The following is a 115,343-nucleotide window of genomic DNA, read 5'->3' as shown; positions in this document are numbered from 1 at the left end:
ACGCCTCCTTGCCGGAAACCGGTTCAGCAAGTACTTGTTGTATGCGGTAGGCGAGGTATTGCTGGTGGTTATTGGCATTTTGATAGCCTTTCAGGTTGACAACTGGAATGAGTTCAGAAAAACCCATAATCAGGACACGGAATTTCTGAACAACCTGAAGGTTGAGTTGACCGTGGACCTCACTGCCCTTACCGAAAGAAGGTCGGAATATCAAAGCATAAATGACAACATTAAAAATACCATAGCGCTTTTCGACAGGGGTTCGCCAGCGCTAACTTCAGATGAACATCGGGAAATCGTTGCAGCCCTGAGTCGATTTCAAATATTCAGCCCTATCGATAAAAATGTCAACCGGAATGATTTGGTAATTGCACAGGGCACAATTGACAGAATCGACAAAGAATTGAATCGTCAATTCCTGACATATCTTCAGGAAACCCAGGAGATTAACGCTGCTATTACCAAACTGGGCGAAACATTGCAACAACTGGAAATTCTTCAGGTTCATCCGAATGTAGATTACAACCAAATAGACCCAAGTGCCCCTAAGGTTGATTTCGACTTTATGGAAATCTATAAGAATAGAGGGGTAAGAAATGCGCTTCAAAGATCCTTCGGCTACCGTCGAGGCTACATTGAAGAATTGACAGTTAAAATAGAACAAGCTGATAAGCTGATTGCTCTGATTGACACTAAATTGCCAGGATCAAATTAAAAATCATGAAAAATTGATGATAAAATTCTTCAGACAAATCCGCATAATACTCTTGACTGATGGCAAATTCAGCAAGTACCTGCTCTATGCCATTGGTGAGATTATGTTGGTGGTTATTGGGATTTTGATTGCTTTACAGATCAATAATTGGAATGAAGAGAAAATCAATCGTACAGAAATAAAGTTAAATCTCGAAAACCTTGCGGATGCCATAATAAAAGATGATGAACTACTGAGGGAGATTGAGGGCAACAATGAATTCCGGTTGATATCATTACAGCACTTGCTGAGACTGATCAACGTTGACACCCATGAGGCAGACACCATTGCAGGAAACTTGAATAGTCAGCGGATATGGAATGGCGCGATCCCCGATACGTTTAACCTGGAATTTAACCAAAAAACATTTACATGGATAAACAGGCCCCGCGCCATGATTATCCATGATTATGCCATGGAGGAATTCAAGAGCACGGGATCCTATTCCCAGCTTAAGAACCAAAAATTGAAAAACCTGTTAAGCGACTACTACAGTGCCCTTGATTGGCACTTTGGGAGTGATGGGATATCTAATTCAAGTCTCCAGGACTTAAATGATTATATCAGGGACACCTATAGTTTTCTTATGAGTGACATCCCTGGGTTAAGGGATCCGATTGCCTTTATAAAAAATGATCCCGCCCTGGTTGTCCGGCTCAGGGAGGTTAAGGACAATGCCAGTTGGAGATTGACGGGAGCCATCAAAGGCAGGACAATGGCCCGTCGCGTACTTGAAGAAATCGAGACCGAAATCAGTTCGTACAAATAGCACATTGATTTGTGATTCTCAAATTGTGAAAAATCCATGATGAAATTCTTCCGCGCCTTACGCCAACGACTCCTTGCCGGAAACCGGTTGAGCAAATACATGCTTTATGCCATTGGGGAAATCCTATTGGTGGTCATCGGGATCCTGATTGCTTTGCAGATCGACAATTGGAATGAAGATAGAAAGCTGAAAATCCACAAAAGGGAAATACTTCATGAATTTCAGGAAAGCCTGAAGAGCGACCTCGTAAAGTTGGAAGCGAATATGAAAATAAACGCAAAAATCAAGCACTCGGCAAAGCTCATTCTCGATTACATGGACAAAGGGCTGCAGTATCAGGATTCATTGAGTTACCACTTCGGCGCAACCACGAGTATCTGGCCTATACAAGTGAAAGCAGGGGTATACCAAAACTACCGATCCAGTAATTTAAACCTGATAACCAGTGACGATTTAAGGGAAAAGATAAGTCTCGTTTATGAATCGCGGTATACCAACCTGAACCGGACGCTGAATCAGTATCGCGAAATGATTGAAAATGCGTCACAGAACTTTTTCCCAACCCGTTTCGAATCTTATTGGTCGGGCAATTATGAGACCTGGAAACAGGATAACAATTTCTCATCATACGATTCGTACGATGCGGATAAAGTGAAAGGTCCAATGGTTCCTCTTGACTATGAGGCGCTCAGGGAGGATCAGGAGTTTCGTTATTTTTTAAAGACCCTGATCAACAAATACAACTGGCTTGTAGAAATACAGGTGCTTTCCCTGAAGGAGGCCATCGATGATTTACTGTTTGCCATTGAAAGTGAACTGGACAAGGAATATTAAAAGTACCTAAATCTCTATACTGCAAATGCTCCGCTTCTTCCGCACCTTACGCCAACGCCCCTACCCCTTGTTTACATAAACCGTTTTCCGGTTCACAAACTCCAGGATGCCATCCCTGGCCAGTTCGCGCCCATATCCCGAATTTTTCGTACCCCCGAAGGGCAGCCTGGGGTCGGATTTTACCAGTTCATTGATAAAATAGGCGCCATCGCTGACTTTAGGGATCTCCTTCAGGGCTTTCTCTATGTCTGATGTGCAGACGGTTACCCCGAGCCCGTATTTGGATTGTTCCGACAGCGCAAATGCATGGTCGGTATCCCTGGCCTTTATCACGGCGGCCATTGGCCCGAAGGTTTCCTCGTCGAAGGCCGGCATCCCGGGCGTTACATTCCCGAGGATCGTGGGCTCATAATAGCAGTCCTGTTGGTTCCCGCCTAGGAGCAATTCAGCTCCCTGCTTCAGGGAATCCTGAACCTGCCGGTGGAGTTGATCGGCCAGGTCGCGCCGGGCCAATGGACCTATTTCCGTCGCTTCATCCATGGGGTCGCCCGGTTTCCGGTCCCGTACGGCCTGGGTGAATTTCGAGACGAATTCGTCATAGATATCCTCCAGTAGAATAAAGCGTTTGGCAGCGATACAACTCTGCCCGCTGTTCAGAAAGCGGGCGGTAACAGCCGTCTTTACCGCTTTGTCAATGTCGGCGTCGCTCCATACGATAAAGGCGTTGTTGCCCCCGAGTTCCAGGACGGTTTTTTTGATGTATTTGCCCGCAATTTCCGCCACGGCAGCTCCTGCCCGTTCACTTCCTGTCAGGGTAACGGCTTTTACCGCATCGTGGGCGATGATTTTCTCCGTATGGTCGTGGTGGATGATGAGGTTTTGGAATACCCCTTCCGGATAACCGGCCTTTGTGAATATTCCTTCTATCTGCTGCGCGCAGCCAAAAACGTTCGGGGCGTGTTTCAACAGGCCCGTGTTCCCCGCTGTAAGGGTGGGGGCCGCATACCGGAATACCTGCCAGAACGGGAAGTTCCAGGGCATGATCGCCAATACCGCCCCTATGGGGTCATGACGCACAAAACTTTGGGAAGCGTCGGTGCTGATGATTTCATCCGCCAGGAAGGCCTCGGCGTTGTCCGCATAAAAATCGCAAACCCATGCACATTTGTTCACCTCCGAGCGGGACTCGGAAAGAGGTTTTCCCATTTCCCGGGTGATCATCCGGGCATAGTCCCCGGCATTGTCCCGCAGGACCTGACCCGCATTCCTGATCAGCCGGCAGCGTTCCGCCAGGGGTACTTTCCGCCAGGAAACAAAGGCTTCCTGGCTCCGCCGGAGCTTTTCTTCCAGCGCTTCCTGGGTGAGGCCGGTATAGGTACCGACCTCCCGGCCGTTATAAGGGTTGACACTTGTAAATTCCATCTGTCCTGTAATTGTATTTCTGCAAATGACGCTTAAAAAGTACGGCTATTCATCCAACCGGGGCCACGGGTCCTGCCCAACTGATACATGGGCCACCCGCAGTCTTATGGTTACTACCTGAAATGCCCCTTCCTATTTTGTTAAACTGCCCGTAAGCGCTACTTTTTCCCGCTTTTCTTCCACCAGCTGCGATTCGAACTTGCCGCGGATGGCCGTTATCCATTTTTTGGCGCGGCTGTTCAGCTGGAAATCATCGGTCATCATACGACCCCGGGCAACCAGGATTCCCATGTCGGCACCCTCGTACAGGTAATCCCCCTCCTTGGGGATCCGCAGGAAAAATGCCTCGTTTTCGCTTTCCACAGCCCGCCGGTGGGTATCCATACGGTCGAATTGGATGTGGCCGGTGTCGTACATTTTGTAGATGCCCGATCTGGGTGCCTGGGACACATATTCAATGGTGTCTTCCGTGTGCTTGATGATCAGCTGGCTCCATCCATCGATATTTTCCTGCCTGGACCAGCGGTCGTTGATGGGTTTGACATCCAGTTGGTAATCCACATCCATCCACTCCAGGATATGGAAGATGAACAACGGGGCATCGGCAAGGGCAAACACCGCGTGGTTGGTAATGGAGCTGGCGCCGGTGACCCTCGGGTTCAGTTCCCCCAGGTACATTTCGCCATTGTCCTGATCTATGAGGAAATCCAGTTCAAAATACCCCTTATAGCCTTCTTTCCTCAATTGATCCCCGAACAGCTGCGTATATTGGGTCGCTTTATTCCGTAATTCGGGCGTAAATGCATTGGGATAGATTTCATTGCCGCACCAGCCCCCTTTGTAGGGCGTAAGCTCCCTGAACCCAACCAGTTCGGTCATCAACGGCGCCACGATGGTCCCGTGCCGCGTAACGCAGGCCTCGATGGCCGAACCCCGGCAGTTGATGCGCTTCATGATTTTGACTTCCTTCTCCTTTACGATCTCCTCCTCGTGCTTGTTAAATTCCTCCTCATTGGAGATAAAAAACGTGGTGTGGCCGGAGTCCCCGAAAGGGGTTTGGATCACCAGATCGTTCCCCAGGGATGCGGAAATTTTGCGCAGGTGCTTGTAATCCTTTACGGCAGAAAGCACATAGGGGACGCAGGGGACACCAGCTTTTTCGGCGATGCGGTTGGTGTTTACCTTGTTGTCCATGAACGTCCGCATCCGGGAATCGGGGAACATGATCTCTAGCCCGAGTTTTTTAGCCAGCTTCTCCGTCTCTTCATTGAACATCAGGAACATGGCCTTGCCCGTCTGGTTTCCCTTTTTCCGGGTCTTCAGGTAATCCTGTACCTCGGGGTGTTGCAGCAGGTAGTTGTTGATATCCTCAATGGATGTAAACTCGTCATGGGGGATTTCCTCTTTGGGAGAAAATACATTGGGGTGCTGTCCATCGAAGCATTCGATATGGCAGATGAACTTAAAGCCCTTGATCCATTCATCCGCACCCAGCATGTTGAAATTCGTGGCACTGATAAAATAGAGGGGGACCTCATTCTTGTAGAAGAACCTCCGGATGTCCGGCACGCCGTTCAGTACTTCGGCCATTGCTTTATTGACCACCGGCGTCTTCTTTTGGCCTGCCGGCCCGGCGGTTTTACCTGCGGGCCTGGCCGTTTTGCTTACAGGTCTGGCTGTTTTGCTTGCAGGCCTGGCGGTTTTCGCCCCTGGCCTGGTAGCTTTCGTTGCCTGCTTCGCGGATTTGGTGGCGGGCTTCGCGGTTTTCGTTGCCGGCTTGGCGGACTTGGTTGTCTGGGTAGATTCTTTTGCACTCATATGTTTGAACTTTTTTCTGATTATTGACTAACTTTTTTTCGCATTCCGGTTGCCATGGCCCCGATGGCGGTCGTGGTCTTATGGCGGTCCAGGATACTTTCCCTGAATACCCTCAGGCCCAGGTCGGACCGGTACCCGTGGATCTCACTGACATCCAGGACCGTGAGGAAATTGATGATTTCCTCGCTGACCACCTGCCCGGGCACCAACACCGGAAAGCCGGGGGGATACGGGATCACAAATGTCGAGGCGACCAGCGTCCTGCCGTTTTCCATGGCTGGCAGGCATTCATCCAAAGGCACGTACTCATAATTCTCCTCCTCGTACGCCAGGAAGAAGGCTGCCCGCAGGTTGCCCCCGGGTACCCCCGGCACGGCCTGGAAAGAGGGGTGGAAATAACTGAAATCGGGCAAGGGGGGCACCTCCTCGGTCAGGGAATGGATCCGGCCCTGGCGGATTTCGGTTTCCTTGTCGTTCAGTGCCCTAAATTCCCTGTCCAGGTCATCCGCAATTTTCAGCAGGGCATTGGTCAGGTAGGTGACGCTGCCCCGGGTGGTACCGATATTGGTCATAAACAGGACGGTGTTCCGGGAGGTCTTGTTGATCTGGATGTTGAATTTGTCCATCAGGTATTTGTTCTTGAACGTATCCCCGTCAACCCCCGTCCTGCCGATATGCAGGGTAATCCGGGTGGGGTCCAGGACAAATTCATCATGCTCCCAGGCATCATCCATGCGGTTCCAGCCTTCGTTTTTGGTATAGTATTCCTTGAGGCCGGTTTGCCGGTAGCTGTCCGGTATAAAATCGTGTACCGTCAGAATATCGAAGTATTTGCTCAGTTGCGGGTTGTCGTTGACCTTTGCCCGCAGCACCATGGCCAGTTCGATGCTTTTTTCGACCAGCTCGAAACCTTCGAGCTGCACCTGCCTCCGGCCCGCATCCAGGGAGGCCAGCATCTGGTAATTGGGCGAGGTGGAGGTATGGGTCATGTAGGCTTCCATAAAGGTGTTCTCGCTCTTCCTGCGGAAATCCTGGTCCCAGATATGGATCATGGAACCCTGCCGGAAACTGCTCAGAGTTTTGTGGGTGCTCTGGGTGGCGTATACCCGGATGCGGACCTTGTCGGGATCGGGAAGTTTCGGGACCTCCCCGTTGTCCATCCCCTGGATGTAGGCTTCATACTTCTTACGGTAGGCTTCGCTTTTATATTTTGCATGCAGCTTGTTGGCCACATACATCCCCGTTCTCTGGCGGTAGTTGTTGGCAAAACCCGCAAAAGCGAACCAGGCTTCATCCCATAAGAAAATCATATCGGGCTTGATCGCCAGGACTTCCTCCATGACCCGCTCCACGTTGTAAACCAGGCCGTCAAACGTACAGTTGGTCAGCAGGAGCATCTTCACCTTATCGAGCCTCCCGGATTCCTTCAATTGCAGCAGCTTGCCCTTGATCTGTTCCAGTGGAACAGCCCCGTACATGGAATATTTCTCGATGGGGTACGAATCCAGGTAAACCGGATAGGCCCCTGCCAGCACCAGTCCGTAATGGTGCGACTTGTGGCAATCCCGGTCGATAAGCACCACGTTGCCGGGCTGCACGAGCGCCTGCATGACAATCTTATTTGCAGTGGAGGTGCCGTTGGTGACAAAATAGGTGTACTGGGACCCATAGGCATCGCGGGCCATTTCCTGGGCTTTTTTCAAGGGCCCGGTTGGCTGCAGCAGGGAGTCCAGCCCGCCCGTGGTAGCGGAGGTTTCCGCCAAAAACATGTTCCGCCCGTAGAATTCGCCGAAATCGTGGATCCACCGGGATTTAAAGACCGAATTCCCCCGGGAAATGGGCATGGCATGGAAAATCCCGGTGGGTTTCTGGCTGTATTCCACCAGAGCCGAAAAGAAGGGTGTTTCATAGCGTTCGGCTATCCCGCGCAGGATGGTCAGGTGGAGTTCCTGCAGGTCTTCGGTTTGGTAAAAGATGCGCTTGAAGCGTTTGATGGTGCTGTCCTTGAGATGTCCCAGGGCAGTATCCGTCACATAATAAGCATCCAGTTCCGGCCTCAACCGCCCGATCAACTCGCCGATGATGGGACCCAGGTCCGTTTCTGGCGCCGACGCAAAATCCAGCTTTTTTACCGGTTGGATATAGGGTTTGATCAGGGGTGAACTGTTCTTTGAATGGTAAGGCGGGGCATATCGCACCACCACGGCCTGTATATTGTGGTTGAACAGCAGGGCGATCAGGGCATCCTGAAACGACCGCTGCACCACGACCCCGTAGGTAAACTGGTCATTGGAGGTACGCAACGCCTGGAGCCGGTGCCGGAGCTGGCTCTCTTCCTGCTCCGAAATGGCATCGATGAACAATACCTCAAAATGGTTTTTCCGGATACTGTTGGAAGGCTCGTGTTCTTCCATCCACTCCAGGCTGTTCTCGTCATTGTCCAGGTATTCCGGGTTGACCCGGTAGCTGTCGCCCACCAACTGCTTGGTGGTCTCGGCAACCAAAAGCGACAGGGAGGTATGCTCGTGGTTGGAGAGCAAATACTCAAGTTTCTGCATACGCCCTTTCCCGGGGGAAGCAAAAAAACATTCCACCCCTTTCAGGTCGGCTATCAGGTCTTGGGCCGTTTGCTTGTGCTTTTTCTCATTGGCCGACCCCTTCTGGCAACGCGCCAGTTCGGAAGTTTCGATTTTGAGTTTGTTCCAATAGTCCACCCGCAGCTGGCCTATATTGTAATAGGGCGAACTTTTGGAATCCGGTTTTATCTGTTTCTGGTTTGTTGACATTGCAATTCGTATGTATTAGCTGATTAATGGGCCACCGGCCGGCGCTTCGGATCAAACCGAAGTCCGGGAAGGCTCAGTTACCTTGCGGAATATCCCCGGGGATTTGCATTGGGTGGCGTGGCCATCCCGATTGAATCTGCCGGTTGCGGGCGCAAGTGAGCCGTACTATGGATCAGGCAGATATGATTAAAAAGGTGCGGCTGTTCAATTCGCGGAATACAGTGCCAGTTTGTTTCCCTGGGAATCCAGGAAAATCGCGAAATAACCCGATTCTTCACTGATCAGGGTCTTTTGCATGATGATACGCCCCCCTGCTTCTTCCACCCGGCCCAAAACCTCATTGAGGTTTTTGCCGCCGTTGAGGTAGATCAGCGGGCCGGCATCGCTGGGGACGGACCCCGGGCCGGCGATCACCGCACCCCCGACCCCGTTTTTGGCCGGAAAAAAGGCCATGGCATTGGTATCGGTTCGGTTTTCCTGCATGGTAATGCCAAAGATGTGCTGATAAAAATCAACCGCCTGCCGGAAGTCGGTAGCCGGTATTTCAAACCAACTCACAAAATCCTTCCTTTCTTCGGGTTTCTTCATCATTTTCTTCGACTTTACATCGCCCATTTGTCCTTGTTAATTAAATTGAACCGTCTCCCTTATAATGTACGGGATAAATCTGTTGTTCCAAAGTATTCTCCTTAATCTTTAATTCGGTCAGTTTATCCAGGCGGGAAGGCTTGATGAGCGGGCCCAGGGAATCCAGGTACGGTTTGGGCGCATTCGGCTGATAGATGCTGAACTGCCCGATATGGTCCCGAAAGCTCTTGAGCGGCTGTCCCAGTCGCAGGATGCCCCTTTCCCGGCTTCGCTTCACCCGTTCAATACTGAGCTCCAGGGGGATGATTTCTTCGGTGCCCTCGGACTGGTGCAGGATCCGCCCGTCCGGCCCGCAGACGATGGATCGCCCGCAGCCCCCGGTATCCAGGCCGTTGACATCGAAAAAGAAACACTGGTTGACGGAAGCCATCGCCCGGACGATGGATAGTTCGATCTCCCGGTCTATGGTGCCGGACATGGTAGGGTGCAATATTACTTCGGCACCCATGGACGCCAGGGTGCGGATGGTTTCGGGAAACCACATGTCATAGCAGATGCTCACTCCGAACCTTCCCACTTCCGGGACATCGAACACGCAAAAGTCGGACCCCGGCGTCACCCCGACCTCGTAGGGGTAGAAGGGAAACATCTTGCGGTACCGCGTCACGATTTCCCCTTCCGGGTTGATCACCGTGGCAGTATTGTAGATTTTACCTTCGCTTTTTTCAAATATCGAACCGGGGAGCAGCCAGATACCGTACTTCTTGGCCATGGCCCGCATTTCCGATTCAAAGGCGCAGGGCATTTCCACCGCGGTATGGGTCAGTGGCCCATAGGCACATAATTCACTGAACATGACCATTTCTATCCAGGGATAGAGGTTCATGGTAATGGCAAGTTTCAGCTTCATCATTTCCACGTTGGAAGCGACGGCCGATACTTTCATCTGTATTCCTGCGATTGCGAATGGTCTCATGTATTTTTCTGTATTGCCTTTTTAATTTCTTCCTCCAGGATGGACAGCCCTTTATCCAGTTGTTCGTCCGTGATCACCAAAGGGGAAAGGATCCGGATAATATTCTTATGGGTGCCTGCACTGAGCAGTATCAACCCGTTTTCCGCACAACCCCTGACGATCTCGGGACACAGTTCGGTATACGGCTGCCCGGGATCCCCATTCTTATTAAATTCTATGCCGATCATGGCTCCGACTCCCCTCACATCCCCGATTTCAGGAAGTTCCTGCTGCAACTTCCGCAGCCGCTCCATGATGACGCTGCCGATCCGTTTGGCTTTCCCGTTCAGATCGATATCCTTCATATACTGAATCGTGGCTGATGCGGCCACACAGCAGATGGGGCTGCCTATGTAGGTGCCCCCAATGGAGCCCGCGACTGCGGCATCCATGATTTCCGCCCGGCCAACCACGGCGGCAATGGGGAGGCCCGAACCCATTGATTTGGCGTAGGTACTGATATCGGGGCGCACCCCGTAGTGCTGCCAACTGGCCCAGTGGCCCGTACGGCAGAACCCGCTCTGTACCTCATCCATGATCAGCATGATGCCGTGTTCATCGCAAAACGCCCGCAATCCTTCCAGATATTTCTGAGGGATGGGGTTGAACCCGCCCTCGCCCTGGATGGGTTCCAGAATTATCGCGGCAAGGCTCTCCGTGTCCACCAGGTTCAGCGCGCTCTCGTGAAGTCGCTTCAATTCATCCCGGACAAAGGTGTCTTCGTCCCGCCCCTGTCCATACCGATAGAAATTGGGGAAAGGCAACCGGTAGACCTCCGGGGCAAAAGGCCCGCAATCGGTTTTATAGCCCACTTTGCTGGTCAGTGTCATGGCCATCATGGTACGCCCGTGGTACGCCCCGGTAAAACAGAGTACCGCCGGCCGCCGGGTTGCCTGCCTTGCGATCTTAATTGCATTTTCAACGGCTTCGGCACCTGTGCTTACCAGCATGACCTTGGTTGCATCGCCATGGGGCAGAATTTCCGCGAGCTCTTCACACAATTGGATATAGGGTTCGTAGGTAACCACATTGAAGCTGGTGTGCAGGTATTTACCCGCCTGTTCCCTGATGGCTTCCACGACGGGCCCGGGGCAGTGCCCTGCGTTGACCACGCCGATACCCCCGGCAAAATCAATCAATTCGCGCCCATCCACATCCACGATGATGGCCCCTTTGGCCTCCTGGACCGTGGCCGTATTAAACACGCCCACCCCGTTGGCCACCACATTTTTCCTCCTTTCGAAAAGTTCCTGTGATTTGGTCATTTCCTTTTTATCTGTAATTGTTTTTTGTTCCTGATACGTTTTCAATGGTCCGCGAGAGTTTGTTGTGGTTTTCCAATCCGGAATAACCGAAATTCTGAAGATTCGATTTTAGTCATCTTTATAATAAAGCACATTAAATATTGGATTCCAAACTATATGTAAGTAATCCGCAGCTTCCAGGGTGATTAAGACGCTTCAAACCCCAAAAGAGCCTGAAAAAAATATTGCCTGACGGGCCGGCCCGCAGTGCCTGGCAAATTCCTTATCTTGTTTAACCTCCTGATACATAGGTGCTCAATTGCCCAAACGGATTAAAATAGAAACATATGAAACGCGTCCTGAAGTTGTTCGTTCTCATGGGATTTCAGTCGTTGTTATGGTCCCAGCACACATTTTCGATCGTGGCAATCGACAGTTTAACCGGCGAAATTGGCAGTGCAGGGGCCACATGCCTTGATACGGTCCTCTTAAAAGGAGGAGTAGGTGCGCTTCTAATCAGCGATATTGTTCCGGGAATTGGAGCAATCCACACGCAGGCCTGGTGGAACCCCGAAAACCAGAAAGCAGCCCGGAAACGCATGGAGCTTGGGGAAACCCCCGGGAAGATCATCCGGTGGCTCGTGGAAAATGACGACTCAACCGACAACCATTCGATTTCCGAACGGCAATATGGAATCGTCTGCGTGGTAAACGGCAAACTTTTGTCTGCGGCGTTTACCGGTGAGGAAAACATGCCCGAGGCATCACATATTACCGGCCCGGGATACAGCATTCAGGGAAACATCCTTTTGGGTCGGGCGGTTCTGGAGGACATGGAACTTGCTTTCCTAAGTGCAAAAGGGTCTCTTGCAGACCGGCTCATGGCTGCCATGAAGGGGGCCAAAAGGCCGGGAGCCGATTCCCGTTGCCTTGCGGCCGGGGTCAGTTCCTTATCGGCATTCCTTCGGGTTGCAAACCCCGGGGACACCAGATCCGATTACGGCCAGCTAGCTTTGGATATCAATATCCCTGCCGTCAGTCCGGGGACCGATCCAATAGACGCACTTCAAAAGGCTTACGACATCAGGAAGAACCATTGAAAAGCAGAGCAAATGTGTGAATAATGTAACTCCCTATGCCCGTTATGTAACGGGATACCGCCCATTATAATCAACCTTTGTGGGTAAATTTTTAAACACGATTATGAGAAATAGTATTTTAACCCAAGCCGGGATCGTAATTATAAGCAGCACCTTGTTTTTGGGATGTAACGATAAAATCCAGAGCACAACAACCTCCGGGGAAGCAGTGCAGGAGGCCAATAAGGAAATGGCGAAAGCAGAAGAGGACCTGAATTTGGCCATCGCGGAATTTCAGAAAGAATCTGCAGCGCTGATTACGGCGAATGAAGAGCGGATTGCCGAAATCAAGTTGGAGATTGCCGAGGCGAGTATGGACAACCGGAGCGAATTCCAGGAGGATTTGGCCGAAATAGAAGCGAAAAACGCCCAGTTGAAGGAGAAACTATCAGATTATAAGGATGATGGAACCCAAAAATGGGATGACTTCAAGGAGGAGTTCAACCGCGACATGAAAGCCCTGGGCACGGCATTCAGCGATTTGACGGTTAACAACACCCAATAAGCAGCAAACAATAAGCAGCAAACAATTAGAGAAGAGGTCATGAAAAATATCCTTTACGTTATCGCGGTGGTATTACTTGTAGCCTGGGGAATTGGATTCTTCGGATTCCAGATTGGCGGGCTCCTGCACGCCCTCCTGGTGGTTGCACTTATTGTCCTGATCCTGAACATTATCCAGGGGAAAAAGATTTTATGAAAATATCCTGATTTAAGGAACAACTTTCAAAGCCGCTTTAGCAGCTGAACACAGGGTCTCATTGGCCCAATTACGAAAAGCAACCACCTGGTTGCTTTTTTATTGGCCCTAAAGGATGTCATTCCTGAGGAGGTAACGGTAACCGGGGCGATCACCTGGCCGGAACCGGACAATCAGGAGGAACCTTTTGATGTTAATACCAAGTATGGGGGAATCGCCTAATTATTTCGTATCTTATAGGGAGCCCTCATGATCAATAGCGTATATCAGGTAAACTCGCCTCCGTTTAAGCCACGTATCCTGTTATAATGCACTTTAGCTGATTTTACTCCTTACCGATCAGGATTAGGCACGTCCTAATCCCCATGAATGAGATGGAAAGACCACAGATCAAAACTCATCCCGTTTTGAATACGAATCCCTCGAAACAAATCCTGAGAAACCCTATGTTTATTTTCGTAAAATACATGGTAAGCATGCGCTGCAAGATGGTGGTGAAGCAGGAATTGCATAAACTGGGCCTGCAGTATGTGAATGTGGACCTGGGAACCATTGAACTCCTTGAAAATATTACCAAAGAACAGCGGGAACAACTTGGTGAAAACCTCAAAAATTACGGGTTGGTGCTGCTCGACGACAAACGGCAGATCCTTATTGCAAAAATCAAGGCGGTAATCATTGAAATGATCCATTATTCCGAGGAATTGCCCAGGGTAAACTATTCCGATTATATCAGCGAAAAACTGGGCTACGATTATACCTATCTGGCCAACACCTTTTCCGAAGTAAAGGGCATCAACATACAGCAGTTTATTATTCTGAACAAAATAGAAAGGGTAAAGGAACTGTTGCTCTATGACGAATTAAACCTGACCGATATCGCCTTTAAACTGCAATATAGCAGCGTGGCACACCTTTCCAACCAGTTTAAAAAAGTAACGGGGCTCACACCTACCTATTATAAAAAGCTTAAAATGAAACGCTTTGGAAACCTGGAAGATCTGTAAGCCACATTGCTATCCCCGTTAATGAACCTATAGTTAAGGACACACCTTTCGCGACAAGCCAGGCAGTGCCCGGGCACATCCCGGGACCTTACTTTCCATTAAAAGTGGGAATAGTACAACTCATACTATCCGCTGTATAACGCCTTTTCCCCTTAACCGGGCCACCTTTGTAAATACCCCATTACGGAAGGCAAATGCCCAAATTCAAGAACGGGCGCACCCAAATCACAGTTATGGAAAATTTAGAAATTGAAAAAGCGAAAGTCTTTATTATCATTGAGATCATTGAATATGTTCCCAATGCCGTTGTCATAAAAACCATTATCAAAAAAACCACGGGCAACGTAAGTGCCGTGTCCTTTGATTCCGGTGAAATTCTGACCGAAAAAACATCCCCTTTCGATACGTTTATACAAATCATCGAGGGACGGGCCGAAATCCAGATTGAGAACAATTCGCAGACGCTGGAAACGGGTCAGTTCATCATCATCCCCGCACATTCCAAAAACGCCATCAAGGCGAATGAACGGTTCAAGATGATTTCCACTATCATCAAAAGTGGCTACGAATAACACGCCATATTAGTCGCATGCCTCCCATCCCTTCAAGACCGGTTTCCTACAGGTAGACCACCAACCCCAACATTAACAGGTAGATCGCAAAAAGAATTAAACAGTTTCGCATCTCGGTTGTTTCATTCATCAGGATGCATTTTGGAGGTGAGCATATCGGGTTGGGCACAACACCTAGTTAAACAAATCCTCCTCCTCTGCCGGCACCATTTCTTCCACGGGGTCCTGCGGTTGGTTCCGCTCATGCCAGGTCACGGAACTCCCGTTGTCATAGAACGGCCTCAGGAAGTTGTACAACCGTCCGGATTTGACCTCGTATTCGTAATAAGCTTCTTTTTTCTTTTCCATAATTTCTATACGTGTTGTGTCGGGTGGGGTAATCTAAAATCCCAACAATTAAAGGTGCAAAGAAACACATGGGTTCAGCTACAGAACGCCGGGGAAAGGTTGTATAATTCCCATATTCCGGGGCCACCGCCAACCCGTGCTGCCAGACCTTAATGCTTTTATGACCTGAGGAATACCTTAATCATACCCGAATGATCGTGTTTTTCGGGCGATGCGGCCGACTGCGGAAAACCTGTTCGATAAAAAGCTGGTTCTTAAGGCCAATGATTATCTGCATGAACTTGTCTCCCGTAAAAAATCCAATACCCTAGTTACATGAAAATACTACTAGTACCCGCCATCCTCCATTTGTGCATCAGCTGCGGGGAGGCACCCGAAGCCCAAACAACCGGAAGCGCCTGGAGAAAAAACGCGACAGCCTCCAAATGACGGAAAAGCCCCGGTACAACTAAGCGGTATCTCACATCCGAATTTCGCCAAGGTGCCCACGGTGGGTGGGTGCCATTTGGATTCCGCCGGGGGTTGTCAATTCGGTTGCACCCGGACCTCCATCCCAACGCAGGAACCCGGCAATTTTTGTAGTTTTAGGCTATGCCCGGGAAACTGACTTCAAAAGTTGCCATTGTCACCGGTGCCACCAGTGGCATGGGTAAGGCCATCGCAGAACTGTTTGCGAAGGAGGGTGCCCGCCTTACCCTGGCAGGGAGGGACCAAAAACGGGGGGAGGCGCTGCTCGAACAACTGCGGCCCGTAAACCCGGACATCCAATTTGTGCCCGGGGACCTCACCCAGGCAGGGGCCAACGAAGAACTGGTGAAGGAGACGGTAAACAGGTTTGGCCGGCTGGACCTGCTCTCCCTCAATGCCGGGGTGCTGGGCCTGGGATCGGTCACGGACCTCTCCATTGAAGACTGGCACCGCACCCTGGAGACCAATCTGAGCGCCATCTTCTACCTCTGTAAATTTGCCCTGCCCGAAATGCGGAAATCCGGTGGCGGCAACATCCTCATCAACGCATCCATCGCGGCATTCAAGAGCTTTCCCAACCATCCGGCCTACTGTGCCTCCAAGGCCGGTGCCGTGGCCCTTATGAAGCAAATGGCCCGGGATTACGGGCCTGAGGTCCGGGTAAATGCCATCTGCCCGGGGCCCGTGGACACCCCCCTGCTATGGGAATCGGCAGCTGCCTTTGACCACCCGGAATCCGCCGTGGAAGAAGCCCGGAAAGCCACCCTGCTGCAAAAATTGGGGGAACCGGGGGACATTGCCCGACTGGCGCTGTTCCTGGCCTCCGAGGATTCCTCCTGGATAACGGGCTCCGCGATCACCATCGACGGGGGGATCCTGAATGCCTGAACCCGGGTTCCATTGAGGATCACGGATGCTCACAACCGTCAGCTACCAGCAACCCCGACGAACACCTTTCCGGAGATACTTTCAAATAAAGTCAAAGCGACGTATCTTTTTGCCAACCGTAACCGAACCCGACAAACCTGCGAAACATCCCCTGACCGATATGATCCCAAAAAGCCGGAACCGGCCAGGTTCCCCCTATTTCCCGTTTCCCGTCATTTCGACCTGCCTGTACCTCGTTTTATGCCTGGCGGCTTTTGCCACCCTCACTTCCTGTGGCGACAATGGCCCTGCCGTGCTCGTGTTCTCCAAAACCGGGGGATGGCAACACAGCTCCATCCCATTTGCGAACCAGGCCATTGAAGACCTGGGGGAGGCCAACGGCTACCGCGTGGTGCTCACCCAGGATGCCGACGATTTCAACGACGGGGATTTAAAGCAATACGATGCGGTCATCTTCAACAATACCACCGGGAATGTGCTCAACAGCGAACAACAGGCCGCTTTTCAGCGGTACATCCAGGCCGGTGGCGGTTTTGTCGGCATCCATTCGGCAGCCGATACAGAATACGAATGGCCGTGGTACGGCCGGCTTGTGGGGGCCTATTTCGCCAGCCACCCGCATAACCCGAATGTCCGGCCGGCAACCATAGACATTACCGACAGCAACCACCCCGCAACGGACAGCCTGCCCGAACGCTGGGAGCGCACGGATGAATGGTATAACTACCGGGCGTTCTACCCGGGCATCAACGTCCTGGCGCAGCTTGACGAGGAAACCTACACGGGCGGGACCAACGGCAGTTACCACCCGATTGCCTGGTACCACGAATTTGACGGGGGGCGGGCGTTTTATACCGGGGGCGGCCACGAGGACGCCTCTTTTTCGGAACCCCTTTTCCTGAAACACCTGCAGGGCGGTATCCAATACGCCATGGGACCGGGCAGGAACCTGGATTATGCCCGGGCCACCGCTGTGGCAGTGCCCGAAGAGAACCGGTTTGAGAAAACCGTGCTGCTCAATGACCTCAGCATCCCCATGGAACTGGACATCTCCGAGGATGGCCGGATATTTTACACGGAACTCCGCTCGGCCAACCTGGGGGTCTACGATATCCATTCGGGCCAACAGGCCATCGCGCACCGGTTTGAGGTAGCTACCGAAGGCGGGGCCGGCCTGATCGGGGTTACCCTGGATCCGGACTTCGCCACCAACAACCTGATTTACGTCTACTACTCCCCGCCGACGGAGGAGGAAACCATCCTGTTTAACCTGTCCCGGTTTGTGGTAGGCGAAGACAACACCCTGGATCCGGATTCCGAACTGGTTCTGTTGCAGGTACCCGTACAGCGAAACAGCGGTTCCCACCACGGGGGTTCGCTGGCCTGGGACCCAGAAGGCAACCTGATCCTCTCTACCGGAGACAGCAGCAGCCCTTTCCCGGCAGACGGGTACGCGCCTCTGGACGAAAGGCCCGGCCCGGAATATTTCAGCCTGGACGCCCAGCGGTCTGCCGGGAATACGAACGACCTCAAGGGAAAGATCCTGCGGATCAAGCCCAATTACGGCCCGCAGGCCCTGGAAACCCCGTATACGATACCGGAGGGCAACCTGTTTGAGCCGGGGACGGCAGGGACCCGGCCGGAAATTTATGTGATGGGTTGCCGCAACCCGTACCGGATTGCTGTCAATCCCGAAACCGGCACCGTATACTGGGGCGATATCGGCCCGGATGCCGGGGAAGACGGACCGCAGGGACCCCGCGGGTACGACGAATTCAACCAGGCCAAAACCGCCGGGAATTACGGCTGGCCCTACTTCATCGGGAAAAACCGCGCCTATACGGATTGGGATTTTGAAAAGCAGGCGGGCAATGGGGTGTTCGATCCACAGGCCTCTGTAAACGATTCCCCGAACAATACGGGCCTCAACCAGCTCCCCCCGGCCCGGGAGGCCATGATCTGGTACCCCTATGCCGCATCGGAGGAGTTCCCGGATTTCGGATCGGGCGGGCGTTCGGCCATGGCCGGGGCCTTCTACACCTACGACCCGGCGTCGGATGCCCCCAACAGGTTCCCGGAATACTACGACGGGACCCTGTTTGTGTTTGAGTGGATGCGCAACTGGGTCAAGGCACTGCGTTTCGACGAAGCGGAGGAATACGTAAGGGCCGAGCCGTTTATGACCGAAAACGGCGATTTCCGCAGGCCGATTGACCTGGTCTTCGGAAAAGACGGCATCCTGTACATGCTGGAATACGGATCCGTATACGGGGCGGACAATGAAGATGCCCGGCTGGTGCAAATTGCATACAACCGGGGCAACCGTCCCCCGGAAGCCGTAGCCGCGATCCGGGATTCGGCCGCCCAGGCAGCATTGTCCCAACGCGTTTTCATCACCTCGGAATTGCGGGGCCTTCCCGGAAAGCGGGAAATAGCGGGCCGGGCACCCCTGCGGGTCCATTTTTCAAGCCGGGGATCCGGGGATCCGGACGATGACGAGACCCTGGCCTATGCCTGGGATTTTGAAGGGGAGGGAATTGGCAGCACGGAGCGCAACCCTACCCATACCTTCACCCGGCCGGGCACCTATACCGCCCGCCTGCAAATAACAGATGGTGCAGGGAATACCGCCTCGGACAGCGTCCGGGTTACGGTTGGCAACGAACCGCCCGCGATCCGGTTTAAAAGCCCGGACAACAAATCCTTTTTCTGGGACGGGGAGCCCTTCCGGTATACCGTGGAGGTAACCGATCCGGAAGACGCGGCCATCGACGGGGAAAAGGTTTCCGTCCGCTTCGGGTACGATGCCAATCCCGGGGCTGCACCCGGCGATGCAGCAGAGCGCCCGGTTACGGCCAGGCCCTATGGGTATACCCTGATAGAACGCAGTGACTGCAGGGCCTGCCACCTGGCTGAGGGTACTTCCGTGGGTCCCTCCTACTCGGATATCGCCAAACGCTATTCGGGCCGGGAAGATGCCCTGGAATACCTCGTCGGGAAAGTTATCCGGGGAGGGGCCGGCGTATGGGGAGAAAGCCTGATGAGCGCACACCCCCAGCTCGCTCCTGCGGACGTAAGCGAGATGGTACAATACATCCTTTCCCTCTCCGCCCCGGAAAGGGAGCTCTCGGAGCTGGCCACCGAGGGGGTCCTCCGGTTCGACCAGCACGAGCCTTCTGAAGACCTTGGCCGGTATACGCTGGAAGCCACCTATACGGATGGAGGGGCCAACGGGATGCCACCCATTACCACCCGGGAGGTGCTGTCTTTGCGCAGCGCCAGGGTTCCCATGGTACTCATGGACAGGTATGTCGGGTTCGAGAGGTTTGGCAATTACCTGACCAATGCAGGCCACAAGGCTTTCTACATGATGAAGGACGTGGACCTTACCGCCCTGACGGGTTTCCGCTTTGAATATGCGGCGGCCGGGCCTGCAGGTGCCATCGAGGTCCGGATCGATTCCCAGGCCGGGCCCGTAATTTTAAAAACCCCCTTCCCGGAAACCGGAGACTGGGATACCGTAGAATCTTTGGAGGTGTCCCTGGATCAACCCATCAGCGGAAGGCACGACCTCTATTTTATCGCCGTCAGGCCGGAGGCCCCGAATACAGACATCATCAATTTGAAAGCGGTAAATTTCCTGCACGATTAAAAAGTGTGAGGATTCGATAAACCAACGGAAGGATGGCAGGAAGCCCGGGAGGGTCCCGCGAGAACAGCGCTTCCTTTTATGATCCCGGGCCGGCCGCTGCCGGCCCAACCAAATACGACGCATGCATCCGAAAAAAGCCCCCTGGTACTACCTCTTGATCCTGATCCTGGCGGGGGAATCGGTTTTTATCCTGCCCTTTGTGCTCTCCCGCGTCTTCCGCCCCACGGTCCTTGAAGCCTTTGGCCTGAGCAATGTGGAACTGGGCCTCTGCTTTTCGGTTTACGGCATCGTGGCCCTGTTCTCCTACCTGGTCGGCGGACCGCTTGCGGACCGTTTTGCCCCGAGGCGGCTGATTGCGGTAGCCCTCTGGATGACGGCACTGGGGGGGCTGGTCTATGCCACCTACCCGGGCCTGGTGGTGCTACGCATCCTGTATGGCTATTGGGGATTTACCACCATCTTCCTTTTCTGGGCACCGATGATCAAGGCGACCCGGGTATGGGGGGGGACGGGTTCCCAGGGAAAGGCTTTCGGCTTCCTCGACGGGGGCCGCGGCCTGGTCGGGGCCCTGTTCGGGACCCTTGGCGTGCTGGTATTTTCCATATTCCTGGCCTCCGACATCCTGGTAGCCTCCTTCGGGGAACGCCGGGAAGCTTTCAAGTACGTGATCCTGTTTTCATCCGCCCTGGTGGCCGTGGTGGGTATACTGGTCTGGATGTTTCTGAAAACCGGCACCGGGGCCGAGGAGGAGATCCGGGTGGCCCGCATCACCCGGGCACAAATATGGGAAGTCCTCCGGTTGCCCTCCGTCTGGCTGCTGATGGTGATCATCCTCTGCGGGTACGTGGGGTATAAAATAACCGATGTCTTCTCCCTCTACGCCCAGGATGTGATGCGCTACGACCAGGTGGCATCGGCCCAGGTGGGCACCTTTTTGCTTTTTATCCGGCCGCTGATCGGCGTGCTGATCGGCGTGGTTGCAGACCGGACGCAAACCACCCTGATGTTGTTTGTCAGCTTTGTGGTGGCCCTGTCGGGTTCCCTGTTGTTTGCCACCGGCCTGGTTACCGGTTCCGCCACCCTGTTGTTCTTTGTATCGACCTTTATCGTGGCGGCAGGGGTCTATGCCACCCGGGCCATCTATTTTGCCGTTATGGAACGGGGCCGCATCCCGCTCCTGCTGACCGGTACCGCCGTGGGCCTGGTTTCCCTGGTTGGCTTTACCCCGGACATCTTCGCGGGCCCCGCCATGGGCTACCTGCTGGACGAATCCCCGGGATTGGCAGGCCACCGCCATGTTTTCTGGATGCTCGCACTCTTTTCCCTGGGGGGTAGCCTTGCGGCCTGGAAATACTACCGCCTCTACCGGAAATGAGTGGTGGATTCATAATTTTTTATTTACTTTGTATTTCAAAGTACTTTTAATTTTTATTTCCACACCATGTCGCAATTGAAAAACCTGTCCCATATCCTCAACTCCCGGACCACCTTTAAAAGGATGTCCCTGGGGGCCCTGATCGGGTTGGCCCTGATTTCCCTCCTAATTTTCTCCGTGGACCACCCGGATCCTGCCTGGGGGCCCTACTGGCGTATCCGCCCCCTGGTCATTACCCCCCTGGCCGCAGCTTTCGGGATGCTTAGCTTCTACCTCAGGGACATAGTCCGCCCCCAAAGTGACCTGAAACGGGGGCTTGTATTCCTGGCTAGCCTTTTGGGGTTTGTAATATCCCTTTGGCTGGGAACCGTCCTGGGCCTGGACGGCACGCTCTGGAATTAACTTATTTTACGAGCCATCTGATTACCTTAGCAGGAAATACGCCGATTTCCATGCCCACAATTCCAAACTACCCGAGCAAAGTATTCCTGAACGGCGAAATCCTGGACGCCGAAAATGCCCGGATCTCGGTCTTCGACCGGGGTTTTATCTTCGGGGACGGCATTTACGAGGTGATGGCCCGGATCAATGGCAGGTTTTTTGAGCAGGCCGCCCACATGGACCGCCTGAAGACCTGCCTGGATAAGATCGCGATCCGGTTCAATGTGGATACCCTCGAAAACGCCATCCCTGCCCTGCTGGAAGCCTCCAGCCTGGTCCATGAAGACTGCCTTTTGTACCTGCAGGTAACGCGGGGGGTTGCCCCGCGCCAGCATGCCTTCCCGCCGGACGCGCAACCCACGGCCATGATGTACGCCTGGCCGAAGACCCTCCCGGATATCAACGCCGCACAGGCAGCCGTGATCCTGCGCGAGGACTTCCGCTGGTCCCGCTGCGACATCAAATGCACCTCCCTGCTCGGGAATATCCTCTCCAACCAGGAGGCGGCCGCCAACGATTGCTATGAAACGGTTTTCCTAAGGGGTGGGGTAGCCACCGAAGCCTCCCACTGCAATGTGTTTTTTGTCCGGGACGGCATCGTTTTCACCCACCCGGCCAATGAATTCATCCTGGACGGCATCACGCGACAGGTCGTCCTGCGCCTGTGCCGGGACCTCGGGATCCAGGTCCGGCTTGAGGGGATTCCGGTCCAGGAGATTACGCGGATGGATGAAGCCTTCCTCACCGGGACGAGCACCCAGGTCCTTTCCATCTCCTCGGTGGACGGGCAGCGTTGCTACGGGGAGGTCCCCGGCCCGGTGACACAAAGGTTACAACAGGCCTTCCTGGAGGCCAAAAAGGCGCGATAAAAGCTCCGGGCTAATAGGAACTTAATATATTCAAGCATGAAACATTCGGACGACCCCATAGTGGTTACAGAAACCCTAGACGCCCCGGTCCACAAAGTCTGGGAGGCGATTACCGACCCCGGGCAAATGCGGGAATGGTACTTTGAGAACATCCCGGATTTCCGGGCGGAAGTAGGTTTCGAAACCGGCTTCGACGTAATGTCGGGCGACCGCCTGTTTCCCCATCGCTGGCGTGTTACCGAGGCAGACCCCCCGAACCGGATCACTTACCACTGGAGCTATGCGTCCTATCCGGGAGAGGCGTATGTCACCTTTGAACTGGCCCCGGCAGGCTCGGGTACACAGGTACGGCTGATCAATACGGTGACCGCGGATTTCCCGGAAGACATCCCCGAATTCAGGCGGGAAAGCTGCGCGGGAGGCTGGGCATATTTTATCCGGGAACGGCTCAGGGGCTATCTGTAATAGCCGGAACTCTTAAGCAACGGCCCACCTTTATCAGATCGAAAATACCGGGACCTTTTTAGAGCCCAGCCTGGGCCGGCGGCTGTTAATCCTCAACAAGGATAATTTTGCGATGGGTGCCAAACACATCGATACAGCCATTCTATCAATTCAGGCCATCATAACACTCATCGAGGAGGAACTGGATCTCACACCCTACGCGTAAGCGACGAAAATGCTATCTTGTTATCCGATCTGTAACTTCTTAAAAAGCTCCTGATACCTATGAAATACGGCAAGTCAATTTTAGGTTACCTTCTCCTCGTACTCCTCATGGTCCAGACCGCGCAGGCCCAACTGGCCCAACAGGCGGAGCTGGCCGGCCCGGTATTTGAAAACGGCGAGGCCCAGGTGGTCCCGGCCTTCTCAAACCCGGAAAACTGGATCCGCCACGACCTGTGGGTGGAAACCGGCTTCAATACGGACGGGGATGCATACCCGGACCGGATGCACGTATCGGTTACCCGGCCGGCGCAGACCGAAACCGAAGGCCTGAAACTTCCGGTGATCTACGTTTCCAGCCCCTATTTTGCCGGGGTGGCCCCCGATGTGGAAGGCCTGTTCTGGGACGTCCGCCACGAACTGGGGGAACCCGCAAAATCGGAGAGGGTCCATCCCGAGGTCGTTCGCAAGGGGGAGCGGCCGGTCATCTCGAATTCCCATATCGAAACCTGGGTGCCCCGGGGGTATATCGTGGTCCACTCCTCCTCCCCCGGGACCGGTTTGTCCCAGGGCTCCCCTACCGTGGGTGGGGACAATGAGTCCCTGGCCCCCAAGGCGGTCATCGACTGGCTGAACGGCCGGGCCAGGGGGTATACCGAACCTTTTGGAGGGGAACCTGTGGAAGCCTACTGGACCACCGGCAAGGTGGGCATGACCGGCACCTCCTACAACGGGACGATTCCCCTGGCAGCTGCAACTACAGGGGTCGAAGGGCTTGAAGCCATTATCCCCATCGCCCCGAATACCTCGTATTACCACTACTACCGATCCAACGGCCTGGTGCGCTCCCCGGGCGGGTACCTGGGGGAGGACATCGACGTGCTCTACGATTTTATCCACAGCGGGGCCGAGGCACGCAGACCCTACAACAATAAAACCACACGGGATACCGAGATGCTGGCCGGCATGGACCGGATTACAGGGGATTACAACGAATTCTGGGCGGGCCGCGACTACCTGAACGACATGGCGCCCATGAAAGCGGCCCTGCTGATGTCGCATGGTTTCAATGACTGGAATGTGATGCCGGAACACAGTTACCGGATCTATGCCGCCGCCCGCGAGAAGGGGATTCCGGCCCAGATCTTCTACCACCAGGGGGGTCACGGGGGGCCTCCCCCGCTCCGGATGATGAACCGCTGGTTTACCCATTACCTCTTCGGGGTGGAAAACGGGGTGGAAGAAGACCCCCGCGCCTGGATCGTGAGGGAAAGGGACGAACGGGAAAACCCCACCCCCTATGCAGATTACCCGAACCCGGCAGCCTCCGCCGCGAACCTGTACCCGGGCCCGGGCGGCCTGGAAACCGGCACCCTGCTTCCCGGGAAATCTGCAAATCCCACCCGGGAAACCCTGGTGGACAATGTGGCCTTTTCGGGGGAGGCACTGGCACGGGCAACCGCCTCGGACCACAGGCTCCTCTATGTGACCCCGGAACTTTCCCGGGACCTGCATATTTCGGGGGTACCCCGCATTACCCTCCGCCTGGCCAGCAGCAAGCCGGCGGCCAACCTGTCGGTCTGGCTGGTATCCCTCCCCTGGAACGATGCGGGCGACGCCAGGATCACGGACAACATCATTACCAGGGGTTGGGCGGACCCCCAGAATTACCGCTCCCTGACCGAAAGTGAACCCCTTACCCCGGGTCAATTTTACGACCTGTCCTTTGAGTTGATGCCGGACGACCAGGTCATCCCCAAGGGACAGCGCATTGGCCTGATGGTATTCTCAAGTGACCGGGATTTTACGCTCTGGCCGGAACCGGGAACGCAGCTGACCATCGACCTGGGCGCGACCCGGCTGGAACTGCCGGTGGTCGGGGGTAACCAGGCCCTGGGGGAAGCGCTGTCCGGAAAAGCGGAATAGTTGGCCCGAGACCCCGTTATCGGAAAGGGATTGACTACCTTGTAGAGAATCCTTAAAACATCCGATATGAAAACACTGTGCATCGCCCTGAAACGGCATTCTTTTATGGCCGCAATCACTATGATCCTGGGCCTCCCGCTCAGTGGACAGGAAACATCCCTGGCTTTTGCCCACGACGACCCTGCCCTTACCTGGTCCCCGGCACCTGATTTCTTTCCCGGATGCTCCTTTACCATCCTCCACGGAGACATGGAGCACCCGAACATGGATTTCCTTTTCAAAGTGGAACCCAATACGGATGTGGTCAATCACATACATAAATCCCCGGAGCGGATGATACTGGTCTCGGGGGAAATGGAGGTAACCTATGAAGGGGAGCCCACCCGTACCCTGAAAGCCGGCAGCTACGCCTTTGGCCCGGCCCTTAAGCCCCATACTGCCCGATGCCTGGACAACGGTCCCTGCGTACTCTTTGTGGCCATGGTAGACCCTTTTGACGCGGTCCCCGTGACGGGGAAGGAATAACGCCTCCCAGGGCCGGGGAACCTTGTGTGCTCATGATAATTGCGCTACATTTAGCGCTATTAAACCAACCTGACACATGAAAAAAATACTCCTGGCCCTGCTGGGCATCCTGCTGATCCTTGCTGCCATCCTGTTGTTCAACACGCTGACCCTGTCTTCCCGGCAGGTGGATGCAGCACCCCTGGCCCAGCCGGAGCTGCCGGATGCTATTTACGAGCGGCTCGCAGGGGCCATCACCTACCCGACCATTTCGTACAGCGAGGATGCCGTCCCCGATTCGGCAGCGTTTAAAGGTTTCCACCAATTCCTGGATTCCGTTTTCCCCCTGGTGCATGAAACCCTGGACCTCACCTATATCAACGAATACAGCCTCCTGTATCGCTGGCAGGGATCGGATCCGGGAAAAAAGCCGGTCATCCTCATGTCCCACCAGGACGTAGTGCCCGTAGACCAGCCGACCCTTGGAAACTGGGAAGCCGGCCCCTTTGAGGGCGCCATTACGGACGAATTCGTGATCGGTCGGGGGACTATGGACGACAAGGGGACGCTCATGGCCCTGATGGAAAGTGTCGAAATGCTCCTGCAGGAGGGATACCGCCCGGCACGGACGTTTTACCTGGCATTCGGCCACGACGAGGAAGTCGGCGGCTCCAATGGGGCTGCCAAGATAGCCGAGTACCTGAAAGCCCAGGGCGTGGAAGCGCTGATGACCCTGGATGAGGGCGGTTACCTGGCGGAGAACATGGTTCCCGGGGTGGAAGGTACCGTCGCGGTGATCAACCTGGCGGAGAAAGGTTTTGCCTCCTTTGACCTGATTGTGGAAACCAACGGCGGCCACAGCTCCCAGCCCCCGGAGGAAAACACCATCGGCATCCTGGCACAGGCCATCGTGGACCTGGAAGACAACCAGCTCCCCTATAAAATGGTGGAACCCATCAACTACCAGCTGGAATACCTGGGCCCTGAAATGCCGTTTGCCCAGCGCGTGGCCTTTGCGAATCCGTGGTTGTTCAAAAAACCCATCCTGAAAGGCCTCAATGCCCATACCACCACGGCCCCGACCATTATCGGGGGCGGTGTAAAAAACAACGTGATCCCCACAGTAGCCAAGGCGACCGTCAATTTCCGGATCCTGCCGGGGGAAACCATTGAATCGGTACAGGAACACATCCGGGAAACGGTCCACGACACCATCCGCATAGAACCGGAAGGGTTCCTCACCAATCCATCCCCCGTATCGGGCGTGGAGTCCGAGGGCTTCGCAGTGCTGCAAAATACCATCCGGGGACTCTTCCCGGACGCCGTGGTTGTCCCGGGCCTCGTGGGAGGCGGTACGGATGCCCGGTATTTTTACGACGTATCCGAAGATGTCTACCGGTTTTACCCCATGCGCCTGCATGAAAGTAATTTTGGTCGCTTCCACGGGATAGACGAGAAGATTTCCAAGGAAAACTACGCGGAAATCATCGGGTTCACCTATCACCTGATCCGGAACCTGGATTAATCCGGGATGCCCGTGAAGCCCGCCGGATACATCCTGCCCGTGATTGTGGTGGCCCAGTTCTGCTGCACCTCCCTCTGGTTTGCAGGTAATGCGGTACTGCCGGACCTGGTTGGCGCATTCGGACTGTCGGTAAACGACCTCGGGCACCTGACTTCGGCCGTGCAATTCGGATTCATCTCGGGTACCCTGGTATTTGCCATACTCACCATCGCCGACCGGTTTCCGCCTTCCCGGGTCTTTCTGGTAAGTGCCCTGGCCGGCGGCCTTTGCAACCTGGGGGTGGTACTCGAATCCCAAACCCTGTCAAGCCTGTTGGCGTACCGGTTTGCCACCGGGTTCTTCCTTGCCGGCATCTACCCCGTGGGCATGAAGATCGCAGCAGATTACTATGAACAGAAACTGGGGAAATCCCTGGGGTTCCTGGTGGGGGCCCTGGTCCTGGGCACGGCCTTCCCGCATCTGATCCGCGGGCTGGGGTCCGGGATGCCCTGGCGGTATGTCATTGGGGCCACCTCCCTGCTGGCAGCCCTGGGCGGCATCCTGCTCTGGGTGCTGGTTCCCAACGGGCCCTTCCGGAAAGCGGGGGGCGGTACGGACTTTTCCGGTTTCCTCCGGATTTTTGGCAACCGCAGGTTCCGGGCCGCCGCCTTTGGGTATTTCGGCCATATGTGGGAACTCTACGCCTTTTGGGCCTTTGTGCCCCTGCTTCTCAATGCTTACCTGGAACAACATCCGGGGGTTGGGACATCCGTGCCGATCACTTCATTTGCCGTCATCGGCATCGGGGGCCTTGGCTGCGTGCTCGGGGGCTATATTTCCCAGAAGGCAGGCACGCAAAATACCGCCTTTGCAGCCCTGTTGCTTTCCGGCCTGTGCTGCCTGGCGCTACCCCTTGCAGCAGGCCTGGGCTGGCCCCTGTTCCTATTGTTCCTGTTATTCTGGGGGGTGGTGGTCATCGCCGACTCCCCCTTGTTTTCCACCCTGGTAGCCCGGCGCGCCCATCCGGAATTAAAAGGCACGGCCCTGACCATCGTAAATTGTGTCGGGTTTTCGATTACTATTGCAAGTATCCAGTTGATGGGGGTTCTGTTTCGCATATGGGGTGGTTTCATCCCTTTTATGTTCCTGGCCCTAGGCCCGGTCCTGGGGCTGCTGGCGCTCGCTTCCGACCGAAAAACACCCGCATCCTGATGGAACAGTGGATCATCCTGCTCCGGGGCATAAATGTAGGAGGCCACCACCTGGTCCCCATGAAGGAACTGCGGACGGCCATGGAGGCAGCCGGATTCTCCAGCGTAAAGACCTATATACAGAGCGGGAACATCGTCTGTCGCTTTGCTGGCCGGCCTGAAGATATCCTGGAAACCCTGATGGAACGCCACTTCGGCTTCCGGCCCTGGGTGCTGGTCCTGAGCCTGGCAGAACTCCGGGCCGTCGCCGAAGCCAACCCCTTCCGGGAAGGTGCAGGAAAAACCGTCCACTTTTTCTTTCTGGAAGGCGACCCCGCACGGATGGACCGGGTTTTGGCCCAATCCCTGCAGGCAGAAACGGAACAATTCGAATTAAGGGACAACGTCTTTTACTTATATGCCCCTGAAGGCATCGGGCGGTCGCGGCTCGCAGGCAGGATCGGGAAGGTTTTCCCCGAAACCCGCATCACCGCGCGAAACCGGAACACCATCGAAAAATTGCTGGATCTGGCCCGGGATTCCTAGGTAATGTTTGCCATAGGCCCGTAGATGGGCTACCTTTATCCTCAAACCCTTTAGATATTGATGGGCCCCGCAATGGATTTGACCGCTACAGATCAGAAACGCCTTTACAAAACAGCCTTTGGCCTGGCCCTGTTCACCATAGGCTACAATGTGCTGGAAGGGTTGGTTTCCACCTACCTGGGCATCGAGGATGAAAGCCTGGCGCTCTTCGGGTTCGGGGCCGACAGTTTCATCGAGGTAATCTCCGGTCTGGGCATTGCCCATATGATCCTGCGGATCCGCAAACGGCCGGACAGCAGCAGGGACCCCTTCGAGCGCCGGGCACTTCAAATTACGGGGGTGGCTTTTTACGCCCTGGTGGTTACCCTGACCTTCAGCAGCATCTACAATATCTGGATCGGGCACAAGCCGGTAACCACGGTTTACGGCGTCCTCATATCCCTGATCTCCATCCTGGTCATGTGGGGACTGGTAGCCTGGAAGCGGAAAGTGGGCCGGGCCCTGGATTCCCAGCCCATCCTGGCCGATGCCAACTGTACCCTGGTGTGTGTCTATATGTCCGTGATCCTGCTTTTGAGCAGCGGCCTCTACGAACTGACGGGTATCGGCTATGCAGATAGTATTGGCACCCTGGGACTGGCCTTTTTTGCCTTCCGGGAAGGCAGGGAATGCTTCGAAAAGGCAAATTCCGAAAAGTATTGCGGCTGCGACTGAATCAGGCAATGCCTTTACCGCCGCGGATTCCCGCAAAAAGTCCTTATTTTGGGGACCCGATTGGACCTGACCTGAAAAATCCGGATTGCATGCGCCTTACTCGATTTTTATTTGCTTTCGCTTTAATGACTGCCCTGTTTACTGCCTGCAAGGGCGAAAAGGAAGTGGCACCTGCCAATCCCTGGACCACGGCCTATGCCGGGCAGTACCTGATCCGCGACGGGGGCACCCCTTCAAGGACGGTATCGGAGCGGTACATCCTCACCCCTGGGGGGGACGCCGAATTGCACCGGCTGGAACGCCCCGGCATCTACGGGGAATACCGGCTGGATAAAATCGTCAGGGGATCCTGGCAGGCCCGGGAAGGCCGGATAGATATCCTGCTGGGCGAGTCACCGGACCAGCAGCAGGAATCCTATTCCCTCCGGATGCGACCGGCCGCGAAGGACAGCCTGCTTACCGATACGCTCTGGGTCAATGGGGGGGAGCCGGAGCGCACGCTCCAGTTGTTGATACGGTTCTGAGGCCCTGCCTGATCCCTAATCCGATTTGCCCGGTATAGCCCGCCGAAGCGCCCTTTAATTGTGTGAATGACATCGATATGACATCCAAATGTCGTGGCGCTGTCGGAGGCTTAGGGGTAGCTTTGTCGAAACAAAACCGTGTAATACACAACTTTTTATGACACTTGCCGAAAACCTGATCTACCAACGGAAAAAACAAGGGCTCTCGCAGGAGGAACTGGCCGGAAAGACCCAGGTAACTGTACGGACGATCCAACGGATAGAAAAAGGGGATGTAAACCCGCACCTGCAGACCGTCAAGCTTCTTGCGGCCGCCCTGTCCGTGCAAGTGGAAGATTTGCTGCCCATTGACAATCCCAGGGAGGAAACCATACAGGCCAAATGGTTGCTATTGATACACGCCACGCCCCTGCTTGGGTTGTTTATCCCCTTCCTCAATGTCCTGCTGCCGCTATTTTTATGGATCCACAAACGGGAAGACCACCCATTGTATTACCGCCATGGGGTAAAGGTGATTAACTTCCATATTACCGTCCTGTTGCTTTACGTGGTATCCTTTGCAGCCCTGCTAACCTGGGAGGGGTACGGGTTTGTATTCTTCATTGCCTTAATCCCGATCTGCGTGATAATCACATTTGCCAATATCATCTATGCACTGAAATCCCGAAAATGCTTTTACCCGGCCATCCCCTTTTTGCGCTCAGGTGGCAAGGATACCCTGAAGACGGTCTTACTGGCGGGGATAATACTGGCATCCCATGGCCTGGCTGCCCAACCGGGTACCGGGCCCGGACAACCGGGTACTGGACTCGGACAACCGGATCCATCAGGGCCATTGGACGCTATCGAACGGTTGGACGGCAGCCGGATTACCCCTGCAGAACTAACACGAAAGATTGAAGAAATGGCACATAGAGGGAATGTTACGGGTTTGGCGGTAGCCATATTCAATGAGTCGACGCCGGTTTATCAGGAAACCTTTGGGTACCGGGATGCCTCCCGGAGCCTCCCCCTCGAAAGTGGGTCGAATATGTACGGGGCGTCACTTAGCAAGGCGGTTTTTGCCGTGCTGGTCATGAAATTGGTTGAGGAAGGCGTCCTGGACCTTGATACCCCCCTGGAATCCTACCTGCCAAAAAAAATCTACGAATACACCCCTGAAACCAAATGGCACGATGATTATTCCGATTTGGAAGGGGATACACTATATCCGGCAATAACGGCCCGCATGTGTTTGGCGCACACCAGCGGGTTCCCGAACTGGCGCTGGTTTGAACCCGACCAAAAACTCCGCGTTCACGGTACTCCCGGTGAAGCGTACCGGTATTCCGGGGAAGGCCTGGTCTACCTCCAGGTAGTCCTGGAAAAAATAACCGGGCAGGGGGTGGAACAACTGGCTCAGGATCGCATTTTCGAACCTCTGGGGATGAACGAGACCTCCTATCGCTGGCAACTGCGTTTTGCGGAGAATTATGCCGTCGGACACCGAAAGGACGGCAGCCCATACAAAAAGGACACGGACAATGAGCCTCGTTCTGCGAGTACGCTGGAGTCGACAGCGGGGGATTATGCCCGTTTCCTGGAGGGAGTCTTGCAGCGCAAAATCCTGAAACCCGGTAGCTGGGAACGGCTGTTCAGCCGTCAGATCCGGATACGTTCAGTAAAACAGTTCGGAGAAGGCTCCCGGCAGCATACAAACCGATACGATCCGATCGGGCTGGGGTATGCCCTGGGCTGGGGGTACCTGGAATCCCCCCAGGGGCCGGGGCTATTCAAGGAAGGCCACGGAGATGGGTTCCAGCACTACTCCATCGTCTTTCCGGAATCCGGCAAAGGCATAATGATCATGGCGAACAGCGACAATGCGGAAGGAATTTTCCGGGACTTGCTGGAGCTTGCCCTAAAGGATACATACACCCCCTGGGATTGGGAAGGGTATATCCCGTATTACGAACGCTGATACCATTCAGGCATACCCAATCTGAATAGCCACAATAATAGCCAGCCCTCCCAGCGCAAATAGCAACAGGGCCGGTTTCCACACAAAGCGGATCCATTTGTCGTAAGAGATCCCTGCTACCGCCAGGATCCCCATCAGCGCCCCGTTGGTGGGGACGATCAAATCCATGTTCACCGCCCCGTACTGGTAGGCAAGCACACAGGTCTGCCTGGATATGCCGATCAGGTCCGACAAAGGCGTGAGGATCGGCATGGTGAGGACCGCCTGGCCCGAATAACTGGGCACCGGGAAATGCAGCAGGGCCTGGCCTGCATAGATCCCCAGCGCAGAGACCCCCGAGTGCAGGTCCTTCAGGGGGGAAAACATCCCGTTAACGATGCTGTCTATGACCTGCCCCTGCTGGAGGAGGAGGGTGATGCTGCTGGCGAGACCGATAACCACACCTGCAAAAACCATTTCCCGGAAACCTTCGGCAAACGCCCTCCCGGTACCATTAAGCCCGAGTTTCCCGAGCAAACCCGCAACGATACCCAGGGCAAAAAACGAAGCCGATAGTTCATTGAACCCCCAGTCCAGGGCCATCAATCCATAGGTAACCCCGCAAAATGTCCCGGCCAGCAGGACCAGTATCAGGATGCTGCCCGGGGTCAGGGAAGTCCCGTGGGCATCCATGGGTTGTTTTTCCACACGGTTTTTCCGGGCATAACGGACCATCATAAAGGTCCACAGGATGAAGGCAAGCAGCAGGACGACCATCCGGAAACCGCTCCCCGAAAGCAGGGGCAATTCCGCTTCCTGCTGTGCGATGACCACTGCAAAGGGGTTCACCGGGCTGAAAGCGGCCCCCAGGACGGCAGACCCATAACTTACCCCCAGGGCGGAAAAGGCATCATATCCCATCGACCTGCCAAAAAGGATCAGGATGGGGGCCATGGCGATGACTTCTTCCTGCAAACCGATCGTCGCGCCGGCAGCTGCAAACAACAGCGATATCAATACCAGGGCCACCACCTCCCGGCCCTGTAGGAGTTCCACCACCCGCTGCAGCCCCTGTCCCAGGGCCCCGGTTTTTTCGATGACGTAGAAACTGCCGCCGATCAACAGGATCAGCGTAATCAGGTCGGCGCGTTCAATGATGCCCCGCGGGATAGAGAGCATCAGGTCGAACACCCCGGGGGCGTCTGCCTCGATCTGCTTGTAGGAGCCGGCAACCACCGAGCTTCGGCCCGTTTCCGGGTCGGTGATCCGGGAAAAAGTCCCCTGGGGGATGATATAGGTCAGGGCCCAGGCCAGGAGGATCCCCCCCAGCATGATTACCAGGGTATCCGGAAATCTTTTCATATTGGTCGGTTTGGTTGGTTTCGTATGTTTGGTTGGTATGGCCGGTTTGGTTCACGGGTTCGTTTGCCCGAAAGCCCGGAAACTTTGGAGCGGGCCGGGGGAAGATAGGAAAAAAACATACGCAGGCAGGCCGCATGGCGCATTTGGCCGGGCACCTGTCGGGGTTATTCCCGGTAGAGGTTCAGGCAGGAGGTATCCGGCAGCTGCCGGGGGTCCTGCATAAAGGCGCGGATGACTTCCTCCTTGCAGGCCTTGTTCCCGCCCCCATGCCCTCCTTCGTCCAGCACGAGCAGGTGCCCCTCGCTCAGGTCTTCCATAAAAAGATAGCCGTTCGACGGGGGGGTGACCGGATCATACCGGTTCACGAAAATTAGCGTGGGCACGGCGGATTCGGAAAATTTGCGCTCCGACAGGGGCATCAGGGCGTGGTGCCATTCCATCCCGGCGCGGTAAAAAGCGTCAAAAAACCCAAGGGGGACCGGAATGAGCGGATAGGCGGCATACGCTTCATCCAGCTCCTCCCCGGTATTTCCCGGGTTGAAATTTTCAAACCGCTCCACGGAAAGCAGCATGCTCATGTTCAGCTCCCCGGTAAGCTCGTACTCAAAATCCAGCACCTGCTGCAGCACGGGGCCACCGTTTCCTTTGAGCTCCTCGATCAGCTCCGGGGCCTTTTCCCGGGCATTTGCCTGGTAGAGCAACCTGCGCAACAGGTAGATCCCGTCCTGGGCATTCACCCAAAAATCCAGGGAATCCCGGAAAGTCACATGCAACGGGGTTTCCCGGAGTTTCTCGATGGCCGCCAGGTAGTCGTTGCGGAGGTCCGGATAGCGTTCCTGGCAAGCCGCCTGTTGTTGGCAATTGGCCAAAATGCGACCCAGGGACAGCGAATAGCTCTCCAGCCGGTTCAGGAGGAAATCCCCGCTGAGGGGCGCCGGGGAATCCAGGACGGAAGCGGCCACCTTATCCGGGTACAGGTCCTGTACCATCCGGGCCAGGCGGGTCCCGTAGGATCCCCCGAACAGGATATAGCTTTTATATCCCAGGTGCTCGAATAGGAGGCCCACATCCCGGGCACTCTGCTGGCTGTTGTAGTATCGGGGCCGGATCCCGGCGCGGGTACACCGCGCCTTATAATCCGATATCATGGCCCGGGTGAGTTGGAATTCTCTGGACGGGTCTGCATTTTGGGCCAGGATGTCAAAGGATGCAAAGGACATGTCCGGCATGGGGGAAGACAACCCGATGCCCCGCTGGTCAAACAGGATGATATCCCGGTCCTGCAGAAACACGTGTTCTTTCAAATAACCTATCAAGCCCGGGACCAGGGAATTGCCCCCGGGACCGCCCGAAAAAAAGACCAGGGGCGGGCCCTTTTCCCCTGTGGTGTCAGACTGGAGAACCGCGTAGGTGATGGAAATTTGCTTCCCCCCCGGTTCCTCGTGGTTTTCAGGAACGGTGAGTTTCCCGGTTCGAACGCCTTCCATTTCCCCCAGCCAGTCTGCAGGAGGCTGGCTGTATAGCCCATTCCCCGACAGCAGCAGCAGGAGGGCAAGAAACAAATTGCATCGTTTCATTATCCCTGATTTTAGTTGATACGGAAGCCCATCAGAAGCCCGTCAACTAAAGATAATGAAAATCATGGGCTAAAGCAGCTTGGCGCGGATGTCCTGCCAGTTATCGGCCCGTTCGAAACCGGTGGTGTGGATGTTGTGAGGGGAAGTAAAAAGGATGCTCCGCCCCTGGAAGCCCTCCAGGTTGTGGGAGCGGTCATCGATCAGCACATCCCCCCGAAGGATGTGCTTGTCCCCGCAAAGGATGCGGTTCCGCCAGTGGATAAAGGGGAAATGCTCGTCCAGCCACTCGTGTTTTTCCTTCAGCGAATTCGGGAATTGCATGGCCGCAGAGGCGATGTAGACGTTGTATCGGGACGCCATTTCCTCAAGGACTTCCCGGCTGTCCGGCAACGGCTTGAGGTTCCGGAAAAACCCGGGTTCGAAATAATGCTGCCACAGCGTATCCCGGTGTTCGGGCACCTGCTGCCAGACCTCCCCGCCCATGCAGATTTCCTTGCTGAGCGTACCCCCGTGGCGCGCATTGAACCGCTCAATATGCGCCCCATAGGTGTCCGCAATCACCTCATCCATATCGACAAATACAACCATTCCGGGATATTTTCTGCGAAGTACTTAAAAAAGGAGCGGATGGTCAAGTCAAAGTTCCGATAGTTCCACAAAATGGAACTCCGGGGAAGCTTCCAGGAGCTGCCGCAGGACGGCCGCATGCCCGTTGCCGATTACCAGCAGGATGCGGTCCTGATCCGATTGGGCAGCGCGCTGCAGGTTCCGAAAAATCCGGAGGTTGCGGCTGTACCAGTACAGGGCAAGCATATCGGATCCCCGGAACTCCCCGAGCTTAAAATCCCCGGTCAGATAGGCTCCGTAGCCGTACCGGTGGGATTCAGGGCTGTTCATATACAGAAAGTATTCCTTCAGCCCGGTTGTTATCAGGGCCTTTTGGTCTTCCTGAAACCACTTGTGGTAAATGGAGTCATACGGGTCATCACTGCGAAAGTCGTAATCGGCTCCCAGTGCACTTACATAGGCCGAGTCGCGCTCATACCAATCGTCGTATACCGATTCCGCGTCTACCGCATAGAGGGTGTCCAGATCAAAACGGTCTGCCAGTCGCATGGCGATCTGGAACCGCTCGTCCCGCTCCTCCCGGTGCTGGCCCTCCCGGTATTCCCGGTACTTCCGCATGGCCTCCCATCGCGGAAACGCCTCGATGGCTATTTTGTTGGGCTTAAATTTTTCCAGGTATTCGATAAAGGCGGTCAGTTCGGAACTCCTGGGTTCCTCCAGGACATCGATTTTATCCGAATCGGCGGTCTGCATGGCGTCGAGCCCCGGATAATCGAAGTGGAAGGACCCCACCACCAGGACCTGGGCCCGGCTTTCCGGAAAATAGGAAGACGGGTTGGGCAAACTTTCCTGTGAGGGTTCTGGTTCCGTCCTGCAGGCCTGGAATCCGGTAAGTAGTACCAGCAAAAAAGCAATAAATGCGGTTGGGTTGGTTTTCATGAGCGTCTGGGTTAGGTTTTACTTTTTCGGAGAACCGGAAATGAAAGCGATTGACCTCTGGCCATTATATTGAGGAAAAGGTAATTGCTCCGATAAGAAGACTCCCCACTTCCAAATTTGTTACAGGGAATCACCATTTCCCGATCCAGCCGGCGTTTGCTGGCAATGGCCAAAAGCCGTATCTTGGGAATTGCCTTTACGCCCAAAAATTTGCAAATGAAAAAGTATTTTATCCTCGCATTTCTTGTCGTAGTTACCCTTGCCTGCTCGGACGATGACGGCGGCAGCGGGCCGGACCCGAACCTGGAACGCGTCATCGGTACCTGGCAGCTGTCCGAATTGCGCATTAGCCCGGAACAGGACATTAACGAAGACGGCACCACCACAACGAATATACTCGACGAACTCCCCTGTGTTTCGGGGGTTATCACCCTCCGCAGCGACAATACGTGGTCGTTCAGCGGGAATGATGTGATCATTACCACCATCACGGGAGGCCTCTTCAAGTTCTTTTGTTCGGACCAGCTCCGGATGTCCGGCGGAAATTGGGACCTGCAGGGAAATATTGTCCGCCTGGCGGATGAGGTAGGGACGGTCACCCAGTTTACCTTTGACAGCGAGGCATTAACGCTGACCAATACAATCGGGCAGGTACTGCCCGAGTTGCAGGCGGAGGTTTATTCAAAGTAAACCCTGGTTTGCCGCTTCGGAAGTTTCCTTCCGCCTAAATCCTGCCGCCTGGGGGTGCTATTGCTTCAGGCTGAAATCCGCTTTGAGGTCTGCCTGGGAGCTCCCCCCGACAAATACGCTGAACTGACCATCCTCTGCCTCCCACCGGTTATTGGCCGTATAGTAGGCCAGGTCCTCTGCCGTCAGGGTGAAAGTAATTTCCCTGGAGGCTCCCCCTTCCAGGTACACCTTCTGAAATCCTTTTAATTCCCTGACCGGGCGCGCCCGGGACCCGAAATGGTCGCGTACGTAAAGCTGCGCGATCTCGGTTCCTCCCACAGTGCTTTTGTTCTCCAGGCGGACCCTGATTTCCAGGGACCCGGTACCAGAGAGTTCAGGGGTCGACAGACGCAGGTCCGAATAGGCGAAATCTGAATAGCTCAGCCCGTGGCCAAAAGCGAAGAGGGGACCGTTGTCCTGGTCCATATAGTGGGACCAGAATACCAGGTTGTCCCCCGGGTATTCCGGCCGGCCCGTGCTCAGGTGGCTGTAATAAAGCGGGATCTGGCCAACGGATTTAGGGAATGTCATAGGGAGTTTTCCGCTGGGGTTGTAATCCCCGTACAGCACCTCGGCAATCGCATTCCCGCTCTCGGTCCCGAGGTGCCATGCCTCGACAATGGCCGGTACATTTTCGGCTGCCCAGTTGATCGTGAGCGGTCGCCCGTTCATCAGGACCAGGACCACATTCCTGTTTACGGCGTATACCGCTTCCAGGAGTTCCTGCTGCAGGCCGGGTAGTCCCAGGTCGGTCCGGCTCCGGCCTTCCCCGCTTTGGAACCCGTGTTCCCCGAGGACAAGGACGACCACGTCGGATTCCCTGGCCAGGGCAACTGCCGTGGGGATGCCGCTCCGGTCGGTGGTGTTGATTTTTGTCTCAAATACAAAGGCGGTCTCTCCTTCGACCAGGGGCACCCCCTGTTCGTAGGCGACCCGGTTACCCGTATAGGCGGCCAGGCCCTGGGCGACGGACACGGCCGAATTCGGGTCGGAAGTCAGGCGCCAACTTCCGAGCGGGCTGTCGGTATCCCCCGCCAGCGGGCCAATCAGCCCAATTGAGAGACCGTCTTTGGACAGGGGAAGCAGATTGCCTTCATTTTTCAGCAGGACAATTGATTTCCGGGCCATATCCCGCACCGTTTCCAGACGGGAAGGATCCGCGAGTACCTGCTTTTCCCGTTCGGCATCCGAATACCGGAATGGGTCTTCAAACAGGCCCAGGTCGTATTTCAATCCAAGGATTCGCAAAACCGCTTCATCGACCAGGGCTTCCGGGACCTTGCCGCTCCGCACCAGGGACGGTAGCTCGGAGAGGTACATGCCGCTTTCCATATCCATATCAGAACCGGCAAGGATGGCTTGCTGGGCCGCTTCATTCCGGTCGGCCGCATATCCGTGCGGGATCAGCTCCCCGATAGAGCCCCAATCGGAAACCACGAACCCGTCAAAGCCCCAGGCGCCTTTCAGGATATCCCGTTGCAAAAACCTGTCGGCGGTTGCCGGGATGCCGTTCAGCACATTGAAGGAGTTCATCACGGTTGCAGCCCCGGCCTCCACCCCGGCCTTAAAAGGGGGCAGCACCACGTTGTAGAGCGTGGACAAGCCGAAATCGGCCGTATTGTAGTCCCGACCGCCCTCGGCAAACCCATACCCTGCAAAGTGCTTCAGGCAGGCGGCAATGGTCAGGGGGTCCGACAGGTCGTCTCCCTGGAAACCCCGGACGCGGGCGGCACCGACCAGGCTCCCCAGGTAGGGGTCCTCCCCTGCCCCTTCCATGACGCGTCCCCATCGGGGATCGCGGGAAATATCCACCATGGGGGCAAAGGTCCAGTGGATTCCGGACGCAGCCGCTTCCCGTGCCGCCAGGCGCGCGGAGTTCCGGATGGCTTCCAGATCCCAACTGGCCGCTTCGGCAAGGGGGATCGGGCTGGTCGTCTTGAGCCCGTGGATCACGTCCTGCCCGAAAAGCAGCGGGATGCCCAGGCGTGACTCGTTGACTACGATCTCCTGCAGCCTGCGCGTATCTGCGGTATTGGTAATATTCAGCATGGAGCCCACCCGCCCGTTCCTCAGGTCTTCGTATTTGCGTTCGGCATCCCCATTTTCGGGGACCGGCCCGGTTACGTCCCAGAATCCGTTATACTGGTTCATCTGCCCGACCTTTTCCTCCAGGGTCATCCTGGACAGTAATTCCCTGATAAACGCATTCCGCGAATTGTCATCCGTTGGAGGCTGTGCTGGCTGTTGGGCGAAAAGGCCGTTCAGGGAGGCGAGGGCAGAAAGAAAAATAAAGAGGCTGGCTTTCATCGGTTATCGGTTTTAACCAAATATCGGCAAATATTGGAAAAAACCTGCTCAAATCGCCAATGGGAAAGTCGTAACGTGCTGGGGGTTGGGCGATACCCCGGTGGGCAGTGCCCGAAAAGGGAAGAGGGACCTGTTTGAGCCTAGACGATCTCCGCGCTCAACCCGGCCTGCAGCAGGCGCGTGCAGCGGGGCTTCAGGTCGCTGTATTCCCCGGTCTTTACCGTGCACTTCCCGTTGTGGTGCACGATCAGGGAACACTGTTCTGCCTGCTCCGGGGTGTGTTCGCAGACATCAATCAGGGTTTGGATAACATGGTCAAAGGTATTCACCTCGTCGTTGAACAACACGATTTCACTGAGCTGTTTCTGTTGGTCTTCCACGACCAGTGCCTCCTGCGACCGTTCTTTCGTACTCATATCCAAGGGTTTGATACGAATATAATAAAAATTATTTCCGCCATTCCGGCGGGGGGACGGATTTGAATTCCCTTCAAAAAAAACCGCGTAAGCCACTTTTTTTTGCAAAACAGGGGGGGCGGGATTCAGAATTCTGTAGGCCAGCGCCCTTACAGCCCGGATCCATCCGGCTTTTCGAACAGGGCTGCCACCCAGTTTTCCCGCTCCCGGAAAGACTGATAGACCAGGCCCAACCCCCCGGCTGCCTCGCGGAGGTCATCCAGGTCGGACACGTAAAAGCCGCTCAGCAACAACCGTCCGCCTCCCCTGAGGGCCGCTTCGTACCGCGGCAGGTCTGCGAGAAGGGTATTCTTGTTGATATTGGCCAGGATGCAATCGAAATTCCTCCCGCCAATGGCCCGGGCATCCCCCACGACGGCCTCGATTGCAGGTACTCCGTTTTCCACCGCATTCTCCCGGCAGTTTTCGGCCGACCAGGGGTCGATGTCCACGGCGAGTACAGGGGTCGCCCCCCTTCGCGCTGCGAGTATGGCCAGCACCCCGGTACCGGCGCCCATGTCCAGGACGGCGCGTCCCTCCAGGTCCAGGTCCAGTATAAAGTCCAGCATGAGCCAGGTGGTCTGGTGGTGCCCGGTGCCAAAACTCATTTTCGGGGCGATGACCAGGTCAAAATTCACTCCTTCGGCAGGCGGATGGAACGGGGCACGGACCATGCAGCGGCTTCCCACCCGGATAGGCGGGTACCCGGATTCCCAGACGGCATTCCAGTTCTGGCGGGGGATGCGCTCTACCTGGTAGGAGGCTTCCCAGTCCGGGGAGGTCCAATAGGGCAACCCGGCTACTGCCGGTTCATCCCAGTCCTTTTCGGGAATATAGGCCCGGAGGCCCTCCGGGGTTTCCTCAAAGCTTTCGAAGCCGAGTTCCCCCAGGGTGGCGATAAAAATATCGGAAGCAGGCTGCAGGGGCTGCAGGGTGAGGGAACAACAGATGTACATCCTTAAGAGATTGCCCGGATAATGGCCACAAAGTCATCGGCCTTCAGGGAGGCACCCCCGATCAGGCCGCCATCCACATCGGGCTTGGAAAATATTTCCGCCGCATTCTCCGGTTTGACGCTGCCACCATAGAGGATGGACACTTTCTGGGCAACCGCATCCGTATAGGCATCGGATACGATTTTACGGATAAATGCATGCATTTCCTGGGCCTGTTCCGGGCTGGCAGTTTCCCCCGTCCCGATGGCCCAGACGGGCTCATAGGCCAGGACAATCTTCCCCCATGCGGAAACCGGCAAACCGAACAACGCTTTTTTCAGCTGGGATGCCACCACCTCAAAATGCTTCCCGGCCTTCCGGTCCTGCAATTCCTCCCCAAAGCAAAATATGGAACGAAGCCCTTTCTTAACCGCCTGTGCCACCTTTTTGGCGAGCAGCTGGTCGTCTTCCCCGAAATAGGCGCGGCGTTCGGAGTGCCCGAGGATGACCGTGCCGATGCCGATATCCAGCAACATGTCGGCGGAAACCTCCCCGGTGAAAGCGCCGGAATCCGCAAAGTGCATGTTCTGGGCAATCACTTCAATCCTGGAAGTATCCATACGGCGGACTGCCTCGGCCAGGTTTACAAAAACCGGTGCCACCATCACCTCAGCGGAGCTGTCGGGCAGCTTGGCAGCCAGTTCATCCAGCAGTGCGTCTGTTTCGGAGGCCGTCTTGTTCATTTTCCAGTTTCCGGCTACGATATTCGTTCTCATGTTCTATAGGTTTTGTTGTTGGTTCATTTGCTCTGCCCGCATTTCCCGGGCTTCCTCAATGGAATAGGCACGGTATTCAAAATCCGGCCCGAAAAGTTCCTTGCCGTAGGCTTCCAGGGGCTGATCAAACCCGGCTTCCCTGCGGCGCTCGCCGACAGTTTCCGGCTCGCTGACCGGCCAGATCATATCCACCTCCCGGGGCGTGCCCGTAAAAAACGATATCCCCTGCGTCCCGTATATCTGGGGTTCCCCCTGCCCCATCAGCTGGCGGTCCAGCATCATCGCATAGAGTCGGAAGGGCAATTCGCCGGTGCGGGCAGCCCCCTCGATCCGGGGCAAAAAATCATCGATGCGGTTGGAGTGCTGGATCACATACCAGGCCACCCTGGAGGTTTCCTCCCCAACCTGGCTCTTCCCCGGATATCCGCTGACGTCCATCAGCGAATCGATCCAGGCGATGTTGGAACTGTCGATGGCCATTTGCAGGCCCCAGTTCGAAAAATCCCCCGTATTCATCACGGCCCGGTATTTCTGGTCGAGTTCCAGGATGCTGTCCAGGCTCTTTTTCAGGGGGAGGTTATAGCGTTCTGCCTCCGTCAGGGCGTGTAATTCCAGTTCCTCCAGGTCATTGTAGTGCAATTTCTGCCGGATCACGCCTTCCTCCAGCCGCAGGAGGCCCGGGTTGGATCGCACGATGGTCTTGAGCGTGGTCTGGTCCGTAAAGTAAAATGGGAAATCCAGCCCATGGGTCGCCTTCAGTTCGTTTACGGCTTCCTGGGAGGAGGCGGACATGCCAATGACCGAGTAGCCCAGGGCACTGGCCGAATCGGTGTATTTGGCCAGCTCTGAAAAGGCCGGGCCATAGCTTTTGTCGAGGTCATAGGAGATCACCATCAGCAGTTGGGGCCTGCTCAGGATTTCCCGGGCAAAATCCACGCCTTCCCGTTCGACGGTGAAATCGTGGATGGGCGGCTCATATCCGGCCTGGATTTCCCGGGTGTCCGCCACCTCGATGAATTCCCCATCTACCTGGGGATACGCCCCATTGGTGGTGATGATTTTTTCGGCCCCGTCGATACGGAATTTCCAGTCGTACTCGTAAACCGGCGGCGGCGCGTCGTCGGGGACCTTCATGCCCTCCGGGATGCTCGCCCCGATATGGTAGGGCCGGAAGTCGATCCAGGGCAGGTGGTTCAGCACGTAATTGGCAAAAAGGATACAGGCCAGCAGGGCCGCGGAAGTAACCCCGGCCCTAAGGAGGCGGCTTCCCAGGGGGTTGATGTGTTTCTGGCCCCACATCAGGATGAGGATCAGCACGAGCAGGGCCACATCCTTGTAGAAGGACTGCCAGGGGGTGAGTTTCAGCGCATCGCCAAAGCAGCCGCAGTCCGTGACCTTCCCGGTGACGGCCGAGTAGAGCGTCAGGAAAGTGAAGAACACAATGGTTGCCAACAGGGTCCATAGCGTGAGCTTCCGCTGGTACCCCAGCAGCAGGGTGACGCCCAGGATGACTTCGAGGACAACCACAAACAAAGCAATAGCCAGGGCATAGGGCTCCAAAAAGGGCAGGTCCAGCACGGGCGGGCTGAAGTATTCCTCCAGTTTAAAGGAAAATCCGACCGGGTCGTTGAGTTTGATGAATCCGCTGACAATAAACAACAGCCCGACCAGCACACGGGCCACCTGCACGAGGTATTTCATTACTGCTTGCTATTTTGAGCGCCTTCCCCCATGTGGATGAGGGCAAAAACGGCGTAGTTGATAATATCCTGGTAATTTGCATCGACCCCTTCGCTGACCTCGGTTTTCCCGCGGTTCGCCTCGATCTGTTTCACCCGCAGCAATTTCTGCAGGATCAGGTCGGTCAGGGAGGAAACCCGCATATCCCGCCAGGCCTCCCCGTAATCGTGGTTTTTGGCCTCCATGAGCGATTTGGTGCGCGCTACCTCGGCATCGTAGAGCTGCAGGGCTTCAGCAGCCTCCAGGTCCGGTTGTTCCGCCACCCCTTTTGCCAGCTGGATCAGGGCCATCACCGCATAGTTGATAATCCCGATGAATTCGGACTGCTCCCCCTCGTCCACCTTGCGCTGCCCGGTTTGCTGCAGGCTGCGGATGCGTTGCGCCTTGATGTAGATCTGGTCGGTCAGGGAGGGCAACCGCAGGATACGCCAGGCGGCGCCGTAGTCGTTCATCTTCCTGCGGAACAGGTCCCGGCAGCTGGCGATCACCTCATCGTAGGCTCTGGAAGTTTCCTTCATGGGCTGGGCTAATTTGCGTACTTTTCGGCGGGTTTCCGCTCCTGCCAAAAGTACTGTTTTCAGGCGATTTTTGCCGGCGCGGACCAAAAAACCTCGAATTATGACCATCTGTTGCCACGGAGAACTGATCGACCTTTCCACCCCACGGGTGATGGGGATCCTCAATACGACGCCGGATTCCTTCTACGACGGCGGACGGTTTACGGATGCCCGGACAGCCCTGCTGCGGGCGGAACAGCTCCTGGCGGACGGGGCCGATTTTTTGGATGTGGGGGGATACAGTTCCCGCCCGGGCGCTGACGAGGTCAGCGAGGCGGAAGAACTCGGCCGGGTGGTCCCCCTGGTGGAACGCCTCGTACGGGAATTTCCGGAAGCCGTCATCTCCGTGGATACGTTCCGGAGCCGGGTGGCCCGGGAAGCACTTGCTGCAGGGGCCGCCATGGTCAACGATATCACCGCAGGGGAGGCGGACGCGGGCATGCTGCCGCTGGTAGCTGAAAACCAGGTCCCCATCATCCTGATGCACATGCGGGGCACCCCGGCCAGCATGTCGCAACTAACCACGTACGACCACCTGCTGACCGACATACTCCAGTACCTCTCCGGCCGGCTGGCGGCAGCCCGGGACCTGGGCATTCAGGACGTACTCGCCGATCCGGGCTTCGGATTCGCCAAGACCCGGGAGCAAAATTTTGAACTGCTGCGGTCCCTCGAAGGTTTCCGCATCCTGGACGTACCCGTCCTGGTGGGGCTGAGCCGGAAATCCATGATCTGGAAAACCCTGGGCACCTCCCCGGAGGATGCCCTGAACGGCACCACGGCCCTCCACATGCTCGCCCTTTCCGGCGGGGCTTCCATCCTGCGCGTCCACGACGTCCGGGAAGCCGTGGAGTGTATTCGCCTGTGGGAAGCATTCCGGGGAGAATAGGGGTACCGCGGTTCTGTTAATTTTTCTACTTTTACAAAAAGCGGCTAGGATTGGACTTTCTAAATTTTCTGGACTTCGGGATTACCGATCTGATTGACATCCTCCTTGTCGCCATTATCCTCTACTACTTCTACCGCCTCGTCCGGGGGACGGTAGCGATCAACATCTTTATCGGCATCGTCATTATCTGGGCCTTCTGGAAATTCACCCAGTTGCTGGATATGCGGATGACCAGCAGCATGGTGGGCGGTTTCATGCAGGTGGGCCTGATCGCCCTGATCATCGTGTTCCAGCAGGAAATACGGAAGTTCCTGCTGGTGATTGGTTCCACCAATTTTCCCAACAAGCGGCGCTTTTTCAAGCATTTTAAATTCATCAAACAGGAGGGCATTTCCCTGGCACTGGACGTGGACGCCCTGCTGGGTGCCTGCGAGCGCATGGGCAAGACGGGGACGGGCGCCATCCTGGTCATCGAACGCGACTCTTCCCTGGACTTCATCAAGTCCTCGGGGGATGCCATGCAAATCGAGGTCAACCAACCCATCCTGGAGAGCATCTTCTACAAGAACAGTCCGCTCCACGACGGGGCGGCCATCATCAAAGGGAATTACGTGGTGGCCACGCGCGTTATCCTGCCGGTGTCCCGGGAACGCTCCATCCCCCAGCGCTTCGGCCTGAGGCACCGGGCGGCCGTGGGCATCACCGAACGCTCGGATGCCCTGGCGCTTGTGGTCAGCGAGGAAACCGGGCTGATCTCCTATATCAAAAACGGGGAGTTCGTCCTCTTCAAGGATTTGGACGAACTCGGGAAGATGATCCGCAAAGATCTTACCTAACGTCCATGAGCCCATCCAATCCACCGGAGAATGAATTGTAAGAACTGTCAAACCGTGCTCAGGCTGGAATTCCGGTTCTGCCCCACCTGCGGCGCCAAGACAGAGGTGCAGCGGATTACATTCCCGGCGCTGCTGCGGGATTTCATCGACCGCTTCCTGGATCTGGACAATTCCGTGGTACGGACTTTCACGGGGATGATCCTCCGGCCGGAAGCCGTAATCGGCGGGTACATCACAGGCCTCAGGAAGCGCTACCTGAACCCGGTGAGCTTCCTGGGGATTGCCCTGACGCTTTCAGGAATCCTGATCTTCGTAATGCAAAAGTTGTACGCGGGAGAAATCGATTTTACAGGGGGTGCGGAAAACCTCAATCCAGAGTTTGCCAGGAAATGGTCCAACATTGCCTTCGACTTTAACGCCGTGTTATTCCTCCTGTACCTCCCTGTATTTGCCCTGCCGGCCTACCTGCTGATGAACAAAGTGCGGTACAACCTGGCAGAATATTTCGTGGCTTTTGTCTACACGGTATCCGAATACAGCATTCTTTCCTTTCCGTTCAGTCTGGCTTTGTTGATCTACGATGCGGAGAGCTACCTGGACTTTTCGCGGTACAGCCTGGCCCTGATATTCGTCTACGTCCTTTGGGTACTTTGGCGGTTGAACCGGTATTCCTTTTTACCTTTTTTGGGAAGATCGCTGGTTTATTCCGCCTTCACGATATTCCTTTTCTTTGGTCTGATTATCGGGCTCATGGTGCTGCTGTTGTTAACCGGCTATTTTGAACTTACCGATTTCCAGCCCGTGGAAACGGCTCAGGCCATTTCCTCCTCGGCCATGAACTGGGCCTCGTAGAGTTTGCTGTAGTACCCCTTCTTTTTGAGGAGCTGCCCATGGGAGCCTTTTTCCACGATGTGGCCGCCATCCATCACCAGGATGGTATCCACCTTTTTCACGGTGGCCAGGCGGTGGGCGATGATGATGGAGGTACGCCCCTCGGTCACTTTCTCCGTGGCCTTCTGGATGAGCTGTTCGGTGTAGGTATCCACGGAGGAGGTCGCTTCGTCCAGTACCAGGATGCTCGGGTTGCGCATGTAGGCGCGCAGGAAGGCGATGAGTTGCCGCTGCCCGCTGGAGAGCATGGTGCCCCGCTCCTTCACGTTGTACAGGTAACCCCCCGGCAGGCTGCTGATAAACTCGTGAACCCCGATGGCCCGTGCGGCCGTTTCGATGTCCTCCTGGGGGATTTCCGGGTCCTGCAGGGTGATGTTGTTGGCAATGGTGTCGGCAAAGAGGAAGACATCCTGCAGGACCACCGCGATGTTCCCCCTGAGGGTGGCCAGCTTGTAGTCCCGGATGTTTGCACCGTCGACCCGGATTTCCCCGGACTGGATATCGTAAAACCGGTTGAGCAGGTTGATGATGGTGGATTTGCCTGCACCCGTGGCCCCGACGATGGCAACCTTCTGCCCGGGTTCCACCTTGAAGGAGATGCCATGGAGGACCTCCTCGTCCGGCACATAGCTGAAATGCACGTCTTTGAATTCGATGCCGCCCCGCACGTGGGGCATGTCCAGGGTGCCGGCGTCCTCGATACGGCTCTCGGTATCCAGGATCCCGAAGACCCGTCCGGCAGCTACCATGCCCATCTGGAGCGTGTTGAACTTGTCTGCGATTTGCCGCAGGGGCCGGAAGAGCATTTCGATCAGGAGGATAAACCCGAAGATGATCCCCATATTGTCCGCCTGCAGGTTGGAAATGTTCTGCAACCCGCCATACCAGGCCACAAGGCCGATGGCAATGGAGGAAACAATTTCGGCAATGGGGAAAAAGAAGGAGTTGTACCAGACGGTCTTCAGCCACGCATCCTGGTGTTTTTTGTTGATCTCCCGGAATTTCCGGCTTTCCGTGGCTTCCCGGGTAAACAACTGGACGATCTTCATACCCGTGATGCGCTCCTGCACAAAGGAGTTCAGCCAGGAGACCTGGGCGCGGACTTCGGCAAAAGCCAGTTTCATTTTTTTCTGGAAAACGCGGGTGGCGTAGAGGATGAGCGGGAGGATCGCGAAAACGATCAGTGCCAGGCGCCAGTTCCAGACAAGCATCACCACGGAGGCTGCCAGCATTTTAAGCAGGTCGGCAACGATCATGAAGAAGCCCTGGGAAAAGATCTCCCCGATCCGCTGCATGTCCGCCACGGCGCGCGTGACCAGTACCCCGATGGAGGATTTGTTGTAATACGCCATCCGGAAACCCAGCATCCGGTTGAAAAGTTTAATGCGCATGTCCCGGATCACCGATTCCCCCAGCCAGTTTGCATAATAGGTGAACAACAGCTGGCAGACCACCTGCCCCACCAAAACCCCGAGCATGGCCCAGCAGAGGATCCAGAGGTAGGATTCGTCCTTGATCTTGATGGCGTTGTCGATGATTTCCCGCAGGATCATGGGGGTCACCACCGAGAAGAGCGTCAGCAGGATGGCTGCGACCGCCGTCCCGTAGAAGGTCAGGCGGTAGGGCCGGGTAAAAGCCATGACACGCCTGAAGAGCGTCATATCAAAAGCTTTACCGGTTTCCTTGGCCATGAATGAATAGGGTATTGGGGTACGTAATACCGGTCAAATATAGTCCTTTTGCAGGTACCGATACCCCGGCCTCCGACCGATCCCGGCTTTTTATAATTGTCTTAACATCTGCAACCCCGAGGCGTCCCCTGCCCACTTCGAGCAGCGTCCCGACCACGGCCCGGACCATATTGCGGAGGAAGCGGTCGGCGGTGATAGTAAAGACCCAGACGCCCTCCCTTTCCTCCCAGTGCGCGTGGCGCACATCGCAGTTAAAGGTTTTGACATCGCTGTTGGAGCGGGAAAAACATTTGAAATCGCCAAAACCGATGAGCGCTTCCGCAGCCTGGTTCATCAAGTCAAAATCCAGAGGAGCCTGGACCCGGCAGGCAAAGTCCCTGCGGAAGGGATCTTTTTCCTGGGTCAGCAGGTATTCATAGGTCCTGCCGGTGGCATCGAACCTGGCGTGTGCTTCTTCCGAAACCCGATGCACGTTTCTAACGGCAATGTCCTCGGGCAAAAAAGCATTGATACGGAACACAAAATCTTCAGGCAGGTCCGCATCCCAATCGAAATGCGCAAACATCTGCCGGGCATGCACCCCGGCATCCGTCCGCCCGGCGGCGACCAGGTCCAGGGTATCAACCCCCAGCAAAGTAGCCATCTTACCCTCCAGCACCTCCTGTACGGTCAGCGCATTGGGCTGGCGCTGCCAGCCGTGGTAGGCGGTGCCCAGGTAGGAGAATTCGAGGAAAAAACGCATGCCAGAACCAGGTTTAAATCCAAAGATAGGAAGTTCCCGGATGTGTTGGTGTATTGGAAATTGATGTGCAGTGATAGGGGATTGCGGGATAACCGTGTATTTTAAAAATGGGGCGGAGGATGGCGGCCCTCTTACCCCCTTTTCCCAAGTTCGATCACTTCCAGCTCCCGGATATCCGCTCCGTCAATCGCGAAACGCAGCATGGTCCGGACCTGATGGAAACCAGACTTTCCGCAGGCCCCGGGATTCATATGCAACAGGTCCAGATCCTTGTCGAATTGCACTTTGAGAATATGCGAATGCCCCGATATAAAAAGTTTGGGAGGATTCCTCCGAAGGGGTTCCCGGACCCTGGGGTCGTACCGCTTCGGGTAACCGCCGATATGGGTGATCCACACGTCGACCTCCTCGCAGCGGAAACGGGCATCCAGTGGGAATTCGCTGCGCACCTCCTTGCCGTCGATATTGCCGTAGACTGCCCGAACCGGACTGACTTTCTGCAGGGCATCGGTAACCCGGAGGGAACCGATATCCCCTGCGTGCCAGACTTCGTCGGCCTGGCCGGCGTATTCCAGGATGCGCTCGTCCATATGGTTATGCGTGTCGGAAAGGAGGAGGATTTTGGTCATAAATGGGATTTCGGGATGCAAAGGTAACCCATCCTGCCGGTTCGCAGGGGCTGGGATCGTGGCTGCCAAAAATAAAAAAGGAAGCCCGAAGGCCTCCTTTTTTTATTTTCAGCGCCCGGGAAAACCCATGGGGCCGACTTATTTTGGTTTATGCCTCTTCAACGGCTGCTCCCGGCGCATTCTTCTTTACGGATTCAATACCGTTTTCCATGGCGCTTTCACTGGAATACATCTGGCTGCTTCCGATAACCTGGCCGTTGGCTGCCTTGAGGTTAAAGTAGGGCTTGCCGCTGCTGGAGGTGGCCCGCTCGTATTTGGAATCGTCCTGAGAGTTCTTCTTTACGGATTCGATCCCATTGTCACAGGCCGATTTGCTATTGTAGGCCTCACTGCTGAGGATTACCTGTCCGTTGCTCGATTTCAGGTTGAACCGGAACTTGCCCGCTTTGTCTGTTTTGACTTCAAATTTTCCCATTATATACAAATTTGTTTGGGTGTAATTTACTAAAAGTTGCAACCAAACTCAATACCCTTTATTCTTTTTGGTAACCCAAAGGCCTGATCTGCGGGAATCGGGTAAACTGATATCTGTCATCATTTATGATCCAGGTCTGTGATATCTTGAGCAAATAAATTCCGGGGAGCCAACCCGGAGGAAGTTCAATCGTATGAAAAAAAACAGCGCTCCGTTCATCGTCTTTGCCTGGCGGCTCATCGCCCTGCATACCATCTCCTATTTTGCAGTTGGCATGCTTGCCCTGTATGCGCTGGATTACCGGGATTTGTTCGCAACAGGGGCTTTGGAGGGCTTTATGAGGCCCACAGACGACCCGGTAACCGCCCTTGGGCCTGGCCTGCAGTTTATTCGCGGGTTGATCTTTGCCATTGTCCTCTGGCCGTTCCGCAAAACCTTCCTGGAAGGCAACTTCGGATGGTTTCGCCTGTGGCTCCTGTTCGTCGGCCTGGGCATCCTGGCAACCTTCGGACCCGCACCCGGCTCGGTCGATGGCATGATATACACTCAGATACCCTGGTACCAGCAATTCATCTTTCTGCCGGAATTACTCCTTCAATCCCTGTTGCTGTCCATCTTCTTGTTTATCTGGTACAAAAAGTCCCACGTGGCCTGGGATATCGTAGCCGCCATCCTCATGTCCCTGGTAATGCTGATGAGCGCGGCGGGTTACCTCTTCCTGAGCCAGAACCCCTGATGGTTGCCAGTCCCAGGCAAACCTTTTCCCGGTTGCGGGGTCATTCCGGAACCGAATAGCATTTGAAGCGGCATTTTTTAGTACCTTCCAAGCACGATCCCAGGGGCGGCTGCAGCATCTGATCTGCAGATCCAGGCAGGCCGGCCCCAGCACCAAACCCAGGGAAATCGTATGGATAACAAAAAAACGCTTTCCGAACTGGCGAAAATCCTTTCCAGGACCGGGGAGCTCCCGGAAGAAAAACGCCGGGAGGTACTCAATGCCCTCCAAACGGCCGCAAGGGAAGCCGAAATAGAAGCGGCACTGGAAAGTGTCCGGGCGCGGTCCATGGCCATGCACAGCTCTGATGAACTCAACGACGTGCTGAAGGTATTCTTCCAGCAGTTCGAAGTGCTGGGCATCAAGCCCGTCACTGCTTTCCTGAGTCTTTTTGACATTGAAAGCAACACCTTTACCTACCGCTCCACCAGCAAGGCCGGCAGCCGCATGCAGACCCAGCAGGTGGTGGACCTGGACTCGCTGGATATCTGGCAGGATCTGGCAGAGAAATGGAAAAACGACAAACAGGATGCCGTAGAAGTAATTTACTACCCCAAGGAGGTGTTGCCTGAATTGTTCCAACTGTTCGAGGAAACCTTTTCCGCCATGCCGGAGAAGGAGCGCATCAGGGCCGAAGACTTCCCCGACGGGGGATATGCGGTCCAGGGCTATTGCAAATTCGGTTATATCGGCTTTAACCACTACCGCCCTCCCACCGAGGAGGAAAAACAGATACTCATCCGCTTTGCCCGGGAGTTCGGCCGCCTGTACCAACGCTTCCTCGATGTCCGAAACGCAGAGGAACAGGCCCGTGAGGCCCAGATCGAGGCCGCCCTGGAGAGGGTTCGTGCGCGCACCATGGCCATGCATCGAAGTAAGGAGCTTGGCGAAGTGGCTGCCGTACTTTTTGAACAGATAAACAGCCTGGGAACGTCCCTGGAACGCCTGAATATTGGAATTGTCAGGGAAGATGAAGGCGTTTTTGAATGGTGGTCAACCGAACAGGGCGGGCAGCAGATCGATCACCTGTTTAAAGGCAGCATTGAAGAACCAACTACCATTTCCAAGGTTTATGCTGCCTGGAAGCAGGGAAAGAAATCACTGGAAATCGACCTGAGCGGCAAAGAATTGCAACAGTGGATCAAATATCTGAAGGAGGAAATCCGGATGCCTTTCAAAGATGAATTGATTAGGGACCGCAGGGTACATACAGGTGCCTTTTTCAAACACGGGGGATTGCTGGTTTCTTCACCGGAACCCCTTTCAACCGAATCGGTAAAACTCCTGGAACGCTTTGGAACCGTTTTTGAACAAACCTATACGCGTTTCCTCGATCTGCAGAAAGCCGAGGCCCAGGCGCGGGAATCCGAGATCCAGCTCGCCCTGGAGCGCATACGGGCCCGCACCATGGCCATGCAGGAATCCACGGAACTGACCGAAGTACTGACCGTCGTCTTCCAGCAGTTGAAACTGCTGGGCGTGGAAACTGTCTGGGCGCACCTTACCCTGCTTGACCTGGAGAACGACCGGTTTACCTACCGGATGACCGGGCGGAACGGCGAGCGCATCATGGCGGAGGAAACGATCGCACTGGATGCTTCGGAGCACTGGGCCCATGTGGCCGAATCCCTGAAAGCGTCCAATCCGGAACCCGTGAACCGGTTTGAAGTCCCACCGGAAGGACTCGATGCGCTCTGGGAACTTTTCGACGGGATTTTTTCAAAGCTCCCGGAAGGGGACCAGGTCTCGCCCAAGGACTTCCCCAATGGATTGTATGCTACTCAGGCCTACTGTAAATTCGGATTTCTCGGGCTCAACCAGACCCGGGAGTCCACCCCGGAAGAGGCGGATATCCTCCTCCGGTTTGCCACGGAATTCGGCAGGGTGTACCAGCGGTTCCTGGATCTGCAACAAGCAGAAGAACGCGCCCGTGAGGCCCAGATCGAAACAGCATTGGAGAGGGTACGAGCGCGATCAATGGCAATGCACCAATCCAGCGAACTCAATGTCATTCTCTCAAAAGTCTTTGAGGAACTCACCTCCCTGGAAATCGAAATGGAGCGGGCTGTAATATGGATTTACCATCCCGAAAACCGATCCGTTCACTGGTGGGCTGCAAATCCCGAGGCAGAAAGCGGTTCGGAGTGTTACTTCATTTCCGACCAGGACGACCCCGTTTACAATGAATACTGGAAAGCCTGGGAGGAAAGAAGAACCAAGGATCTCTACATACTGGAAGGGGAATACAAGGAGAACTGGACTCAAATCCTTTTTAATGATACCGGACTAAAAAGGTTGCCAGAAGTAGTAAAGGCTGCCATGGTCAGGCCCGAAAAGATTTTCCTGTATAATACTTTTAATGATTTCGGAGTCTTATTTATTGCCCGGCTGGAGCCATTACCCGATGAAAAGTTTTCTATTCTGGAACGCTTCGGAAAAGTTTTCAACCAATGCTATACACGGTTTCAGGATATTCAGAAGGCCGAGGCCCAGGCCCGGGAATCGGAAATCCAGCTGGCATTGGAGCGCGTACGGGCCCGGACCATGGCCATGCACCACAGCAAGGAGCTGCTCGAGGTTATTCGCGTTATCGCGGAACAGCTGGAGAAATTGGATATTCGATACAACAATGTCAGCCTGGGTCCGAATATCCTGGAGGGAGGCCTGAAATTCTGGCTTGCAGGCTACAACATGCCCGAGCCCTTCATTATTGACGTTCCCTATATCGACCACCCGGCGCCCAACCGCGTACGGAAAGCTACGAAAGAAGGGATCTCCTTTTTCGCCGATGTGCTGACCAAAGAGGAAAACCGGATTTTTGTCCGGCACATCCTCAAACACACCGATCCTAAATACTACACGGAGGAAATCGAGGAAAAACTGCTTAATGCACCCGGTTATGCCCGGTCTAACTTTATACTTAAAAACATCAACCTCTATGTTGGCAATTACAAGGCCCAACCCTATTCGGTAGAGGAAAACGCCATAATCGGCAGGTTCGCCAGGGTCTTCGAACAGGCGTATACCCGTTTCCTGGACCTGGAGAAAGCAGAAGCACAGGCCCGCGAGGCCGAAATCGAGACTGCCCTTGAACGGGTGAGGGCCAAAACCATGGCCATGCAAAAAACGGAAGACATTGGAGCAACGGTGACTGCATTTTTCGGTGAACTTACCGGCCTGGGTCTCGATAAACACCTGGTTTGCGGAATCAACATTTTGAGTCAGTCCGAACGCGGCCAAATTTGGGCGGCCACCGACGGACATGACTCAGATGAAACTGTTTATCAGGGATTCCTCGACATGTCCCGCCATCCCATGTTAAAGGATATCCACGACTGTTGGGAACGAGGCGAACCTTATAGTTCACATATCCTGGAAGGTTCCGATATCCCGGAATATTACAAAGTACTCAATGCAGCACCGGACTTTACCGTTCAACTCGATACTGAGGATGTCCCGGAAATTGAATACTACTGGTGCGTTAACTTCCGGGATGGTTATTTGTTCAGTATAACGCATTCACCCCTCCCGGAGGAAATTCGGTCCATCCTGGAACGCTTCGCATCGGCCTTCAGCCAAACCTTTACCCGCTATCTGGACCTGCAGAAAGCAGAAGCCCAGGCCCGGGAATCCCAGATCGAGGCGGCCCTTGAGCGGGTCCGTTCCAAAACCATGGCGATGCACAACAGCCAGGACGTCGGGGAGACCGTTACCACGCTGTTCGACGAAGTGACCAGGCTGGGCCTGGACACATCGATCCGGTGTGGTATAGGCATTCTGGAAGGATATGAAGACGAGGAAGGAGGAATGATGGAAACCTGGTCCGCCGCTTCCGCTGAGGAAGGCTCGGTGGACCTGAAGACGGGCATGCTGACCATGAGCATTCATCCCCTGCTCCGGGGGGTTCAGAAAGCCTGGAAGAACCGGGATTCCACCTTTAGTTACGAATTGAAAGGCCCCGACCTGACCCGGTATTATGACCTGCTGAACAAAGAAGAGAGATATCCCCTGTATACGGACCTGGACACCCTGCAGCCTCCCCATTTCCACAACAGCTTCTATTTCCGGGAAGGGATCCTGTTCTCTTTTACCCGCAACCCGCTGACGGCAGAGGCCACCAAAATCCTGGGCAGGTTCGCCAGCCTTTTCGGACAGACCTATCGGAGGTACCTCGACCTGAAAAATGCGGAGAAACTCGCCCGGGAAGCACAGATAGAAACCGCGATGGAGCGGATCCGGAGCCGCGCGCTGGCCATGCGCACTTCCGACGAGATCATGGATGTGATCACCGAATTGAGGCGGCAGATCGATTCCCTGGGGCAGCTGGACCTGGAAGCAAGCGTGGTGCACCTCTACACGGAAGGGGCACCCACCTTCCAGTCAATAGCCGCTGTTCGACCCCCGGGTGAAGCCGGTGAAATCGTACTCGCCAACGTGGAGTTTCCGGTGGATGCCATGGACCCCATCCGGCATATGATCGACATGTATCGCTCAGAACAGGCCGAATACACCATCGAATTTACCAAGGAAATGGCCGAGCAATGGCAGCAGGTCATGCTGGAACACGCCCCGGTGATTGCCGAAAGGCGGGTGGGGTTCGTCGACAACCGGCGCCTTTCCGACCGTTCCGAATACTGGAATTTTGCAGATTTCACAGGGGGCTCCCTGTTGCTGGTCACCCATTCCCCGGCTTCCGGGGATACCCTGGAGGTATTGCGCAAGGCAGCCTACGTTTTTGACCTGGCCTACAGGCGCCACCTGGACCTGATCGAAGCGGAAGCCCGGGAGCAGGAAGCGGTCAAGCAGGCATCCCTGGACAGGGTCCGGGCAGAGATTTCAGGCATGCGGTCTACCTCCGACCTGGAACGCATTACCCCCCTGATCTGGAAGGAACTCACTACGCTTGGCGTCCCGTTTTTCCGCTGTGGGGTTTTTATCATCGACGAAAAAGAGCAGAAAATCCACTCCTACCTCTCCAATCCCCAGGGCGAGTCCCTAGCTGTCTGGCACAGCGATTTCAGCCTGATCCCCCTGTTTGGCGACCTGGTGGAAAACTGGAAAAAACAGGAGATGTACCTGACGGAATGGGACCGGGAGGAATTCCTCAATTTCTCCGGGGTGCTCATGGACCATGGCCTTGTGGATGACCGGAAGCGTTACCAGTCCGGGAAAGATGCCCCGGAACACCTGGTCCTGCAGATGGTGCCCTTTAAACAGGGGATGCTCTATGTGGGGAGTGATACCCACCTGGAGGCCACGCAAATGGAACTGGTCCGGGCACTTGCCCTGGCGTTCTCCGTTGCCTATGCCCGCTATGAGGATTTCAACCAGCTGGAACAGGCCATCGGCGAGCTGAAAGCCACGCAGTCCCAGCTGATCCAATCTGAAAAAATGGCCTCTCTGGGGGAACTCACGGCCGGGATCGCCCATGAGATCAAAAACCCGCTGAATTTTGTGAACAATTTCTCGGAGGTGAGCCGGGAATTACTGGAGGAGCTGATGGAGGAAATACGGAATGGGGACATGGAAGAGGTGGAAGCCCTGACCGGCGACCTGTTGCAGAACCTGGAGAAAATAACCCATCACGGCCGGCGGGCAGACAGCATTGTCAAAGGCATGTTGCAGCACAGCCGGAGCGGGGATGGCAAAAAAGAGCCTACCGACCTGAATGCACTGGCGGATGAATATATGCGGCTTGCCTACCATGGTCTCCGCGCCAAGGACAAATCCTTCAATGCCGCCATCCAGACCGATTTTGACCCAAAGGCTGGTATGCTGGACATGATCCCACAGGACATGGGGCGTGTCCTGTTGAACCTGCTGACCAACGCCTTCTATGCAGTAACGGAAAAAGCACAGAAGGCCGGTACGGATTACAAACCCACCGTTTCCATCCGGACCGCCAGGGATAATGGGCAGGTAACCGTATCCGTAAAAGACAATGGAAGCGGCATCCCGGAAAAGGTCCGGGAAAAGATATTCCAGCCCTTTTTCACCACCAAGCCCACCGGCCAGGGAACGGGCCTGGGATTGAGCCTGAGTTACGACATTGTCACCAAAGGGCATGGGGGAACCCTGCAGGTAGCTTCCGAGGAAGGCAAAGGGACGGAGTTCACCATTAAACTCCCCAGTGCATGAGCACGCGAAAAGTACCCGAAACATTTGAGGGACGGCCGGTCTACGAAGGCATGATCGAAGTCTTTTTTGGCGCCAAACCAGAATCCGACCTGAAGCAAATCCTGCATCCGGCTTTTATGGGTTACGGTACAGCCGCCCATGAGTTTTTTAAAAGCCGGGAGCAGGTGATGGAGATGGTACGGATCCAGGTGGATCAGCTCCGGGATCAGGATTATGAGCGTAGCCGGAAGCCCGTTTTGGAAAAGATGCTGGCAAAAGGTGCGATTTACCTGATCGTTGAGGAATTTGAGCTTTATTTCAAGGCCAATGACCTTAGACTGCTGCTCAGGCTTTCGACAATTCTGGAAAACACGGACAAAAATTGGGTCATCACCCACTTTCATGGATCCACTCCGGACCCGGACATTACAGAAGAAGAGGCCGTTCCCATAGAAGGGCTCAAAAGGAAAAATGAGGAGCTGGAAGCCAAAATCCGGGAACGCACCCGGGACCTGGAGATCGAAGCTTCCCTGGAGCGGATTCGCGCACAGGCCACCGCCATGCAGGAATCCGCCGACCTGCTCGATATTGTGGTGACCATGCGCAGTGAATTTGTGAAACTCGGTCATGAGGCCCACTATTTCTGGCATATGCGCTGGTTGCCAGACCGCTATGACAAGGCTATGACCTCGGGGGACGGGACGCGGATAGGCAATGTGATGGAACTCCCAAGGTACATGCACGGGGACATCCCCGAACTGGCTTCCTGGGAAAAAAGCGATACCCCCACTACCGTATATACCATGGATGCGGAAGCAGCCATCCGATACGTGGACAAGATGGTGGACCTGGGGGACTTCAAGCAGGTGGACCCCCAGGCCCCCTCCCACGACGATATCCGCCACATCGGCGGGCTCACCTTTGTCATGGCCCGGACCACCCACGGGGAGATCGGTTACAGCCTGCCCGGGGAAGTCCCACAGCCGCCGGCGGAAGATTTGCGGACCCTCGTGCGGTTTGCAGGCGTTTTCGACCTGGCCTACCGCCGATTTGAAGACCTCAAGAAAGCGGAACGGCAGAAAAGAGAGGCAGAGATCGAACTGGCCCTGGAACGGGTCAGGGCCGGCATGATGGCGATGCACAAAAGCGATGAGCTCAGGCTGGTCATCAAAACCATTTTTGAACAATTGCAGGAACTGGATTTTGGCGCTGATGCATCTGCGGTAATTATCTACGACGAAAATTATGCCGCTGAGCATTGGTTCTCAGGCTATACCCATGAGACATACCCGAAAAGTTACACCATTCCGTACATTGAAAAGTTTGCTTACAATACCGACCTGGTGGATGCCTGGAAAAAAGGGGTGACTTACCGGGCCTTCCCCATGGAAGGAGCCGAAAAAACCGATTACGGCCACTGGCTGCTGGAGAACACAGACTTCAAAGACCTGCCGGAAGCATTTACCAAACACGCTATTACCCCGGAACGCCTGGTACTGAATGATGCCTTCAACAGATACGGGATGCTGGAGGTTTTAGGCCCGGAGGAGTTGACTCCGGAGAACAAAGATATTCTGATCCGTTTCTCCAAGGTCTTTGAACAGACCTACACCCGCTTCCTGGACTTGCAGAAAGCCGAAGCCCAGGCCCGGGAGGCCCAGGTCGAAACAGCCCTGGAACGGATCCGGGCCCGGTCGATGGCCATGCAAACCAGTGAAGAACTGAAGGAAGTAATTGGGGTTATTTTTGAACAGCTGGCGCTATTGAAAATCCAGGCAGATCACGCCGGTATTGTGGTAGATTACAGCCCCGGGCAGGATTGGAATTTCTGGGTCGCCGACAACCAGGATATCCCGTCCAGGATCACCGTCCCCTACCTGGATTTGCCCTGGGACCGTCAATTCAGGGAGGCAAAGGAAAACGGATCGGATTTCTTCACCACAAAGTTGAACTTTGAAGAAAAGAACAGCTTTTACAAGAAGCTGTTACCGCATATCCCCGGGCTCACCAGAGAAGCCACCGATTTTTATTTCAGTTGCCCCGGCCTGGCCGCTTCTACCGTATTACAAGAGGATGTTGCCCTCTATATCGAGAACTTTTCCGGAACTCCCTATTCTGAGGAGGACAACAGCATTATCAAACGTTTCGGGAAGGTATTCCAGCAAACCTACACCCGCTTCCTGGACCTGAAGAAAGCCGAGGCCCAGGCCCGGGAGGCACAAATCGAGACTGCCCTTGAACGGGTGAGGGCCAAAACCATGGCCATGCAAAAAACGGAAGACATCGGAGCAACGGTGGCTGCATTTTTCAAAGAACTGACCGGCCTGGGGCTCGATAAACACCTGGTTTGCGGAATCAACATTTTGAGTCAGTCCGAACGCGGTGAACTCTGGGCGGCCGCCGACGGACATGACACAGATGAAACTTTGTATCAGGGATTCCTCGACATGTCCAGCCATCCCCTGTTAAAGCATGGCCGCGACTGTTGGGAACGAGGCGAACCCAATAGTTTATATATCCTGGAAGGTTCTGATATCCCGGAATATTACAAAGTCCTCAATGCAGCACCGGATTTCCCCGTGCAAATCGATACTGAGGATTTCCCGGAAATTGAATACTACTGGAACGTTCACTTCCGGGATGGTTATCTGTTCAGTATAACGCAATCACCCCTCCCGGAGGAAATTCGGTCCGTCCTGGAACGCTTCGCATCGGCCTTCAGCCAAACCTTTACCCGCTATCTGGACCTGCAGAAAGCAGAAGCCCAGGCCCGGGAAGCGCAGATCGAAGCAGCCCTGGAAAAAGTAAGGTCACGCACCATGGCCATGCAGCACAGTGACGAACTTCCGGAGGCGGCCAATGTCCTGTTCCTTGAAGTCCAGGCCCTGGGTATCCCGGCCTGGAGCTGCGGGTATAATATTCAGGCTGCGGATAATAAGACGGCGGCCTGCATCATGAGCAGTGAGGGAACCATGCAAAGCCCATTTACCCTGCGCCTGTGGGGCGAATCTTCCTTTGATGAGATGGGGGAGTTCGTAAGGGGAAATGAAACATTCCTTGTCCAGGAATTGGGGGGGCAGGCAATCCAGGATCATTATGATCACATGAAATCCTTCCCGGACCTGGCTCCCACTTTTGCAGCTCTGGAAGATGAAGGACTGGAACTCCCCTCCTACCAAATCAACCACCTCTGTAAGTTCTCCCATGGCTTCCTTTTATTTATAACTTATGAAAAAGTACCGGGGGCGCATGAAATCTTTAACCGATTCACAACTGTCTTTGATCAGACCTACACCCGATTCCTGGACCTGAAGAACATGGAAGCCCAGGCGCGGGAATCCAAGATCGAAACCGCTCTGGAGCGGGTCCGGGCCCGGGCCCTCGCGATGCAGGAACCAGAGGAGCTGAAGGAGGTGGTGCAGGTGCTGCGCAGGGAAATGGGCCTGCTGGGTGTGGAGGAACTCGAGACTTCCAGCATATTTATCAACGATGGCGAAATGCAGAAAGCCGAATGCTGGTTTGCCATCAGGGACCTTCGGGAGGAGCAAAAGGGAATGGTTACAGATTCCATTTCCATGGACCTGGAAGACACCTGGGTGGGGAATGAAATACTTAAATTTTTTATATCCTGTGAAGACCAGGTTTCAATCCTGATGAAAGGGGAGGCACGGAAAGAATGGATATCCTACGCCGAAGCACGTTCAAAGGCATTCCGGGGTTACTATGGTGAAGTTATCCCGGACCGGACCTACCACCTTTATAAATTCTCACATGGGGCTATTGGGGCAGCCACCCAGGGCGATCTGTCCAAAGAAAGCTGGGGGCTGCTCCGGCGCACAGCCTCTGTTTTTACCCTGGCCTATTCCCGGTTTAAGGACCTCACCCAGGCCCGCCTGGACCTGCAGAAGCTGAAGGAAGAAAAAAAACGTGCCGAGGACGCACTTTCCGAGTTGCAACTCACCCAGAAACAACTGATCCACTCCGAAAAAATGGCCTCCCTGGGGGAGCTAACTGCCGGCATTGCGCATGAAATCCAGAACCCGCTCAACTTTGTCAACAACTTCTCGGAGGTGAGTAATGAATTGCTGGCAGAGATGCAGGAGGAATTCGAAAAAGGGGATGTGGACGAGGCAAAGGCCATTATGGAGGACCTGATGCAGAACCTGGAAAAGATCGCCCACCATGGCAGGCGGGCCGAGGGGATTGTAAAAGGCATGCTACAGCACAGCCGCAGCGGTGACAGCACAAAAGAACCCACCGACCTCAACAAACTCGCCGATGAATACCTTCGCCTGGCCTACCACGGGCTGCGGGCCAAAGACAAGTCGTTCAACGCTTCCATGGAAACCGATTTTGACCCGGACCTGCCCCGGGCCAGCGTCATCCCACAGGACATCGGCCGGGTGCTGCTCAACCTGCTCACCAACGCCTTCCACGCCGTCCAGGAACGTCAGAAACAAGTGGAAGCAGGCTATCAGCCCACAGTTACGGTCAGCACCAAAAAGACCAATGCCGGGGTTGAAATCCGGGTAACCGACAACGGGGGTGGTATCCCGGAAGGCATCCGGGAGAAGATTTTCCAGCCCTTCTTTACCACCAGGCCCACCGGGGAGGGTACCGGGCTGGGACTTTCCATGAGCTATGATATCGTGACCAAGGGACATGGGGGAAATCTGGAGGCCCAAAGTAAACCGGGGCAGGGAAGTACATTCACCATCTTTCTGCCGATGAGTGGGTTACAGGGATAATCACGGTCTGAAAATCGCTAATGAAAATACCAAAATGATGTGCCCACCCGTTTACCGATCACTGCAGCAAATACAATTATGCCTATCTTAGAAGTGCGTTTATATTTAATTCAGACAACCTATGCCAAAGTTTATTATTGAACGCGAAATTCCCAACGTCGGATCCTTCTCCCCCGAGGAGCTGAAACAAGCCTCCAAAACCTCAAATGAAATACTTTGTAGATTGGGTACGGATATCCAATGGATCCACAGCTATGTCGCCGGGGATAAAATGTACTGCATCTACATGGCCCCAAGTGAAGAGCTTATCCGCGAACATGCCAAACTCGGGGGCTTTCCGGCCAACAAGATCACCCGGATAGGCAGTATCATCGATCCTGCAACAGGTGAGTAACCCTGGGATCGCCAAAGGCTCATAAGCAAACCATGGGGAAAAATAAGGCTGACAAACTTGAGCAAAAAATAGCGTCCCTGCAAAGGGAAGCCAACGAGTACAAGGCGCAGCTAGATCAATTGAGCCGGGATCTGGCTATTGAAACCATCCTGAGGAAAGCCAGCTCAAACGCCATTTCCATCCAGGGCAGTTCGGGTTTATCGGACACCTCGTTGTTATTTTTTCATAACCTGAAAGAACTCGGGATTCAAGCCATCCGTTGCGGGGTAGGCATATTCGACGAGGAAAACGATGCTATTGAGCTCTGGCTTACCACAACTTCTGAAACGGATGGCCTCAAGCGAATATTTGATTACATCAGCTTACACATTCACCCCGTTTATGAAAAAATCATACCTGCCCGGAAAAACCGGGACCCCTATATGCGTACCATTCTCAATGGGGAAGAAGTGCGTGAATTCTACCAGTCCACCTCCATTTACCTCTCTCAGTCTCGGGAACAGGTATATAGCCCGGCGGAATATATTTACTGGTTCTTTTTCCCAAAAGGATCCCTCTACCTGACAACACCTGAAGCATTGTCAGAAGAGGATTGTAACATCCTGATCCGTCTAGCGGGAGTATTTGGCCAAATTTACATGCGCTTTCAGGACCTTCAGAACCTGAGAGCGCATACGCGACAGGCCAGACAACAATCGGCCCTCAACGGCATTCGGGCGGAGATCGCATCCATGCATACTGCGGATGACCTGAACCAGATCACCCCCATGCTCTGGAATGTGCTGACGCACCTGAACGTTCCTTTTGTTCGCTGCGGATTATTCATTATAGACCAGGAGGTACAAATCGTTAATGCCTACCTGTCAACGCCTAATTCAGAAACCATCGGGATGCTCAGCCTCCCCTTTGACGAATCGGAAATTATACGTGACATGGTATCCCACTGGAGGGATGAAAAGATCTTCAGAGAACAATGGGATCGTCAGGAGTTTGAGCAATGGGTGAAGTCACTGGTTGACAAGGGGTATATTCAGGGGATGTCGGAATTCATGGGTAAGGACACATACTTTGACATGCTCCACCTGCAATTTGTTCCATTTGCCCAGGGAATGTTATATGTAGGGAGTCGTGAATCCATGAGTTTCCAGGATATTGAGCTTGCCCAATCCCTGGCCGAGTCGTTCTCTGTGGCCTATGCGCGGCATCTGGATTTCAAGCAACTGGACGAGGCGAAACAAAAATTGGAGAAGGCATTCGGGGAATTGAAGGCTACCCAGAAACAACTGATCCATTCCGAAAAAATGGCCTCCCTGGGGGAACTGACCGCCGGCATTGCCCACGAGATACAAAACCCGCTCAACTTTGTAAACAACTTCTCCGAAGTAAGCAATGAATTGCTGGCGGAGATGCGGGAGGAATTCGAAAAAGGGAACGTGGACGAGGCAAAGGCCATTCTGGAGGACCTGATGCAGAACCTCAAAAAGATTGCCCACCACGGCAAGCGGGCCGACGGCATCGTAAAGGGCATGCTGCAGCACAGCCGCAACAACGATGGGAAAAAGGAGCCCACCGACCTGAACAAGCTGGCGGACGAATACCTGCGCCTGGCCTACCACGGGCTCCGTGCCAAGGACAAATCGTTCAACGCTTCCATGGAAACCGATTTTGATCCGGACCTACCCGAGGTAAGCGTAATTCCGCAGGATATTGGCCGGGTGCTGCTCAATTTGCTGACCAACGCCTTCCATGCTGTCAATGAAAAGCAAAAGGAGGCCCCCGGCCACTATGAACCCATGGTTACCGTTAGTACCCGAAGGGCGAAAGGCGGGGTTGAGATCCGGGTCACTGACAATGGGGCTGGCATCCCTGAAAACATCCGGGACAAGATCTTCCAGCCGTTCTTTACCACCAGGCCCACCGGGGAGGGTACCGGGCTGGGGCTTTCCATGAGTTACGATATTGTGACCAAGGGGCATGGGGGATCAATCAGGGTTCATTCGAAACCTGGTGAAGGTTCCGAGTTTATTATTATCTTAAGTATCTAATTACAGGGACCTTACTTTCTGTTCCCAAATATCGCAACGGGTAAATATTGGCCTGCATCCAACTGCAGAGCACCATATAGATCAAAAAGGTTGAAAAAGGCTTTTCCTTTATATCGGTTTAGGCTTCTGGTGCTTCTTGCTGGTTTTCTGGCACTAGGCTGTGCTTTTGTTACAGGCCAGTCGCAGAAAATAAGCTTCGAGGAAATTAGGACTCCCAGCGGAAATTCTTTTGGAAAGATTAATGCCATTGCAAAGGATAAACAGGGATTCCTGTGGTTTTCGGATCAGTCCAACCGCGCCATTGTCCGGTATGATGGCAGCTCCATGGAATTCTTCCGGCACGACCCGCAAGACAAGAATTCCCTGGGAGGTCCCTACCCGGAAACCTTTTTTGTTGAAGATTCCGGTATTATCTGGATTGGTTTTTACGGGCAGGGCCTTGACCGGTTCGACCCCCGGACAAACACGTTTACCCATTACCGTCACGACCCTGAGGAGGCAAACAGCCTTACAAACGATAATGTATGGGCCATACTTGAAGACCACCTTGACAACCTGTGGGTAGCCACTGAAAATGGGCTGGATTTGCTGGATCGGGAAACCGGTGCCTTCCGGCATTTCAAACACATCGAAGGCGACTCCAGTAGCCTGAGCTGCAACAATGTACGTTCATTATACGAAGACCGGTCCGGGACGCTCTGGGTTGGCACAGGGATGGCCTATAACAATATTCCGGAAGGCGGACTGAACCGGCTGAACAGGGAATCCGGAACGTTTACCCGCTTCATGCACGACCCGGAGGATCCGACCTCCCTTATCAGCAACAAGGTCAGGGCCATCCTCGAGGACAGCCAGGGCAATTTCTGGGTTGGGACCGATGGGGACGGCCTGCACACCATGGACCGCGAAACCGGCACCTTTACCCGACATACCTACGACCCGGATCATCCCGAAAAATTGAGCCGTCCGCCCGATACCGGAGAGCCATTCACCCATATTACCTTTCTGACCGAAGATGCAGAAGGACACATCTGGGTCGGTACGGAACACAGCGGCATCAACCGCTATGATCCGAAAACCGACACTTTTACATTTTTCGGCGATTCCCCTACAGTGCCGGAAACGGTGTTATACAATGAAAGCTGGAAGGCATATACCGAGAGTAATTCGGGCTGGTGTGCTCTGGCTACCCAGGAAGGGCATATTTGGTTGAGCACCCAACAACAACCGAAATTCTTCAAAGTCGATCTTTTCAGCAATGAGATCCCGCTAAAAGGAAATATTTGGATGAAGAATTTCTATGAGGAAAACCGTTCCATACTTTGGAAGGGTGGTTGGAGTGGACTTATCCGGGAAGATCTTGATAAGGGTACGGTTAAGGCCTACCGGCACAATGCGGACGATGCTGGTAGTATCAGCAGCAATCAGATCAATTTCATTACAAAAGATCGTCTCAATAAGCTTTGGATAGCTACGAATAATGGCCTGAACACATTCGAGCCGGTCACCGAATATTTTATGAAGTATTTGCCGGAGCCAGATGATCCTGAGAGCCTGAGCGACCCCAGGGTTAACCATATTTATGAGGACAGTGGCAACAACCTGTGGGTCGGGACCTCTGGTGGACTGAATCTTCTGGACAGGAATTCCGGGCGATTCAGAGTGTTTCGTAGTAATACGACTGACGTCAGTTCAATTTCCAGTGACATCATCACTGTAATCGGGGAAGACGCGCAACAGAATCTCTGGATCGGAACGATGGAAGACGGAGCAGGTGTGAACAGGTATATACCGGCAAGCGGTACGTTTAAAAGGTATCTTCCCGGGCTGGCGGTGCTTAGCCTACTTCTCGATGAGAATGGAATATTCTGGGCTGGTACGGCAATTGGCTTGTATCGCTATGACCCGGAAACGGACCAATTTGTGGATACAGGCATTTCCTCGGATATAACCCTGGTAATCGATGATACTGAAAACAACCTCTGGATCTACAATTCGAGAGGCATCATGCGATATGATCCTGAGACTGGCAGCACCCTTGTTTATGGTGAGAAAAACGGGGTAAGGGGGATTTTGCAACTGTCCTTGTACAGCTTCCCCTATCGCAAAAAGGACGGAACGATTCTTTTTGGCGCGGAGGGGGGCTATTACGCCTTCAACCCGGATGACCTATGGGTTTCCCGGGATACCTCCTTATTGTACGTTACAGACTTCCGGATAAACGGAAATTCAGGATTCCTGGAAACCAACTTTAACCTGGAGGACTGGAATGCGGAGGATGAAGCTATTGAGCTGAATTATTCCCAGAATGTTTTCTCCATCTTGTTTGCGGCGATCGATTTTCGGAATTCGGGGCAAAACCAACTCCTGTACATGCTGGAAAATTATGATTTGGGATGGCTGGAAGGCAAAGCCGGGACCCCGGCAAATTATTTCAAGGTGCCACCCGGCGAATACACCTTCCGGTTGAAGGCGTTAAACGGCAGTAGCGGTATATGGTCTGAAAAGGCATTTCCAATGGTCATCCTACCCCCCTGGTGGGGCACATGGTGGGCTTATTGTCTGTATGCCCTGCTGTTGGCACTGGGAGTTTGGCTGATTCACAACTACCAGAAGGAGCGTGTCTTGCGGGAGGAGCGACAGAAAGCCCAGAAAAAGGAACTGGAACATGCAAGGGAAATCGAACAAGCCTACAATAAACTCCAGGCCGCCCAAACCCAGTTGATCCATTCCGAAAAAATGGCCTCTCTCGGGGAACTTACCGCCGGCATCGCCCACGAAATCCAAAATCCGCTGAACTTCGTGAACAACTTCTCCGAAGTGAACCGGGAATTACTTGGGGAATTGATGCAGGAGGTCAAGAAGGGCGATAAAAAGGAGGCCGATGCAATCGCAAAAGACCTCTTCCAGAACCTCGAGAAAATCGAACACCACGGCAAACGAGCCGAGGGGATCGTAAAAGGCATGCTGCAGCACAGCCGCAGCTCGGAAAGCAAAAAGGAGCCCACCGACCTGAACAAACTGGCCGACGAATATTTGCGTTTGGCCTACCACGGGCTCCGCGCCAAGGACAAGTCCTTCAACGCCATCATGGAAACGGATTTTGATCCGGGCCTGCCTGAGATCAGCGTCATCCCACAGGACATCGGCCGGGTGCTGCTCAACCTGCTGACCAATGCCTTCCACGCCGTTCAGGAGCGTCAAAAACAAGGGGAAGCGGGTTACGAGCCCACCGTTGCCATGAGTACACGCAGAACCCCGGATGGCGTTGAAATCCGGGTCACCGACAACGGGGGTGGTATCCCGGAAGGCATACGGGAGAAGATTTTCCAGCCCTTCTTTACCACCAAGCCCACCGGGGAGGGTACTGGGCTGGGGCTCTCCATGAGTTACGATATCGTGACCAAGGGGCACGGAGGTGCCCTTACCTTTTCGAATTGCGAAACCGGCGGCACCGAATTCCTCTTACATTTACCGAAATCCCTCATATCATGAGGCCGCAAGGATTATCCCATAACTTCCGGTATTTGTCCATATGGCTGATCGCGCTCATTCCCGGCCTTCAGGATAGCCTTGTTCATAGCCAGGAGGCGGTGCCAGAATTCAAGTTTATTCCGGGGGTGGAGGAATATTCCTTTGGGAAGATCAATGCCATTACCCAGGATAGCAACGGGTTCCTTTGGTTTTCCGATCAGGCCAACCGCTGTGTTTTCAGGTATGACGGCAGCATAGTGACCAAATTCCCCTATGAACCCGACAACCCCAATTCCCTGGGGGGCCATTATCCCGAATCCCTGGCAGCCGGTGAGGACGGAGTGGTCTGGATCGGATACGGCGACCCCGGGGGGCTGGATCGGTTTGACCCGCTTACCGAAACGTTCACCCATTACAAGCACATCCCGGATGAGCCACAAAGCATTATCAGCAATACGGTTGTCGTACTCCTGCCGGACCGGCAGGGAAGGCTATGGCTGGGGACTACTGAGGGACTCGACCGGCTGGACCCGGTTACGGGAGACATTGCACATTTCCGCCACGATCCGGACGATAGTACATCCCTGAGCAGCAATCTTGTACGCTCCCTTTATGAAGACCAGGAAGGGACGATCTGGATTGGAACAGGGGTCCCCTGGGACCCGGATGAGAAAAACGGGGGGATGAACCGCTATGACCCCGGGACAAATTCCTTTACCCGATTCCTGCATGATCCGGAGGATGACAAGAGCCTTCTGGGCAATAAGGTGCGAGCAATTTATGAAGACAGCCGTGGGAATTTCTGGGTGGGCACAAACAATAACGGCCTCCATTTGATGGACCGGACCAATGGAACTTTTAAGCGCTACACCGCCAATGCAGAATCTGAAAGCAAATTGCAAATACCCGCCCCGGAAAACCTTATGGACCATATTACCTTTATCAAGGAAGACCACAGGGGATTCCTTTGGTTTGGCACCTTTAGTGACGGCATTGTCCGCTGGGATCCCCGGTCGGAAACCATGTCCCGGATTGGTGCAGATACTCAGCCCTCAGGAGATTACGATGAGAACTCCACATGGTGGGCCCATGTTTCTGAAGATGGCTTGCTTTGGGTTGCCACGGAGGAAAGCAAGCTATACAAGGCAGATCCGGAACGACCCCGGATCAGCGAGGCGCTTGTTGATGATCAGGTGGCATGTGTTTTCGAGCGGGGCTCTGAAGAACTATGGATAGGGACGGAGGAAAATGGCCTGATACTGAAGAACCCGGCCACGGGAGCAACCAAAAGATACCAGCATATCCCGTCAGACCCCTGGAGCCTTACGGACAACCGGATTACCAACATCTACAAGGACAAGGAAAATACCCTTTGGATCGGTACGCGAAACGGGTTGAACCGATACAACGAAGACGAGGATGGTTTTGCAAGGTTCGGGAATTTCGCTGAAGGGCCGGATGGAACAGTTGAAACCATCATTTCCGATATTTATGAGGACCAAGGTGGAGCTTTATGGATTGGCACCAACATGGGCCTGTTCCATATGGACCGGCAACGGCAGGCCCCGGTTTACCGGGAGCTTACCCCAACCGGGGAGCGGCAGGCTATCACGAATATCGCAGCCGACGATTCCGGCAGGTTATTCGTATCCACCACCAATCATGTTTTTAAATTAAACAGCGCTACGGATCAGTTTGAAATTGTATCGGACCAGGCGATTCCCAGTTTCAACGATATGCATATGGATATTGAAGACCGGCTGTGGATAGCCAGCAACAACGGGGTATGGCATAGCCCTCCGCCATGGGACACCATCATCCCTTTCAGGTTGGAAAGGACAGGGGAATACCTGGGGGGATTTTCCTTTTCCATCGCAGCCGATACATCCGACAACCTCTGGATTGGGACTGCTACGGGAATCGTAAAAGTGGATTCCGCAAGGGACAATATTGAAAAATTTGGCGCCGGGAATGGCGTCCTTGTAGACCAAAACCCCTATCTAACAAGTGCCTATGCCGGAAGTGAGGGGAGTATATACTTTGCCAGCAGCCCGCGGGGCTACTATTATTTCGATCCGACTACCTTTAAGAACCCGATAGAGAAACCGCGATTGTACCTGCACAGACTAAAGGTGAACAACCAGCCGGTTTTCCCTTCTGCGGAGAGTAAAATTGCAACCTCCCTGGATGCGTCGGGCACGATCCGCCTGGACTATAGCCAAAACACTTTTAGTATTACCCTGGCCGCCATCGAATTCAGAGGTGCCTTCAAAAAAAAGATCCTTTACAGGTTGGAGGGTTTCGATGAGTTCTGGCAGGAATCCCTTTCAGGCCAACAGGTCAACTATGTAAAGGTCCCCCCGGGCAACTACAAATTCATCTACAAGGCCCCTGTGCTCAACAGCAGTGAATGGGTAGAAAAAAGCATTGATATCCGGGTTGCAAACCCCTGGTGGGCCACCTGGTGGGCCTATGGCCTGTATGCCATCCTTTTGATCCTGAGCGCATGGTTGATATACAGGTATCAAAAGGAACGCGTATTGCGCCTGGAACGCGAAAAGTCCCAGCAGAAAGAACTTGCGCAAGCCCGGGAAATTGAAAAGGCCTATTCCAAACTCGAAGTGGCACACTCCAATCTGAAATCCGCCCAGTCCCAGCTCATCCATTCCGAAAAAATGGCCTCACTCGGCGAACTGACCGCCGGGATTGCGCACGAAATTCAGAACCCGCTCAACTTTGTCAACAATTTCTCTGAGGTTAGCCGGGAACTCCTGGAAGAAATGAGGGATGAGCTGAAAAAAGGGGATACGGAAGAAGCTGACTATATCGCAAAAGACCTCGTCCAGAACATGGAAAAGATCGTCCACCATGGCCAGCGGGCGGGCAGTATTGTCAGGGGCATGTTGCAGCACAGCCGCAGCAGCAATGGCAAGAAGGAATCCACCGACCTGAATAAACTGGCAGACAAATATTTGCGAATGGCCTACCACGGATTGCGGGCTAAGGATCAGTCATTCAACGCCACCCTTGAAACGGATTTCGATCCGGACCTGCCCCAGGTTAGTGTCATCCCCCAGGACGTCGGAAGGGTGCTGCTCAACCTGCTCACCAATGCTTTTCATGCCGTCAACGAAAAGAAAAAGGATGCACCTGAGGGCTATGGCCCCATGGTTATCGTCAGAACCCGTCGAACCAAAGAAGGCGTTGAAATCCAGGTAACCGACAACGGCCTCGGCATTCCGGATAAAATCAGGGACAAGATCTTCCAGCCATTCTTTACCACCAAACCTACCGGTGAGGGCACCGGGCTTGGGCTTTCCCTGAGTTATGACATTATAAAAGCCCATGGGGGGGAGTTATCCGTAACGAGTAAAATCGGTGAGGGTGCAACTTTTACATTTATGTTGCCCGGCTAGTTTCCCGGTATCCCCGGAACCGTTGACCCCCGCGATTGAGATTTTATGCCCAAACCGCATTCCCCGCGGGAATTTACCTGAAGGTGATTTTTTTAATATCTTAGAGATGAGCGTTTAAGCGCGTTATGCATGCGCCAGATAACCTCCATGCTTAATTCAACTATATACTCAAACCCTTTAGACGCCAATGAGTAGGATCTGAATATGCAGGCACAATTGCATTAAGAAATAATAAATTGATCCCTTGAATTGTAAAACCGGACATTTATGTCTAATAACCAAAGTGCTTTTTATGGTAGCACTGGTTATTGGTTCGAGTAGGGTTGCTGCCCAGGAATTTTCCGTTTCCGGTACCGTTTCAGATAACAATGGCCCGCTGATGGGAGCCGCTGTTGTGGAGAAAGGAACCACCAACGGGACACAAACCGATTTCGAGGGGCATTTTTCACTGGAGATATCCGGTTCAAATGCGAGCCTGGAAATTTCTTATGTGGGTTATGCGATTAAAGAAGTTCCGGTTAATGGACAAACCACACTGAATATCACACTGGAGGTATCCGACACCTATCTCGATGAAGTGATCGTCATCGGGTATGGAACCACAACCGAAGCGGATGCCACAGGTGCCCTTGTTGCGGTGAAGGAGGAGCAGTTCAACAGGGGTGTCATCAATTCGCCGGAACAACTGATTCAGGGCAAAGCTGCCGGGGTACAGATAACAGTGTCCAGCGGAGAGCCCGGAGCGGGGATCCAAACCCGTATCAGGGGCAGTAATTCGATACGATCAGGCAACAATCCTTTATTTGTTGTAGACGGGATCCCCCTGGATGGGGGGGCGACCGCCACATTCGATTCCGACAGGCCTCCCAGGAACCCCCTGAATTTTCTTAACCCCTCGGAAATTGAAAGTATCAGCATCCTGAAGGATGCTTCCGCCACCGCTATTTACGGTTCCCGAAGCGCCAATGGAGTGGTCATCATAACTACAAAAAGCGGAAAGTCAGGCGGTCAGGGCGTTTTTGAATTTTCCTCCGCGGTAAGTATAGCCACTGCTGCCAGTAAATTTGACCTTTTGAACCGGGAGGAATACCTGGCAGGTATTTCACGATTGGGTGGTGATGCGGAGGCACGGGATTTCGGCGGTGATACGGACTGGCAGGAATTTGTTACGAGGACGAGCATTTCTGAAAACCTGAATCTTTCCTGGTCCAAAAATTATGGGAGCGGAAATTTTTTCGCTTCCATCGGTTACCAGGATCAGTACGGTATTATTAAAAAATCCTCCCTGAAACGGATCAACGGAAGGTTCAACTGGTCCCAACGGTTTTTCAGGGACAGGCTGGAACTCGGTTTCCGAGGGACACTTACCGAGGTAAAGGACGAGGCCTTTTCCCCTGAAGAAGCATTTTTTGTAGCCTACAGGGCCAACCCGACCATTCCTGCAAGCCTCGATTTTAATTCCCAGAACATCCTCACCCCTTCGGAAGTTTTGGAATATCAGCAGGTCAGCGGTTCAACAAAAAGAAGCTTGCTTAATGTATCCGTGGCATATGATCTTACTCCGGAAATTTCCACAAAGATTGTCGTGGGGTATGACGACTCCCGCTCCACGACTAACATTTTAAACAGTGGGGAGAACGCAGATGACTTTTTGGGAAGTGACACAGGAAAACTTTTCAATATTGAAAAGGCAAGCCGGTTACTGGAGGCCACCGTTACCTACGAGAAGGATTTTGAAAACCATTCGTTGGATGCCCTTGTGGGGTATGCCTACCAAAGTTTCAGGACGTCCGGCAGGAATTCCACCGGCCGGGGTTTCGAATCCTCAAGTCTGAAAGCTATGGGCAATGAACTTAGAAATACGGTCAGGGACGCTGCCGAATCTGTTGGAGGGTCATTCCAGCAATTTTTTTACGGCAGCAACTGGGAAACGCTGAAGGTTAACAGGCTTTTTCCCGATGTGGTGGCGGGCCAGGAGGTCCCCTTTCGGTTCTCCCGGCGGTTACAGGCCGTAACAGCAGATTATTACAACTTCACAGATGAACTGCAATCCTTTTTTGGCAGGGTTAACTACTCCATCGCCGGAAAATACTTTTTAACCGCCACCCTGCGGGCCGACGGATCTTCCAGGTTTGGCCCGGAAAACCAGTACGGGTTCTTCCCTTCAGGTGCCTTCGCATGGCAGATCGGGGATGAAGATTTTATAGGTAATCGCATCTCCACCCTGAAACTAAGGATTAGCGCCGGCCTCATCGGCAACCAGGAGGGTATTGGTTATGGAAACTTCGTAGCCCGGCAGCGTTTTTCGGATCTCGAAATAAACCTCGACGGCTCAGTAAACCAGAATGGCCTGTCCATCGTCGCCACGGACGTTCCAGACCTCAGATGGGAAACTACGCTGGATGTCAACATTGGTATCGACTGGGGCTTGAACCTGGACCGGCTGGAGGGAAGCATCAATGTCTACCGCAGAAGGACCACGGACCTGCTATTGCAGACACCTCCGGCTGCACCCTCCACCAACCCTTTCCAGTTTGGGAACGTGGATGCTCTGGTAATCAACAAGGGGATAGAATTCTCCTTTTTCTATGACCTTGTTCAAAGTGTGGACACGGGCCTGTGGATTTCATTAAACGCTTCGTATAACCACAACGAAATCCAGGATTTCCGTGGGGCGATAAATACGGGGGCTATCAATGGCCCCGGTGTTACCGGATCCTTTGCCCAGCGCTTTGAATCCGGGCGCTCCCTGGCTTCCTTTTATATGGCAGAATTCACCGGATTCGATTCTGCGGGCAATCCTACATACCGGGATATAGACGGCAACGGCATCGGCAATCCCGACGTAGACAAATTCTTTGTGGGCGAAGACGGCCTGCCGGATATCACTTCGGGATTATCATTGAACTTACGGCACAAGAATTGGAGCTTCTCGGCCTTTTTCAATGCCCAATTCGGATTCTCGGTCTACAACAACACCGCCAATGCCTTCTTCAACACCGGGCAATTGTCCACGTCTCAGAACGTTACAAGGGATGTGCTTGCAAGCAGCGAGAACCCTGCTTCCACCGCCGTGGTATCCACTCGTTTTCTGGAAAAGGGCGATTTTGTCCGTTTCCAGAACGCAACCGTCTCATACAAGGTACCGCTTGGCAATACCGGAACACTTGAAAGTCTTATTTTAAATATAACCGGGCAAAACCTGTTTCTGATTACAGGGTATAGCGGCCTGGATCCTGAGATTAATACGAACGGTGCCAATTTTCTCAATGGTATCCCCACAGCAGGTTTGGACTACCTGGCTTACCCGAGGCCCCGTACAATAACCTTGGGTGTAACGGCAAAGTTTTAATAAGCCATGGAAAGGAACCTGTCACGATATAGCCTTCAACGAATGTGCGTTATAGCCTTCTGGATGGTCTTTTACAGTGGGGTAGTATCCGGCCAGTCCCAGAAAATCATCTTTGAGGAAGTCCTGACACCCGGCGGAGACCCCCTCGGGAAGATTACCTCCATCGCAGAGGACAAAAGAGGTTTTATATGGTTCTCAGATGTGCCGAACCAGATGATCGTGCGTTATGACGGCAGCCAGATGAAGTACTTCAGGCATGATCGCGAAAACCCCAATTCTCTTGGCGGAACCTATCCGCACGACCTTTATGCCGATTCTTCCGGTTTTATCTGGATCGCCCTTATAGGGGAGGGACTCGATAAATATGACCCCTACACCGATACCTTCACCCATTACAGGCACGATCCGGATGACCCCGAAAGCCTGATCAACAAATATGTCCATACGGTTATCGTTGATCGCAACGGAATGGTTTGGGCAGGCACCTCCGAAGGACTTGACCGGCTGGACCCGAATACCGGGAAATTCACACATTTCCGGCATGATGAAAACGACCCCACGAGCCTTAGCCACAATGTGGTCCGAACCCTTTATGAAGACAGTGAAGGAACAATCTGGGCAGGCACGGGATTTCCCTATGATTATTTCTCGGATGCCGGAGGTTTGAACCGGTTTAACCCGGAGTCCGGAACATTTACCCGATATCTCCACGACCCGGAAGATCCCACGAGCCTCATAAGCAATAAGGTTAGTGCCATCCTGGAGGATTCCTATGGTAATTTCTGGGTGGGGACCGATGGTGACGGGCTGCATACCATGGATCGGAAAACGGGTCGTTTCACCCGCCACACCCATGATCCTGCCCTTCCGGATAATCTAAGCCGGCCAGCCATTGAAAACGAACTTTGGGCCCATATCACTTTCCTCATCGAAGACAGCATGGGGCAAATATGGATCGGCACAGTGGACAATGGGGTTAACCGATATGATCCGGTTAATAAAAAGGTAACCCATTATGGGGCCGCTACTGAAAATCCGGAAGGTGTAATCGAAAACGAGGATTGGGATGCATTTGCCCGAAGTAATTCGGCATGGTGTGCCTTAGCGTCGGATGAGGGCATTATTTGGATCATGACGGAGGAGAAGCCCAGGTTATTTAAGATTGATCTGTTCTGGAACGATTTCCCGATAATAAAGGAAAACCAGGTCAAGGACTTTTATGAGGAATCACCCAATATTCTCTGGAAGGCATCTGAGGGCCTGATACGGGAAGATATCGCAACAGGCAAGCGAACCGTTTACAAGAATATCCCGGGGGATACAACTAGTATCAGCAATGATGTTGTCAATTCCGTAACGAAAGATCGGTACGGTAAAATCTGGGCCGCTACCGCCGGAGGCCTGAATGAGTTGGATCCGGAAACGGGTCAATTCACGAGATACAGCCCGGATCCGAAGGACCCGGAAAGTTTGGCATGGCCATGGGTATCCGATGTCCTTGAAGACAGCTCTTACGATTTATGGGTGGGGACAACCGGTGGCGGGTTGCACCTGCTGAAGCGCGAATCGGGTACTTTTAAAATATTCCGGAATGACCCGCAGGACAGTACAAGCCTGGCGCACGATGAGGTATATGACCTTGCGGAAGACCCATCTGGAAATCTATGGATCGGAACGGCCCAGGGGTTGAGCCGTTTGGATCCTTCGAACGGATCGTTCAGGACCTACCTGCGCGGATATACGATCTCAAGCCTCCTTCTAGATGGCAATGGCGATCTTTGGGTGGCTGGCGGCGAACTGGGGTTGTTCAAATACGACCCAAAAATAGGCCGATTCGTGAATTCGGGCATACAGACGATCCCGAGGGAGGTACTACATGATTCGGAAAATAATATATGGATCCACAATACAACCGGCCTGTTGAAATACAATCCAAAATCCGGAACCACACTGGAGTTCGGGGCCCACTTTGGGATTCGCGGATTCTTGATGAACGCCACCCTGAACTATCCCTATCGCAAAAAAGACGGAACCCTGCTTTTTGGAATGAATGACGGTTACTACGCCTTTAACCCGGAGCAATTATGGCAATCTCGGGACACCTCCCTGTTGTATGCGACAGAACTGGAGATAAAAGGTGAATCGAATTCCGGGAACAGCCTGAGCCTAATCGATTTAAATGGCCAGGCAATGGATGTAACGTTGAAATCCGACCAGAACTCCTTTTCCATTTCCTATTCAGCGATTGACTTCCGGAGTTCGGGGGGGAAAGAGGTGATGTATATGCTCGAGGGATACGACCCGGGTTGGCTTCAGGGCAGTGCGGAACTCCCCGTCAATTACGCAGCGGTGCCGCCCGGAGCGTATACCTTCCGGTTGAAAGCCCAGAACAGCAGCAGCGGGCTATGGTCCGAAAATGAGGTTCAGCTGGAAGTACTGCCCCCGTGGTGGGCCACCTGGTGGGCCTATACAGCTTATACGGCCCTTTTCTTATTGGGGCTCTGGCAACTGTACCACTATCAAAAGGAACGGGTATTGCGCCTTGAGCGCGAAAAGGCCCAAAAAGTAAAACTGGAACAAGCCCTTGAAATTAAAAAGGCCTATGAAAAGCTCGAAGTTGCTCATACCCATCTAAAATCCACACAGGCTCAGCTGATCCACTCCGAAAAAATGGCCTCCCTTGGCGAGCTGACCGCCGGGATTGCCCACGAAATTCAGAACCCGCTCAACTTTGTCAACAATTTCTCTGAGGTGAGCCGGGAGCTCGTAGACGAGATGAAAGAGGAGATCAAAAAGAAAGACTACCAGGAGGTAGATGCCATTGCCAATGACCTCAAACAGAACCTCGAAAAAATAAACCACCACGGCAACCGGGCAGGCGATATCGTAAAGGGCATGCTCCAGCACAGCCGCAGCTCCGAAGGCAAACAGGAGCCCACCGACCTCAACAAACTGGCCGACGAATACCTGCGCCTGGCCTACCACGGGCTGCGGGCCAAAGACAAATCGTTCAACGCCATCATGGAAACGGATTTTGATCTGGGCCTGCCTGAGATCAGCGTCATCCCCCAGGACATCGGCCGGGTAATGCTCAACCTGCTCACCAACGCCTTCCACGCCGTCCAGGAACGTCAGAAAAAAGGGGAAGCAGGCTATCAGCCCACAGTTACTGTCAGCACCAAAAAGACCAATGCCGGGGTTGAAATCCGGGTAACCGACAACGGGGGTGGTATCCCGGAAGGCATCCGGGAGAAGATTTTCCAGCCCTTCTTTACCACCAAGCCCACCGGGGAAGGTACCGGGCTGGGGCTTTCCATGAGCTATGATATCGTGACCAAGGGGCATGGGGGGCAGCTTAAAGTGGAATCGAAGACAGGTGAAGGCTCTGAATTTTGTATTATCTTAAACGAATGATGCAGCGCTTTTCCATCTGGTTATTCCTCCTGCTCATTTACAATTGGGGCTACAGTCAAAACCAGTTTAGCCGGGTCAACTATTATGAGGAACTCAACTCGATCATCATCACCGACCTACTGGCAGACCGGAACAGCGAGATATGGATCTCAACGCTAAGCGGGCTATACACCTTTGACGGGTACGATTTCAGAAATTATTACCCGGACCCAAAAGACTCCACAACCATCGATGACCTGTTGCTCTATAAACTCGAAGAGGGCAGCAACGGGGATATCTGGATCGGGAGTCAGGGCAAAGTGTACCGCCGCGATGTGAAGACAGGATTATTCCGGAACTATCCTATCTACGACTTCGTTGACTACCCGGAAAATGCCCAGGCAAATATTTCCGAAATAGAATCCGATGGCAAGGGCACCATATATTTCGGGATTAACTCCAGAATGGGGTATGAGGATTACCCGGGGCTCCTCAAATTCAGCGAGAGCACGGAAACCTTCGAAATGGTAACCCTGCCGGATGGGGAAGCGGTACATAACGTCTATCAGATGGCGAGCAACCCGGAAGGAGAAATAGCCCTTGTGACCAATCAGGGATTGGTGTTGATTGAATCTGGCAGTATTCGGTCCTTAGGAGCCGAACCAGGTATGTTTTCTGAAGAAAATCAGGAATTTCCTTCGGATATCGTATGGGATGACCACGGAAATATTTGGTTTGTCACCAACCAATGGCGTCTCGGTAAAATTGATCCTGCACAGGAAACCGTCGAGTTCCTATCTTTTCCGTCTTCCTTTAATGGCGTGGTGGACTGGACCACACGAATCGGGTTTGACCAGAACTATTTGTGGATAAGTCACCGGGACGGAGTGGAATTGTTCGATGTCAATAGCGGTAAGTTTAGCGCTCCCTCAACCACAACACTCAGGCCCTTTACCGCCTTCCTGAATGATGCAATGGGCAATATATGGCTGGGAACCCAATCGTATGGCCTCTACAGTATCCCTCCCCAACAATTGCTGACCTCCTACCTGCATAATCCGGATGACCCTAATTCGGTAACCGAAGGTTGGGCAACCACTCCGTTTGAAGATGAATCCGGAAATGTATGGTTCGCCACCTATAACTCGGCCGGGGAAGAAGGCCTGAACAAGATTAATCCCACCACGGGTGAAATTGAAAAATTCCTGTTCAAGGACCGGCTGCCCCAATTCAACCGGCCGCAGATGATCAATGCCTATGATAAAGGAAGGCTATTGTTTCGCGATGGGCGGAAGTTATACGGGTATGATGTCAACACGGGTCAGGTAATCGATCCGCACATCCTGGATGAAACCGCAGACCTCGGGTTTCTGCATCATGTATACCGGGATTCCGAAGGTGACCTGTGGATCAGTACGATGTCCGGATTATACCGTCAGACTAGGGACTCTTACGAACGGTATGACTTTTCCCGGGGCGAGATGGGCCAGGAAGTCAGCAACGAGGTCCTGGAGGTCATGGAAAGCAGGCATGGAGGTCTGTGGGTGCAAACCAACGCGGGACTGTTTTTGCTCGATAAGGCAACGGGAAGTTTTAAACGTCATGGATTTGATCCAAAGGATGGACCCGTTTTCTCCTCCCAGGATATCAATTCCCTCCTGGAGGATGAGGACGGAACTTTATGGGTAGGCACCTGGCAGGGAGGGCTCAACAGGTACAACCCGGAAACGGGGGAAATACGGTACTATGGACTGGATGAGGGCCTGCCGAGCCCAAGCATCCAGGGCATACTGGAAGACAATGAGAACAATGTGCTCTGGATGAGCACATTCCGGGGTATGGCCCGTTTCGATAAGGCCACCGAACAAATCACAAGCTACGGGAATGCGGAAGGCGCGCAAAACCTGTATGCCGATCATTCCGTCCTTGAACTGAGCAACGGGTTATTCGCCTTCGGGGGCAGCAATGGGATAACGATATTCGATCCGTTGGCATTCACCGAGGATACCCAGCCGCCGATCACCCGGATCACGGGTATGAAAGTGGGTGATGAGTCGGTCACTGATACCAAAGGCGCTGCCATTATCCTGGACCACACCCAGAAAAATATATCCATCACCTATACCGGAATCCATTATGACAACCCCCAGAATAACCAGTTCGCCTACAGGTTGTCCCCCACCGAAGACGAGTGGCGGTATGTCGGGGGGAGCCGTTCCGCATATTATTATGACCTGCCCCCCGGAGAATATACTTTCTCCGTCCGGGCTGCCAATCCGAATATGGTGTGGAGTGATGCAAAAACTATCTCCTTCTCCATCACCCCTCCCTGGTGGAGGACCACATGGGCCTATGCCATCTTTGCGCTCCTGCTGGCCTTGATGGCGTACAGGTTCCACCTCTTCCAGAGACATCGGACGTTGCGCAGGGAACGGGAACGAACCCAGGCCAAAGAGCTGGAACACGCCCGGGAAATCGAAAAGGCCTATGAGCAGCTAAAAGCCACCCAGACCCAGCTCATCCACTCCGAAAAAATGGCTTCCCTGGGCGAGCTCACGGCCGGCATTGCCCACGAGATCCAGAACCCGCTGAACTTTGTCAATAATTTTTCAGAGGTGAATTCCGAGCTTATCAAAGAACTGAAAGAAGATTTGAAGGCCGGAAAATTAAAAGAGGTTCAGGACATCGCTGACGATATTGATGAAAATGAGCAAAAGATTATATACCACGGCAAACGGGCCGAGGGGATCGTAAAAGGCATGTTACAGCACAGCCGAAGCAGCGACGGCAAAAAGGAACCCACCGACCTCAACAAACTGGCCGACGAATACCTCCGCCTGGCTTACCACGGGCTGCGGGCCAAAGACAAGTCCTTTAACGCTTCCGTGGAAACGAATTTTGACCAGGACCTGCCCCGGGTGAGTGTCATCCCACAGGACATCGGCCGGGTGCTGCTCAACCTGCTCACCAATGCTTTCCACGCCGTTCAAGAACGTCAGAAACAAGGGGAAGCCGGCTATGAGCCCAAAGTTACGGTCAGCACCAAAAAGGCCAATGGCGGGGTTGAAATCCGCGTCGCAGATAACGGAAATGGAATACCCGAAAAAATACGGGAGAAGATCTTCCAACCCTTCTTCACCACCAAGCCCACCGGGGCGGGGACCGGGCTGGGGCTCTCCATGAGCTATGACATCGTCACCAAGGGGCATAACGGGGAACTCAAAGTCAACAGCAAGGAGGGTGAAGGGGCCACTTTTTTGGTTAACTTACCCCGGTAACCAACCAGCCAATGTACTTCACATTTCATATTAAACGAACCATCCTGCTGTTGTTATCGGCATTGTTTGGTTTGTTGAATGCGCATGCCCAGGGCAGTGCCGCTGAAGAGGCCAATGTGCCGGACCTTGCCTTCGAAGAATTCCAACTGCCCGGCGAGGCCACCGGAAACAGTGTGCAGTCTATCGTTCAGGACCCGCTGGGCTTTTTATGGTTCGGTTCCCAATCCGGGTTGCACCGCTACGACGGGAAGAATTTTATTACCTACAACTCGGACCCCATTAACCAGAATACCTTAAACAGCGACTACATAGAAGGCATCCTAATTGATCGTAAGGGCATCATGTGGCTGACCCACTGGGGTGGAGGGGGCCTCACTGCTTATGATCCCGGGCTGGAGGAGTTTACCCGGTACAATCATGATCCGGAAGATCCGGAATCGATCCTGCCGGGGGAAACAGGGGCCATTGTTGAAGATGCCGAAGGTTTCATCTGGGTGGGGGGCCGCCAGGGTCTCTCCAGGCTGGATCCGGCAACTGGAAAATTCAAGCGTTATTCCCATGATCCGGACGATCCCACTTCACTTTCCGACAATGAAATTGGAATGCTGTATGTAGATACAACGGGAACTTTATGGGTGTCCACCGGGATGCCGTGGAGCCTGAACGGGCGAGGTGGCCTGAACCGGTTTGACTCGGAAACGGATTCCTTTGAAAGGTATTTACACGACCCCAATGATCCCACCACCCTCACAAATAACAAAGTGAGGACCCTTTATGAGGATAGCAAAGGTAATTTTTGGGTGGGCACTGCCGGGGACGGGCTCCATCGCTTCGATCAGGATAACAAAACCTTTACCCATTATCCGTATGACCCGGAGCATCCCGACAGACCTTCCATGCCTTTTGTCGAGGGGACCGATCTGGAAACAGCCGTACCCTGGAGTCATATCAGTTCCATTTTTGAGGATAATAAAGGACGCCTCTGGATAGCCGCCGTTTACAGCGGGTTGAATGTATATGACCCGGGCCTGGGGATTACCAGACACTACGAAGCACGGGAGGGTGAAGATGAATTGGGGTCAAATTTTGTCTGGAAAATCTACCAGAGTGATGACGGGACCATCTGGGTTTCAACAGGAGGCGAGGGTAAAATGGTTTACAAGGTGAAAGAAAACAGGTTCCGGTTCCCTTTCTTTCACTTCGAAGAGCTTGAAGACCCGCAAATGGTAACCCGGGGCATCATCAAGGATTCCACGGGTGCCATATGGATGGCGCAATCGCGTCCTTCACCCAATTCGCAACCTCATCGGTCCAAGGTCTGGAAAATCAACGAGGGCGGTACCCGCCCTTCATTGGTCCGGCTGAACCCGGATTTGTCCTCTTCCGAGCTTTCTTCCTTTCTCGGCTCTATCTCCCTGGACAAGTCGGGCAATATCTGGGCAGGTACGTTTGACGGCTATCGGGTCGGGGATCTTGAGGAAAAGAACTTTGAAAATTTCGTACCCGATGTAGGTGCTCCGGATGACCTTCCCTGGGTGGCCCCTGTATTGCAAAGTAGCACAGGCGCAATCTGGATCCCGTATTGGGGACGTGGCCTCATCCGGTATGAGCCTGAGAATAAAACCTTTGAAGTTTTCGAGTACGATCCGGAAGATCCCAGGAGTATTTCGGGAGTCCAAATCTGGGCGCTGTATGAAGATAGCAACGGGGATATCTGGGCAGGAGGCGGATCCTTCACCCCGAGTTCCGACACCCCGCTCTTCCTGGATCGGTATGACCCAGAGACTAACACCTTCGAGCCCTTTCTTACTACCATCCTTCCGTATGGTATTACCTCACATATTACCGAAGACGATAACGGGAATCTATGGTTCAGCGACGGAAATTTTGGACTCTACAAACTCAACCCAGCCACCCGTGACTTAAAAAAGTTTACATCCAGCAACAGTTCATTGCCAGGCACCCGGATTTCCTCAATCATCCAATACCCTGGTGGGAATATCTGGATTGCCACCGATTACGAGTTGGTTGAACTGGATCCTGTCAATGAAACCTTTTCCATTTACGACGAGCTCCACGGTATCGTACCAGTCACGGGCACTTTGACCGGCCACATGTCCTGGGACGGGGATCTGCTCTTTGCCCGTTGGGAGGGATATCATGCCTTTAACCCCGGGGAGCTGTTGGGGGAGATAAAGTCCAACCTGCCAGACCTGAGGATTACCGGCTTCAAACTCCTGGATGATAGCATGTATGGCAGTGTCACCGGTCAATCGGAGCAGGTGCTGGAGGAACCTATCTGGAAAACTGAGCTCATAGAACTGGATAATACCCAGAATACCTTCGCATTTTCGGTGGCCTGCTTCGACTTCTACCAACCGGGGGCAAATACGATTCAGTTCATGCTGGAAGGGTATGACCGGGGCTGGAGAAGCGATATAAGGAACGGGGATACCCCCTTTTATGTGAATATAGCGCCGGGTACCTATACGTTCCGGTTGCGGGGGGCCAACGGCCTGGGCGTCTGGAACACCGAAGGGATAAGCATGGATATCATCGTCAACCCCCCCTGGTGGAAAACCTGGTGGGCTTATACGATGTATTTAATTGTATTTATCGGAGGCGTCTACGGGATCCATAAAATCCAGCGGAGGCGACTCATTCTGCAGGAAAGAGCCCGGTCACAACAAAAAGAACTGGAGCAGGCCCGTGAAATCGAAAAAGCCTACGAACAGCTGAAGGCCACCCAGGAACAGTTGATCCTCTCGGAAAAAATGGCAAGCCTGGGCGAACTGACCGCCGGCATTGCCCATGAGATCCAGAACCCCCTGAACTTTGTGAACAATTTCTCGGAGGTTAGCAGCGAACTGGTCGATGAAATGAACGAGGAGTTGGACAAGGGTGATATCCCGGAGGCGAAAGCCATCGCCGGGGACCTGAAGCAGAACCTGGAAAAGATCAACCACCACGGCAGGCGGGCGGACAGCATCGTCAAGGGGATGCTGCAGCACAGCCGGGGGAGCGAAGGGAAAAAGGAACCCACGGACCTCAATGCGCTGGCGGACGAATACCTGCGCCTGGCCTACCACGGGCTGCGTGCCAAGGACAAAACCTTCAATGCCACCATGGAAACGGACTTTGACGAAAAACTCCCAAAGGTCCGGGTGGTACCCCAGGATATAGGGCGGGTGCTGCTCAACCTGCTGACCAATGCCTTCTATGCGGTCAACGAAAAGAATAAAAGCGCCCCCGAAAGTTATGTGCCGACGGTGCGCGTTGCCTCGCGAAAGACACCCAAGGGGGTGGAAATCGAAGTTTCGGACAACGGCAACGGCATGCCCAAAAAGGTCCTCGACAAGATCTTCCAGCCTTTCTTTACCACCAAACCTGCCGGTCAGGGAACCGGCCTGGGGCTTTCCATGAGCTACGACATCGTAAAGAAAGCGCACGATGGAGAGCTGAAAGTAGCTTCCCGGGAGGGCGATGGAACGTCCTTCACCGTGATTTTGCCGATGCCCGATAAAACCAAAACACCTAAAAAGCAAAGCAGATGAAAATACTGGTAGTAGACGACGAACGCGATGTGGAACTCCTGTTCCGCCAGCGGTTCCGCAAGGAAATCCGCAGCGGGCGGCTGGATTTCCAGTTTGCCTTCAGCGGGGAAGAAGCCCTCCGGCTCATGGAGGCCATGGAACAAAAGGCCGTGCTGATCCTTTCGGATATCAACATGCCGGGGATGACCGGGTTGGAATTGCTGGAAAAAATACGGACGCAGTACGAGAACCCGCCCCCCCTGGTGATGATGATCACCGCCTACGGGGACCAGCAGAACCGCGATAATGCGAAACGGCTCGGAGCGGACGACTTCCTGACCAAACCCCTGGACTTTTCACTTTTGAAGGAAAAATTAACTACCTTGAACTAATGGCCAAGATACTGGTAGTTGATGACGAAACGGACCTCGAGGTCCTGATCAAACAGAAGTTCCGGAAACAGATCCGGAACCAGGAATACGAGTTCCTGTTTGCCAACAACGGCAAGGAGGCCCTGGAAAAGCTTATTGAGCAGCCCGACACGGACCTAGTGCTGAGCGACATCAACATGCCGGAAATGGACGGGCTTACCCTGCTGAGCCGGCTGAATGAGCTCAACCCGCTGCTTAAAGCCGTCATCGTATCTGCCTACGGGGATATGGACAATATCCGCACAGCCATGAACCGCGGAGCTTTTGACTTTATCACCAAACCCATCAATTTTGAGGACCTTACCATCACCATGGAGAAGACCCTCAAGCATGTGCGCCACATCCGCGATACGCTGCGGGCGGTAAAGGAAAACAACATCCTGCGGATGTATGTGGACGAAAACGTCCTGAATTTCATGGGCGGGCAGGAATACGAATCCCGGATCACCGCCAGTGAAAATATCGAGGCAACCGCCATGTTCATTGACTTGTGCGGGTTTACCACCATCAGCGAAAACAGCCCCCCGGACCTGGTGGTGGCCATGCTGAACACCTATTTTGACGCCATCGTGAAAGAAATCATCGATCACGAAGGGTATGTGGACAAGTTCATCGGGGATGCCGTGATGGCGGTATTCCGGGGAGAATTCCACCTGGACCGCGCCATTGAAACCGCCCTGGCCATCCGGCAGGAAATTGCCAAATTGCCGGAACTGGAGGGTTCGGATGGGTACCGGCCCCAGGTTTCCATCGGGATCATGAGCGGGGAGATGGTCTCCGGGAACATCGGCTCGGCCAGCCTGAAGCGACTGGATTACACGGTGATAGGCGACACGGTCAATGTGGCCGCCCGCCTGCAGGACAAGGCCGGAGCCAACCAGATCCTAATTGCGGAATCCTGCTACAAACAGGTGGCGGAATCCTTCAACTGCCGCGAAATCGGGCCCGTTTCCTTTAAAAACAAATCCAGGCCCATCACGGTTTACGAGGTCCTGGAATGATCACATTTTTCCGAAAACTGCGCCGCCGCCTGCTGTCCGAAAACCGGGTGACGCGTTACATGTTGTACGCCTTCGGGGAGATCGTGCTGGTGGTAATCGGCATATTGATCGCCCTGCAGATCAACAACTGGAATGAATCCCAGAAAGAAATCCGAGAAGAGGCGATCCTGCTCCGCAGCCTGCTCGCCGACCTCGAACAGGCGGAGAGCCAGTCCGATGAAATGATGCAGGCCGAAGAATGGATCATCATGGCTACGACTCAGGCTCTGGGCCTGGCTGCCGCCGAAGGGGAACCCCGGCCGTTCCTGATGAACGATTCCATTGCCTTTGAAATACTTTGGAGTGCACAGACCGTCTTTCCGGTGATAAATGCCTACAAGGAACTGCAAAGTTCCGGACGCGCCTTTGGGATCCGGGACAGTTCCATTCGCGATGCCTTCACTACCCTGGGGCTAAAGCTCAACGATTTGCAGCGGTCCATAGCCGACCGGATAGAAGTGCAGCAGATCCGGATCGATGCGATCCTGGAAAACGAAATAAACGCGGTACGCCTGCTTCACAAGCCGGCAGCTCCGGATCTGGAGCGCATCATCGAGGAAAGAGAAATGCCTAACGATTACGATGCGCTGCTGGCCGACAGGCGCGTGCGCAGCCTGCTGGCCATGAAAAACATGCTCAACTACGATGTCCTGGATACCCGACGGCAGCTCCATGCGGAAATTCAGCACCTCTCCGGCCTGATTGCGGCAAGGCTCAATCCGGGACAGACATCCGTGAACTGAGTCAGCTCACCCCGGAGGAAATCTGGCGGCTGGCTGGTTTCTGATCTGACCGTTCCCCGGCCATTTGATAGGTTATCTTTTCGAGGTTCCCCCGCCAGTAGGGTTCGCGCTTCCCATCGATGATCCAGGATACCTCGGCATAGGCGGGTACCAGCATCCCCTCATGGAGCTCGTAATCCCATAAACTGCCTTCCCAGGGGGTGGCAACCTGCCGGTCCCCTGCCCTGCGAAAGCGCTTTTCCGCATACACCCTGTGGATCAGGTTGTCGGGGCCAAAAGTGACTTGCAGGGAGAGCTCCATATCATTTTCCTTCAGGGTTGCCCGGGCATTAAATGCATCCATTTCCTGCCAGACGACCCCCTGGGAGGGAAGCCATGCAGTCGGGTACCAGGCAGCCTCGGCAAAAAAACGCAGCAATTCCCCCTGGTCGAGCTCCGGGCTGCCAGGTTCCCTGGCTACGGAAAACCATCCCAGCAGCCTGGCCGACAGGACACCCCTGCCCCGGATAAAGGCATCGCAGACACGCACGTCGAGAAACGGCAGGAAGCGTACGCGTGCATCCCAGATGAACTCCCTGGAAAGGGGGGATACCTGTTGCTTGGAGCGGAACCATGCCCATTTGCCGGATCCCAATTTAATCCTTCCCGAGTGCCTCATTTGCACCCGGGATACCAATTGCTGCCCTTCCTCCAGCACCAGCGCAAGGTATCTCCTTACGGGTCCCGGGAGGCCTTCCAGGTTCGCATAGCGGAATTCCGCGGGGTCCGGGGCAATTGGCCCGCCGGTGTTCCACAAGCTGTTGATATAAAGTCCCCATCGCCAGCTCCCGTAGCGATTGGCAAAGACCAGTAGCAGCAAAAGGACCAGCAGTATGGAAACGAAAAGTGATATTCCTCCCATGGGTAAACGGATATCCTTAAAATTACGCAGGGGAATGTTACCGGCAACTGACATTGGTTAGTTTTCAGCCCCTTGTTCCCCGGGAATGGTACGCCCCGGCCAGGTCTGTTACCAAAGGTTGGCAATAACCGGCCCAAAAAAACCAAGGGCCATGAAGCCGCCGCCAGAATGCAAGAACCCCGGCATTGCTGCCGGGGTCCATCGCACTAATACTACTAAGATAAAAGGTCTACCGCAACCGGTCCACAGATTTTACGAGGTCCTCATCCCGCTTGATTGCCCTGTTGGCCAGGACTAATAAAACGATAGAAAAAACGGGGATGAGCATCCCAATACCCTTCTCAGAAACCTGGGTTTCTCCGGATATGTTTAGGGCCCGGATTACGAAGAATCCTAGTAAAAAAAGATGCAGCAACATATTGAAACGATTCAATACGAACTGTGATTTTCTGTTTTTGAAACGCAGCATGGAAACGACCGCCAACAGGGCGGAGCCATAAAAGGCCAGGGAGATCCATAATTCTCCCTTGGCATACACTGCAGTCCCGTCGGCCTGCGTCCACAAATTGACCCAGAACGGCAATACCCCGGCAGCCAGGGCCACCAGGAGCAAATACACGGTCTGTATACGTTGGATCATCTTGCAGAAATAAGCGTAACGGACAGCAAAAATAAACAGTTTCCGGAGAATTGCCTCAGTTAAACCGATCAAATCTTTGCTTTCGGGAGGAACGGTTGCATGAACCCCCTGATGACCAGCCGACAGAGGCTGCAGAAAAGTGTAATTCCTTCTGGGGTTGCCTGTTAAATTGAAATTATTTTCGTATTATTGCAACGTTATTAGTTATAGCACTTACCAGGAGGACATTCTGTCCCGGGCAATATCCGAATAACATTTCTTCAATCCTTTCTTAGTACAGGACACATCGTATAACCTATTTTTATTCTTTCATGTTTGAAATCTCCGAATTGAAGGCTAAGAAGCTTCCAGAGCTTCAGGACATAGCTAAAGGCCTGAATGTCCCCAAATACCGCAGCCTTAAAAAACTCGATCTGGTCTACCAGATCCTCGACCTGCAGGCGAGCAACCCGGCCGCCGTGCGCGAGCATGCCCAGGAAGCTTCCTCCGACTCTGACTCCGAAACATCCTCCAAGCCCAATAAACCCCAGCGGGGGCGCCCCAACAAAAAAGAAGGGGGCGATTCCTCCCGCCATCAGAGCAATGGGCAGGATTCCGGGTCAAAGAACGAATCCGCCGATGGCAAGGACGAAAACAAGGACAACACCAAGGACAGCCGCAGCGACAACAGCAAAGACACCGGCAAGGACAACCGCAAGGACAGCCGCGGCCGCCGCAACGACAACAAGGACGACCGTCGCCGGGACGACCGCAGCAAAAACAAGGGCGACAGGTCCTCCGACAGCAGCGATCGCCAGAAGCGGGAACCCCGGAAAAAGGAGCCTGCAGAAAAAAACTACAACACAACCGGCGCCGACAAGCGCAACGGCAATTACGACAACAACCAGCGGAATAAATACAAGCAGCCCGAGTACGAATTCGACAGCATCATCGAAAGCGAGGGCGTATTGGATATCATGTCCGACGGCTACGGGTTTTTGCGCTCCTCTGACTACAACTACCTGTCCTCCCCCGACGATATCTATGTATCCCAGTCCCAGATCCGCCTTTTCGGACTGAAGACCGGAGACACCGTCCTGGGGAATGTCCGCCCGCCCAAGGAAGGCGAAAAGTATTTCCCGCTTATCAAGGTGAACAAAATCAACGGCCTGGATCCCCAGGTAGTGCGGGACCGGGTCTCCTTCGAGCACCTGACCCCCCTGTTCCCTAAGGAAAAATTCAAACTGGCCGAACGCCAGAGCAACATCTCCACCCGGATCATCGACCTGTTCTCCCCCATCGGGAAAGGACAGCGTGGCATGATCGTGGCCCAGCCCAAAACGGGTAAGACCATGCTGCTGAAGGACATCGCCAACGCGATTGCCGCCAACCACCCGGAAGTCTACCAGATCATCCTGCTCATCGACGAGCGGCCTGAAGAGGTGACTGACATGCAGCGGAACGTCCGCGGTGAGGTGGTGGCTTCGACCTTTGACAAGGAGGCCACCGAACACGTACGCGTGGCGAATATCGTCCTGGACAAGGCCAAGCGGCTTGTGGAATGCGGCCATGATGTGGTGATCCTGCTGGACAGTATTACCCGGCTGGCCCGCGCCTACAACACGGTACAACCGGCTTCCGGCAAGGTGCTCAGCGGGGGTGTGGATGCCAATGCGCTCCATAAACCAAAACGCTTCTTCGGGGCAGCCCGGAACATTGAAAATGGGGGCTCCCTTTCCATCATTGCCACTGCCCTTACCGAGACCGGGTCCAAAATGGACGAGGTGATTTTCGAGGAATTCAAGGGTACCGGCAACATGGAACTGCAGCTTGACCGCCGCATCTCCAACCGACGGATCTTCCCGGCCATAGACCTGGTGGCTTCCAGCACCCGCCGTGATGACCTGCTGCTGGATGATACAACCACCCAGCGCATGTGGATCCTCCGGAAGTACCTGGCCGATATGAACCCAATCGAGGCCATGGAATTCATGGAACAGCGCATCAAGCAAACCAAGAGCAACGAGGAGTTCCTCATGACGATGAGCCAGTAAGGCCCATTCTGCGGAATTTAAAGCCCCGGCCCAGCGGTCGGGGCTTTTTTTTGTGTGGATGGCAGGTACGGGTATATAAACCGCATCGCAATTCCCCGGGATTTAAAGTAATTTTAAGTCGTAAGTACGATGAATTTCAAACCTTTAAACACCCAAACATGCGTTTATCCAGAAATCTTCCGAGTCTGAAGGGCCTTAGCCTGCCTGTGCTTTTCCTTTTGTTGATGCTTACCTCCTGCGGCGAACAGGCCGGCACCGGGGGGGAACAGGCAGCGGAAAAGGAACTTGTAAAAGCCCCGGAGGGAATCATCACCCTGGACCAGGCCCGGACGGATTACGCATTGTACGGCAAGCGGCGTGTGCCGCTCATCCAGACGTATGAGGATTCCATCCTCAGGGGTGAGGGAATCGACTCCGTCTTCCCGGTGGCCCGCTATGTGGCCTTTGACTACGCGCGTCTAAAAAAATACATGCAATATATCGAACAGGAGGCCGGGAAAGCAGGGACGGAGATCTCCAGCCTGCGGATATACTTTGGCAATAACCCGGAAACGGGCGGTTTTGTGCATCCGCGGCAAAATACCGTTTTCCTGTTGCCCGCTGCACGCCCGGATGCGGAAAAAGACGCACAATTCGGCTTGTATATCCGGGAGGATGGCAAACCGGGATACCTGAGCCTGGACCTTGAGCCACGGGATGCCAACGGCATGGGCCTGCTCCCGGAAAGGAGGCAGCGATCGGAGGCGTCCCTGTTGCCGGTGTCCCCAGCCCCTGCAACCATTCAGGACCAGACGAGCCTGATCCTTAATTTTGGCGGATCGGCCCCGCCACCCAAGAACTGATGCCACAAGGAAAATCTGAATGATGGGGGATATCCTGTATACATTTTTCGTCAAATATCCTTTCCTGCCGGTATACCTGGCCACCGTGATATTGTCCGTTTGGCGCTATCCCCGGTATTTTGACACGGTCCTGAGGTTCCTCCCCATATTTTTCATGTATACGCTGGTTACGGAGATCACAGGGGTGGTGACCTATGAATTTGTCGATTTCAGTATTTTCCTCAATGAACTCTTCAGTTATTACAACTGGTTGATATACAATGTCTACCTCATCGTGTTCTGCGGATATTTCTACTTCGTATTATACCGGGTGATCCCCTGGCGTGCTGCCCGAATCGGCATCCTTGCAGGGTCGGTCCTGGTGGCCCTCACCGCCCTGATCAACCCGCTGTACCAAAGTTTCCAGTACGAAGTACAGCTGGGGACGTATATTGCGGGTTCCACCATCCTGATCCTTTCAGCCGGCTGCTACCTGGCATACCGGCGTTCGGTGTCCGGACGCTGGTTTACGGACCGCGACCTGCTTTCCTGGATTTCCGTGGGGATCATCCTCTTTTATTCCGGGTTTATACCGATCACCATTATCCGGAATACATATGCCGTCACGGAGACCGTAAACCCCGCGGTGAACCGGATCCTGCAATTCCTGATTTTTGCCATGTACGGTTGCTTCCTGGCCGGCCTTTGGCGCATGCGCCGGCAACGGGTTTTTTTAAACCAATAACAATCGTATCTTGAACACAGGGCAGCCCGGCCTGCCCAGTAAACCAACCAATGTCCCCCATTTGGAGCTTCTCGACACGCTTTGGGAATACTCGTTTTTCGGTCTGTATGCCGGGGTACTGGCCATGGCCGTCATCCGCTTTTCCCGGTACTACGACACCCCGGCGCGGTACCTGCCCATCCTGCTGGCGTATACCCTGGTTACCGAAGCCATCGGGATTATCGTCCGGGACTACGAGGAATTCAGCATAGTCATCAAGGAGCTGTATTACAACAATAACTGGCTGATCTACAATGTATACGCGATCGTCCTGATTGGGTTTTTCTACTACCTCTACCACGCCTACATCGTTGCCTTTCGCATCACCTGGCTCAAGGCCGGCGGTTTGGGGCTCTTTATTGCAGTGAGTATCTGGAATGCCTGGCAGTATGATTTTGCCACCGTATCCCAGGTTTTCGCCTACGGCGTCGGTGGGCTGCTCTTGATCGTCCTCTCCGCCCTCTACCTGTTGCAGGAATATCGCTTTGCTATCCGAAACCAGCTAAAGTACAACCTCCTCGTGTGGCTGAGCCTCGGGCTCCTGCTGTTTAACCTGGGGTATGTACCTGTCAACTACCTGCGTTTCCTGGTTGCTGCAGGCGTCATGGAATATCCCGCCTGGATCCGGCCCCTGCACCTTGGTTTGATCTACGGCATGTACGGCTGTTTCCTCCTGGGGTTCCTCCTGATGAAGAAACTCAGGCAACCCGGCAACTACGGGTCCAATGGCAATGGATTCAGCGGCAATGGATTCAATAGAAGTGAGGGGAAAGGTCCGGAATAAAAGGCCCGGGCTACCCTGAGCCGTTCCCGGCCTGGTTTGAACAGGGACCGCCCCCCTGGAAAAGGGTCAGGACTACCGTGGAACAGGGCCAGGGCTACCGTGGAACAGGGCCAGGGCTACCGTGGAACAGGGCACAAAAAACCCCGGGACGTACCGAGGCACGGACCGGGGTCCAATAGGATATACAAACAGGAGTGCGCTTACAGCCCGGCTACCTGCTTGGTGAGTTTGCTCTTGAGGTTCGCGGCCTTATTGGCGTGGATAATGTTCCTCTTGGCCAGTTTGTCGATCATGCTGACTACCGAAGGCAACAGGGCCTCGGCACTCTTCTTATCGGATTCTGAACGCAGTTTTTTGATCGCATTACGCGTTGTCTTGTGCTGATAACGGTTGCGGAGGCGTACGGCCTCATTCCTGCGGATGCGTTTTAATGCTGACTTATGATTTGCCATGAATTCTGAATTCGCTTAATTGTCACGTTTTTTCTTGTAGCCCGTAGGGGAATCGAACCCCTGTTACCAGGATGAAAACCTGGCGTCCTAACCCCTAGACGAACGGGCCGAATATTTCAAAGGGCGGTTGCCAGGCGGGAATTTCCACTGGAAACCTTTTGTAGCCCGTAGGGGAATCGAACCCCTGTTACCAGGATGAAAACCTGGCGTCCTAACCCCTAGACGAACGGGCCGTATTTCAATAGGCAGCAGCGGAATACACCGCAAAGCCGCTCAACGTGCCTTGTAATTAGGCAGGTGCAAAAATACAATTATTTTTTTGCCAGCCAACAACTGGATGCGTTTTTTTCGGGCCTAGTAGGCTTTGGCAAAAAGCACCCGGTAAGGCGACGGTTTCCCGGTGCGGATACAGGCGCCGGGGTCCGGTTTAGGGTCCAGGGGGATGCAGCGTATGGTCGCCTTGGTTTCGTTCTTGATGCGTTCCTCCGTTTCCGGCGTGCCGTCCCAGTGAGCAGACACAAAACCGCCTTTGGTTTTTATCACCTTCTTGAATTCCTCATAGGTATCCACCTCCGTGATAGCGGCATCCCGATAGTCTTTGGCACGCTGGTAGATCGCCTCCTGCATCTCCTCAAGCAGGCCGCTGATATAGGCGTCAATCCCCTCTGCGGGGACTACTTTTTTCTCCAGGGTATCCCTGCGGGCCACTTCATAGGTGCCGTTTTCCAGGTCGCGGGGACCGACCGCCAGCCGCACGGGCACCCCTTTCAATTCGTATTCGTTGAACTTGAACCCGGGCTTGTGGGTATCGCGGTCATCGTATTTGACGGAAATGCCCTGCTCTTTGAGGAGTTTCACCAGGGGGGCAACCTTCTCGCTGATGGCCCGGAGTTGCTCTTCCCCTCTGTAAATGGGCACGATCACTACCTGGATTGGCGCCAGTTTGGGTGGGAGTACCAGCCCGTTATCGTCGCTGTGGGTCATGATCAGCGCCCCGATCAGGCGGGTGGATACCCCCCAGGAGGTCGCCCAGACATACTCCTGCTGTCCGTCCATGGTGTCGAACTTGACGTCAAAAGCTTTGGCAAAGTTCTGACCCAGGAAATGGGAGGTGCCGGCCTGCAAAGCTTTTCCATCCTGCATCAGCGCCTCGATGCAGTAGGTCTCCACCGCTCCCGCAAATCGCTCGCCCGGGGTTTTGGTCCCCCGGATCACCGGTACGGCCATGAAATCTTCGGCAAAGGTGGCATATACGTCCAATATGGTTTCCGCTTCCGCAATGGCTTCGGCCTCGGTGGCATGGGCGGTGTGCCCTTCCTGCCACAGGAATTCCGCCGTCCTGAGGAAAAGGCGGGTACGCATCTCCCACCGCACCACATTGGCCCACTGGTTGATCAGCAGGGGAAGGTCCCGGTAGGACTGCACCCAGCGCCGGTAGGTATCCCAGATAATGGTTTCCGAGGTGGGCCGGACGATGAGTTCCTCCTCCAGGCGGGCATCTTCATCCACCACGATCCCGCTGCCGTCCTCGGCATTCTTGAGACGGTAATGGGTGACCACGGCACACTCCTTTGCAAAGCCTTCCACATGGCTGGCCTCCTTGTTGAAATAGGACTTGGGGATAAAAATCGGGAAATAGGCGTTTTGGTGGCCGGTGTCCTTGAACATCCTGTCCAGGGCGGCCTGCATCTTCTCCCAAATGGCATATCCATAGGGTTTGATGACCATGCAGCCCCGGACGCCGGAGTTTTCGGCAAGGTCCGCCTTTACCACGAGTTCATTATACCATTTGGAATAATCCTCGCTGCGTGTTGTCAAATTTTTACCCATTAATTGAAGTTTGGCACAACTATTGTGTCTTTATTAACGAAAATAGTTCGTCAAAACTAACTAATTTTAATATGTTCAACAATAAATAAAAAATTGCACCGATGAGACCACCCCTACCCCTCCTCAACCTAAAATACTCCCTTTTCTTAGGGCTGTCCGGGTTGCTTCTGGCTTCCTGCGGCTCTTATGAATCCGCATCCTACTACGATCGGGACGGCATCTACGGTACCGGCCAGGAGGTCGTACGCACCGAAAGGCCGCCTGCCCGGCAGGTACAGCGCAACCAGGGGGATCCCTTTTACGAGAACTACTTCGGGGAAAGGGCCCAGGAACTTGGACAGGTACTGGACAGTGAGGTCTTCACGGACGTTGAATCCTATTCGAGTACCGCCCAGGACAGCCTGGCTTATGCCAACGACAGCCTGATCGGCAACCCGAACGATTACTTTGCCGATTACAACGACTACCAGGGCAATCCCGGGTGGGGCGACCAGGGGGGAAACCTTACGGTCAACGTCTACGGCGGCGGCGGCTGGGGCTGGAACAACTGGGGTTGGAATACCTGGGGATTGTATGATCCCTGGGTCTACGGCGGCGGTTGGTACGGAGGATGGTATGGCGGATGGTACCGCCCATGGCGCGCCGGCTGGGGCTGGGGCTGGAACAACTGGGGCTGGGGCTGGAACAACTGGGGTTGGGGCGGCTACTGGGGCTGGAATAACTGGTACAACCCGTATTACGGCTATGCCGGCTATTGGGGAAACCGGTACTGGGGCAACGGCTATTACAACAATTCCTGGGCCTACAATTCAGGTCGCAGGGGCTTATACAACCGCAATCCTGGAATAACGGGTAATTCCCGCTACAGTGCAGCGGCCAGCAATACGCGGCAATACCGCACCAACAGCGGCCGGTCCAACCTGGACCGATCCAACCGGTACAGTACCTCCCGCGCACGATCCAACATAAATGCGGCGGCCCGTAACCAGGCCTACCGATCCAGCAGGACCACGCGCCGGGCACCTTCCTACGGCACTACCCGAAGCTCCCGCTCCTATAACGGGGCTACTACGGGGTACGACAGGACTCCCGGCTACAGCCGGTCGGGCAGCACGCCAAACCGGTCCTATTCTTCAGGAAGGAGTAGCCGCTCCTCGGGCAGCTACCGAAGCAGTGGAAGCAGCGGCCGGTCGTCCGGCAGTTACCGAAGCAGTGGAAGTAGTGGCCGTTCCTCTGGCAGTTACCGCAGTAGCGGAGGCAGCAGCCGGTCTTCCGGCAGTTACCGAAGCAGCGGGGGCAGCAGCCGGTCTTCCGGAAGCATGCGCAGCAGCGGGGGTGGCAGCCGGTCTTCGGGAAGCGTTCGCAGCAGCGGTGGCGGAGGTCGTTCTTCCGGGGGTCGTTCGGGCGGTGGTCGCTCCGGCGGCCGCGGCGGGAATCAGTAAGATCCCTTTCCCTTTTATTAACCAAAAGAAATTCCAATGAAACGTATATTCACTTTCATCCTGACGGGACTGTGCGCAATCGGTACGGCCCAAACGGTTAACGACGTATTGCGGTACGGGCTGGAAGAGACCCAGGGGACTGCCCGCTACCAGGCGATGGGCGGCGCCTTCGGAGCGCTTGGCGGGGACTTGTCCTCCATGAATATCAACCCTGCCGGCTCTGCCGTCTTCGGCAACAGCATCATGACCGTAACGGGGGCCAATTACAACCGGGATAACAATGCCGGCTTCGGAGCCTTTGGGGGCACGGCCGAAGGCATCAATGCTGTTGAGCTTAACCAGGTCGGGGGCGTTTTTGTGTTCAAAAGTACCGAAGGAGCCACCTGGAAGAAGATAGCGCTCGGGGTGAATTACGATATGGTCGAGAGTTTCGACGACGATTACCGGATTATCGGAAGTACACCGGTCGGGGTTGACAACTACTTCCTGAATTTTGCGCAGGGGGTGCCCCTGGGCCCGCTTCGGGTGCAGCAGGGCGAAACCGTGGTGGATGCCTACCTGGATATCGGCTCCAGCCTGGGTTTTGCCGACCAGCAGGCCTTCCTCGGCTTCCAGGCAGGCTTTATCGACCCGGTGGACCCGGATGACGACGGCAACACGGAGTATATCTCCAATGCCGAATACAACACGGTCATCCAGGATTATTTCCAGAGTACCAATGGGTACAACAGCAAATTCACCCTGAACTTTTCGGGCCAGTACCAGGAAAATTTCTTCCTGGGAGCCTCCCTGAATTTCCATTCCGTCCTGTACGAGCGCCTCACCTTCCTGGAAGAAAGCGGGTATGATGCCGCGTCCCCGATACAATCGGCGACCTTCGACAGCTTCCTGCACACCGAGGGATCCGGCTTTTCCGTAAACATCGGCGCCATAGCCAAACTGAATGAGCTGGTACGCATAGGCGGGGCTTACCAAAGCCCCACCTGGTACCGGCTGACGGACGACTTTTCGCAGGCGGCCAATTCTGATTTTGCAGATAAAAACCCGGATATCACCCGTATCAACTTCGGGGTGGTCAACCTTTTCGACACCTATACCATCAAAACCCCCGGGAAGGTAACCGGGAGCATCGCCCTTATCTTCGGGCCCCAGGGATTGCTGAGTTTTGACTACGACTATCAGGATTTCTCCAATTCCGAGCTCCGGCCCACCTCAGATCCCAATTTTGCCTCCGAAAATGCCTTTATGGCGGATGCCCTGGGTGGCGTTTCCACCTACCGGGTTGGGGGCGAGTACCGCATCGAGCGCATGAGCTTCCGTTTGGGATACAGGTACCAGACCAGTCCCTATAAGGACAGTGCCATTTGGGGAGATCTGCAGGCGTATTCCGGAGGTTTGGGATACAGCTGGGGTCCCAACCGGCTGGACCTGGCCATCAGCAGCAGCGAGCAGGATGTCAGCGAAGCCATATACGACGGCGGCCTGAGCGACGCCCTCATCAACCGGGTCAACAACTATGTGAGCCTGAGCTACACGCTGAATTTCTAAAAATATATCAATCGACTACAAAAGGGCCTTCCGGACGGGAGGCCTTTTTTTTTCGGGGTAACCGCATCTTCGGGATGGGGACCCCGGGCTCTGCAGACCGAAGGCTTCAGGTGAAAGGGTTCAGATTAAAGGGTTCAGGTTTATGGATTCAGGGTTCAGGGGACAGTCTGCCTGAGCAGGAGCAGGCCCTATCGTTTCAGGGTAAAGTGGGCCCGCACCAGGTTGGCCACGAGCACACCCTGATCGTCCCGGCTGTATTCCAGGCGGAACCAGTAATCTGAAGAAGGCAGGGGACGTCCGTTGAAGTTTCCGTCCCAACCCACGCTGGTTTCATCGATTTGTTTCAGCAGTTTCCCGTAGCGGTCAAAAATAAAGACCACCGGCTCGGTGAGCTGTTCGATCCCCAGGATATGCCAGGTATCATGGATGCCATCCGCGTTGGGGGTAAAGAACTTCGGATAGCCGATCACCAGGAATTCAATGGGTTCGGTAGTCCCGCACCCGTTGCGGTCGTTGATGATCACCGTATTGATGCCCGGGGGCACGTCGTTGAAGATGGGCGACTCCTGGAATTCCCCCCCATTGATGGCGTATTCGTAATCCCCGTCCCCAACCGGGATGATCTCGATATTGTTGCTGTCCGACAGGTCCGAGAGGATGTCCACCCGGTCCAGCTGGGGCTCCCCGTAATAGGTAATCAGGATATCGTCCGTGTACACCTCGGAGGTAGTGGCCGTGATCTCCACATAGTAGCGGCCGGAGTTTGGGCTGGAAACGATGAGTTCGGTAGCCCCGGGCCCGGAGGCCAGGTTTGCATCGATGGTGCCGTCGTCGTCGTAGTCCACCGACCAGGCGATATCCGTGATATCGGGTCCGGCCGGGGAATTGAGGGCGCTGAGGACAATATCGGGGTCGCCTTCGCAGGCGGTGATATCGAGCCCCAGGAACTCGTCCCGCAGCGTGCAATCCAGTGCGGTATCCTGGTTGGTGTTCACCGAGTTCCCGGTGAATGTCAGGGTATAAGGCTCGGGGTCACCGTCAAAATTCGTGTTGTAGTTGTTGATAAGCAGGTAGTAGATCTCCCCCGGTTGCACCTCCAGGAATTCATCGTAGGTATTCTGGCTGCCGATCAGGAAGGGGGCACCTGCCTGCCCGTTTTCGGGATTGATGCCCACCCCCGTAAAACGCGTGTCGTTCACCTCGTAATTGCAGCGTATGGGCTGGGCAGTCCCGTTGCTGATGTCGGCGCAATCCACATCCGGTCCGTACAGGGCAAAATCCCATTCGGCGGTAACGGTGCCGGTGGCTCCCGGAAGCGCTTCGATGTCAAAGCCGATCTGCCCGCCGGTCCCGGCGCGGAATACAAACCAGGACGTGTTGTTTTCGATATTGGCCGAGGTATTGCTCCCCTTTTCCAGGCAGCCGGACTGCCGGATGACATCCGGGTCAAAATCATCGATATCGCCCCCGCCATCCGCGAACCAGGTGCGCACCGTATCGGCGCAAACCGGGATGGCAGAGCGACAATCGGGGGAATTCTGGGCGGAGAGGGCCTGGACACCAGAAAGGAAGCCCAAGAGCAGGACCAGGGTATGCTTCATAGGATTTGGGGCACAAATTTCTGTATAGTATAACTCCTACAAGTGGGTTTTAGTATGGGTATGCCCAAGTTTTTGGCGGCAATTCGACCAGGGGATCGATGGGTGAAATCTCAGCGTTTCAGGGCAAAATGCGCATTCAAGTAGCGCGCTTCCACCCGTTGTCCGGAGGCGTCCAAATAGGATAGCCGGAACCAGTAGTCGGACCCCGGCAGTAACCTGCCGAGATAGGTCCCGTCCCACCCGGGAGAATCCCGGTCCAGTTGTTTGAGGAGTTTGCCGTACCGGTCAAAGATATGGACCACCGGGTCGGTAAGGGTTTCGAGGCCCTGTATCTGCCAGGTGTCGTGCTGGCCGTCCCCGTTGGGGGTAAAAAAGGGCAGGTAACCCACCACGGTAATGGTTTCGGTGATTTCCCCGCAACCCAGCCGGTCGCGCATACGCACCTGGTGGGAGCCGGCCGGCACCCCCTCGAAAACGGGGTTTGCCTGAAAGGGCCCGTTGTCCAGGGCATATTCGAAATCCCCTACGGCATCCGTCTCCACCGTCACCCGGTTGGCAGCCGAGAAGTCCTCGATGATAATCCCCGAGATGCCTGGGGGCACCGAAAGGATGACTTCCACGCTGCGCTGGATGCTGCAGGCAGAAGGCCCGGAACCGGTGGTTGCCGTCAGGGTATAGGTCCCAGGTTGGGTGACTGTCCGCAGGGCCGACCGCCGCCCGTCATCCCATCTGTAGGACACCGCCGGGTCGGGTGGTAATTGCCCGATAACCGCACTCCCGCCGTTTTCGCAAATGAAGACCTGCTGCTCAAAATCCAGCAAAGGCATGGAAAGGACCTGCAAATCAAACTGCTCGGAACTGTCATAACAATTCGGGTTCTCCAGGGAAGTGGTCCGGACGTACACGGTATGGGTCCCGGGCCCGGGGGACCACTCCGCCGGCAGGGCGCCTATCCCCGCCTGGGCATCGAAGGCACTGGTATGGTAACTCACCCGGAACTCCGCCGGGTTTAAGCTCCCCAGGGCCCCGGCATCTTTGGCCCGAAGGTCATAAGGTTGCTGGTCGCTGCAAATCGCCTCGTCCGAAATGGGCTGGGTGCTGGCGGCCGGGCTGAACCCTACCTGCACGTCGCTGATCACCTGAGAACCGTCCGGCAGGCTCACCCGGATACGGTAGACTGCCGGGGAATCTGCCGGATGTGTGGCCCCATTCTCCCCCGGGAGAGTGTTAAATCCGGACCCGGTATCTGCAAACCACTGATAAGCCGTAGCCATAGCGGTGGTGCCGTCCAGCAGGATGGTATCCCCTTCGCATGCGGCTACAGGCGGCCCGAGCAGGTTGCTGATGATGGAACAGTCCAGGGCATCGTAGGGGTGATCCTCGAAGATCCGGCCCGAAAACTGGATGGAAAAGCCGGAATTCGTGTTGCTGTAATTGTTGATCATCAGATAATAGTCCTCCCCGGGCTGGACATCCAGCCAGGGCTCGTACAGGTAGGTATCCGCGCTGCCCGAAGGGTCCTCCCCCACCCCCATGAATACTTCGCGGTCCCGGTTGTCGTAAAAATTGCATCGCACCGGTTCGCCCAGGCTGCCGCAATCCGAGGTGCGGTACAGGGCAAAATCCCAGTCTTCGGAGGCATCAAAGGAGATATTGAACCCCAGCTGGCCGGAAGCGCCCGTGCGGAAGCGGTACCAGGCGGAATTCGATTCGATATACCCGCTGGTTGTGGGTTCCAGGCATCCGGACTCGGTGGCCCCGCCGTAATCGTCCACGCCATACCCGATGGTACCGCCGTTTACCGGGGTATTGTTGCATATCGGGATGGCCGTGTTGCAATCGGGCGAAATCTGGGCCGAAAGACCCCCGCTGACCAACAGGAAAATCCCTGCAAAAAAGCCGGTTTGTAGATGGGTAATGTGCATAGTATTGCTTGGGCAAATTAAAAGTAGGCAGCTCTTTTCCTTAACACGAATTTATGTTGTGTACCCGCGTAAACAGGCCATAAAGTGCCATATTATGTATATCTTTGCCACTTGTAATTACCATTCGATGAAAACCGATCCAGCATTGGAAGCCTCCCAGGAAACCTTTCCGGAAGACCATTTCAGCGGGAAGGAAGAAACCCCGCTCCGGGAAGACGCATTCCTTCTCAGCGATGAAGAAAAAATCGACCGCATCCGTCAGAATGTCCGGGATATCCTGCTCACTTTGGGCATGGACCTCGACGACGACAGCCTGAAAGGCACCCCCGACCGGGTTGCGAAAATGTACGTCAGGGAGATCTTTTCCGGGCTGCATCCCCAGCGGCGCCCGAAGTCATCCACCTTCGACAACAAATACAAATACGGAGAAATGCTGGTGGAAAAGAATATCACCGTCTACAGCACCTGCGAACACCACCTGCTGCCGATCGTCGGCAAGGCCCATATTGCTTATATCTCCGGGGGTTCCGTTGTGGGGCTTTCCAAGATGAACCGCATCGTGGACTATTTTGCCAAGCGCCCGCAGGTACAGGAGCGGATGAACATACAGATCGTACGGGAGCTTCAACGGGTCCTCGGGACCGAAGACGTCGCCTGCGTGATCGACGCCAAACACCTGTGTGTGAATTCGCGCGGGATCCGTGATGTGGACAGCAGCACGGTTACCTCGGAATACGGGGGCCGCTTCAAGGAAGATGAATCACTCCGCCGGGAATTCCTGGAATACATCAACCTGGAAACCGAATTTTAAGCCAAATCCATGGCGCTTTATACGGAACAGACACTTAAGGTCCACAACTCCCTCTCGGGGAGCAAAGAAGTCTTTACCCCGATTCACGAGGGCCATGTGGGCATGTATGTCTGCGGCCCAACCGTATACAGCAATGTCCACCTGGGCAATTGCCGGACCTTCATGTCCTTTGACCTGATTTTCCGCTACCTCCGCCACCTGGGGTATAAAGTGCGCTTTGTCCGCAACATCACCGACGCAGGCCACCTGGAGGACGATGCGGATGAGGGCGAGGACAAAATCGCCAAAAAAGCCCGCCTGGAAAAAATTGAACCCATGGAGGTGGTGCAACGCTATACTGTGGATTTCCACAACATCCTGCAGCGCTTCAACCTCCTCTCTCCCAGCATTGAACCCACCGCCACGGGCCATATCGTGGAACAAATCGAGATCATCAAGGTCATCCAGGACCGGGGGTACGCCTACGAGAAAAACGGGTCCGTCTACTTCGACGTCATACGGTTCAACCAGGACTACGAATACGGAAAACTCAGCGGCCGGAAACTGGAGGACATGATCGCCAATACGCGGGAACTGACCGCCCAGGACGAAAAACGCAACCCACAGGATTTTGCTCTTTGGAAAAAAGCGGAGCCCCAGCACATCATGCGCTGGCCTTCCCCCTGGGGCGAGGGCTTTCCCGGATGGCACCTGGAATGCACAGTGATGAGCACCAAATACCTCGGGGACACCTTTGACATCCACGGCGGGGGCATGGACCTGAAATTTCCCCACCACGAATGCGAGATTGCCCAGGCCGAAGCCAGCAACGACCAGCCGCCGGTCCGCTACTGGCTGCATGCCAACATGCTGACCCTCAACGGGAAGAAAATGGCAAAATCCACCGGGAACAACCTGCTCCCGGGCGAAATATTCAGTGGTGAAAACAACATCCTCAGCAAACCGTTCTCCCCGACAGTCGTCCGGTTCTTTATGATGCAGGCGCACTACACCAGCATCCTGGACCTCAGCGACGACGCACTGCTGGCTGCCGAAAAGGGGTACAACCGTTTGATGGAAGCCATGGACCAGCTGCCCGACCTGCCTGCCGGCAAAAGCTCCGATTTCGATGTGGCCGCCTGGAGGCAGCGTTGTTATGACGCCATGAACGATGATTTTAACAGCCCGGTCCTCATCGCCCAGCTCTTTGAGGGGGTCAAGGCCATCAACCTGGCCCGGGACGAAAAGCAGTCGCTCACCCCTGGGGACAGGGACCTGCTGGCGCAGACGATGGAGGCGTTTGTACACGATGTCCTCGGCCTTGAAAAAAGCCTGGGACAGACCCGGGAAACCGAAAAACTGGAAGGGGTGATGAAGCTGGTGATCGAACTGCGGAACCAGGCGCGAGCCAACAAGGATTACCACACTTCCGACCAGATCCGGGATACGCTTTCGGAACTGGGGATCCAGCTAAAAGACGGGAAAGAAGGGACTACCTTCACCCTGTAACCTGCCATTTGAGATGAAAAGAAAACTCGCCCTGCCGCTGATCTGGCTGGTCCGCGGGTACCAGCGCTACATCTCCCCCCTGACCCCCCCGAGTTGCCGGTACAGCCCCACCTGCTCCCAATACACCATCGAGGCACTCCAAAAACACGGCCTGCTCAAAGGGGGATGGCTGGCGCTGAAGCGGATTTTATCCTGTAATCCCTGGGGAGGGTCCGGGTATGACCCGGTGCCGTAGGTCCCCCGGGGTGGCAGGCCCCCGCGCCATCTCGCCCACAGCTCAAAAGGTCCACCGGACCTTTTTGTTCCGCTGTGTCGGGGGCGGGTCCGGGTATGACCCGGTGCCGTAGGTCCCTCAGGGCGGCAGGCCACCGCGCCATCTCGCCCACAGCTCAAAAGGTCCACCGGACCTTTTTGTTCCGCTGTGTCGGGGGCGGGTCCGGTTATGACCCGGTGCCGTAGGTGTCCCAGGGTGGCAGTCCGGCGCGCTATGCGGGAAGTGAAATTGCTGCCGAATTCTGTCCGCCTGCCCCGATCGGAATTCTTATCTTAGCCCACAAACTGGAAATATGTTTTTATTAGGGTTCACCTGGAATCCCGACGATACCATTTTTAAGCTCGGGGTACTCCAGATCAAATACTACAACCTGCTCTGGATCATCGCATTCGCAGTCGGGTGGTACCTGATGAAGCAGGTCTTCCTGCGAGAGGGCCGGTCCCGGGAGCAATTGGATTCGCTTTTTATCTACACCGTACTGGCCACCATGCTAGGGGCGCGGCTGGGGCACGTCTTTTTCTATGACTGGGCGTATTACAGCCAACACCTGGCCGAAATCCTGCTTCCCATACGGGAACAGGCGGGGAGCAGCCTCTTCGGGATTATCAACGGGTATGAATTCACCGGTTTTACCGGCCTGGCAAGCCATGGGGCAGCCATTGGGGTCATCATTGGCATGTACCTGTTTACGCGGAAGCACAAATCCTTCAATATGCTCTGGGTACTGGACCGCATCGTGATCCCGGTATCCCTGGGGGCTTTCCTGGTGCGGCTCGGGAATTTCTTCAACTCGGAAATCAACGGGAAGATCACGGACGCCTCCTTTTTCCTGGCCACCCGGTTTGTGCGGGATTCAGACGACATGCCCGCCGGGGAAGCCATGCACATCACCGGGGAGCGCACCCCGGAAGCTGCCTACCGCGCCCTGACGGACGACCCGCAGTTTGCGGAACAACTCCAGGCCATCCCCTACCGGCATCCGGCCCAGTTGTACGAAGGGCTGCTTTATATCGGCGTTTTTGCCATACTCTACTGGCTGTATTGGAAAACCTCCAAAGGCCAACGCCCCGGTTATTTGTTTGGCCTGTTCCTGGTCCTGCTGTGGAGCATCCGATTTGTGGTGGAATTTGTCAAGAAAAGCCAGGGCGGGTTCGAGGATACCCTGGGCTACCTGTCTACCGGACAATGGCTCAGTATCCCGTTTGTCCTGCTCGGCCTGTACTTTATGTTCCGGCCGCAAAAATCCGCCTCCCATGCCTGATTTCCGACCGATCCGCTTCCTGTCTGCCCTGGCCCTGGCGGCCTGTTGCTGCCTTGGCAGTTGCCGGGACACCCCCAAAACCCCGTTGGAACGGGAAACCGTCTCCTTTACCAAAGAAGGGGTGCTGCGCATTCTGGATGCGGAAACAGACTCGATAAAAGTGGTCCTGGACATCGAAATCGCCGATTCGGAATACGAGACCCAGACAGGGCTCATGTACCGCAATGAAATGCGGGACGACCGGGGGATGCTCTTTGTCTTTGACGCCCCGGCCCTGCATGCGTTTTATATGAAAAACACGATGATGCCGCTGGACATCCTGTTTATCGACTCCAACCTCGAGATAGCCACCATCCGCCAAAATGCCCGGCCCCTGGATGAGTCCAGTATCTCCTCTGGGGTACCCGTGCAATATGTCCTGGAAGTAAATGCCGGCCTGAGTGCCAAATGGGGCCTGGAGGCCGGTGACCGCATTACCTACCAGAAAAGCCAGTAAACCATGACCCCGGGGGAAGCCATCCGGATTCCGACGCCAGCCGGCCATCGGCTTGCCGGCACCCTTTTCCGTCCTGAAGGGAACGGGACGGGCCACAGCATCCTGATATCCTCGGCTACCGGCATGCTGCAAAAATTCTATTTTTCCTATGCCCGGCATTTTGCCTCCCTGGGGTATACGGTACTCACTTTTGATTATTGGGGGATCGGGGATTCCGGGGGCGATCCGGCCACCCTCCGGGCCAACCCCCACGACCTGATCCATTGGGGCAGCAACGACCAGACGGCTGCCACGCGTTTCCTTTCCGGCATGTCGCCAGGTTCCAATATCACCCTGGTAACCCATAGTATCGGCGGCCAGCTGGCAGGGTTCAACCAGGCACATGAGCTGCTGGGCAAAATCATCCTGGTAGCCAGCCAGAGCGGATACTGGAACCATTATTCCCACTGGCATAAGATCAAGATGTGGGCTTTCTGGCATTTGATGATCCCGGGCCTCAGCCCCCTATTTGGGTATTTCCCGGCAAAAAAACTGGGGTTATTTGAAAACCTGCCCAAAAATATGGTCTATCAGTGGAATCGCTGGGGCAAACACCCCGAGTACCTGAACGTGGAGCGGGAATCCGGGGCCTATCATTTCGGGGAAGTCCGCGCCCCCGTGTTGTCCCTGAGCTTTCCGGGCGACCCCCTGGCCCCGGTTGAAGCCGTGGATTGGCTCAATGCGCAGTACAGGGCAGCGGCCCTGACGCGGGTCCATTACACGGAGGAGGGCCTTAAACCCGGGCATTTCGGTTATTTCAGGGAGGCTTTCCGGGATACCCTCTGGTCCCGTACCCACAACTGGATCCTGAACGATGAATGGGGGGGCTGAATACCCTGTTTTGACACGGCCGATTCTTTGCGCTACATTCGCAGAAAGCAGCTGAGCCCGAATGCACCACCACACCGCCATCTTCACGGATAATTCCTCCCGAAAGACTGCCTTTTCCAATGCCGTACTGGCCGGCAACCCGCCAGCAGCCCTCTCCCACCTGGGCGGACTGCGGGGCGCCTGCTTCTCGAATGAGCGCATCGCCGCCTTTATCGAGGAAGAAGCGCGCCACAACCGCTCGGAACTGCAGCCCCTGCCGGAGCGGGAGCTGCGGACCTTTTCCAGTGGGGAACGCAAAAAGGCGCTGCTGGAATACCTGCTGGAACAGTCCCCGGAGTACCTGATCCTGGACGATCCCTTCGACAACCTGGACCGGGCCTACAGGGGTGTGCTGGAGCGCCGTTTTGCCGAATTGTCCCGGGAAATGACTTTGATTCAACTGGTCAGCCGCCGGGCAGATATCCTCCCCTGTATGAAGAAGACCGCCTTTCTAAGGGGCAGCACCTTGGTAGGTTATCCGGATTTTAAACCGGAATCTTCTCCCCCGGGGCCTTTTTCGGAGGAAATACCCCCCCCTCCGAACACCCTTCCCGACCTGCCGGAAGTCCTGGTGGATTTCCGGGCGGTTTCCGTTAGCTATGGCAGCCACGCCGTGGTCAGGAATATCGACTGGCGTATCCGCCAGGGGGAATTCTGGGAACTGCGCGGCCCGAACGGCAGCGGCAAGACCACGCTGATCACGCTGATTACCGGGGATAACCCCAAAGCCTACGGGCAGGAGCTCTACCTGTTTGGTTCCCGGAAGGGAAGCGGGGAAAGCGTCTGGGACATCAAGGAGCACATCGGGTATTTTACCCCGGCCATGGCCGACCGCTTCCGGGGATACCACAGCTTGGAGAATATGGTTATTTCCGGCCTCACGGACTCTATCGGCCTGTACCAGCAGCCCAGTGACCTGCAGCGGTCCCTCGCCAACCAATGGCTGCGGCTGCTGGGAATGGATTCGCAACGGCAGGTGCTCTTCCGGGACCTGACGGCAGGGGAACAACGCCTGGTATTCTGCGCGCGCGCGATGATCAAGCACCCGCCCCTGCTGATCCTTGACGAACCGACTGCCGGCCTGGATGAAAAGGCGGCCTCCCTGGTCGTGTCCCTGATCCGTAAAATGGCCCTGGAAAGCCGCACAGCCATCGTATTTGTTTCGCACCGCAGCGAACCCGGCCTGGATGCAAACCGTACCCTGATCCTTGAGAAGCACCCGGGGGGATCTACAGGATATACAGCCTGAGTAGCCTGTAACCAGCGTGCCGGCCGGATGGAAACGCGATTTCAGGCTGGCGCTGTTGGCCCGGAAGTGGTTGGCAGCCAATCAGGAGGCAGCATGCTGCAAAAAAAAACGCCGCCTTCCGGCAGCGTTTTTCCTTACAAAACCCTTCTGTGGGTTATTTTTTTCCTGCCGACAGTTTTTTGGACAGGGAATCGAACATGATCGGTGTGGCGATGAACAGGGACGAATACGTACCCACGATTACCCCGACAATCATGGCGAACATGAAGCCCCGCAGGGTCTCCCCACCGAAAATGAAGATGGAGAGCAGTACCACCAGGGTGGTCAGGGAGGTGTTCAGGGTCCGGCTCAGCGTACTGTTCAGGGCCAGGTTCGTGTTTTCACCCGCACGCCAACCCCTTTCCGCAATAATCTCGCGTATCCGGTCGAAGACGACCACCGTATCGTTGAGGGAATACCCGATCACCGTCAGGATGGCGGCGATAAAGGCCTGGTCGATTTCCATGCTGAAGGGCATCAATGCACTGGTGGCAGAGAAGACCCCGAGCACGATCAATACATCGTGGAAAACCGCTGCAACGGCCCCCAGGGAGAACTGCCACCTGCGGAATCGCAACAGGATGTACAAAAAGACCACCGCCAGCGAACCGATAACGGCCCAGACGGCATTTTTCTTGATATCATCCGCAATGGTCGGTCCGACCTTGCGGTATTTCATGACCCCGATATCCTCGTTGGTGCCGCCCGGGATAAAGTCCTGGTAGCTGGCCCCGTCCGGCAGGTATTTCTGGAGGGAATTATACAGGATACCCAGGATCTCCTCGTCCACTTCGGTACCCTGGACATCCACCTTGTACTTGGTGGTCACCATGATCTGGTTGGCATCCCCGAAGGTCTTGGCACTGGCACTACCCAGGGCATCGGTCAGTTCCCCGGTAATTTCGGCCGGGTTGACCGGGTCCACGAAGCGGATCTGGTAATTCCGGCCCCCGACGAAATCGACCCCCTGGTCCAGCCCCCTGGTAAACAGGGAGGCAAGTCCGGCAAGGATCAGGATTCCGGAAACGACGTAGGCAACCTTACGCTTGGCCAGGAAATCGATATTGATGTTCTGGAACAGGTTTTTGGTGACCCCTGTGGCAAAATCCAGCCTGCGTCCACGGCGGCTCAGGTAGGCGTCAATCAGCAGGCGCGTAACGAAGATGGCCGTAAACAGGGAGGTCAGGATACCGATGATCAGCGTGGTGGCAAAGCCCTTGATCGGACCGGTACCGAAGACCAGCAGGATCAGGGCGGTAAGCCCCGTGGTGATGTTGGCATCCAGGATGGAAGACAGGGCGTTGTCAAATCCGTCGGATACCGCCTGGGCCATCCCCTTGCCTTTTTGCAATTCTTCCTTGATGCGCTCAAAGATGAGCACGTTCGCATCCACGGACATACCAATGGTCAGCACGATACCGGCAATCCCCGGCAGGGTGAGCACAGCCCCCAGGCTTGCCAGAACCCCGAAAATGAGCACGATGTTGAACACCAGGGCGATGTCAGAGAACACCCCGGCCTTGCCGTAGTAAAAGATCATCCATAAAAGGACAAAGATCATGGCGATGATAAAGGAGGTAAACCCGCTGTCGATGGCTTCCTGCCCCAGGGAGGGGCCCACCACGAAGGAGTCGATGATCTCGGCCTCCGCGGGCAGTTTACCCGCGCGCAGGACATTCGCAACATCCTTGGTTTCGGTCACGGTAAAGGTCCCGGTGATTTCCGAGCTGCCCCCTGCGATTCCGCCTTTCTGGGATACCCCCGGCGCCGTGTAGACCCGGTTGTCGAGGACGATGGCAATCCCGGTATTGTTCAGGTTGGCCTCGTTGGTGAGCTCCTGCCATTCGCGGGCGCCGCGGACGTTCATGTCCATGCCCACCGCAGGTCGGTTGAACTGGTCAAACTGGTCCCGTGCATCGCTGACGACGTCCCCGCTCATGCGCGGTACGCCATCCCTGTTGGATTTGAGTGCATACAGGGCCGCCACCTCGGATCCCTGGGAAGGCCGCTCCCACATGAATTTGGTGAACTGTACCGGCGTGGGCAACAACCTGCGGATACGGGGCATCCGGAGCCAGGCGCCGATCTCGGCGGTATCCTTGATGGCTGCCAGCCCGATGGCATAACCCGGGCCGTTGAGCTGCAGCTTTTCGAAGAGGGGGTTGCGTTCCGAGGCGAGCTCCAGGGAGTCCTGGGCCACGTCGGAAAGCAGGGAATCGATTTCACTTTCTTCCTGCACTGGAGCTTCTTCCGGGGCCTCCACGATGGATTTCAGTTCCTCGTTGGCCTGGATGAAGAAATTGATCAGGTTCTGGTTTCCGGGTTCATAGGTTTCCCAGAATTCCAGCTGGGCGGTGCTGGAGAGCAGGTCCTGGGCACGGGCAATGTCCCTGGCCCCGGGCAGTTCCACCAGGATCCGGCCGGAGTTGCCCTCCCGCTGGATATTCGGCTGGGTAACCCCGAAGCCGTCGATCCGTTCCCGGAGGACTTCGAACGCCGAGATCACCGCCTCGTCCACCTTCCGGCGGATGATCGGCTTGACCTCTTCATCGCCCATCTCAAAATTGACTTCATCGCTCAGGCCCTTGTTGGCGAAGATATCCGGAGAGGCGAGCTTGGTATCGCCCTTGATTTCGTCAAACGCATCAAAAAACAATTCCAGATACGTCGCATCGCTGTTCTTGGAAGCCGCATCGGCATCCGCCAGCGCCTTGTTGAAAACAGGGTTTTTCGTGTTGTTTGCCAGACCGGAAAGGATATCCCGCACCGAAATCTGCAGGGTCACGTTGATCCCGCCCTTCAGGTCAAGGCCTTTGTTGAGCTCCTTCTTCTTGGCATCCTCATAGGAGGTGAAACCCAGGATGGGGTTTTTGGCAACCGAATCCAGGTACCGGGCTTCCACCTGCTCCCGCCGGGCCACGTAGTTTTCCTCATCCGCCGCAACGGTCGAAACAGCATAGGCTTCGGCATCGGATTCGATCTTGGCCGTGATGAAGGTGTAGGATAACTGGTAGATACTCACCAGCCCGAACAGCAAAGCAAAAAGCTTTATAAGTCCTTTATTATTCATGAGTTAAATGCTTATCTGAAATAATTACGGTGCTGCAAACAGCGTGCAAATATATTACTTCCACTAGGAACTGCCAATAAAATGAGTGCTTTTGTAAACCATTGGCGGGCGCTTCCCGGAGACCTGTTCCCGAGCGTAAAAGGGAATAAAAAAAGGCCTGCCAAAATCCGGCAAGCCTTAATTCAAAGATTTGAATATCAATGACCTAAACGTCCAGCAGGGCGTTAGTCTTGGAAACGCCCTCGGCGCTTTCCGCCATCTTGGCCTTCTCGGCGTCGCTCAGGGCAATTTCCACTATTTTCTCAATCCCGCCACGCCCCAGGATAACCGGTACACCAATGCAGAGGTCGTCGAGGCCGTATTCTCCCTGCAGGAGGGCCGAACAGGGGAACATTTTCTTCTGGTCGCAGGCAATGGCCTGGACCAGGGCCGAAACTGCAGCCCCCGGCGCGTACCAGGCGCTGGTTCCCAGCAATTTGGTCAGGGTGGCCCCGCCAACCTTGGTATCCTCGGCTACCTGCTGCAGTCGTTCCGCGGAGAGGAACTCGGAAACCTTCAGGCTGTTGCGGGTTGCGTGGCTGGTCAGGGGGACCATGCCCGTATCGCTGTGGCCGCCAATGACCATCCCGTCGACATCGGATATGGGTGCCCCGAGGGCCTCGGCGAGGCGGTACTTGAACCGGGCGCTGTCCAGGGCCCCGCCCATTCCGATAATGCGGTGGCGGGGGAGCCCGGTGGATTTATGCACCAGGTAGGTCATGGTATCCATCGGGTTGCTGACCACGATCACTATGGCGTCCGGTGAATGTTCCAGCAGGCTGGAGGAGACGGTCTTGACGATTCCCGCATTGATCCCGATCAACTCTTCCCGAGTCATCCCCGGCTTGCGCGGAATCCCGGAGGTAATCACCACGATATCACTTCCCGCAGTTTTCCCATAGTCGTTGGTCGAACCCACGATCCGTGTGTCGAATCCGTTCAGGGAGGCACACTGCATCAGATCCATTGCCTTGCCTTCCGCAACGCCTTCCTTGATATCGAGCAATACCACTTCAGATGCAAAATCCTTGATGGCGATGTATTCCGCACAGCTAGCACCCACTGCTCCTGCACCCACTATGGTAACTTTCATATTTCTGGTTTTTAGTTTGATTTTAAGCCGACCAAAAATAAGGAAAATAAGCCGGAAATCCGAGGATTGGAGAGGAAGGGGATCCGGTGTGTATACCCGCACGAAAATCCGGCTCAAATGTTAATGTTTTGTTCCGTTGGTCGAAATGGGCACTTCTAAGGGGTCCGTTGGTCGAAAAATAACAATACGGACGCCAGGGCTTCGTTGCCATTATACCCCAAATGTTAACGAAGCTGACCTATGCAACGTAAAGTTCCCTTTCTGATGCTGTTTTTTCTGACAGCCCTGACCCTTGGCGGTTGTTCGAGTGTCGAAGAAGCAGATGACCCGGTTATCGGCATCTGGAGCCGCGCAGCCATTTCCGATTTACCCGAAGGGCGGACTTCCGTCCGGGAAGAATGGATCTTCAACGATGCCTACCTGGGAAGGTACCATCGCTACGAGGGGAATGAACTGCGCATTAAGACGGATTTCGGCTGGGAAACGGATGGAAACATCTACACCATCGAATATCCGGGCCTGGATCGGGAGGCCGACCAGGTAACCATCAAACAGAGCCAGGACAACACCCAATTGCTCAGCCTTGAGGGTGAGGTGCTGGCGCTGAGGGAATAGCCCATTTCTTACCATTTCTTATATATGGAAACAGCCCCGGCAAATTTGCCGGGGCTGTTTTGATTTGGAGATATCTGATGGGATGCTACCGGAACCCGAAATGCAGGCCGGCAGTCAGGAGGTTGAACTCCGCCAGGGTATAATCCACATGGAGGCGGAAAAAACCGAGCTTCAATTTGGTCCCCAGGATGGCAGTGGCCCCGCTGGCTTTTTTGCTTACGGAGAACGGGTCCACATAAGTCTCGGACTGGAACGGGCCGGAGGTGACATTATAGGTCCCCAGGAAATCCGTTTCGGATTTTCCCGTCACATAGCCCAGGCCGCCGTAAAAGTTGATGATGGGCAATTTGGTCGCGGCCATCGCCTGGAAGGTCCAGGCGTTCATCCGCGTATCGATCCGCTGGTTTTCCCCATCGATGAAATTGGTGCCTGTAAAATCATAGCTCCCGTTCAGCTGGGTAAAGCCGATAAAACCGGATATGGAAACCGGGAGGATTTTATCGGCCGGCAAATGGCTGGTAAATTCGTGCAGGAGGCCGAAACCGAAAAGGCTGACCGCCACGTCATCGGTTTTGATCTTCGGCAGGAACCGTGCCTTGATTTCTGTCCCCTTGATCAGGCCCACCCCGGCCTGTAAATAGCCCGCGGGCAGGAAATTGATATTCTCTGAGGCCAGGCCCGAGGGCAACTCGAAGCTTTCGGAAAACAGGCCGTTCTCATCTTCCACCACCACCCGGACGCCCTCGATATCCCCAAGGGCGGTGGAAACCAACCGGGCATCGTTGGGATTGGTCTCGAAGCGAAGGTTTTCGTATTCATTCGGGTCGAGCAAAAACTGCTTCTTATCGTCCTTGTTCCGGAACCCGGCCATGGATCCGACAATGGAAATCTCAAACCCTCCGAGGGGTTTGGCCGTGGCGGTATTGAGCCAGGCGCCCGAAAGGTTGAAAATGGTCCCCTCGGAAACCGGGGAAAGGTAGTCGTTGGCAAATCGTTCGGCATCTTCGATTCCCGCGGCAAACAGGTCATTGACATTGGATTGGGCCATCGCCATGCTACCCGTCAGAAGCAGTCCGGCCAGGAAGATCTTTGTTTTCATTTGTAGGAATTTGCCACTAAACTAAAAACCCCGGCGCGAAGGCCGGGGTTTTTGTTGTGAAATGCGGATTCTTATGCGTCAATGTTCGCATATACGGCATTTTTCTCGATGAATTCCCGCCTCGGGGGTACCTCATCCCCCATGAGCATGGAGAAGATCCGGTCCGATTCGGTGGCATTGTCGATGGTCACCTGGCGCAGGGTCCGGAATTCCGGGTTCATGGTGGTATCCCAGAGTTGCTCGGCATTCATCTCCCCGAGACCCTTGTAGCGCTGTATGCCCGCGCTGCCCGAACTGGTGCTCAATTCCTCTACGATGGCGTCCCGCTCCTTGTCGTTCCAGGCGTAGCGTTTCTTGCTGCCTTTTTTGACCAGGTAGAGGGGCGGGGTGGCAATATATACGTGCCCCCCCTCGATCAACTCCCGCATATATCGGAAAAAGAAGGTGAGGATGAGTGTCTCGATGTGGCTACCGTCCACGTCCGCATCACACATGATGATGACCTTGTGGTAGCGGAGCTTTTCGAGGTTCAGCGCCTTGCTGTCCTCCTCGGTTCCGATGGTAACGCCCAGGGCGGTATAGATGTTCTTGATCTCCTCGTTTTCGAAGACTTTGTGCTGCATGGCTTTTTCCACGTTCAGGATCTTCCCGCGGAGCGGAAGGATGGCCTGGAAGTTCCGGTCCCGGCCCATCTTGGCCGTACCCCCGGCCGAATCCCCCTCTACCAGGAATATCTCGCAACGTTCGGGGTCCTGGTCGGAACAATCCGCCAGTTTCCCCGGAAGGCCGCCCCCGCTCATCGGGTTCTTCCGCTGCACCATCTCCCGGGCCTTGGTTGCCGCGTGGCGGGCCTGGGCCGCGAGGATCACTTTCTGGACCACCAGTTTGGCATCGTCCGGATTTTCCTCCAGGTAGTTGGTCAGCATTTCCGAAACAGCCTGGCTGACTGCAGCAGATACTTCCCGGTTCCCGAGTTTGGTCTTGGTTTGCCCCTCAAACTGGGGTTCCTGGACCTTAACGGATACAATGGCGGTAAGGCCCTCCCGGAAATCGTCACCGGCCACCTCGAATTTCAGCTTGTCCAGCATCCCGGAGGCGTCG

General features: G+C 54.7%; 86 protein-coding genes and 2 tRNA genes (2 of these 88 only partly in view). 55 read left to right on the top strand and 33 right to left on the bottom strand.

Annotated features, from left to right (window positions below):
• The 3 genes in view from H7F20_RS10870 to H7F20_RS10860 are tightly spaced (at most 36 nt apart) and all read left to right on the top strand, a layout consistent with a single transcriptional unit that may run on beyond the window.
• A protein-coding gene (locus tag H7F20_RS10870) for a DUF6090 family protein (protein ID WP_185786207.1) crosses the window boundary here: on the top strand, window positions 1-715 show its 3' portion. 29 nt of this gene lie to the left of the window's left edge; 715 of the gene's 744 nt are visible here — the last part of the coding sequence; its start codon lies beyond the left edge, outside the window; its stop codon occupies window positions 713-715.
• Between the two features lie 16 nt (window positions 716-731).
• Complete coding sequence (locus H7F20_RS15890; protein WP_221898766.1) at window positions 732-1,523, top strand: DUF6090 family protein; 792 nt, start codon at window positions 732-734, stop codon at window positions 1,521-1,523.
• 36 nt (window positions 1,524-1,559) lie between these two features.
• Entirely contained in the window at window positions 1,560-2,357 is a 798-nt protein-coding gene (locus tag H7F20_RS10860; RefSeq protein ID WP_185786206.1) for a DUF6090 family protein, read from the top strand.
• Between the two features lie 60 nt (window positions 2,358-2,417).
• On the opposite strand, the gene H7F20_RS10855 is transcribed toward H7F20_RS10860, so the two are convergent.
• Together H7F20_RS10855 and H7F20_RS10850 are read right to left on the bottom strand one after the other, a co-directional pair.
• Entirely contained in the window at window positions 2,418-3,779 is a 1,362-nt protein-coding gene (locus tag H7F20_RS10855; protein ID WP_185786205.1) for an NAD-dependent succinate-semialdehyde dehydrogenase, read from the bottom strand.
• A gap of 132 nt (window positions 3,780-3,911) precedes the next feature.
• A complete protein-coding gene (locus H7F20_RS10850) occupies window positions 3,912-5,369 on the bottom strand; it encodes a biotin carboxylase (RefSeq protein ID WP_185786204.1) in 1,458 nt (485 codons plus the stop codon).
• Between H7F20_RS10850 and H7F20_RS15980 the strand changes: the two genes are divergently transcribed.
• On the top strand, window positions 5,338-5,628 hold the full coding sequence (locus tag H7F20_RS15980) for a hypothetical protein (RefSeq protein ID WP_185786203.1): 291 nt from the start codon (window positions 5,338-5,340) through the stop codon (window positions 5,626-5,628). The genes H7F20_RS10850 and H7F20_RS15980 overlap by 32 nt on opposite strands.
• Here H7F20_RS15980 and H7F20_RS10840 read toward each other — a convergent pair.
• From H7F20_RS10840 to H7F20_RS10825, 4 genes are all read right to left on the bottom strand, one after another.
• Complete coding sequence (locus tag H7F20_RS10840; protein WP_185786202.1) at window positions 5,618-8,383, bottom strand: aminotransferase class I/II-fold pyridoxal phosphate-dependent enzyme; 2,766 nt, start codon at window positions 8,381-8,383, stop codon at window positions 5,618-5,620. The genes H7F20_RS15980 and H7F20_RS10840 overlap by 11 nt on opposite strands.
• A gap of 204 nt (window positions 8,384-8,587) precedes the next feature.
• Complete coding sequence (locus H7F20_RS10835) at window positions 8,588-8,974, bottom strand: VOC family protein (protein ID WP_255444065.1); 387 nt, start codon at window positions 8,972-8,974, stop codon at window positions 8,588-8,590.
• Between the two features lie 37 nt (window positions 8,975-9,011).
• Window positions 9,012-9,947, bottom strand: coding sequence for a carbon-nitrogen hydrolase family protein (locus tag H7F20_RS10830; RefSeq protein WP_185786200.1), 936 nt, complete (start codon window positions 9,945-9,947; stop codon window positions 9,012-9,014).
• Entirely contained in the window at window positions 9,944-11,251 is a 1,308-nt protein-coding gene (locus H7F20_RS10825) for an aspartate aminotransferase family protein (protein ID WP_185786199.1), read from the bottom strand. The genes H7F20_RS10830 and H7F20_RS10825 overlap by 4 nt, the downstream gene beginning before the upstream one ends.
• A gap of 326 nt (window positions 11,252-11,577) precedes the next feature.
• Here H7F20_RS10825 and H7F20_RS10820 point away from each other — a divergent pair, with 326 nt between their 5' ends.
• The 5 genes from H7F20_RS10820 to H7F20_RS10800 all read left to right on the top strand — a co-directional run bounded on the left by H7F20_RS10820 (window position 11,578) and on the right by H7F20_RS10800 (window position 14,648).
• Window positions 11,578-12,330, top strand: coding sequence for a DUF1028 domain-containing protein (locus H7F20_RS10820; protein WP_185786198.1), 753 nt, complete (start codon window positions 11,578-11,580; stop codon window positions 12,328-12,330).
• 79 nt (window positions 12,331-12,409) lie between these two features.
• The gene (locus tag H7F20_RS10815; protein WP_185786197.1) at window positions 12,410-12,874 is read left to right on the top strand and encodes a hypothetical protein; all 465 of its coding nucleotides are present in this window, start codon (window positions 12,410-12,412) and stop codon (window positions 12,872-12,874) included.
• Between the two features lie 39 nt (window positions 12,875-12,913).
• Window positions 12,914-13,069: a lmo0937 family membrane protein gene (locus H7F20_RS10810; protein WP_185786196.1), complete on the top strand. Its 156-nt coding sequence runs from the start codon at window positions 12,914-12,916 to the stop codon at window positions 13,067-13,069.
• A 446-nt stretch (window positions 13,070-13,515) separates the two neighbouring features.
• Window positions 13,516-14,076: an AraC family transcriptional regulator gene (locus H7F20_RS10805; protein ID WP_221898764.1), complete on the top strand. Its 561-nt coding sequence runs from the start codon at window positions 13,516-13,518 to the stop codon at window positions 14,074-14,076.
• A gap of 233 nt (window positions 14,077-14,309) precedes the next feature.
• A complete protein-coding gene (locus H7F20_RS10800) occupies window positions 14,310-14,648 on the top strand; it encodes a cupin domain-containing protein (protein WP_185786195.1) in 339 nt (112 codons plus the stop codon).
• Window positions 14,649-14,822: 174 nt separating this feature from the next.
• Here the strand turns inward: H7F20_RS10800 and H7F20_RS10795 are convergent, their stop codons facing one another.
• Window positions 14,823-14,996: a hypothetical protein gene (locus tag H7F20_RS10795; RefSeq protein WP_185786194.1), complete on the bottom strand. Its 174-nt coding sequence runs from the start codon at window positions 14,994-14,996 to the stop codon at window positions 14,823-14,825.
• A gap of 591 nt (window positions 14,997-15,587) precedes the next feature.
• Between H7F20_RS10795 and H7F20_RS10790 the strand changes: the two genes are divergently transcribed.
• The 14 genes from H7F20_RS10790 to H7F20_RS10725 all read left to right on the top strand — a co-directional run bounded on the left by H7F20_RS10790 (window position 15,588) and on the right by H7F20_RS10725 (window position 32,223).
• Entirely contained in the window at window positions 15,588-16,352 is a 765-nt protein-coding gene (locus H7F20_RS10790; protein WP_185786193.1) for an SDR family NAD(P)-dependent oxidoreductase, read from the top strand.
• 160 nt (window positions 16,353-16,512) lie between these two features.
• On the top strand, window positions 16,513-20,004 hold the full coding sequence (locus H7F20_RS10785; protein WP_185786192.1) for a ThuA domain-containing protein: 3,492 nt from the start codon (window positions 16,513-16,515) through the stop codon (window positions 20,002-20,004).
• 121 nt (window positions 20,005-20,125) lie between these two features.
• On the top strand, window positions 20,126-21,379 hold the full coding sequence (locus H7F20_RS10780; RefSeq protein ID WP_185786191.1) for a nitrate/nitrite transporter: 1,254 nt from the start codon (window positions 20,126-20,128) through the stop codon (window positions 21,377-21,379).
• Window positions 21,380-21,445: 66 nt separating this feature from the next.
• On the top strand, window positions 21,446-21,781 hold the full coding sequence (locus H7F20_RS10775; RefSeq protein ID WP_185786190.1) for a potassium transporter KefB: 336 nt from the start codon (window positions 21,446-21,448) through the stop codon (window positions 21,779-21,781).
• Window positions 21,782-21,831: 50 nt separating this feature from the next.
• A complete protein-coding gene (locus H7F20_RS10770; RefSeq protein WP_185786189.1) occupies window positions 21,832-22,689 on the top strand; it encodes an aminotransferase class IV in 858 nt (285 codons plus the stop codon).
• 36 nt (window positions 22,690-22,725) lie between these two features.
• Window positions 22,726-23,154 (top strand): SRPBCC domain-containing protein, encoded by a 429-nt coding sequence (locus tag H7F20_RS10765; protein ID WP_185786188.1) that lies wholly within the window; start codon window positions 22,726-22,728, stop codon window positions 23,152-23,154.
• Window positions 23,155-23,418: 264 nt separating this feature from the next.
• The gene (locus H7F20_RS10760; RefSeq protein ID WP_185786187.1) at window positions 23,419-25,281 is read left to right on the top strand and encodes a Xaa-Pro dipeptidyl-peptidase; all 1,863 of its coding nucleotides are present in this window, start codon (window positions 23,419-23,421) and stop codon (window positions 25,279-25,281) included.
• 66 nt (window positions 25,282-25,347) lie between these two features.
• The gene (locus H7F20_RS10755; protein WP_185786186.1) at window positions 25,348-25,806 is read left to right on the top strand and encodes a cupin domain-containing protein; all 459 of its coding nucleotides are present in this window, start codon (window positions 25,348-25,350) and stop codon (window positions 25,804-25,806) included.
• A 76-nt stretch (window positions 25,807-25,882) separates the two neighbouring features.
• Window positions 25,883-27,310 carry a M20 family peptidase gene (locus H7F20_RS10750; protein ID WP_185786185.1) on the top strand — a complete coding sequence of 476 codons (1,428 nt, stop codon included), beginning with the start codon at window positions 25,883-25,885 and terminating at the stop codon, window positions 27,308-27,310.
• Window positions 27,311-27,322: 12 nt separating this feature from the next.
• A complete protein-coding gene (locus H7F20_RS10745) occupies window positions 27,323-28,501 on the top strand; it encodes a nitrate/nitrite transporter (protein WP_370588523.1) in 1,179 nt (392 codons plus the stop codon).
• Entirely contained in the window at window positions 28,501-29,025 is a 525-nt protein-coding gene (locus tag H7F20_RS10740) for a DUF1697 domain-containing protein (RefSeq protein WP_185786183.1), read from the top strand. Before H7F20_RS10745 ends, H7F20_RS10740 begins: the two co-directional genes overlap by 1 nt.
• A 60-nt stretch (window positions 29,026-29,085) precedes the next feature.
• Window positions 29,086-29,739, top strand: coding sequence for a cation transporter (locus H7F20_RS10735; protein WP_255444063.1), 654 nt, complete (start codon window positions 29,086-29,088; stop codon window positions 29,737-29,739).
• Between the two features lie 89 nt (window positions 29,740-29,828).
• The gene (locus H7F20_RS10730; RefSeq protein ID WP_185786182.1) at window positions 29,829-30,263 is read left to right on the top strand and encodes a hypothetical protein; all 435 of its coding nucleotides are present in this window, start codon (window positions 29,829-29,831) and stop codon (window positions 30,261-30,263) included.
• Window positions 30,264-30,420: 157 nt separating this feature from the next.
• Complete coding sequence (locus tag H7F20_RS10725) at window positions 30,421-32,223, top strand: serine hydrolase (RefSeq protein ID WP_185786181.1); 1,803 nt, start codon at window positions 30,421-30,423, stop codon at window positions 32,221-32,223.
• Window positions 32,224-32,229: 6 nt separating this feature from the next.
• On the opposite strand, the gene H7F20_RS10720 is transcribed toward H7F20_RS10725, so the two are convergent.
• From H7F20_RS10720 to H7F20_RS10705, 4 genes are all read right to left on the bottom strand, one after another.
• Window positions 32,230-33,564 (bottom strand): YfcC family protein, encoded by a 1,335-nt coding sequence (locus H7F20_RS10720; RefSeq protein WP_185786180.1) that lies wholly within the window; start codon window positions 33,562-33,564, stop codon window positions 32,230-32,232.
• A gap of 164 nt (window positions 33,565-33,728) precedes the next feature.
• On the bottom strand, window positions 33,729-35,141 hold the full coding sequence (locus tag H7F20_RS10715) for an alpha/beta hydrolase (protein WP_185786179.1): 1,413 nt from the start codon (window positions 35,139-35,141) through the stop codon (window positions 33,729-33,731).
• Window positions 35,142-35,210: 69 nt separating this feature from the next.
• Complete coding sequence (locus H7F20_RS10710) at window positions 35,211-35,729, bottom strand: 5'(3')-deoxyribonucleotidase (RefSeq protein WP_185786178.1); 519 nt, start codon at window positions 35,727-35,729, stop codon at window positions 35,211-35,213.
• Window positions 35,730-35,777: 48 nt separating this feature from the next.
• On the bottom strand, window positions 35,778-36,647 hold the full coding sequence (locus tag H7F20_RS10705) for a DUF5694 domain-containing protein (RefSeq protein WP_185786177.1): 870 nt from the start codon (window positions 36,645-36,647) through the stop codon (window positions 35,778-35,780).
• A 216-nt stretch (window positions 36,648-36,863) separates the two neighbouring features.
• Between H7F20_RS10705 and H7F20_RS10700 the strand changes: the two genes are divergently transcribed.
• Window positions 36,864-37,337 carry a hypothetical protein gene (locus H7F20_RS10700; RefSeq protein WP_185786176.1) on the top strand — a complete coding sequence of 158 codons (474 nt, stop codon included), beginning with the start codon at window positions 36,864-36,866 and terminating at the stop codon, window positions 37,335-37,337.
• A 57-nt stretch (window positions 37,338-37,394) separates the two neighbouring features.
• Here the strand turns inward: H7F20_RS10700 and bglX are convergent, their stop codons facing one another.
• The 6 genes from bglX to H7F20_RS10670 form a co-directional block, all read right to left on the bottom strand.
• Window positions 37,395-39,683, bottom strand: a complete 2,289-nt coding sequence (gene bglX / locus H7F20_RS10695) for a beta-glucosidase BglX (protein WP_185786175.1) — start codon at window positions 39,681-39,683, stop codon at window positions 37,395-37,397.
• Window positions 39,684-39,823: 140 nt separating this feature from the next.
• On the bottom strand, window positions 39,824-40,099 hold the full coding sequence (locus H7F20_RS10690) for an ATP-dependent Clp protease adaptor ClpS (protein WP_185786174.1): 276 nt from the start codon (window positions 40,097-40,099) through the stop codon (window positions 39,824-39,826).
• Window positions 40,100-40,248: 149 nt separating this feature from the next.
• Window positions 40,249-41,094: a 50S ribosomal protein L11 methyltransferase gene (gene prmA, locus H7F20_RS10685; protein WP_185786173.1), complete on the bottom strand. Its 846-nt coding sequence runs from the start codon at window positions 41,092-41,094 to the stop codon at window positions 40,249-40,251.
• Window positions 41,095-41,096: 2 nt separating this feature from the next.
• Complete coding sequence (gene tpiA, locus H7F20_RS10680) at window positions 41,097-41,849, bottom strand: triose-phosphate isomerase (protein WP_185786172.1); 753 nt, start codon at window positions 41,847-41,849, stop codon at window positions 41,097-41,099.
• A gap of 3 nt (window positions 41,850-41,852) precedes the next feature.
• Window positions 41,853-43,550 carry a BT_3928 family protein gene (locus tag H7F20_RS10675; RefSeq protein ID WP_185786171.1) on the bottom strand — a complete coding sequence of 566 codons (1,698 nt, stop codon included), beginning with the start codon at window positions 43,548-43,550 and terminating at the stop codon, window positions 41,853-41,855.
• On the bottom strand, window positions 43,550-44,107 hold the full coding sequence (locus H7F20_RS10670; protein WP_185786170.1) for a DUF1599 domain-containing protein: 558 nt from the start codon (window positions 44,105-44,107) through the stop codon (window positions 43,550-43,552). The genes H7F20_RS10675 and H7F20_RS10670 overlap by 1 nt, the downstream gene beginning before the upstream one ends.
• Before the next feature lie 100 nt (window positions 44,108-44,207).
• On the opposite strand from H7F20_RS10670, the gene folP reads away from it, so the two are divergent.
• The 3 genes from folP to H7F20_RS10655 are packed head-to-tail and all read left to right on the top strand — an operon-like array spanning window position 44,208 to window position 46,723.
• A complete protein-coding gene (gene folP, locus H7F20_RS10665; protein ID WP_185786169.1) occupies window positions 44,208-45,035 on the top strand; it encodes a dihydropteroate synthase in 828 nt (275 codons plus the stop codon).
• A 50-nt stretch (window positions 45,036-45,085) separates the two neighbouring features.
• Window positions 45,086-45,871, top strand: a complete 786-nt coding sequence (locus H7F20_RS10660; RefSeq protein ID WP_185786168.1) for a diadenylate cyclase — start codon at window positions 45,086-45,088, stop codon at window positions 45,869-45,871.
• Window positions 45,872-45,901: 30 nt separating this feature from the next.
• Complete coding sequence (locus H7F20_RS10655; protein WP_185786167.1) at window positions 45,902-46,723, top strand: DUF3667 domain-containing protein; 822 nt, start codon at window positions 45,902-45,904, stop codon at window positions 46,721-46,723.
• Here H7F20_RS10655 and H7F20_RS10650 read toward each other — a convergent pair.
• From H7F20_RS10650 to H7F20_RS10635, 4 genes are all read right to left on the bottom strand, one after another.
• Window positions 46,684-48,453, bottom strand: coding sequence for an ABC transporter ATP-binding protein (locus H7F20_RS10650; RefSeq protein WP_185786166.1), 1,770 nt, complete (start codon window positions 48,451-48,453; stop codon window positions 46,684-46,686). The genes H7F20_RS10655 and H7F20_RS10650 overlap by 40 nt on opposite strands.
• The gene (gene truA, locus H7F20_RS10645) at window positions 48,434-49,195 is read right to left on the bottom strand and encodes a tRNA pseudouridine(38-40) synthase TruA (protein ID WP_185786165.1); all 762 of its coding nucleotides are present in this window, start codon (window positions 49,193-49,195) and stop codon (window positions 48,434-48,436) included. The genes H7F20_RS10650 and truA overlap by 20 nt, the downstream gene beginning before the upstream one ends.
• A gap of 131 nt (window positions 49,196-49,326) precedes the next feature.
• The gene (locus tag H7F20_RS10640; protein WP_185786164.1) at window positions 49,327-49,824 is read right to left on the bottom strand and encodes a metallophosphoesterase; all 498 of its coding nucleotides are present in this window, start codon (window positions 49,822-49,824) and stop codon (window positions 49,327-49,329) included.
• 148 nt (window positions 49,825-49,972) lie between these two features.
• Window positions 49,973-50,299, bottom strand: coding sequence for a YegP family protein (locus H7F20_RS10635; protein WP_185786163.1), 327 nt, complete (start codon window positions 50,297-50,299; stop codon window positions 49,973-49,975).
• A 193-nt stretch (window positions 50,300-50,492) separates the two neighbouring features.
• On the opposite strand from H7F20_RS10635, the gene H7F20_RS10630 reads away from it, so the two are divergent.
• The 14 genes from H7F20_RS10630 to H7F20_RS10565 all read left to right on the top strand — a co-directional run bounded on the left by H7F20_RS10630 (window position 50,493) and on the right by H7F20_RS10565 (window position 87,038).
• Window positions 50,493-51,035 (top strand): hypothetical protein, encoded by a 543-nt coding sequence (locus H7F20_RS10630; RefSeq protein ID WP_185786162.1) that lies wholly within the window; start codon window positions 50,493-50,495, stop codon window positions 51,033-51,035.
• Window positions 51,036-51,206: 171 nt separating this feature from the next.
• Complete coding sequence (locus tag H7F20_RS15885; protein WP_221898819.1) at window positions 51,207-57,212, top strand: sensor histidine kinase; 6,006 nt, start codon at window positions 51,207-51,209, stop codon at window positions 57,210-57,212.
• Complete coding sequence (locus H7F20_RS10620; RefSeq protein ID WP_185786161.1) at window positions 57,209-61,939, top strand: ATP-binding protein; 4,731 nt, start codon at window positions 57,209-57,211, stop codon at window positions 61,937-61,939. Before H7F20_RS15885 ends, H7F20_RS10620 begins: the two co-directional genes overlap by 4 nt.
• Before the next feature lie 121 nt (window positions 61,940-62,060).
• Window positions 62,061-62,333, top strand: a complete 273-nt coding sequence (locus H7F20_RS10615; RefSeq protein WP_185786160.1) for a DUF4242 domain-containing protein — start codon at window positions 62,061-62,063, stop codon at window positions 62,331-62,333.
• A 32-nt stretch (window positions 62,334-62,365) separates the two neighbouring features.
• On the top strand, window positions 62,366-64,378 hold the full coding sequence (locus H7F20_RS15975; RefSeq protein WP_255444062.1) for a sensor histidine kinase: 2,013 nt from the start codon (window positions 62,366-62,368) through the stop codon (window positions 64,376-64,378).
• Window positions 64,379-64,702: 324 nt separating this feature from the next.
• The gene (locus H7F20_RS10605) at window positions 64,703-67,873 is read left to right on the top strand and encodes a two-component regulator propeller domain-containing protein (protein ID WP_185786159.1); all 3,171 of its coding nucleotides are present in this window, start codon (window positions 64,703-64,705) and stop codon (window positions 67,871-67,873) included.
• Window positions 67,870-71,268 carry a two-component regulator propeller domain-containing protein gene (locus H7F20_RS10600; protein WP_185786158.1) on the top strand — a complete coding sequence of 1,133 codons (3,399 nt, stop codon included), beginning with the start codon at window positions 67,870-67,872 and terminating at the stop codon, window positions 71,266-71,268. The genes H7F20_RS10605 and H7F20_RS10600 overlap by 4 nt, the downstream gene beginning before the upstream one ends.
• Before the next feature lie 292 nt (window positions 71,269-71,560).
• On the top strand, window positions 71,561-74,620 hold the full coding sequence (locus H7F20_RS10595; protein WP_185786157.1) for a carboxypeptidase-like regulatory domain-containing protein: 3,060 nt from the start codon (window positions 71,561-71,563) through the stop codon (window positions 74,618-74,620).
• Window positions 74,621-74,662: 42 nt separating this feature from the next.
• Window positions 74,663-78,034 carry a sensor histidine kinase gene (locus H7F20_RS10590; RefSeq protein WP_185786156.1) on the top strand — a complete coding sequence of 1,124 codons (3,372 nt, stop codon included), beginning with the start codon at window positions 74,663-74,665 and terminating at the stop codon, window positions 78,032-78,034.
• A complete protein-coding gene (locus H7F20_RS10585; protein WP_185786155.1) occupies window positions 78,031-81,291 on the top strand; it encodes a sensor histidine kinase in 3,261 nt (1,086 codons plus the stop codon). Before H7F20_RS10590 ends, H7F20_RS10585 begins: the two co-directional genes overlap by 4 nt.
• Window positions 81,292-81,302: 11 nt before the next feature.
• The gene (locus H7F20_RS10580; protein WP_185786154.1) at window positions 81,303-84,845 is read left to right on the top strand and encodes a two-component regulator propeller domain-containing protein; all 3,543 of its coding nucleotides are present in this window, start codon (window positions 81,303-81,305) and stop codon (window positions 84,843-84,845) included.
• Entirely contained in the window at window positions 84,842-85,216 is a 375-nt protein-coding gene (locus H7F20_RS10575) for a response regulator (RefSeq protein ID WP_185786153.1), read from the top strand. The genes H7F20_RS10580 and H7F20_RS10575 overlap by 4 nt, the downstream gene beginning before the upstream one ends.
• Entirely contained in the window at window positions 85,216-86,256 is a 1,041-nt protein-coding gene (locus H7F20_RS10570; RefSeq protein WP_185786152.1) for an adenylate/guanylate cyclase domain-containing response regulator, read from the top strand. Before H7F20_RS10575 ends, H7F20_RS10570 begins: the two co-directional genes overlap by 1 nt.
• On the top strand, window positions 86,253-87,038 hold the full coding sequence (locus H7F20_RS10565) for a DUF6090 family protein (RefSeq protein WP_185786151.1): 786 nt from the start codon (window positions 86,253-86,255) through the stop codon (window positions 87,036-87,038). Before H7F20_RS10570 ends, H7F20_RS10565 begins: the two co-directional genes overlap by 4 nt.
• A 1-nt stretch (window position 87,039) precedes the next feature.
• Here H7F20_RS10565 and H7F20_RS10560 read toward each other — a convergent pair whose 3' ends face one another.
• Complete coding sequence (locus H7F20_RS10560) at window positions 87,040-87,939, bottom strand: DUF6544 family protein (protein ID WP_185786150.1); 900 nt, start codon at window positions 87,937-87,939, stop codon at window positions 87,040-87,042.
• Window positions 87,940-88,168: 229 nt separating this feature from the next.
• The gene (locus H7F20_RS10555) at window positions 88,169-88,579 is read right to left on the bottom strand and encodes a DUF4293 domain-containing protein (protein WP_185786149.1); all 411 of its coding nucleotides are present in this window, start codon (window positions 88,577-88,579) and stop codon (window positions 88,169-88,171) included.
• A 311-nt stretch (window positions 88,580-88,890) separates the two neighbouring features.
• On the opposite strand from H7F20_RS10555, the gene rho reads away from it, so the two are divergent.
• The 4 genes from rho to H7F20_RS10535 all read left to right on the top strand — a co-directional run bounded on the left by rho (window position 88,891) and on the right by H7F20_RS10535 (window position 93,001).
• On the top strand, window positions 88,891-90,612 hold the full coding sequence (gene rho, locus H7F20_RS10550; RefSeq protein ID WP_185786148.1) for a transcription termination factor Rho: 1,722 nt from the start codon (window positions 88,891-88,893) through the stop codon (window positions 90,610-90,612).
• A 158-nt stretch (window positions 90,613-90,770) separates the two neighbouring features.
• On the top strand, window positions 90,771-91,454 hold the full coding sequence (locus H7F20_RS10545; protein WP_185786147.1) for a hypothetical protein: 684 nt from the start codon (window positions 90,771-90,773) through the stop codon (window positions 91,452-91,454).
• Between the two features lie 19 nt (window positions 91,455-91,473).
• On the top strand, window positions 91,474-92,178 hold the full coding sequence (locus H7F20_RS10540; RefSeq protein ID WP_221898763.1) for a hypothetical protein: 705 nt from the start codon (window positions 91,474-91,476) through the stop codon (window positions 92,176-92,178).
• Window positions 92,179-92,239: 61 nt separating this feature from the next.
• On the top strand, window positions 92,240-93,001 hold the full coding sequence (locus H7F20_RS10535) for a hypothetical protein (protein WP_185786145.1): 762 nt from the start codon (window positions 92,240-92,242) through the stop codon (window positions 92,999-93,001).
• A 200-nt stretch (window positions 93,002-93,201) separates the two neighbouring features.
• Here H7F20_RS10535 and rpsT read toward each other — a convergent pair whose 3' ends face one another.
• The 4 genes from rpsT to proS all read right to left on the bottom strand — a co-directional run bounded on the left by rpsT (window position 93,202) and on the right by proS (window position 95,283).
• Window positions 93,202-93,453 carry a 30S ribosomal protein S20 gene (rpsT, locus tag H7F20_RS10530; protein WP_185786144.1) on the bottom strand — a complete coding sequence of 84 codons (252 nt, stop codon included), beginning with the start codon at window positions 93,451-93,453 and terminating at the stop codon, window positions 93,202-93,204.
• A gap of 37 nt (window positions 93,454-93,490) precedes the next feature.
• Window positions 93,491-93,562: transfer RNA gene (locus tag H7F20_RS10525), tRNA-Glu, on the bottom strand.
• Window positions 93,563-93,614: 52 nt separating this feature from the next.
• Window positions 93,615-93,686 (bottom strand) — tRNA-Glu (locus tag H7F20_RS10520).
• A 121-nt stretch (window positions 93,687-93,807) separates the two neighbouring features.
• Entirely contained in the window at window positions 93,808-95,283 is a 1,476-nt protein-coding gene (proS, locus tag H7F20_RS10515; RefSeq protein WP_185786143.1) for a proline--tRNA ligase, read from the bottom strand.
• 101 nt (window positions 95,284-95,384) lie between these two features.
• Here proS and H7F20_RS10510 point away from each other — a divergent pair, with 101 nt between their 5' ends.
• The gene (locus H7F20_RS10510; protein ID WP_185786142.1) at window positions 95,385-96,725 is read left to right on the top strand and encodes a hypothetical protein; all 1,341 of its coding nucleotides are present in this window, start codon (window positions 95,385-95,387) and stop codon (window positions 96,723-96,725) included.
• A 36-nt stretch (window positions 96,726-96,761) separates the two neighbouring features.
• On the top strand, window positions 96,762-98,273 hold the full coding sequence (locus H7F20_RS10505) for an OmpP1/FadL family transporter (RefSeq protein WP_185786141.1): 1,512 nt from the start codon (window positions 96,762-96,764) through the stop codon (window positions 98,271-98,273).
• A gap of 188 nt (window positions 98,274-98,461) precedes the next feature.
• Here H7F20_RS10505 and H7F20_RS10500 read toward each other — a convergent pair whose 3' ends face one another.
• Both H7F20_RS10500 and H7F20_RS10495 read right to left on the bottom strand, forming a co-directional pair.
• Window positions 98,462-99,874 (bottom strand): T9SS type B sorting domain-containing protein, encoded by a 1,413-nt coding sequence (locus H7F20_RS10500; RefSeq protein WP_185786140.1) that lies wholly within the window; start codon window positions 99,872-99,874, stop codon window positions 98,462-98,464.
• A 110-nt stretch (window positions 99,875-99,984) separates the two neighbouring features.
• Entirely contained in the window at window positions 99,985-101,799 is a 1,815-nt protein-coding gene (locus H7F20_RS10495; RefSeq protein WP_185786139.1) for a T9SS type B sorting domain-containing protein, read from the bottom strand.
• Between the two features lie 127 nt (window positions 101,800-101,926).
• On the opposite strand from H7F20_RS10495, the gene folE reads away from it, so the two are divergent.
• From folE to H7F20_RS10460, 7 genes are all read left to right on the top strand, one after another.
• A complete protein-coding gene (gene folE, locus H7F20_RS10490; protein ID WP_185786138.1) occupies window positions 101,927-102,610 on the top strand; it encodes a GTP cyclohydrolase I FolE in 684 nt (227 codons plus the stop codon).
• Window positions 102,611-102,619: 9 nt separating this feature from the next.
• The gene (gene cysS, locus H7F20_RS10485; RefSeq protein ID WP_185786137.1) at window positions 102,620-104,098 is read left to right on the top strand and encodes a cysteine--tRNA ligase; all 1,479 of its coding nucleotides are present in this window, start codon (window positions 102,620-102,622) and stop codon (window positions 104,096-104,098) included.
• A gap of 13 nt (window positions 104,099-104,111) precedes the next feature.
• Window positions 104,112-104,333 carry a membrane protein insertion efficiency factor YidD gene (gene yidD / locus H7F20_RS10480; protein ID WP_185786136.1) on the top strand — a complete coding sequence of 74 codons (222 nt, stop codon included), beginning with the start codon at window positions 104,112-104,114 and terminating at the stop codon, window positions 104,331-104,333.
• Window positions 104,334-104,664: 331 nt separating this feature from the next.
• Entirely contained in the window at window positions 104,665-105,633 is a 969-nt protein-coding gene (lgt, locus tag H7F20_RS10475; protein ID WP_185786135.1) for a prolipoprotein diacylglyceryl transferase, read from the top strand.
• Entirely contained in the window at window positions 105,626-106,129 is a 504-nt protein-coding gene (locus H7F20_RS10470) for a DUF192 domain-containing protein (protein ID WP_185786134.1), read from the top strand. Before lgt ends, H7F20_RS10470 begins: the two co-directional genes overlap by 8 nt.
• 3 nt (window positions 106,130-106,132) lie before the next feature.
• Window positions 106,133-106,999: an alpha/beta fold hydrolase gene (locus H7F20_RS10465; RefSeq protein ID WP_185786133.1), complete on the top strand. Its 867-nt coding sequence runs from the start codon at window positions 106,133-106,135 to the stop codon at window positions 106,997-106,999.
• A 61-nt stretch (window positions 107,000-107,060) separates the two neighbouring features.
• Complete coding sequence (locus tag H7F20_RS10460; protein ID WP_185786132.1) at window positions 107,061-108,287, top strand: ATP-binding cassette domain-containing protein; 1,227 nt, start codon at window positions 107,061-107,063, stop codon at window positions 108,285-108,287.
• A gap of 154 nt (window positions 108,288-108,441) precedes the next feature.
• Here the strand turns inward: H7F20_RS10460 and secDF are convergent, their stop codons facing one another.
• Together secDF and mdh are read right to left on the bottom strand one after the other, a co-directional pair.
• The gene (secDF, locus tag H7F20_RS10455) at window positions 108,442-111,396 is read right to left on the bottom strand and encodes a protein translocase subunit SecDF (protein ID WP_185786131.1); all 2,955 of its coding nucleotides are present in this window, start codon (window positions 111,394-111,396) and stop codon (window positions 108,442-108,444) included.
• 205 nt (window positions 111,397-111,601) lie between these two features.
• Window positions 111,602-112,528 (bottom strand): malate dehydrogenase, encoded by a 927-nt coding sequence (gene mdh, locus H7F20_RS10450; RefSeq protein ID WP_185786130.1) that lies wholly within the window; start codon window positions 112,526-112,528, stop codon window positions 111,602-111,604.
• Between the two features lie 240 nt (window positions 112,529-112,768).
• On the opposite strand from mdh, the gene H7F20_RS10445 reads away from it, so the two are divergent.
• Window positions 112,769-113,143 (top strand): hypothetical protein, encoded by a 375-nt coding sequence (locus H7F20_RS10445; RefSeq protein WP_255444061.1) that lies wholly within the window; start codon window positions 112,769-112,771, stop codon window positions 113,141-113,143.
• Window positions 113,144-113,228: 85 nt separating this feature from the next.
• Here H7F20_RS10445 and H7F20_RS10440 read toward each other — a convergent pair whose 3' ends face one another.
• Both H7F20_RS10440 and gyrB read right to left on the bottom strand, forming a co-directional pair.
• A complete protein-coding gene (locus H7F20_RS10440) occupies window positions 113,229-114,242 on the bottom strand; it encodes a DUF6588 family protein (protein ID WP_185786129.1) in 1,014 nt (337 codons plus the stop codon).
• 71 nt (window positions 114,243-114,313) lie between these two features.
• Window positions 114,314-115,343: the 3' portion of a DNA topoisomerase (ATP-hydrolyzing) subunit B gene (gene gyrB / locus H7F20_RS10435; protein WP_185786128.1), read on the bottom strand. The gene runs 917 nt beyond the window's last position; only the last 1,030 of its 1,947 coding nucleotides appear in the window; its start codon lies beyond the right edge, outside the window; the stop codon is at window positions 114,314-114,316.

Source organism: Robiginitalea sp. SC105 (assembly GCF_014243345.1).
Lineage (GTDB): Bacteria > Bacteroidota > Bacteroidia > Flavobacteriales > Flavobacteriaceae > Robiginitalea.
The sequence above is the reverse complement of the archived record's forward strand: the minus strand, read 5'-3'. Positions and strand labels throughout refer to the sequence as shown.

What these genes read in the sequence shown, in the direction of transcription:
- H7F20_RS15890 (WP_221898766.1), top strand. Translation starts at nt 732, where the DNA reads ATGATAAAATTCTTCAGACAAATCCGCATAATACTCTTGACTGATGGC.
- H7F20_RS10860 (WP_185786206.1), top strand. Translation starts at nt 1,560, where the DNA reads ATGATGAAATTCTTCCGCGCCTTACGCCAACGACTCCTTGCCGGAAAC.
- H7F20_RS10855 (WP_185786205.1), bottom strand. Translation starts at nt 3,779, where the DNA reads ATGGAATTTACAAGTGTCAACCCTTATAACGGCCGGGAGGTCGGTACC.
- H7F20_RS15980 (WP_185786203.1), top strand. Translation starts at nt 5,338, where the DNA reads ATGTCCGGCACGCCGTTCAGTACTTCGGCCATTGCTTTATTGACCACC.
- H7F20_RS10850 (WP_185786204.1), bottom strand. Translation starts at nt 5,369, where the DNA reads ATGGCCGAAGTACTGAACGGCGTGCCGGACATCCGGAGGTTCTTCTAC.
- H7F20_RS10840 (WP_185786202.1), bottom strand. Translation starts at nt 8,383, where the DNA reads ATGTCAACAAACCAGAAACAGATAAAACCGGATTCCAAAAGTTCGCCC.
- H7F20_RS10835 (WP_255444065.1), bottom strand. Translation starts at nt 8,974, where the DNA reads ATGATGAAGAAACCCGAAGAAAGGAAGGATTTTGTGAGTTGGTTTGAA.
- H7F20_RS10830 (WP_185786200.1), bottom strand. Translation starts at nt 9,947, where the DNA reads ATGAGACCATTCGCAATCGCAGGAATACAGATGAAAGTATCGGCCGTC.
- H7F20_RS10825 (WP_185786199.1), bottom strand. Translation starts at nt 11,251, where the DNA reads ATGACCAAATCACAGGAACTTTTCGAAAGGAGGAAAAATGTGGTGGCC.
- H7F20_RS10820 (WP_185786198.1), top strand. Translation starts at nt 11,578, where the DNA reads ATGAAACGCGTCCTGAAGTTGTTCGTTCTCATGGGATTTCAGTCGTTG.
- H7F20_RS10810 (WP_185786196.1), top strand. Translation starts at nt 12,914, where the DNA reads ATGAAAAATATCCTTTACGTTATCGCGGTGGTATTACTTGTAGCCTGG.
- H7F20_RS10805 (WP_221898764.1), top strand. Translation starts at nt 13,516, where the DNA reads ATGTTTATTTTCGTAAAATACATGGTAAGCATGCGCTGCAAGATGGTG.
- H7F20_RS10800 (WP_185786195.1), top strand. Translation starts at nt 14,310, where the DNA reads ATGGAAAATTTAGAAATTGAAAAAGCGAAAGTCTTTATTATCATTGAG.
- H7F20_RS10795 (WP_185786194.1), bottom strand. Translation starts at nt 14,996, where the DNA reads ATGGAAAAGAAAAAAGAAGCTTATTACGAATACGAGGTCAAATCCGGA.
- H7F20_RS10790 (WP_185786193.1), top strand. Translation starts at nt 15,588, where the DNA reads ATGCCCGGGAAACTGACTTCAAAAGTTGCCATTGTCACCGGTGCCACC.
- H7F20_RS10785 (WP_185786192.1), top strand. Translation starts at nt 16,513, where the DNA reads ATGATCCCAAAAAGCCGGAACCGGCCAGGTTCCCCCTATTTCCCGTTT.
- H7F20_RS10780 (WP_185786191.1), top strand. Translation starts at nt 20,126, where the DNA reads ATGCATCCGAAAAAAGCCCCCTGGTACTACCTCTTGATCCTGATCCTG.
- H7F20_RS10775 (WP_185786190.1), top strand. Translation starts at nt 21,446, where the DNA reads ATGTCGCAATTGAAAAACCTGTCCCATATCCTCAACTCCCGGACCACC.
- H7F20_RS10770 (WP_185786189.1), top strand. Translation starts at nt 21,832, where the DNA reads ATGCCCACAATTCCAAACTACCCGAGCAAAGTATTCCTGAACGGCGAA.
- H7F20_RS10765 (WP_185786188.1), top strand. Translation starts at nt 22,726, where the DNA reads ATGAAACATTCGGACGACCCCATAGTGGTTACAGAAACCCTAGACGCC.
- H7F20_RS10760 (WP_185786187.1), top strand. Translation starts at nt 23,419, where the DNA reads ATGAAATACGGCAAGTCAATTTTAGGTTACCTTCTCCTCGTACTCCTC.
- H7F20_RS10755 (WP_185786186.1), top strand. Translation starts at nt 25,348, where the DNA reads ATGAAAACACTGTGCATCGCCCTGAAACGGCATTCTTTTATGGCCGCA.
- H7F20_RS10750 (WP_185786185.1), top strand. Translation starts at nt 25,883, where the DNA reads ATGAAAAAAATACTCCTGGCCCTGCTGGGCATCCTGCTGATCCTTGCT.
- H7F20_RS10740 (WP_185786183.1), top strand. Translation starts at nt 28,501, where the DNA reads ATGGAACAGTGGATCATCCTGCTCCGGGGCATAAATGTAGGAGGCCAC.
- H7F20_RS10735 (WP_255444063.1), top strand. Translation starts at nt 29,086, where the DNA reads ATGGGCCCCGCAATGGATTTGACCGCTACAGATCAGAAACGCCTTTAC.
- H7F20_RS10730 (WP_185786182.1), top strand. Translation starts at nt 29,829, where the DNA reads ATGCGCCTTACTCGATTTTTATTTGCTTTCGCTTTAATGACTGCCCTG.
- H7F20_RS10725 (WP_185786181.1), top strand. Translation starts at nt 30,421, where the DNA reads ATGACACTTGCCGAAAACCTGATCTACCAACGGAAAAAACAAGGGCTC.
- H7F20_RS10720 (WP_185786180.1), bottom strand. Translation starts at nt 33,564, where the DNA reads ATGAAAAGATTTCCGGATACCCTGGTAATCATGCTGGGGGGGATCCTC.
- H7F20_RS10715 (WP_185786179.1), bottom strand. Translation starts at nt 35,141, where the DNA reads ATGAAACGATGCAATTTGTTTCTTGCCCTCCTGCTGCTGCTGTCGGGG.
- H7F20_RS10710 (WP_185786178.1), bottom strand. Translation starts at nt 35,729, where the DNA reads ATGGTTGTATTTGTCGATATGGATGAGGTGATTGCGGACACCTATGGG.
- H7F20_RS10705 (WP_185786177.1), bottom strand. Translation starts at nt 36,647, where the DNA reads ATGAAAACCAACCCAACCGCATTTATTGCTTTTTTGCTGGTACTACTT.
- H7F20_RS10700 (WP_185786176.1), top strand. Translation starts at nt 36,864, where the DNA reads ATGAAAAAGTATTTTATCCTCGCATTTCTTGTCGTAGTTACCCTTGCC.
- bglX (WP_185786175.1), bottom strand. Translation starts at nt 39,683, where the DNA reads ATGAAAGCCAGCCTCTTTATTTTTCTTTCTGCCCTCGCCTCCCTGAAC.
- H7F20_RS10690 (WP_185786174.1), bottom strand. Translation starts at nt 40,099, where the DNA reads ATGAGTACGAAAGAACGGTCGCAGGAGGCACTGGTCGTGGAAGACCAA.
- prmA (WP_185786173.1), bottom strand. Translation starts at nt 41,094, where the DNA reads ATGTACATCTGTTGTTCCCTCACCCTGCAGCCCCTGCAGCCTGCTTCC.
- tpiA (WP_185786172.1), bottom strand. Translation starts at nt 41,849, where the DNA reads ATGAGAACGAATATCGTAGCCGGAAACTGGAAAATGAACAAGACGGCC.
- H7F20_RS10675 (WP_185786171.1), bottom strand. Translation starts at nt 43,550, where the DNA reads ATGAAATACCTCGTGCAGGTGGCCCGTGTGCTGGTCGGGCTGTTGTTT.
- H7F20_RS10670 (WP_185786170.1), bottom strand. Translation starts at nt 44,107, where the DNA reads ATGAAGGAAACTTCCAGAGCCTACGATGAGGTGATCGCCAGCTGCCGG.
- folP (WP_185786169.1), top strand. Translation starts at nt 44,208, where the DNA reads ATGACCATCTGTTGCCACGGAGAACTGATCGACCTTTCCACCCCACGG.
- H7F20_RS10655 (WP_185786167.1), top strand. Translation starts at nt 45,902, where the DNA reads ATGAATTGTAAGAACTGTCAAACCGTGCTCAGGCTGGAATTCCGGTTC.
- H7F20_RS10650 (WP_185786166.1), bottom strand. Translation starts at nt 48,453, where the DNA reads ATGGCCAAGGAAACCGGTAAAGCTTTTGATATGACGCTCTTCAGGCGT.
- truA (WP_185786165.1), bottom strand. Translation starts at nt 49,195, where the DNA reads ATGCGTTTTTTCCTCGAATTCTCCTACCTGGGCACCGCCTACCACGGC.
- H7F20_RS10640 (WP_185786164.1), bottom strand. Translation starts at nt 49,824, where the DNA reads ATGACCAAAATCCTCCTCCTTTCCGACACGCATAACCATATGGACGAG.
- H7F20_RS10635 (WP_185786163.1), bottom strand. Translation starts at nt 50,299, where the DNA reads ATGGGAAAATTTGAAGTCAAAACAGACAAAGCGGGCAAGTTCCGGTTC.
- H7F20_RS10630 (WP_185786162.1), top strand. Translation starts at nt 50,493, where the DNA reads ATGAAAAAAAACAGCGCTCCGTTCATCGTCTTTGCCTGGCGGCTCATC.
- H7F20_RS15885 (WP_221898819.1), top strand. Translation starts at nt 51,207, where the DNA reads ATGGATAACAAAAAAACGCTTTCCGAACTGGCGAAAATCCTTTCCAGG.
- H7F20_RS10620 (WP_185786161.1), top strand. Translation starts at nt 57,209, where the DNA reads ATGAGCACGCGAAAAGTACCCGAAACATTTGAGGGACGGCCGGTCTAC.
- H7F20_RS10615 (WP_185786160.1), top strand. Translation starts at nt 62,061, where the DNA reads ATGCCAAAGTTTATTATTGAACGCGAAATTCCCAACGTCGGATCCTTC.
- H7F20_RS15975 (WP_255444062.1), top strand. Translation starts at nt 62,366, where the DNA reads ATGGGGAAAAATAAGGCTGACAAACTTGAGCAAAAAATAGCGTCCCTG.
- H7F20_RS10605 (WP_185786159.1), top strand. Translation starts at nt 64,703, where the DNA reads ATGGAATTCTTCCGGCACGACCCGCAAGACAAGAATTCCCTGGGAGGT.
- H7F20_RS10600 (WP_185786158.1), top strand. Translation starts at nt 67,870, where the DNA reads ATGAGGCCGCAAGGATTATCCCATAACTTCCGGTATTTGTCCATATGG.
- H7F20_RS10595 (WP_185786157.1), top strand. Translation starts at nt 71,561, where the DNA reads ATGGTAGCACTGGTTATTGGTTCGAGTAGGGTTGCTGCCCAGGAATTT.
- H7F20_RS10590 (WP_185786156.1), top strand. Translation starts at nt 74,663, where the DNA reads ATGTGCGTTATAGCCTTCTGGATGGTCTTTTACAGTGGGGTAGTATCC.
- H7F20_RS10585 (WP_185786155.1), top strand. Translation starts at nt 78,031, where the DNA reads ATGATGCAGCGCTTTTCCATCTGGTTATTCCTCCTGCTCATTTACAAT.
- H7F20_RS10580 (WP_185786154.1), top strand. Translation starts at nt 81,303, where the DNA reads ATGTACTTCACATTTCATATTAAACGAACCATCCTGCTGTTGTTATCG.
- H7F20_RS10575 (WP_185786153.1), top strand. Translation starts at nt 84,842, where the DNA reads ATGAAAATACTGGTAGTAGACGACGAACGCGATGTGGAACTCCTGTTC.
- H7F20_RS10570 (WP_185786152.1), top strand. Translation starts at nt 85,216, where the DNA reads ATGGCCAAGATACTGGTAGTTGATGACGAAACGGACCTCGAGGTCCTG.
- H7F20_RS10565 (WP_185786151.1), top strand. Translation starts at nt 86,253, where the DNA reads ATGATCACATTTTTCCGAAAACTGCGCCGCCGCCTGCTGTCCGAAAAC.
- H7F20_RS10560 (WP_185786150.1), bottom strand. Translation starts at nt 87,939, where the DNA reads ATGGGAGGAATATCACTTTTCGTTTCCATACTGCTGGTCCTTTTGCTG.
- H7F20_RS10555 (WP_185786149.1), bottom strand. Translation starts at nt 88,579, where the DNA reads ATGATCCAACGTATACAGACCGTGTATTTGCTCCTGGTGGCCCTGGCT.
- rho (WP_185786148.1), top strand. Translation starts at nt 88,891, where the DNA reads ATGTTTGAAATCTCCGAATTGAAGGCTAAGAAGCTTCCAGAGCTTCAG.
- H7F20_RS10545 (WP_185786147.1), top strand. Translation starts at nt 90,771, where the DNA reads ATGCGTTTATCCAGAAATCTTCCGAGTCTGAAGGGCCTTAGCCTGCCT.
- H7F20_RS10540 (WP_221898763.1), top strand. Translation starts at nt 91,474, where the DNA reads ATGATGGGGGATATCCTGTATACATTTTTCGTCAAATATCCTTTCCTG.
- rpsT (WP_185786144.1), bottom strand. Translation starts at nt 93,453, where the DNA reads ATGGCAAATCATAAGTCAGCATTAAAACGCATCCGCAGGAATGAGGCC.
- proS (WP_185786143.1), bottom strand. Translation starts at nt 95,283, where the DNA reads ATGGGTAAAAATTTGACAACACGCAGCGAGGATTATTCCAAATGGTAT.
- H7F20_RS10510 (WP_185786142.1), top strand. Translation starts at nt 95,385, where the DNA reads ATGAGACCACCCCTACCCCTCCTCAACCTAAAATACTCCCTTTTCTTA.
- H7F20_RS10505 (WP_185786141.1), top strand. Translation starts at nt 96,762, where the DNA reads ATGAAACGTATATTCACTTTCATCCTGACGGGACTGTGCGCAATCGGT.
- H7F20_RS10500 (WP_185786140.1), bottom strand. Translation starts at nt 99,874, where the DNA reads ATGAAGCATACCCTGGTCCTGCTCTTGGGCTTCCTTTCTGGTGTCCAG.
- H7F20_RS10495 (WP_185786139.1), bottom strand. Translation starts at nt 101,799, where the DNA reads ATGCACATTACCCATCTACAAACCGGCTTTTTTGCAGGGATTTTCCTG.
- folE (WP_185786138.1), top strand. Translation starts at nt 101,927, where the DNA reads ATGAAAACCGATCCAGCATTGGAAGCCTCCCAGGAAACCTTTCCGGAA.
- cysS (WP_185786137.1), top strand. Translation starts at nt 102,620, where the DNA reads ATGGCGCTTTATACGGAACAGACACTTAAGGTCCACAACTCCCTCTCG.
- yidD (WP_185786136.1), top strand. Translation starts at nt 104,112, where the DNA reads ATGAAAAGAAAACTCGCCCTGCCGCTGATCTGGCTGGTCCGCGGGTAC.
- lgt (WP_185786135.1), top strand. Translation starts at nt 104,665, where the DNA reads ATGTTTTTATTAGGGTTCACCTGGAATCCCGACGATACCATTTTTAAG.
- H7F20_RS10470 (WP_185786134.1), top strand. Translation starts at nt 105,626, where the DNA reads ATGCCTGATTTCCGACCGATCCGCTTCCTGTCTGCCCTGGCCCTGGCG.
- H7F20_RS10465 (WP_185786133.1), top strand. Translation starts at nt 106,133, where the DNA reads ATGACCCCGGGGGAAGCCATCCGGATTCCGACGCCAGCCGGCCATCGG.
- H7F20_RS10460 (WP_185786132.1), top strand. Translation starts at nt 107,061, where the DNA reads ATGCACCACCACACCGCCATCTTCACGGATAATTCCTCCCGAAAGACT.
- secDF (WP_185786131.1), bottom strand. Translation starts at nt 111,396, where the DNA reads ATGAATAATAAAGGACTTATAAAGCTTTTTGCTTTGCTGTTCGGGCTG.
- mdh (WP_185786130.1), bottom strand. Translation starts at nt 112,528, where the DNA reads ATGAAAGTTACCATAGTGGGTGCAGGAGCAGTGGGTGCTAGCTGTGCG.
- H7F20_RS10445 (WP_255444061.1), top strand. Translation starts at nt 112,769, where the DNA reads ATGCAACGTAAAGTTCCCTTTCTGATGCTGTTTTTTCTGACAGCCCTG.
- H7F20_RS10440 (WP_185786129.1), bottom strand. Translation starts at nt 114,242, where the DNA reads ATGAAAACAAAGATCTTCCTGGCCGGACTGCTTCTGACGGGTAGCATG.